The 111,981-nt window shown below is 66.7% G+C and carries 112 protein-coding genes, 1 tRNA gene and 1 other RNA gene (2 of these 114 running past the window's edge); 50 read left to right on the top strand and 64 right to left on the bottom strand.

All coding sequences use genetic code 11. The features are described 5' to 3' along the window. Positions 1-514, bottom strand: partial view of a polysaccharide biosynthesis protein gene (locus AC4D14_RS01565; RefSeq protein WP_490899831.1) — the 5' portion only. 1,352 nt of this gene lie to the left of the window's left edge; the window shows 514 of its 1,866 coding nt (coding positions 1-514); the start codon lies at positions 512-514; its stop codon lies off the left edge, out of view. A 177-nt stretch (positions 515-691) separates the two neighbouring features. Here AC4D14_RS01565 and AC4D14_RS01560 point away from each other — a divergent pair, with 177 nt between their 5' ends. Then, the gene (locus AC4D14_RS01560) at positions 692-1,672 is read left to right on the top strand and encodes a glycosyltransferase (protein WP_490899830.1); all 981 of its coding nucleotides are present in this window, start codon (positions 692-694) and stop codon (positions 1,670-1,672) included. Positions 1,673-1,809: 137 nt separating this feature from the next. On the opposite strand, the gene AC4D14_RS01555 is transcribed toward AC4D14_RS01560, so the two are convergent. The 10 genes from AC4D14_RS01555 to argS form a co-directional block, all read right to left on the bottom strand. Continuing rightward, complete coding sequence (locus AC4D14_RS01555) at positions 1,810-2,556, bottom strand: L-threonylcarbamoyladenylate synthase (RefSeq protein WP_490899829.1); 747 nt, start codon at positions 2,554-2,556, stop codon at positions 1,810-1,812. 130 nt (positions 2,557-2,686) lie between these two features. Further along, positions 2,687-3,595 carry a glycosyltransferase gene (locus AC4D14_RS01550; protein WP_490899828.1) on the bottom strand — a complete coding sequence of 303 codons (909 nt, stop codon included), beginning with the start codon at positions 3,593-3,595 and terminating at the stop codon, positions 2,687-2,689. 1 nt (position 3,596) lies between these two features. Continuing rightward, the gene (gene prmC / locus AC4D14_RS01545) at positions 3,597-4,496 is read right to left on the bottom strand and encodes a peptide chain release factor N(5)-glutamine methyltransferase (RefSeq protein WP_490899827.1); all 900 of its coding nucleotides are present in this window, start codon (positions 4,494-4,496) and stop codon (positions 3,597-3,599) included. 3 nt (positions 4,497-4,499) lie between these two features. Then, on the bottom strand, positions 4,500-5,579 hold the full coding sequence (gene prfA, locus AC4D14_RS01540; RefSeq protein ID WP_490899826.1) for a peptide chain release factor 1: 1,080 nt from the start codon (positions 5,577-5,579) through the stop codon (positions 4,500-4,502). A gap of 189 nt (positions 5,580-5,768) precedes the next feature. Further along, positions 5,769-7,847 carry a transcription termination factor Rho gene (gene rho, locus AC4D14_RS01535; RefSeq protein WP_490899825.1) on the bottom strand — a complete coding sequence of 693 codons (2,079 nt, stop codon included), beginning with the start codon at positions 7,845-7,847 and terminating at the stop codon, positions 5,769-5,771. A gap of 294 nt (positions 7,848-8,141) precedes the next feature. Next, entirely contained in the window at positions 8,142-9,131 is a 990-nt protein-coding gene (gene thrB / locus AC4D14_RS01530; RefSeq protein ID WP_490899824.1) for a homoserine kinase, read from the bottom strand. Beyond that, entirely contained in the window at positions 9,109-10,236 is a 1,128-nt protein-coding gene (gene thrC / locus AC4D14_RS01525) for a threonine synthase (protein ID WP_490899823.1), read from the bottom strand. Before thrC ends, thrB begins: the two co-directional genes overlap by 23 nt. Continuing rightward, on the bottom strand, positions 10,237-11,568 hold the full coding sequence (locus AC4D14_RS01520) for a homoserine dehydrogenase (protein WP_490899822.1): 1,332 nt from the start codon (positions 11,566-11,568) through the stop codon (positions 10,237-10,239). It abuts the gene before it with no gap. Further along, complete coding sequence (lysA, locus tag AC4D14_RS01515) at positions 11,565-13,070, bottom strand: diaminopimelate decarboxylase (RefSeq protein ID WP_490899821.1); 1,506 nt, start codon at positions 13,068-13,070, stop codon at positions 11,565-11,567. Before lysA ends, AC4D14_RS01520 begins: the two co-directional genes overlap by 4 nt. A 2-nt stretch (positions 13,071-13,072) precedes the next feature. Further along, positions 13,073-14,722, bottom strand: coding sequence for an arginine--tRNA ligase (argS, locus tag AC4D14_RS01510; RefSeq protein ID WP_490899820.1), 1,650 nt, complete (start codon positions 14,720-14,722; stop codon positions 13,073-13,075). Between the two features lie 229 nt (positions 14,723-14,951). Here argS and AC4D14_RS01505 point away from each other — a divergent pair, with 229 nt between their 5' ends. The 4 genes from AC4D14_RS01505 (at position 14,952) to AC4D14_RS01490 (ending at position 18,130) form a co-directional block, all read left to right on the top strand. Beyond that, the gene (locus tag AC4D14_RS01505) at positions 14,952-15,512 is read left to right on the top strand and encodes a hypothetical protein (protein ID WP_490899819.1); all 561 of its coding nucleotides are present in this window, start codon (positions 14,952-14,954) and stop codon (positions 15,510-15,512) included. Between the two features lie 9 nt (positions 15,513-15,521). Beyond that, positions 15,522-16,394 carry an FAD:protein FMN transferase gene (locus AC4D14_RS01500; protein WP_490899818.1) on the top strand — a complete coding sequence of 291 codons (873 nt, stop codon included), beginning with the start codon at positions 15,522-15,524 and terminating at the stop codon, positions 16,392-16,394. Next, positions 16,388-17,899, top strand: a complete 1,512-nt coding sequence (locus AC4D14_RS01495) for an FAD-dependent oxidoreductase (RefSeq protein WP_490899817.1) — start codon at positions 16,388-16,390, stop codon at positions 17,897-17,899. The genes AC4D14_RS01500 and AC4D14_RS01495 overlap by 7 nt, the downstream gene beginning before the upstream one ends. A 158-nt stretch (positions 17,900-18,057) precedes the next feature. Continuing rightward, a tRNA-Arg gene (locus AC4D14_RS01490) sits at positions 18,058-18,130 on the top strand. Between the two features lie 81 nt (positions 18,131-18,211). On the opposite strand, the gene AC4D14_RS01485 is transcribed toward AC4D14_RS01490, so the two are convergent. Together AC4D14_RS01485 and AC4D14_RS01480 are read right to left on the bottom strand one after the other, a co-directional pair. Then, entirely contained in the window at positions 18,212-18,778 is a 567-nt protein-coding gene (locus AC4D14_RS01485; RefSeq protein ID WP_490899816.1) for a DinB family protein, read from the bottom strand. Beyond that, positions 18,775-19,407 carry a DJ-1/PfpI family protein gene (locus AC4D14_RS01480; protein ID WP_490899815.1) on the bottom strand — a complete coding sequence of 211 codons (633 nt, stop codon included), beginning with the start codon at positions 19,405-19,407 and terminating at the stop codon, positions 18,775-18,777. Before AC4D14_RS01480 ends, AC4D14_RS01485 begins: the two co-directional genes overlap by 4 nt. A gap of 93 nt (positions 19,408-19,500) precedes the next feature. Between AC4D14_RS01480 and AC4D14_RS01475 the strand changes: the two genes are divergently transcribed. Together AC4D14_RS01475 and hrpA are read left to right on the top strand one after the other, a co-directional pair. Then, the gene (locus AC4D14_RS01475) at positions 19,501-20,478 is read left to right on the top strand and encodes a helix-turn-helix transcriptional regulator (protein WP_490899814.1); all 978 of its coding nucleotides are present in this window, start codon (positions 19,501-19,503) and stop codon (positions 20,476-20,478) included. 142 nt (positions 20,479-20,620) lie between these two features. Further along, the gene (gene hrpA / locus AC4D14_RS01470) at positions 20,621-24,589 is read left to right on the top strand and encodes an ATP-dependent RNA helicase HrpA (protein ID WP_490899813.1); all 3,969 of its coding nucleotides are present in this window, start codon (positions 20,621-20,623) and stop codon (positions 24,587-24,589) included. On the opposite strand, the gene AC4D14_RS01465 is transcribed toward hrpA, so the two are convergent. Both AC4D14_RS01465 and AC4D14_RS01460 read right to left on the bottom strand, forming a co-directional pair. Further along, complete coding sequence (locus tag AC4D14_RS01465) at positions 24,586-25,011, bottom strand: HIT family protein (RefSeq protein WP_490899812.1); 426 nt, start codon at positions 25,009-25,011, stop codon at positions 24,586-24,588. The two genes, hrpA and AC4D14_RS01465, sit on opposite strands and share 4 nt — an antisense overlap. A gap of 151 nt (positions 25,012-25,162) precedes the next feature. Then, on the bottom strand, positions 25,163-25,996 hold the full coding sequence (locus AC4D14_RS01460; protein ID WP_490899811.1) for a sulfurtransferase: 834 nt from the start codon (positions 25,994-25,996) through the stop codon (positions 25,163-25,165). 103 nt (positions 25,997-26,099) lie between these two features. Between AC4D14_RS01460 and AC4D14_RS01455 the strand changes: the two genes are divergently transcribed. Then, a complete protein-coding gene (locus AC4D14_RS01455; protein ID WP_490899810.1) occupies positions 26,100-27,182 on the top strand; it encodes a PLP-dependent cysteine synthase family protein in 1,083 nt (360 codons plus the stop codon). Between the two features lie 22 nt (positions 27,183-27,204). Here the strand turns inward: AC4D14_RS01455 and AC4D14_RS01450 are convergent, their stop codons facing one another. After that, positions 27,205-27,468, bottom strand: coding sequence for a DUF6221 family protein (locus AC4D14_RS01450; protein ID WP_490899809.1), 264 nt, complete (start codon positions 27,466-27,468; stop codon positions 27,205-27,207). A gap of 152 nt (positions 27,469-27,620) precedes the next feature. Between AC4D14_RS01450 and AC4D14_RS01445 the strand changes: the two genes are divergently transcribed. Beyond that, complete coding sequence (locus tag AC4D14_RS01445; RefSeq protein WP_490899808.1) at positions 27,621-28,085, top strand: DUF4383 domain-containing protein; 465 nt, start codon at positions 27,621-27,623, stop codon at positions 28,083-28,085. Positions 28,086-28,199: 114 nt separating this feature from the next. On the opposite strand, the gene AC4D14_RS01440 is transcribed toward AC4D14_RS01445, so the two are convergent. Continuing rightward, positions 28,200-29,090, bottom strand: coding sequence for a universal stress protein (locus tag AC4D14_RS01440; RefSeq protein WP_490899807.1), 891 nt, complete (start codon positions 29,088-29,090; stop codon positions 28,200-28,202). A 381-nt stretch (positions 29,091-29,471) separates the two neighbouring features. Here AC4D14_RS01440 and AC4D14_RS01435 point away from each other — a divergent pair, with 381 nt between their 5' ends. Further along, positions 29,472-30,155 (top strand): response regulator, encoded by a 684-nt coding sequence (locus AC4D14_RS01435; protein ID WP_490899806.1) that lies wholly within the window; start codon positions 29,472-29,474, stop codon positions 30,153-30,155. A gap of 5 nt (positions 30,156-30,160) precedes the next feature. Here AC4D14_RS01435 and AC4D14_RS01430 read toward each other — a convergent pair whose 3' ends face one another. Then, on the bottom strand, positions 30,161-31,858 hold the full coding sequence (locus AC4D14_RS01430; protein ID WP_490899805.1) for a GAF domain-containing sensor histidine kinase: 1,698 nt from the start codon (positions 31,856-31,858) through the stop codon (positions 30,161-30,163). Positions 31,859-32,016: 158 nt separating this feature from the next. On the opposite strand from AC4D14_RS01430, the gene AC4D14_RS01425 reads away from it, so the two are divergent. Further along, positions 32,017-32,457, top strand: coding sequence for a pyridoxamine 5'-phosphate oxidase family protein (locus AC4D14_RS01425; protein ID WP_490899804.1), 441 nt, complete (start codon positions 32,017-32,019; stop codon positions 32,455-32,457). 4 nt (positions 32,458-32,461) lie between these two features. Here AC4D14_RS01425 and AC4D14_RS01420 read toward each other — a convergent pair whose 3' ends face one another. The 6 genes from AC4D14_RS01420 to AC4D14_RS01395 all read right to left on the bottom strand — a co-directional run bounded on the left by AC4D14_RS01420 (position 32,462) and on the right by AC4D14_RS01395 (position 37,861). Further along, the gene (locus AC4D14_RS01420; protein ID WP_490899803.1) at positions 32,462-32,905 is read right to left on the bottom strand and encodes a universal stress protein; all 444 of its coding nucleotides are present in this window, start codon (positions 32,903-32,905) and stop codon (positions 32,462-32,464) included. Positions 32,906-33,002: 97 nt separating this feature from the next. Next, on the bottom strand, positions 33,003-33,320 hold the full coding sequence (locus tag AC4D14_RS01415) for a hypothetical protein (RefSeq protein ID WP_490899802.1): 318 nt from the start codon (positions 33,318-33,320) through the stop codon (positions 33,003-33,005). A 247-nt stretch (positions 33,321-33,567) separates the two neighbouring features. After that, on the bottom strand, positions 33,568-33,747 hold the full coding sequence (locus AC4D14_RS01410; RefSeq protein WP_490899800.1) for a YegP family protein: 180 nt from the start codon (positions 33,745-33,747) through the stop codon (positions 33,568-33,570). A 136-nt stretch (positions 33,748-33,883) separates the two neighbouring features. Then, the gene (locus tag AC4D14_RS01405) at positions 33,884-36,052 is read right to left on the bottom strand and encodes a copper-translocating P-type ATPase (RefSeq protein WP_490899798.1); all 2,169 of its coding nucleotides are present in this window, start codon (positions 36,050-36,052) and stop codon (positions 33,884-33,886) included. Between the two features lie 440 nt (positions 36,053-36,492). Next, a complete protein-coding gene (locus tag AC4D14_RS01400; protein ID WP_490899796.1) occupies positions 36,493-37,092 on the bottom strand; it encodes a sigma factor in 600 nt (199 codons plus the stop codon). A gap of 112 nt (positions 37,093-37,204) precedes the next feature. After that, on the bottom strand, positions 37,205-37,861 hold the full coding sequence (locus tag AC4D14_RS01395) for an MBL fold metallo-hydrolase (RefSeq protein WP_490899795.1): 657 nt from the start codon (positions 37,859-37,861) through the stop codon (positions 37,205-37,207). A 136-nt stretch (positions 37,862-37,997) separates the two neighbouring features. On the opposite strand from AC4D14_RS01395, the gene AC4D14_RS01390 reads away from it, so the two are divergent. After that, positions 37,998-38,438 (top strand): Fur family transcriptional regulator, encoded by a 441-nt coding sequence (locus AC4D14_RS01390; RefSeq protein ID WP_490899793.1) that lies wholly within the window; start codon positions 37,998-38,000, stop codon positions 38,436-38,438. 90 nt (positions 38,439-38,528) lie between these two features. On the opposite strand, the gene AC4D14_RS01385 is transcribed toward AC4D14_RS01390, so the two are convergent. From AC4D14_RS01385 to guaB1, 6 genes are all read right to left on the bottom strand, one after another. Further along, entirely contained in the window at positions 38,529-39,404 is an 876-nt protein-coding gene (locus tag AC4D14_RS01385; protein WP_490899791.1) for a metal ABC transporter permease, read from the bottom strand. Positions 39,405-39,406: 2 nt separating this feature from the next. Next, positions 39,407-40,189 (bottom strand): metal ABC transporter ATP-binding protein, encoded by a 783-nt coding sequence (locus tag AC4D14_RS01380; protein ID WP_490900467.1) that lies wholly within the window; start codon positions 40,187-40,189, stop codon positions 39,407-39,409. Positions 40,190-40,245: 56 nt separating this feature from the next. Continuing rightward, on the bottom strand, positions 40,246-41,238 hold the full coding sequence (locus AC4D14_RS01375) for a metal ABC transporter solute-binding protein, Zn/Mn family (RefSeq protein WP_490899789.1): 993 nt from the start codon (positions 41,236-41,238) through the stop codon (positions 40,246-40,248). Between the two features lie 77 nt (positions 41,239-41,315). Next, a complete protein-coding gene (locus tag AC4D14_RS01370) occupies positions 41,316-42,407 on the bottom strand; it encodes a hemolysin family protein (protein WP_490899788.1) in 1,092 nt (363 codons plus the stop codon). After that, positions 42,404-43,765 carry a hemolysin family protein gene (locus AC4D14_RS01365; RefSeq protein ID WP_490899786.1) on the bottom strand — a complete coding sequence of 454 codons (1,362 nt, stop codon included), beginning with the start codon at positions 43,763-43,765 and terminating at the stop codon, positions 42,404-42,406. The genes AC4D14_RS01370 and AC4D14_RS01365 overlap by 4 nt, the downstream gene beginning before the upstream one ends. Before the next feature lie 319 nt (positions 43,766-44,084). Then, the gene (gene guaB1 / locus AC4D14_RS01360; protein ID WP_490899784.1) at positions 44,085-45,536 is read right to left on the bottom strand and encodes a GMP reductase; all 1,452 of its coding nucleotides are present in this window, start codon (positions 45,534-45,536) and stop codon (positions 44,085-44,087) included. Positions 45,537-45,724: 188 nt separating this feature from the next. On the opposite strand from guaB1, the gene AC4D14_RS01355 reads away from it, so the two are divergent. From AC4D14_RS01355 to AC4D14_RS01300, 12 genes are all read left to right on the top strand, one after another. Beyond that, entirely contained in the window at positions 45,725-49,552 is a 3,828-nt protein-coding gene (locus AC4D14_RS01355; RefSeq protein WP_490899783.1) for a multifunctional oxoglutarate decarboxylase/oxoglutarate dehydrogenase thiamine pyrophosphate-binding subunit/dihydrolipoyllysine-residue succinyltransferase subunit, read from the top strand. A 123-nt stretch (positions 49,553-49,675) separates the two neighbouring features. After that, positions 49,676-50,272 (top strand): GDSL-type esterase/lipase family protein, encoded by a 597-nt coding sequence (locus AC4D14_RS01350; protein ID WP_490899781.1) that lies wholly within the window; start codon positions 49,676-49,678, stop codon positions 50,270-50,272. A gap of 285 nt (positions 50,273-50,557) precedes the next feature. After that, positions 50,558-52,333 (top strand): ABC transporter family substrate-binding protein, encoded by a 1,776-nt coding sequence (locus AC4D14_RS01345; RefSeq protein ID WP_490899780.1) that lies wholly within the window; start codon positions 50,558-50,560, stop codon positions 52,331-52,333. A 104-nt stretch (positions 52,334-52,437) separates the two neighbouring features. After that, positions 52,438-53,970 (top strand): ABC transporter permease, encoded by a 1,533-nt coding sequence (locus AC4D14_RS01340; protein ID WP_490899779.1) that lies wholly within the window; start codon positions 52,438-52,440, stop codon positions 53,968-53,970. 10 nt (positions 53,971-53,980) lie between these two features. After that, complete coding sequence (locus AC4D14_RS01335; protein ID WP_490899778.1) at positions 53,981-55,015, top strand: ABC transporter permease; 1,035 nt, start codon at positions 53,981-53,983, stop codon at positions 55,013-55,015. After that, on the top strand, positions 55,012-56,796 hold the full coding sequence (locus AC4D14_RS01330) for a dipeptide ABC transporter ATP-binding protein (RefSeq protein ID WP_490899777.1): 1,785 nt from the start codon (positions 55,012-55,014) through the stop codon (positions 56,794-56,796). Before AC4D14_RS01335 ends, AC4D14_RS01330 begins: the two co-directional genes overlap by 4 nt. 155 nt (positions 56,797-56,951) lie before the next feature. Then, positions 56,952-58,046, top strand: a complete 1,095-nt coding sequence (locus tag AC4D14_RS01325) for a LacI family DNA-binding transcriptional regulator (protein WP_490899776.1) — start codon at positions 56,952-56,954, stop codon at positions 58,044-58,046. A gap of 280 nt (positions 58,047-58,326) precedes the next feature. Next, positions 58,327-59,604: a sugar ABC transporter substrate-binding protein gene (locus tag AC4D14_RS01320; protein WP_490899775.1), complete on the top strand. Its 1,278-nt coding sequence runs from the start codon at positions 58,327-58,329 to the stop codon at positions 59,602-59,604. A gap of 2 nt (positions 59,605-59,606) precedes the next feature. Further along, entirely contained in the window at positions 59,607-60,536 is a 930-nt protein-coding gene (locus AC4D14_RS01315; protein WP_490899774.1) for a carbohydrate ABC transporter permease, read from the top strand. A gap of 10 nt (positions 60,537-60,546) precedes the next feature. Next, a complete protein-coding gene (locus AC4D14_RS01310; RefSeq protein WP_490899773.1) occupies positions 60,547-61,437 on the top strand; it encodes a carbohydrate ABC transporter permease in 891 nt (296 codons plus the stop codon). Positions 61,438-61,507: 70 nt separating this feature from the next. After that, the gene (locus tag AC4D14_RS01305) at positions 61,508-62,248 is read left to right on the top strand and encodes a sugar phosphate isomerase/epimerase family protein (RefSeq protein ID WP_490899772.1); all 741 of its coding nucleotides are present in this window, start codon (positions 61,508-61,510) and stop codon (positions 62,246-62,248) included. Further along, positions 62,245-63,354 carry a Gfo/Idh/MocA family protein gene (locus tag AC4D14_RS01300; protein ID WP_490899771.1) on the top strand — a complete coding sequence of 370 codons (1,110 nt, stop codon included), beginning with the start codon at positions 62,245-62,247 and terminating at the stop codon, positions 63,352-63,354. Before AC4D14_RS01305 ends, AC4D14_RS01300 begins: the two co-directional genes overlap by 4 nt. Positions 63,355-63,500: 146 nt before the next feature. On the opposite strand, the gene AC4D14_RS01295 is transcribed toward AC4D14_RS01300, so the two are convergent. Then, the gene (locus tag AC4D14_RS01295) at positions 63,501-64,466 is read right to left on the bottom strand and encodes a zinc-binding dehydrogenase (RefSeq protein ID WP_490899770.1); all 966 of its coding nucleotides are present in this window, start codon (positions 64,464-64,466) and stop codon (positions 63,501-63,503) included. 130 nt (positions 64,467-64,596) lie between these two features. On the opposite strand from AC4D14_RS01295, the gene AC4D14_RS01290 reads away from it, so the two are divergent. Then, the gene (locus AC4D14_RS01290; RefSeq protein ID WP_369299106.1) at positions 64,597-64,671 is read left to right on the top strand and encodes a 50S ribosomal protein bL37; all 75 of its coding nucleotides are present in this window, start codon (positions 64,597-64,599) and stop codon (positions 64,669-64,671) included. A 119-nt stretch (positions 64,672-64,790) separates the two neighbouring features. On the opposite strand, the gene rsrA is transcribed toward AC4D14_RS01290, so the two are convergent. Then, positions 64,791-65,051, bottom strand: a complete 261-nt coding sequence (gene rsrA, locus AC4D14_RS01285) for a mycothiol system anti-sigma-R factor (protein ID WP_490899769.1) — start codon at positions 65,049-65,051, stop codon at positions 64,791-64,793. Further along, on the bottom strand, positions 65,048-65,842 hold the full coding sequence (locus tag AC4D14_RS01280) for a sigma-70 family RNA polymerase sigma factor (protein WP_490899768.1): 795 nt from the start codon (positions 65,840-65,842) through the stop codon (positions 65,048-65,050). The genes rsrA and AC4D14_RS01280 overlap by 4 nt, the downstream gene beginning before the upstream one ends. A 199-nt stretch (positions 65,843-66,041) precedes the next feature. On the opposite strand from AC4D14_RS01280, the gene AC4D14_RS01275 reads away from it, so the two are divergent. From AC4D14_RS01275 to AC4D14_RS01225, 11 genes are all read left to right on the top strand, one after another. Beyond that, positions 66,042-66,590 carry a DoxX family protein gene (locus AC4D14_RS01275; RefSeq protein ID WP_490899767.1) on the top strand — a complete coding sequence of 183 codons (549 nt, stop codon included), beginning with the start codon at positions 66,042-66,044 and terminating at the stop codon, positions 66,588-66,590. A 5-nt stretch (positions 66,591-66,595) separates the two neighbouring features. Then, on the top strand, positions 66,596-67,945 hold the full coding sequence (gene aroA, locus AC4D14_RS01270; RefSeq protein WP_490899766.1) for a 3-phosphoshikimate 1-carboxyvinyltransferase: 1,350 nt from the start codon (positions 66,596-66,598) through the stop codon (positions 67,943-67,945). Beyond that, positions 67,938-69,062 (top strand): ribosome small subunit-dependent GTPase A, encoded by a 1,125-nt coding sequence (rsgA, locus tag AC4D14_RS01265; RefSeq protein ID WP_490899765.1) that lies wholly within the window; start codon positions 67,938-67,940, stop codon positions 69,060-69,062. Before aroA ends, rsgA begins: the two co-directional genes overlap by 8 nt. A 154-nt stretch (positions 69,063-69,216) precedes the next feature. Further along, positions 69,217-69,420, top strand: a complete 204-nt coding sequence (locus AC4D14_RS01260; protein WP_026532371.1) for a cold-shock protein — start codon at positions 69,217-69,219, stop codon at positions 69,418-69,420. A 144-nt stretch (positions 69,421-69,564) separates the two neighbouring features. After that, positions 69,565-70,374 (top strand): histidinol-phosphatase, encoded by an 810-nt coding sequence (gene hisN, locus AC4D14_RS01255; protein ID WP_490899764.1) that lies wholly within the window; start codon positions 69,565-69,567, stop codon positions 70,372-70,374. A gap of 32 nt (positions 70,375-70,406) precedes the next feature. Beyond that, positions 70,407-71,165, top strand: coding sequence for a class I SAM-dependent methyltransferase (locus AC4D14_RS01250; protein WP_490899763.1), 759 nt, complete (start codon positions 70,407-70,409; stop codon positions 71,163-71,165). A gap of 70 nt (positions 71,166-71,235) precedes the next feature. Then, complete coding sequence (locus AC4D14_RS01245) at positions 71,236-72,144, top strand: metal ABC transporter substrate-binding protein (RefSeq protein ID WP_490899762.1); 909 nt, start codon at positions 71,236-71,238, stop codon at positions 72,142-72,144. Then, entirely contained in the window at positions 72,141-72,899 is a 759-nt protein-coding gene (locus tag AC4D14_RS01240; RefSeq protein WP_490899761.1) for a metal ABC transporter ATP-binding protein, read from the top strand. Before AC4D14_RS01245 ends, AC4D14_RS01240 begins: the two co-directional genes overlap by 4 nt. A 1-nt stretch (position 72,900) precedes the next feature. Continuing rightward, on the top strand, positions 72,901-73,800 hold the full coding sequence (locus AC4D14_RS01235; protein WP_490899760.1) for a metal ABC transporter permease: 900 nt from the start codon (positions 72,901-72,903) through the stop codon (positions 73,798-73,800). Between the two features lie 2 nt (positions 73,801-73,802). Beyond that, positions 73,803-74,540 (top strand): metal-dependent transcriptional regulator, encoded by a 738-nt coding sequence (locus AC4D14_RS01230; RefSeq protein ID WP_490899759.1) that lies wholly within the window; start codon positions 73,803-73,805, stop codon positions 74,538-74,540. Positions 74,541-74,643: 103 nt separating this feature from the next. Continuing rightward, complete coding sequence (locus AC4D14_RS01225) at positions 74,644-75,744, top strand: carboxylate-amine ligase (RefSeq protein ID WP_490899758.1); 1,101 nt, start codon at positions 74,644-74,646, stop codon at positions 75,742-75,744. A gap of 9 nt (positions 75,745-75,753) precedes the next feature. On the opposite strand, the gene AC4D14_RS01220 is transcribed toward AC4D14_RS01225, so the two are convergent. From AC4D14_RS01220 to prfB, 9 genes are all read right to left on the bottom strand, one after another. Next, complete coding sequence (locus AC4D14_RS01220; protein ID WP_490899757.1) at positions 75,754-77,457, bottom strand: alpha-glucosidase; 1,704 nt, start codon at positions 77,455-77,457, stop codon at positions 75,754-75,756. A 76-nt stretch (positions 77,458-77,533) separates the two neighbouring features. Beyond that, entirely contained in the window at positions 77,534-77,758 is a 225-nt protein-coding gene (locus tag AC4D14_RS01215) for a hypothetical protein (protein WP_490899756.1), read from the bottom strand. Between the two features lie 154 nt (positions 77,759-77,912). After that, positions 77,913-78,280: a transfer-messenger RNA gene (gene ssrA / locus AC4D14_RS01210) on the bottom strand. A gap of 96 nt (positions 78,281-78,376) precedes the next feature. Beyond that, positions 78,377-78,748 (bottom strand): hypothetical protein, encoded by a 372-nt coding sequence (locus tag AC4D14_RS01205; RefSeq protein WP_490899755.1) that lies wholly within the window; start codon positions 78,746-78,748, stop codon positions 78,377-78,379. A gap of 3 nt (positions 78,749-78,751) precedes the next feature. Further along, a complete protein-coding gene (smpB, locus tag AC4D14_RS01200) occupies positions 78,752-79,225 on the bottom strand; it encodes an SsrA-binding protein SmpB (RefSeq protein ID WP_490899754.1) in 474 nt (157 codons plus the stop codon). Positions 79,226-79,294: 69 nt separating this feature from the next. Continuing rightward, on the bottom strand, positions 79,295-80,797 hold the full coding sequence (locus AC4D14_RS01195; RefSeq protein ID WP_490899753.1) for a peptidoglycan DD-metalloendopeptidase family protein: 1,503 nt from the start codon (positions 80,795-80,797) through the stop codon (positions 79,295-79,297). A 32-nt stretch (positions 80,798-80,829) separates the two neighbouring features. Then, complete coding sequence (ftsX, locus tag AC4D14_RS01190) at positions 80,830-81,744, bottom strand: permease-like cell division protein FtsX (RefSeq protein WP_490899752.1); 915 nt, start codon at positions 81,742-81,744, stop codon at positions 80,830-80,832. Next, positions 81,741-82,445 carry a cell division ATP-binding protein FtsE gene (gene ftsE, locus AC4D14_RS01185; RefSeq protein ID WP_490899751.1) on the bottom strand — a complete coding sequence of 235 codons (705 nt, stop codon included), beginning with the start codon at positions 82,443-82,445 and terminating at the stop codon, positions 81,741-81,743. The genes ftsX and ftsE overlap by 4 nt, the downstream gene beginning before the upstream one ends. Positions 82,446-82,709: 264 nt before the next feature. Further along, on the bottom strand, positions 82,710-83,825 hold the full coding sequence (prfB, locus tag AC4D14_RS01180) for a peptide chain release factor 2 (RefSeq protein ID WP_490899750.1): 1,116 nt from the start codon (positions 83,823-83,825) through the stop codon (positions 82,710-82,712). Positions 83,826-84,078: 253 nt separating this feature from the next. Here prfB and AC4D14_RS01175 point away from each other — a divergent pair, with 253 nt between their 5' ends. After that, positions 84,079-84,702, top strand: coding sequence for a hypothetical protein (locus AC4D14_RS01175; RefSeq protein ID WP_490899749.1), 624 nt, complete (start codon positions 84,079-84,081; stop codon positions 84,700-84,702). A gap of 396 nt (positions 84,703-85,098) precedes the next feature. Then, positions 85,099-85,722, top strand: coding sequence for a hypothetical protein (locus AC4D14_RS01170; RefSeq protein ID WP_490899748.1), 624 nt, complete (start codon positions 85,099-85,101; stop codon positions 85,720-85,722). A gap of 151 nt (positions 85,723-85,873) precedes the next feature. On the opposite strand, the gene AC4D14_RS01165 is transcribed toward AC4D14_RS01170, so the two are convergent. The 3 genes from AC4D14_RS01165 to AC4D14_RS01155 are packed head-to-tail and all read right to left on the bottom strand — an operon-like array spanning position 85,874 to position 86,594. Then, positions 85,874-86,173 (bottom strand): hypothetical protein, encoded by a 300-nt coding sequence (locus AC4D14_RS01165; RefSeq protein ID WP_490899747.1) that lies wholly within the window; start codon positions 86,171-86,173, stop codon positions 85,874-85,876. Continuing rightward, positions 86,167-86,373, bottom strand: coding sequence for a hypothetical protein (locus AC4D14_RS01160; protein ID WP_490899746.1), 207 nt, complete (start codon positions 86,371-86,373; stop codon positions 86,167-86,169). Before AC4D14_RS01160 ends, AC4D14_RS01165 begins: the two co-directional genes overlap by 7 nt. A gap of 41 nt (positions 86,374-86,414) precedes the next feature. Then, positions 86,415-86,594 carry a hypothetical protein gene (locus AC4D14_RS01155; RefSeq protein WP_490899745.1) on the bottom strand — a complete coding sequence of 60 codons (180 nt, stop codon included), beginning with the start codon at positions 86,592-86,594 and terminating at the stop codon, positions 86,415-86,417. An 81-nt stretch (positions 86,595-86,675) separates the two neighbouring features. On the opposite strand from AC4D14_RS01155, the gene AC4D14_RS01150 reads away from it, so the two are divergent. The 3 genes from AC4D14_RS01150 to AC4D14_RS01140 all read left to right on the top strand — a co-directional run bounded on the left by AC4D14_RS01150 (position 86,676) and on the right by AC4D14_RS01140 (position 90,004). Next, the gene (locus AC4D14_RS01150) at positions 86,676-87,683 is read left to right on the top strand and encodes a GlxA family transcriptional regulator (protein WP_490899744.1); all 1,008 of its coding nucleotides are present in this window, start codon (positions 86,676-86,678) and stop codon (positions 87,681-87,683) included. Beyond that, a complete protein-coding gene (locus tag AC4D14_RS01145; RefSeq protein WP_490899743.1) occupies positions 87,680-89,065 on the top strand; it encodes a CoA transferase in 1,386 nt (461 codons plus the stop codon). Before AC4D14_RS01150 ends, AC4D14_RS01145 begins: the two co-directional genes overlap by 4 nt. 78 nt (positions 89,066-89,143) lie before the next feature. Further along, positions 89,144-90,004, top strand: a complete 861-nt coding sequence (locus tag AC4D14_RS01140) for an HNH endonuclease (protein ID WP_490899742.1) — start codon at positions 89,144-89,146, stop codon at positions 90,002-90,004. Between the two features lie 15 nt (positions 90,005-90,019). Here AC4D14_RS01140 and ftsW read toward each other — a convergent pair whose 3' ends face one another. Next, entirely contained in the window at positions 90,020-91,243 is a 1,224-nt protein-coding gene (ftsW, locus tag AC4D14_RS01135; RefSeq protein ID WP_490899741.1) for a putative lipid II flippase FtsW, read from the bottom strand. 335 nt (positions 91,244-91,578) lie between these two features. Further along, entirely contained in the window at positions 91,579-92,031 is a 453-nt protein-coding gene (locus AC4D14_RS01130) for a hypothetical protein (protein ID WP_490899740.1), read from the bottom strand. Between the two features lie 231 nt (positions 92,032-92,262). Between AC4D14_RS01130 and AC4D14_RS01125 the strand changes: the two genes are divergently transcribed. From AC4D14_RS01125 to AC4D14_RS01115, 3 genes are all read left to right on the top strand, one after another. Then, entirely contained in the window at positions 92,263-92,523 is a 261-nt protein-coding gene (locus tag AC4D14_RS01125; protein ID WP_490899739.1) for a hypothetical protein, read from the top strand. A 218-nt stretch (positions 92,524-92,741) separates the two neighbouring features. Continuing rightward, positions 92,742-93,398, top strand: coding sequence for an HNH endonuclease family protein (locus AC4D14_RS01120; protein WP_490899738.1), 657 nt, complete (start codon positions 92,742-92,744; stop codon positions 93,396-93,398). A 777-nt stretch (positions 93,399-94,175) separates the two neighbouring features. Further along, positions 94,176-94,883 (top strand): SOS response-associated peptidase, encoded by a 708-nt coding sequence (locus tag AC4D14_RS01115; RefSeq protein ID WP_490899736.1) that lies wholly within the window; start codon positions 94,176-94,178, stop codon positions 94,881-94,883. 50 nt (positions 94,884-94,933) lie between these two features. Here AC4D14_RS01115 and AC4D14_RS01110 read toward each other — a convergent pair whose 3' ends face one another. Together AC4D14_RS01110 and gap are read right to left on the bottom strand one after the other, a co-directional pair. Then, positions 94,934-95,566 carry a pyridoxamine 5'-phosphate oxidase family protein gene (locus AC4D14_RS01110; protein WP_490899735.1) on the bottom strand — a complete coding sequence of 211 codons (633 nt, stop codon included), beginning with the start codon at positions 95,564-95,566 and terminating at the stop codon, positions 94,934-94,936. A 223-nt stretch (positions 95,567-95,789) separates the two neighbouring features. Further along, complete coding sequence (gap, locus tag AC4D14_RS01105) at positions 95,790-96,797, bottom strand: type I glyceraldehyde-3-phosphate dehydrogenase (protein WP_490899734.1); 1,008 nt, start codon at positions 96,795-96,797, stop codon at positions 95,790-95,792. Between the two features lie 494 nt (positions 96,798-97,291). Between gap and AC4D14_RS01100 the strand changes: the two genes are divergently transcribed. After that, a complete protein-coding gene (locus AC4D14_RS01100; RefSeq protein ID WP_490899733.1) occupies positions 97,292-98,236 on the top strand; it encodes an alpha/beta fold hydrolase in 945 nt (314 codons plus the stop codon). Positions 98,237-98,396: 160 nt separating this feature from the next. Here AC4D14_RS01100 and AC4D14_RS01095 read toward each other — a convergent pair whose 3' ends face one another. From AC4D14_RS01095 to AC4D14_RS01065, 7 genes are all read right to left on the bottom strand, one after another. After that, positions 98,397-98,825 carry a hypothetical protein gene (locus AC4D14_RS01095; RefSeq protein ID WP_490899732.1) on the bottom strand — a complete coding sequence of 143 codons (429 nt, stop codon included), beginning with the start codon at positions 98,823-98,825 and terminating at the stop codon, positions 98,397-98,399. A gap of 95 nt (positions 98,826-98,920) precedes the next feature. Further along, the gene (locus AC4D14_RS01090) at positions 98,921-99,313 is read right to left on the bottom strand and encodes a VOC family protein (RefSeq protein ID WP_490899731.1); all 393 of its coding nucleotides are present in this window, start codon (positions 99,311-99,313) and stop codon (positions 98,921-98,923) included. Further along, complete coding sequence (locus tag AC4D14_RS01085; protein ID WP_490899730.1) at positions 99,310-99,588, bottom strand: ArsR/SmtB family transcription factor; 279 nt, start codon at positions 99,586-99,588, stop codon at positions 99,310-99,312. The genes AC4D14_RS01090 and AC4D14_RS01085 overlap by 4 nt, the downstream gene beginning before the upstream one ends. A gap of 516 nt (positions 99,589-100,104) precedes the next feature. Beyond that, the gene (locus AC4D14_RS01080; RefSeq protein ID WP_490899729.1) at positions 100,105-100,719 is read right to left on the bottom strand and encodes a hypothetical protein; all 615 of its coding nucleotides are present in this window, start codon (positions 100,717-100,719) and stop codon (positions 100,105-100,107) included. After that, positions 100,709-101,332 carry a hypothetical protein gene (locus AC4D14_RS01075; RefSeq protein WP_490899728.1) on the bottom strand — a complete coding sequence of 208 codons (624 nt, stop codon included), beginning with the start codon at positions 101,330-101,332 and terminating at the stop codon, positions 100,709-100,711. Before AC4D14_RS01075 ends, AC4D14_RS01080 begins: the two co-directional genes overlap by 11 nt. A gap of 33 nt (positions 101,333-101,365) precedes the next feature. After that, positions 101,366-101,725 carry a hypothetical protein gene (locus tag AC4D14_RS01070; RefSeq protein ID WP_490899727.1) on the bottom strand — a complete coding sequence of 120 codons (360 nt, stop codon included), beginning with the start codon at positions 101,723-101,725 and terminating at the stop codon, positions 101,366-101,368. Between the two features lie 116 nt (positions 101,726-101,841). After that, positions 101,842-102,537, bottom strand: coding sequence for a hypothetical protein (locus AC4D14_RS01065; RefSeq protein WP_490899726.1), 696 nt, complete (start codon positions 102,535-102,537; stop codon positions 101,842-101,844). Between the two features lie 1,245 nt (positions 102,538-103,782). Here AC4D14_RS01065 and AC4D14_RS01060 point away from each other — a divergent pair. After that, positions 103,783-104,337 (top strand): hypothetical protein, encoded by a 555-nt coding sequence (locus tag AC4D14_RS01060; protein WP_490899725.1) that lies wholly within the window; start codon positions 103,783-103,785, stop codon positions 104,335-104,337. 39 nt (positions 104,338-104,376) lie between these two features. Here AC4D14_RS01060 and AC4D14_RS01055 read toward each other — a convergent pair whose 3' ends face one another. Then, the gene (locus AC4D14_RS01055; protein ID WP_490899724.1) at positions 104,377-104,841 is read right to left on the bottom strand and encodes a GatB/YqeY domain-containing protein; all 465 of its coding nucleotides are present in this window, start codon (positions 104,839-104,841) and stop codon (positions 104,377-104,379) included. Between the two features lie 233 nt (positions 104,842-105,074). On the opposite strand from AC4D14_RS01055, the gene AC4D14_RS01050 reads away from it, so the two are divergent. From AC4D14_RS01050 to AC4D14_RS01040, 3 genes are all read left to right on the top strand, one after another. Then, positions 105,075-105,302, top strand: a complete 228-nt coding sequence (locus AC4D14_RS01050; RefSeq protein WP_490899722.1) for a DUF2188 domain-containing protein — start codon at positions 105,075-105,077, stop codon at positions 105,300-105,302. Further along, the gene (locus tag AC4D14_RS01045) at positions 105,289-106,308 is read left to right on the top strand and encodes an ATP-dependent DNA ligase (protein WP_490899721.1); all 1,020 of its coding nucleotides are present in this window, start codon (positions 105,289-105,291) and stop codon (positions 106,306-106,308) included. Before AC4D14_RS01050 ends, AC4D14_RS01045 begins: the two co-directional genes overlap by 14 nt. Before the next feature lie 99 nt (positions 106,309-106,407). Continuing rightward, positions 106,408-106,611 (top strand): hypothetical protein, encoded by a 204-nt coding sequence (locus tag AC4D14_RS01040; protein ID WP_490899720.1) that lies wholly within the window; start codon positions 106,408-106,410, stop codon positions 106,609-106,611. Between the two features lie 137 nt (positions 106,612-106,748). On the opposite strand, the gene AC4D14_RS01035 is transcribed toward AC4D14_RS01040, so the two are convergent. From AC4D14_RS01035 to AC4D14_RS01005, 7 genes are all read right to left on the bottom strand, one after another. Beyond that, on the bottom strand, positions 106,749-107,156 hold the full coding sequence (locus tag AC4D14_RS01035) for a pilus assembly protein TadG-related protein (protein WP_490899719.1): 408 nt from the start codon (positions 107,154-107,156) through the stop codon (positions 106,749-106,751). 71 nt (positions 107,157-107,227) lie between these two features. After that, positions 107,228-107,704 (bottom strand): hypothetical protein, encoded by a 477-nt coding sequence (locus AC4D14_RS01030; protein ID WP_490899718.1) that lies wholly within the window; start codon positions 107,702-107,704, stop codon positions 107,228-107,230. Further along, positions 107,685-108,095, bottom strand: a complete 411-nt coding sequence (locus AC4D14_RS01025; protein WP_490899717.1) for a TadE/TadG family type IV pilus assembly protein — start codon at positions 108,093-108,095, stop codon at positions 107,685-107,687. The genes AC4D14_RS01030 and AC4D14_RS01025 overlap by 20 nt, the downstream gene beginning before the upstream one ends. Then, on the bottom strand, positions 108,096-108,311 hold the full coding sequence (locus AC4D14_RS01020) for a hypothetical protein (RefSeq protein WP_490899716.1): 216 nt from the start codon (positions 108,309-108,311) through the stop codon (positions 108,096-108,098). Positions 108,312-108,334: 23 nt separating this feature from the next. Next, complete coding sequence (locus AC4D14_RS01015; protein ID WP_490899715.1) at positions 108,335-109,279, bottom strand: type II secretion system F family protein; 945 nt, start codon at positions 109,277-109,279, stop codon at positions 108,335-108,337. Next, the gene (locus tag AC4D14_RS01010) at positions 109,276-110,136 is read right to left on the bottom strand and encodes a type II secretion system F family protein (protein ID WP_490899714.1); all 861 of its coding nucleotides are present in this window, start codon (positions 110,134-110,136) and stop codon (positions 109,276-109,278) included. Before AC4D14_RS01010 ends, AC4D14_RS01015 begins: the two co-directional genes overlap by 4 nt. Then, positions 110,133-111,359, bottom strand: coding sequence for a TadA family conjugal transfer-associated ATPase (locus AC4D14_RS01005; protein ID WP_490900466.1), 1,227 nt, complete (start codon positions 111,357-111,359; stop codon positions 110,133-110,135). Before AC4D14_RS01005 ends, AC4D14_RS01010 begins: the two co-directional genes overlap by 4 nt. 390 nt (positions 111,360-111,749) lie before the next feature. Between AC4D14_RS01005 and AC4D14_RS01000 the strand changes: the two genes are divergently transcribed. Then, positions 111,750-111,981, top strand: partial view of a hypothetical protein gene (locus AC4D14_RS01000; protein ID WP_490899713.1) — the beginning only. It continues 3,032 nt past the right edge of the window; 232 of the gene's 3,264 nt are visible here — the first part of the coding sequence; its start codon is at positions 111,750-111,752; its stop codon lies off the right edge, out of view.

Raw genomic sequence — 111,981 nt, 5'->3', positions numbered from 1 at the left:
GGAACCCGGCACCGTAGATCAGGGTCCGCTGGGCGTCTTCGCCCGGACGCGCCTTGCTCTCGACGTACATGCGCTTGAGGTAGCGGGTGGAGGCGAGGAAGATGCACGCGAAGGGGAACGCGATGATGCCGATGCTGCGGGGAATTTCGATCACGGTGAAGAAGGCGACGCTGACCAGGACCAGGATCACCGAGACGATGACCGTCACGATGACCAGCAGCTTGGCTTCGTGGAAGCTCCCGAAGCTGTAGCGCCCGCGGTAGAGGGCGAAACTCAAGCCCACGAGCAGCTGGGCGGCGACGGCGACCGCGCAGAAGACGACCACGCCCTCGGCGTTGATCTCGTTGACGAGCAGCTCGTAGCGCAGCACCAGCGCGAGGAGGATCGCCACCACCCAGGCCACGGCGTCCAGCATGTACTGGGACCACAGCCAGAAAGCGGGTTTTTCCCCGCGCGGGGTCATGGTTTCGGTGGATCCCCTCGGGGGTTCACTGTGACCGTCGGTTCGACTCATGGTTCCTAACAAACGTTGAGGCAGGAGTTCGCCTGCCGGCGTCCTCGGACCCCGCGGGTTCTGCTCGGCCGTTGGACTGCGGCGGTGTAATAGACTCGTTCTACCCGAGAATACTAGCCGCACATCCCTGCGCCTCCCGCGACAATCGCGTGTTGCCGCGGATTCGAAAGGATCAGTTTGGAGCAGCAGAACCGGAAGATCCCGGGCGTGTCGGACCAGCGCGTGATGCTCGTCATCACCACCTTCAACCGCTCGGAGTACCTCCGCCGGCTGCTCGATTCGGTCGAGGTGCTCGACCCGGTCCCCGCCGCCGTCGTCGTTGTCGACAACGCGAGCACCGACGGCACGGCGGAGATCATCGCAGAAGCCGCTGCCCGCTTCCCCTATCCGCTGCTTCACCACCGGCTCGCCGAAAACACCGGCGGCGCGGGAGGGTTTTCGGCCGGAGTGGAGCGGGCGCTCGAAGAAGGCGCCGACTGGCTCTGGCTGATGGACGACGACGTCGAGGCCCTCCCGGGTGCGCTGGCGTCCTTCGCCCCGTGGATGGAGCGCTACTCGTGCATCCACGGCCGCCGGTGGGATGCCGAGGGCAGGCCGTTCTTCTGGCAGCACCGGTTCATCGACTTCCTGGGCATCTACCTTCCGGTGCGCGGCAACGTGTTCGAGCACTCCCCGGTGTTCCGCACCAACGTCGGCTGCTTCGAGGGAATGCTCGTTTCCTCAGGCGCGGTGCGCGAGGTGGGGCTTCCCGATCCGCGGTTCTTCATCAACGGAGACGACTCGACCTACGGCTGGCTCATCTCCCAGCACCACCCCGTTGTCTACGTCGACGAATACGTGCTGCGGAAGACCCGCGTGCAGCGCCGGATCAGCCTGGGGATCCGCCACCTCAACGATTCGAGCAACCTCAGCAGGTTCTATGCCATGCGCAACCGCGGGCACATCGGACAGTACCTGCGCAGCCGGGGCCGGCTCTCCCGGCCAGGCTTCGCCCTGGGCACCGCGCTCACGTTCGGCAAGGAACTGCTGCGGCTTGTCGCCGTCGAGCGCTCGCTGTCCGGCACCGCGGAACTCTGGCGCGGCTGGCGTGCGGCTCGGAGCATCCTGGCCGACCCCGCGTGGCGCCCGATGCCGCCGCTCGTCAAGACCCCTGCCTGAGAAGGAGGCCGCGCTGTACGGAATCGGCGCTTGGTGGAAATCGGCGCCTGATGGAAATCGGAGCTGGACCGGCGGCCCAGGGTGCCGGCTGCATGGGGTCCCGGCTGCATGGGTTCCGGCCGGCTAGTCCCGACTGGCTAGGGCTGGTCCAGCCGCCGTGCTTCGGTCGGACCCGCGCCCGGCGCGGCCTCGCCTTGGGTGCCAGGTGCTGCCGGCGCGGTTCCGCCGCCGGAACCGTCGGCGCCGACGATCGACGGAACAACCCCGCGCAGCCGTTCCAGGGACAGTGTTCCCTGCCGCACCACCCGGAGCAGCTCCCCCGTTGCGTCGACAATGGTCGAGCCGAGGCCCCCGCCGGAGCGCGGGCCGCCGTCGAGATACACCACAGCCGATCCTTCAAGCTGCGCCAGCGCTTCGGCCGCCGTCGAGGCAGCCTGGCTGCCTGTCCGGTTCGCCGAGGAAACGGCAAGCGGGCCGGTCAGGGTCAGCAGGTCCAGGGCCACCCGGTCGTCGGGCATGCGCAGCGCAACGGTTCCGAGGGTTTCACCAAGATCCCAGGTGAGCGAGGGCTGGGCATGGCAGATGAGGGTCAATCCCCCGGGCCAGAACGCCTCGGCAAGGGCGCGGGCTTCGGGGCGGATGTCGGCGGCCAGGCCATCCATCGTCGACAGGCGCGGAATCAGCACCGGCGGCGGCATGTTCCGGCCCCGGCCCTTAGCGGCGAGCAGCGAGGCAACCGCCTGCGGCGAGAAGGCATCGGCGGCGATCCCGTAGACCGTGTCCGTCGGAATCACGACGCACTGCTTGGAGGCGATGGCACGCTGTGCCGCAGCGAGCCCCTCGCTCCGCTGGGCCGGATCGGAACAGTCGTACATGGTGCTCACGCCGTCATCCTTTATCTCTTTTCCATTCAGGCAGGGCCGGGGCCGCAGGCCGGCGGCGGCCAGCACATCTCTGCCATTGTGCACATTTCTGGCATTCTGCGCAGGCGGGACAGCCTGCGCGGCCGGATTGTCAGCGCATCTCCGACATCAGGCGCTCGGGCGCGCCGAACCCCTTGCCCCGGAACCCTGCCGAGTAGGCCCGAAGCCACCGGGTGAAACCGCGTGCGTCGCCCGAGCGCAGGAAGTAGTACGGGAACCCTGCGAGGTCGGCGGCGAACCAGCGCAGGTTCCGGTATTTGCGGGTGAGGTACCCCCGGTTGCGGAAGTAGCAGTAACGCTTGAAGTCGCCCTCCGGCACGACGGGCGTGATGAAGCCGCCGAAGACCGGCTTCATTTCCGTCCAGGTGGCCGGGTGGCGGACCGCGACCGTCGCAACGGTCCCGTATTTCAGGCCGGCCTTCTTGACCCGTGAAAGGAAATCGACCTCGTCGCCGCGGATGAAGAACTTCAGGTCGGGCAGTCCAATGGTGTGGAAGACCTCGCTGCGGATCAGTGCCCCGTTGAAGAAGTGGACCATGTTGGGCAGGTACTTCATTTCCGCCAGGCGTGCCCGGTCGTTGGTCAGCAGGCCGTTGATGCGGAAATTGAACGAAAGCCGGTTCGGATCGGAGGTTGCCGCGACGAGCGGGCTGACGATGTCGAGGCCGTGTTCGTTCGCCGCCCGGAGCAGCTCGGCGAGGCAGGTCTCGTCCTCGGGGTGCCCGTCGTCGTCCATGAGCCAGATCCACTCGGCGCCGGTAGCCAGGGCCGCAAGGATGGAGTACGCGAAGCCGCCGGCTCCGCCGAGGTTCGCCTCCGAGCGCAGGTAGGTGACGTTCTGCCCCGCCGCGGCAACGACCTCCTGCGCAGCGCGCGTGCCCGAATCGACGAGCGCGATGGCGGAAATCGGCGCGGTTTGCTGCGCCAGGGCACGGAGCAGCTGCCCCAGTTCCTCGTGGCGGTCAAAGGTGACTGCCGCTACTGCTACTTTTGCGTGCATCTTAGGCTTCCCCATCGATTCGTTGTGGTGGTGGTGAGACCGCTCCGACGGCGCGTCCCGTGAACACCGCGCTGGTGGCGCGTTCGCGCCCGTTGAGGTCGCGGTGCGTGGTGATGTCCGTCCAGAGACCGGCGCGCTTGAGCATCGAGGCGATCCAGGCGGACTGGACCTCTGCGTGTTCCATCACGAAGAACCCTGCCGGCTTCAGCAGCCGGGCCGCCGTGCGGGCGGCAGCGGTCGGCAGCACCATCCCGTCCTCGCCCCCGCCGTACAGGGCCTCGGGAGGATCGTGAAGCGCCACCTCGGGTTCGTTGGGGATTGCCGCTGCGGGAATGTAGGGAGGATTCGAGACAACGATGTCGAAGGTTCCGTCGTGCTCGGGGAGTGCGTCGGTGAGGTCCGCCCGGACAAGTTCGACACCCCGGGGTGCGAGGTTGACCTCCGCCCAGGCCGCCGCAAGCTCGCTCAGTTCAACGGCGAACACCTTGGCGCCGGGAACCTCGTCCGCCACCGCCGCCGCGATTGCGCCTGAACCGGTGCCGAGGTCGACGATCTTCGGGGACGACAGCGCCGAGCCCCGGTCGATGACAAGCTGCGCCACCGATTCCGTTTCGGGACGCGGAAGGAACACTCCCGGCCCGACGGCGAGCTCAAGATGGCGGAAATAGGCGCGTCCAGTGAGGTGCTGGAGCGGGATGCGCCGGGCCCGCTCACGCACCAGGGCCTCGAATCCTTCCGGCGCGGCGGATCCGAGGATGGCCAGCGCGCGGATCCTGCCGGTGCTTACGCCCAGGAGATGCGCGGCGAGCAGTTCGGCGTCGACCCGCGGGCTGGGCACTCCCGCCTCGGCGAGGGTGCGCGCGGCTGCGGCCAGTGCTGCGTCGAGCGGTTGTTCGGGCAACGCTTAGTCGTCCGCGCCGATGGCGTCGAGGCGGGCCTGCTCGTCCATCTCGATGGCGGCCAGGACCACCGGCTCGAGGTCGCCGTTCATCACGGCGTCGAGGTTGTAGGCCTTGTACCCGGTGCGGTGGTCCGCGATCCGGTTCTCGGGGTAGTTGTAGGTGCGGATGCGCTCGGAGCGGTCCATGGTGCGGATCTGCGACTTGCGGATGTCGGAGTTCGCGGCGTCGATCTTCTCCTGCTCGTGGGCAAGGATGCGCGAGCGAAGCACGCGCATGGCCGCCTCGCGGTTCTGGAGCTGGGACTTCTCGTTCTGCATGGCCACGACGATCCCGGTGGGAAGGTGGGTGATGCGCACGGCGGAGTCGGTGGTGTTGACCGACTGCCCACCGGGACCGGAGGAGCGGTAGACGTCGATCTTCAGGTCGTTCTGGCTGATCTCGACCTCCTCTGGCTCGTCGACCTCGGGCAGGACGAGCACCCCTGCGGCGGAGGTGTGGATGCGCCCCTGCGACTCGGTGACCGGAACGCGCTGGACCCGGTGCACCCCGCCTTCGAACTTCAGGCGCGCGTAGACGCCCTCCGCGGGGTCGTTTGAGGTGCCCTTGATGGCCATCTGGACATCCTTGTAGCCGCCGAGGTCCGACTCCGTTGCCGAGATGAGCTCGGTCTTCCATCCGCGCGATTCGGCGTAGCGGGTGTACATGCGCAGCAGGTCGCCGGCGAACAGGGCCGCCTCGTCGCCGCCTTCGCCGCCCTTGACCTCGATAATGACGTCGCGGCTGTCGTTGGGGTCCCGGGGAATCAGGAGGCGCCGGAGGTTCTCCTGGGCCGTAGCGAGCTGCTCCTCAAGGACGGGAACCTCGGCGGCGAGCTCCGGGTCCTCCCCTGCCATCTCCTGCGCGGCCTCGAGGTCGTCCTTGAGGGTGCTCCACCGGTTGTGCGCATCGACGATGCGTCCGAGCTCCGCGTACCTGCGCCCGAGCCGGCGCGCCAGCGACTGATCGGCGTGGACGGCGGGGTCGGACAGCTGAAGCTGAAGTTCCGCATGCTCGTCGAGCAGGCCCTGGATGGACTCAAACATTGGTGTAAACCTCTTTCGGCTGTTGCAAGCCAGTCTAATGAATCATCGAGGACGCAGAAATCGCAGGGAATCGCCCGGCGGAGCCGTAAGTACTGCGTCCTCGATCGCGGGGGCGCTTAACGAGGCAGCCGCCCAGGATGTGCGGACCGCCCGAGGCGGCCCGCACGCCCGTGGGCGGCTGCTGAAACGCTAATCCGAGTCTTTTGAACCCAGCGTGGTCTTTTGGACCTGCATGAGGAACTCGACGTTTGACTGCGTCTCCCGGATCTTGTTGGTGAGCAGCTCAAGCGCCTGCTGCTGCTCGAGTCCGGAGAGGACGCGGCGCAGCTTCCACATGATCTTGACCTCGTCCGGCGACAGGAGGTTCTCCTCGCGGCGGGTACCCGACGCGTTGACGTCGACTGCGGGGAAGATGCGCTTGTCGGCGAGGTTGCGCGAGAGGCGCAGCTCCATGTTGCCGGTGCCCTTGAACTCCTCGAAGATCACCTCGTCCATCTTTGAACCGGTCTCAACGAGCGCGGTTGCGAGGATGGTCAGCGAGCCGCCGTTCTCGATGTTGCGGGCGGCACCGAAGAAGCGCTTCGGCGGGTACAGCGCCGCCGAGTCCACGCCGCCGGAGAGGATACGTCCCGACGCCGGGGCGGCCAGGTTGTAGGCACGGCCCAGGCGGGTCATCGAATCGAGGAGGACGACGACGTCCTTGCCCATCTCCACGAGCCGCTTGGCGCGCTCGATGGAAAGTTCGGCAACCGTCGTGTGGTCATCGGCCGGCCGGTCGAAGGTCGAGGCAATGACTTCGCCCTTGACCGTCCGCTGCATGTCGGTGACTTCTTCGGGACGTTCGTCGACGAGGACCATCATGAGGTGGACCTCGGGGTTGTTGATGGTGATCGCGTTGGCGATCGCCTGCAGGATCAGCGTCTTACCCGCCTTGGGCGGTGAAACGATGAGCCCGCGCTGGCCCTTGCCGATGGGAGCAACAAGGTCGATCACGCGCGGACCGATCTTCTTGGGCTCGGTCTCCAGGCGCAACCGCTCGGACGGGTACAGCGGCACGAGCTTGGCGAACTCCACCCGGTCCTTGAGGTCATCCGCCGGGAGGGCGTTCACCGAAGTGACGCGGACAAGGGCGTTGAACTTCTGGCGGGTGCTGCTCTGGTTTTCGCCATCGCGCGGGGCACGGATCGCGCCGACGACGGCGTCGCCCTTGCGAAGGTTGTACTTCTTGACCTGGGCGAGCGAAACGTAGACGTCGTTGGGCCCGGGCAGGTAGCCGGAGGTGCGCACGAACGCGTAGTTCTCAAGGACGTCCAGGATGCCGGCAACGGGCAGCAGGACGTCGTCCTCGGTGACCTCGACGTCGTCAACGTCGGGATTCTGGTTGCGTCCGCGGCGGCGGTCATTGCGGTCGGCGCGGTCGCGGAAGCGGCTGCTGCGCTCGTCCTCGCGGGTGCCGCGGTTGGTGCGGTTGCGGCGGTTGCGTCCGCGGCCCTCGTCGTCACCGTTGCGCGAGTCGCCGTTGCGCGAGTCTCCGTTCCGGGTGTCGCCGTTGCGGGTGTCGCCGTTCCGGGAATCCGCGTTGCGGGTGTCGCCGTTGCGGTCGTCATCGCGGTCTGCGCGGGAGCGGTTGCGGTCGCGGCGCTCGTTGCGGTCGCCGCGGCCCTCGCCCGATGCTGCGGCGGGTGCTTCGGCCTGGGCCGGAGCGTCGTCGGCGGCAACCTCGCCGGCGTCTGCGCGGTCGTCGTTCCGGCGTCCGCGCCGGTTGCGCTGGCCCCTGCCGGAAGCCTCGCGTTCGTTGTTTCCGCGGCCCGCGGAATCGGGCTGGTCCGCTGCGGTCTCGCCGGCGGGTGCCTCGGTGGCGGCGGGAGCGGCGTCGGTGGGTGCCTCGGTCGAGGAAAGGGTGCTCACAACGCCGTCGCTGCCCGCCCTGCGGTTGCGGTTGCGGGTGCGGGGGGCGCGCCCTGACTGCTCGGCGGCCTGCGGCTCTGCCGCGGAGTCTGCAATTGACGCGGGAACGTCGTCCTCGGTGCGGACGGCCGGCGCCTTCTGGCGGTCGGCAACGGCCGATCCGCGCTGGTGATCCGAGATGGCGGCAACGAGGTCGCTCTTGCGCATCCTCGAACCACCGGTGATGCCAAGCTGGCCGGCAAGAGCCTGGAGCTGGGCGAGCTTCAAGCCAGCGAGGCCGCTGCTCTTTGAAGCTGGTGCGCTTTCTGTCTCAGCGCTTGTTGTATCCACACCTGGCAACAGGTCAGTGGTATCAGTCACGAAGGATCCTTCCCCCTCGTCGGGCGGCCACCGTTCGAGTGTGCCGCGTTGGTTAGCCCTGCTGCCGCTGTAGATGGACAGGAGGGGTTCGGCTGAACCGCAAGCACTGCGGAACGGCCGGGTGTTCTGGAAGCCTGAGGAAATCCGCGCGTCGGGAAAAATCCTGTCGCAACGATAAGTTCGGAGGCTACACCGGAGAATGTGCTACTGCTGATAAACCTGCAGTTTCACGGCGGTCTAAAGAGAGGACGGCCGGCTCAACAGAAGCACGCTTCAAAACCGTAAGTACGGTTCCTACCTTTGGTGCACTCTTACTTTAGCACCTTCGCGTGCCACATCGAGCCGAAGAATGCGCCACGAGCCGGGCGTGTCGCCTTCCGCAGTCAACGCCTTGAGTTCAGCTGTTATTTCCGCCGCCTGCTCCTCGCCGGCCGCCAGCGTCATCACCGTGGGTCCTGCACCGGAGATGACCGACGCGAAGCCCTTCGAGCGCATTGCCTTGAGGAGCGCGGCACTCGGGGCCATGGCGCTGGCACGCTGGTCCTGGTGGAGGGCGTCCTGCGTTGCGGGAAAGAGGAGGTCGGGGCGGTTCATGAGCGCGTGGACGAGCAGGGCCGCCCGCCCGGCGTTCGCCGCGGCCAGCCCGTGCGCCACCGACACGGGCAGCAGTGCGCGCGCGCTTTCCGTTGAGAGGGCGGTGTCCGGAACAGCCGCTATCGGAATGACGTCGGGGTGCACCTCGAGCCGGGCGCTCGAGTAGGTGCCGTCGGTCTCCCAGGACACGGCGAGCGAACCCATCAGCGCGGGCGCGGCGTTGTCCGGATGTCCCTCGAGGGCCGAGCACCACTGCAGCAGGGCGGCGTCGTCGAGCCGGCCCTCCTCGGGCAGCAGCGCGTTCGCCGCAAGCGCGCCCGAGACGATTGCAGCGGCGGAGGAACCCAGTCCGCGCCCGTGCGGAATGGCGTTGACGGTTTCGACCTCGAGACCCGGCGACGACCAGCCGGCGTGCCGGAGCGTATCGAGCAGGGTGCGTGCCACGAGGTGGTCTGCATCGGTCGGCAGGGCCGCCGAGCCCTCCCCCGTCGGCGCAACGGTGGTGGTGCCGCTGGGCACTGTCCGCACGCGCACCTTGTCGAAGAGCGCAACGGCGAGACCAAGGCTGTCGAACCCGGGACCGAGGTTCGCGCTCGTTGCCGGCACGCTCACCTCGATATCCTGGCCGACGTCGATCCGCCGCGCCGAGGCGGTGACGACGCCGTTGTCAGGAAGCGGCGTGATCCGCATGCGTCTCACCTTCCAGCCCGAGCGCGGCCGCGACGCTGACGACGTCGAAGTCCACCTTCGTTGGCTCAACGTCCGACCCGTCCGCCGTGCGCAGCGCCCACTGCGGGTCCTTCAGGCCGTGGCCGGTGACGGTGATGACGATCGTCTTTCCTTCGGGCACCGCGCCTTCGGCGTGCTTCTTGAGCAGGCCGGCGACCCCGGCGGCCGAGGCAGGCTCCACGAAGACGCCCTCCCGGGAGGAGAGCCAGCGGTGGGCGGCAAGGATTTCATCGTCGGTGACCGCTTCGATGAGCCCGCCGGAGTCGTCGCGGGCTGCGATGGCGAGATCCCAGGAGGCCGGGTTGCCGATCCGGATGGCGGTGGCCAGCGTGTCGGGTTCGCTGATCGGGTGGCCCTTGACCAGCGGTGAGGCGCCCTCGGCCTGGAAGCCCCACATCACCGGGGTCTTCGTCGCCACGGGCGCCAGTTCGCCGTCGGCGGTGGCGTAGGGCGCCGCGTATTCCCGGTAGCCCTTCCAGTAGGCGCTGATGTTCCCGGCATTCCCGACGGGAAGCAGGTGGTAGTCGGGGGCGTCGCCCAGGGAGTCGACGACCTCGAACGCAGCGGTCTTTTGGCCTTCGAGGCGGGCGGGGTTGACCGAGTTCACGAGGAACACCGGGTAGGCTTCGGCGAGCTTGCGGGCCACATCGAGGCAGTTGTCGAAGTTCCCGTTGACCTGGAGGAGCTGCGCGCCGTGGGCGATGGCCTGGCTGAGCTTCCCGAGGGAGATCTTGCCATCCGGCACCAGCACCGCGCAGGTGATTCCGGCCTGGGTGGCATACGCCGCGGCGGAGGCCGAAGTGTTGCCCGTCGAGGCGCACACAACGGCCTTGGCCCCTGCCGCGACGGCGGCGGTCATCGCCATGGTCATCCCGCGGTCCTTGAAGGAGCCGGTCGGGTTCATCCCCTCGACCTTCAGGTACACCTCGGAGCCGGTCAGCTCCGAGAGCGCCCGTGCGCGCACCAGCGGGGTTCCCCCCTCGCCGAGGGTGATGACCTCCGTGGAGTCGGTGACGGGCAGTCGGTCGGCGTACTCGCGGATGACTCCGCGCCACTGGTGGGCCACTTAGATTCCCTCTACTCGAAGAACTGATGTAACGGCGTTGATGATGGGCAGGGCGGCAACCTGCTTGACGGTTGCCGCAAGCGAAGCCTCGGTGCCCCGGTGGGTGACGATGCGCAGTTCCGCGGTTCCCTCAATGCCCGGGCCGGCCGAGTGGATCCGCTGGCGCATCGTCTCGATCGAGACGCCATTGTCGGCGAAGATCGTCGCGATCTTCGCGAGCACTCCGGGCTGGTCCAGCACGTCGAGTCCGATGCAGTAGCTGGTGGTCACCGAATCGATCGCCAGCGCAGGAACGTGTCCGGTTGTCGTCTCGGTGCGGCCGGGGCCGCCGAGCACCATGCGGCGTGCGGCGCTGATGACGTCGCCGAGCACGGCCGACGCCGTCGGCGTTCCTCCGGCACCCTGGCCGTAAAACATGAGTTCGCCCGCGTTCTCGGCCTCGATGAAGACGGCGTTGAAGGCTCCGTGGACGGCGGCAAGGGGGTGGTCGGCCGGCAGGAGCGTCGGGTGGACCCTCACGTTGACGCCGTCCTCGCCGGCCGCATCGCGCAGCAGTTCGGCGATGGCGAGCAGCTTGATGACGTAGCCGTCCTCCTTGGCCGCAGCGATGTCCTCTGCGCTTACGCCCGTGATGCCCTCGCAGCTGACGTTCTCGAGCCCGAACCGCGTGTGGAAGGACAGCGAGGCGAGGATCGCGGCCTTCGCGGCGGCGTCGTGGCCTTCGACGTCGGCGGTCGGGTCGGCTTCGGCGTAGCCGAGGTCCTGCGCCTGGCGCAGGGCGTCGGCGAACTGCGCCCCGGTCGAGTGCATCTGGTCGAGGATGTAGTTCGTCGTGCCGTTGACGATCCCGAGCACCCGGGTAATGCGGTCGCCCGACAGGCTGTCGCGGATGGGCCGCAGGATGGGGATCGCGCCGGCCACCGCCGCCTCATAGGAGAGCTCCACTCCGGCGGCGTCGGCCTTTTCGTAGAGCGCCGGCCCGTCCTGGGCGAAGAGGGCCTTGTTGCCGCTGACCACTGTTGCTCCGTGCTCGATCGCGCGGAGGATCAGCGTCCGGGCCGGTTCGATGCCGCCCATGAGTTCGATGACGATATCGGCGTCCTCGACGAGCGCTGCGGCGTCGGTGGTGAACAGTTCGCGCGGCAGGTTTCCGGCGCGCTCTGTTTCGAGGGAGCGGACGGCGATGCCGGTGAGTTCAAGCGGGGCCCCGGCGCGGGCGCCGAGAGCTTCGGCGTCGTCGAGGAGGATGCGCGCCACCTGGGATCCGACGTTCCCGGAGCCGAGGAGGGCAACGCGCAGGGTCTTGCCCGAAGGCGATCCATTGTTTTTCATGCGGTTCGCTCGGCTCCTGTTGTTTCGAGGGGGCTGTGCGGGGCGGCCCGGGGAATGTCGCGGGCCAGCAGGTCGTCCTCGGTCTCGCCGCGGATGATCAGGCGCGCCTTTCCGTCGGCGACCGCCACGACCGGCGGCCGCGCAAGGTAGTTGTAGTTGCTCGACAGGGACCAGCAGTAGGCGCCGGTTCCCGGAACCGCGAGGAGGTCTCCCGCACCGGCATCGGCCGGAAGGTAGACGTCGCGGACAACGATGTCGCCGCTCTCGCAGTGCTTGCCCACAACGCGGGAGAGGACGGGGTCCGCCTCCGACGCCCGGGAGGCAAGGACGGCCGAGTAGTCGGCGTCGTAGAGCACCGGGCGGGCGTTGTCGCTCATTCCGCCGTCAACGGAGATGTAGCGGCGCGGTGAGGTTGCCGGCGGGTTGTCCGGCTGCCCGGCGGCCGCGTCGACGTGAACGGTCTTGGTGACCCCGGCGGTGTAGAGCGTGAACGTGCTGGGGCCGCTGATGGCCCTCCCGGGTTCGATGGAGATGCGCGGCACGGCGAGTGACAGTTCGGCGCAGGTGGAGCCGACCACCCCGGCCATGGCCCGGGCGATCTCGGCGGCCGGCCGCGGCTCGTCGGCCTCCGTGTAGGCGATGCCGTATCCGCCGCCGAGGTCCAGTTCGGGGAGCTCGATGCCGTGGCGGTCCCTCACTCCGGCGAGGAAGCCGAGGAGGCGGCGCGCCGCGAGCTCGAAGCCCTCGGATTCGAAGATCTGCGACCCGATATGGCAGTGGACGCCGAGGAGGTTGATTCCCGGATCGGCGAGCGCCGCTGCGACGGCCTGTGCCGCCGGAGAGGCACCGGAGACGTCGGCTGTTGCGGCGTCGGCCGCGAGGGAGAGCCCGAACTTCTGGTCCTCGTGCGCCGTTGCGATGAATTCGTGGGTTGAGGCGTGGACGCCGGGGGTCAGCCGCAGCAGGACGTTCGCCTGCCGTCCGCGCGCTGCGGCGAGTGAGCCCACAACCTCGATCTCCTCGAGGCTGTCAACGACGATCCTCCCGAGGTCGAGGTCGAGCGCGCGGTTGATTTCAGCCGCCGACTTGTTGTTGCCGTGAAGGCCGAGGCGGTGTCCCGGGATCCCGGCACGCATCGCGACGGCAAGCTCGCCGCCGGAGCAGGTGTCGAGACCCAGCCCCTCCTCTGCCACCCAGTGCGCCACCTCCGTGCAGAGGAACGACTTGCCGGCGTAGAAGACGTCGACTCCGCCGCACAGGTCCTTAAAGGCGTCGTTGAAGGCGTCGCGGAAAGCCCGGGCGCGGGAGCGGAAGTCTGCCTCCGAGACGACGAACAGGGGCGTTCCGAACTCGCGGGCAAGCTGGTCCACGGGAACGCCGTCGATTTCAAGGACGCCTCCTTCGGCCCGCTGCACATCCGTTGCCCAGAGCTTGCGCTCCAGGGTGTGCGAATCCCGGGGGACGGTCAGCCAGCCGGGGGCGAGCGGGGATGCCTGCGCCATCGCTACATCCTCTCCGGTGCCGAGACGCCGAGCAGCCCGAGCCCGTTGGCGAGCACCTGCTGCGTCGCGTTATTGAGCCAGAGCCGGCTCCGGTGCACCTCACCGACGGGTTCCTCGCCCACCGGTGAGATGCGGCAGGCGTCGTACCAGCGGTGGTAGGTTCCGGCGATGACTTCGAGGTGCCTGGCGATCCGGTGCGGTTCACGGAACGCCGCGGCCTGCGCCGTCACGCCGGGAAACTGCCCCAGCGCGGCGAGGAGCTCGCCTTCGGTGGGGTGGGCGAGCGACGCGGCGTCGAAGCTGCTGGTGTCGACGCCGGCCGAGACCGCATTGCGTTCGACGGCGTGGGTGCGGGCGTGGGCGTACTGCACATAGAACACGGGGTTCTCGTTGCTCCGCTTGGTCAGGAGGTCGAGGTCAATATCGATGTTCGAGTCCGCCGAGAAACGCGCAAGCGTGTAGCGGGCGGCGTCGACACCGACGGCCTCCACGAGGTCCTCGAGCGTGACGACGGTGCCGTACCGCTTGGACATGCGCACCGGCTTGCCCTCCTTCACGAGGTTCACGAGCTGGCCGATCATGACTTCGATGGTGTCGGGGTCGTCCCCCAGCGCCGCGGCGGCCGCCTTGAGCCGGGCCACGTAGCCGTGGTGGTCGGCGCCGAGCATGATGATGTTCAGGTCGAAGCCCCGCTGGCGCTTGTTGACCATATAGCCGATGTCACCGGCAATATAGGCAGGGGTGCCGTCCGAGCGGATCACGACGCGGTCGCGGTCGTCGCCGAAGTCGGTCGACTTCAGCCACCAGGCGCCGTCCTCGAAGAACAGGTTGCCCGAGTTTTTCAGCTGGTCGAGCAGTCCCTCGACGAAGTTGTTCTCGAAGAGGGAGCGCTCGTGGAAGTACACGTCGAAGTCGACGCCGAAGTCGTGGAGTGACTTCTTGATGTCGGTGAACATGAGGTCGACGCCGATGGCGCGGAACTGCTCGAGCGCCTCGTCCTCCGGCAGGGAGGGGATCGAGGGGTCCTTGGCGAGCACCCGCTGGGCGATGTCGATGATGTACTGTCCGCCGTATCCGTTCTCCGGCGCGGGCTGGCCCATTGCGCTCGCGTAGAGGGAGCGGGCGAAGCGGTCGATCTGTGCGCCGTGGTCGTTGAAGTAGTACTCGCGGGTGACGTCGGCGCCCTGCGACTGCAGGATGCGGGCCAGGGCGTCTCCCACTGCGGCCCACCGGGTGCCTCCGATGTGGATCGGCCCGGTCGGGTTGGCGGAGACGAATTCCAGGTTGATCTTCCGCCCGGCGAGGGTCGAATTGGTCCCGTAGGCCTTGCCCGCTTCGACGATGGTGCGGGCGAGCCCGCCCGCGGCCCCGGCGTCGAGGCGGATGTTGAGGAAGCCAGGTCCGGCGATCTCCACGGAGCGGACACCCTCGATGCCCTCGAGGCGGGAACTGAGGATCTGGGCGAACTGCCGCGGGTTCATTCCCGCCTGCTTCGACAGTTGAAGGGCGATGTTTGTTGCCCAGTCGCCGTGCTCGCGGTTCTTCGGCCGCTCAACGCGCACCTCGGTGGGCAGCTCGATGTCGAATTCGCCGTCGGCAATGGCGTTCTTCAGGCAAGCGGATATGGCGGCGGAAAGCTCTTCAGGAGTCACGTGTCCAGCATAACGGCGAGCCGGGGCGCGAGCCGTTTTGTGTGACGGCCGCGGCAGGAGTGAATGTGCCGGCGGTGCTTCACCATCCGTCGGCCACCTTGCAACGAATACCAGTCAGCTACGTAGTATTCAAGGTATTCATATCAGCCGCACCATCGGGTAGCTCGACGTGGAGCGCGTTTTCCGGTACCCAACGGGGACACCGGCGCCAACCTGAGGAGAAGCAATCGTGAAAATCGAAAATGCCGGACGCACCACGACCGACTCTTCAGCAGCGCCGGCCCCGGCCCGCCCTTCCGCGCGGAGATCGCGGCCGGTTCTGGCCGCGCTCGCGGCGGTGACACTGCTCGGCGCCGCAGGATGCGCCGGCAGCGAGCCCCAGGAGGCGGCCGGCGCGGATGCTGCGCCTTCGAGCACTGCACCTGCGGACACCGCTCCCTCCACCGCGCCGTCGTCCGGCGGGGAATCGACGGACGCCGCTGCCGCGGAACAGATGTATAAGGACGGCGAATACACCTCGGTCGGTTCCTATGTCTCCCCCGGAGGAACCGAGGAGATCGGTGTGACCCTGACCCTTGAGAAGGATGTGGTCACCGCCGTCGCAACCGAGCCCATGCCGAGCAATCCGACGGCGAAGCTCTACCAGGCGCGGTTCAGCGGCGGCATCGAGGACCAGATCGTCGGCAAGAAGCTCGACGACCTGGCGGTCGACAAGGTTGCCGGGTCGTCCCTGACCAGCGGCGGATTCGCGCAGGCCGCCGACAAGATCAAGGGTGAGGCGCGCCTCTAGCGCACCGCCATGGTGTCGGAAACGAGCAGTTTCAGCTTCGAGGCGATTGGAACGTCCTGGCAGGTGGACACCGCGCATCCCGTTGAGCCCCGGCTCAGGGAGGCAATCGGCCGCCTGGTCGAAGACTACGACGCGCTGTATTCGCGCTTCCGCACCGACTCGGGCGTCGCCGCCCTCGCGGCGTCCGGGGGCCGCCTCGAACTGCCGGACCACGGCGAGCCGCTGGGCCGCCTCTTCCGGACGCTGTACCGCCTCACCGGAGGATCGCTCTCCCCGCTGGCCGGGGAGGTCCTCGCCCATCTCGGGTACGACGCCGGCTACAGCTTCGTTCCAAAGGGCCCCGCGGCGCCGGCACGGGCGTGGCCAAGTGCCCTCGGCTGGGAGGGAACGTTGATCACGGCGCACGAGCCCGTTCTCCTCGACGTCGGCGCGGCGGGCAAGGGGCAGCTCGTTGACCTGGTTGCCGGCCTACTTGCGGCCCAGGGACACGACGAGTTCGTTGTGGACGCAAGCGGCGACATGCTCCACCGCGGCGGGAAGCCCCTGCGGGTGGGCCTCGAGCACCCCTACGATCCCACCCGGGCTGTCGGGGTGCTCGAGCTGAAGGACCGGGCGCTGTGCGCCTCGGCATCGAACCGAAGGACCTGGGCGGACGGGCTCCACCATGTCGTTGACGCCGCCACCGGCCGGTGCGTGGATACAGTGGTTGCGACGTGGGCCCTCGCCTGCGACGCGATGACCGCCGATGCCCTCGCCACCGCACTGTTCCTCGCCGAACCCGAGGTCCTTGCCGCCGAGTTCACCTTCGACTACGTCCAGGTCTTCTCCGACGGACGCGCCCGCTGTTCTCCTTCCCTGATCGGAGCGTTGTTCTCATGCTGAGCAGAATCGACCGGATTCTTGGCCGCTTCACCATGTACCGGCTGACCCTTCTGCTGCTGATCGTTCTCGCAGCCGTCTCGCTTGCCCTTTCCGCGGCCGGGCTCCTTGCCTTCACCCCGGCCGAGCTTGGCGGAACCCTCGGTGTTGCAGTGCTTTCCTCGTGGGGCGGCACACGCGTCATGGCCCTGATGCTGCGCAGCCGTCCGCACAACGAATCGTCGATCATCACCGGGCTGATCCTTTACTTCGTGATGTTCCCCGCGGCGACCGCCGAGGGCCTTGGCGGGGTGGCCGTGGCGGGGCTGGCGGCAGCGGCGTCGAAATACCTCATCGCCGTGCGGGGCCGCCACATCCTCAACCCGGCCGCGGCCGGAGCGGTCACCGCCACGCTGTTCGGCGTCTCGGCGGCCGGCTGGTGGGTTGCCAACCCGTACCTGCTCCCCCTCGTCGCCGCGGGGGCCGCGGTGCTGCTGTACCGGACGCGGAAGCTGCTGCTGGGTGCCGTCTTCATCGGCCTGGCCACCGCGCTCCTCGTCGCCGGGCTGGTGTCCGGCGGGGTTTCCCCGCTTGAGGGAGCCTCCCTGGTCCTCACCTCCTACCCGGTGCTGTTCCTCGCCGGGTTCATGCTCTCCGAGCCGTTGACCCTGCCGCCGCTGCGCTGGCAGCAGCTGCTCATCGCCGTGATCGTCGCAGTGCTCTTCGCCGCCCAGATCAGCATCGGCCCGGTCCTGCTTGGACCAGAGTTCGCGCTCGTCATCGGCAACGCAGTGGCCTTCCTGCTCGGGCAGCGCCGGGGCATCCGCCTCTCCTTCACCTCAAGCCGCCCCCTGACCCCCACCAGCACCGAACTCTCCTTCCGTCCTGCCCACCCCGTGCGGTTCAGGGCGGGGCAGTACGTCGAGCTCGACCTGCCGCACGAACGCACCGACCTCCGCGGGTCGCGGCGGGTCTTCAGCATCACCTCGGCGCCACAGGACACCGGAGAGCTGAGTCTCGGGCTGCGCGTCTCAACACCTGGCAGCAGCTTCAAAAAGACGCTGCTCGGGCTGAGGCAGGGGGCCACGGTCCGGGGCACTGTGGTTGGGGGCGACTTCCGGCTGCCGCGGAATCCGGGTGTTCCGCTGCTGCTCGCGGCCGGGGGAATCGGCATCACACCGTTCATGAGCCAGCTGCGGGACCTTGCGGCGCGCTCCGAGGAGCGGGACATCGTGCTCGTCTATACGGTGACCAGTGCCGAGGAGATCGCCTACCTGGCCGAACTTGAGGCGCTTGGCGTCCCGGTTGTGCTCTTCGCCGACCGGCAGCCCGCGGGCGGCCTTCCGCCGCGCTGGCGGTACGCGGGAACGAGACGCCCGACGCCTGAAGCGCTGGGCGCCGAGGTGCCTGACCTGCGGGCGCGGAAGATCTACGCCTCCGGCTCTCCGCGGTTCCTCTCCTCCTTCAAGTCAGCGGTCCGCGGGGCGGGCGGCGGCAAGGTCTCAACCGACGCGTTCCTGGGTTACTGATGTGGGTTACTGATGGAGGGGTACTGACACTGCGAACCGGCCCTCGGGCGGGGTGCTGCGGTGCGGAAAGGCACCGGTCAGCGCAGCGTTTCCACTCAACTGATTCCACCTGCTAAGCTCATTAAGTCCCTAACGGCGACGGAGAAAATCCGTCCCATGCCTTCGTAGCTCAGGGGATAGAGCGTCTGCCTCCGGAGCAGAAGGTCGTAGGTTCGAATCCTATCGAGGGCACAACAAGCCAGGTCGAAAGATCATCGGCGCGCACCGCCGCCGGCCCCTTGGGCCGGCGGCGGTTTCCGCTTTAAGGGGCGGTCAGCTGCGCTCCGGGGCGAAGCCGTCGCGGTAGAGATCGCGCAGCAGGGCCACTTCGGCGAGGTGGTGGATCATCTCCCGGTTGATGTGGAGCACAAGGGCCAGCATGGGTGAGGCTGCGAACGGCCCCTCGGCCGGGCCAACGGGGCGGGCCAGCGCTTCATCGTCAAGCGCCGAGACGGCTCCGATCCATTGCCCGTAAAGTCCGTCGAGGCGTTCCAGGGCGGCGTCGGCCGTTCCCGGGTAGTCGAAGCTGCGGTAGGTGATCGGCTCGCCGCCGAAATGGGAGCCGACCCGCTCCCCCAGCACGCCGACGATCACGTGGCACAGCCGCCAGGCGATGGTGGTGACCGGCGGCGGCACCGGCTCGGGAACCGCATACTCGATGACAAACCGGCCGGAACCTGCGTTGATCGGCGCCACCGCCTCCCCGCGCGGCCGCACGCTCCAGCAGCCGGCAACGGGCTCCCAGAAGTACTCCCCGTCACTGAGCCCCTCGAGCCGCGGCCGCGCCTGGTTTTTCCAGTGCCACGAGAGCTGTTCCGCGAGTTCGTTGGCGAGGATCATTGCGCCGATCCCTCCATCAGCTTGTAGATCCCCCGCACGTCGCGCTTGCCCCAAAAAAGCATCCAGTTCGCAACGGTCTCGGAATCCATGACGTCGAGCGTCCTGAAGATCTCGGCCGCGAACTCCACGGGAGCCCACGATCCGGCCGTCACCACCCTGCCGTCGCTCACTGCGAGCTCCTCCCGATAGAGCGCCGAGCCTGCGTAGCCGGGAAGTTCGGCAAGTCCTTCGGCGGTGTTCGCTGTGTGGGCGACGTCGTTGAGAAGTCCCGCTCCGGCGAGCGCGTCGACGGCGCCGCAGATCGCCGCGACGGGAGCGCCGTCGTCCTTGAGCTGAGCGGCGAGGTCGAGCACAGCCGTGTTCGCACCACGGTCAGCCCAGCCGGTTCCGCCGGGGAGGAGCAGGGCATCGACCTGGTCCGCTGAGATGTCGGCGAGCGCCTGGTCCGGCGTCACCGTCATGCCGCCCATCGTGCGGACCGGTCGGCCGTCGGTCGAGGCTGTGCTCAGCCGTACCGTTGGCTCCGGACGCAGGAACTGGCCACCGGCCAGTTCGGCGGCAGCGTAGCCGACCTCCCAGTCGGCCATTCCCTGGGGAAGGTACAACAGGACATTAAGGGTGGCGCTCATCGTTTCCTCCTGGGATGCCGGACCGGCGGGTCACTCCAAGGGTAGGAAGCGATGCGGACAGCTTTTGTCCGGGGTGGGAGGTAGGTTGAAGCCATGTTGGAGACCTCGGCCCGCCTTCTGCACCTGTTGTCCCTGCTCCAGCTGCGCAGGGAATGGACCGGCCCCGCCCTTGCCCAGCGCCTTGAAGTGACCGAACGGACGGTGCGCCGCGACATTGGCAAACTGCGCACCCTCGGTTACCCCATTTCCGCCTCGCCGGGCATTGCCGGGGGCTACCAGCTCGGGGCCGGCGCCCAGCTCCCCCCGCTGCTGCTCGACGACGACGAAGCGCTGGCGGTTGCGATCGGCCTGACCGCGGTGACGGCAAGCCCTGTGTCCGGGGTGGGCGAAGCATCGGTGCGTGCCCTGACGAAACTCGAACAGGTGCTGCCCGCCCGGCTCCGGCCGAAGTTCGCCGGCCTGCGCTCGGCCGTGACGCGGATGGCCGCGGCGAGCACCCCCGTCGATCCGGCAGTGCTCACGGCCCTTTCTGCGGCGATCACCGAGCGCCGCAGTGTGTCCTTCCGATATGACCGGCACGACGGCGTTTCGTCGCGGCGCATCGTCGAGCCGTACCGCCTCGTCGACACGGGCCGGCGCTGGTACCTTGTGGCCTGGGACAGCGACCGCGAAGACTGGCGGACCTTCCGCGTCGACCGGTGCCGCAGCATCCCCTCCCCGCGGGGCCGGTTCGCCCCGCGGCCGCTCCCGGCCGCGGACCTCGCGAAATACGTCCAGCAGTCGATCACCCGGTCCCCCTACACCTACGAGGCGGTGATCCGCCTCTCCGCCGGCGTTGCGGAGGTGGAACAGCGGCTGCCGGCCGACACCGCCGAGCTCGAGCCCGACGGCCCCGACTCGACGATCCTCCGCGCCGGATTCGACTCCCTCGATTACCCGCTGGTGCACCTCGCGGCCATGAACATCGAATTCGAGGTGCTCGCGCCCGAGTCGATGCGGCTCCGGGCACAGGAGCTGGCGGCCCGCCTGGACCGGGCTTCAAGTCCGGCAGAGGCTGATCCTGCCCCTTGATGGGGGACGGCCCGCGGTCCTGCCCACTGACGGGCCGCGGCCGGTGGGCATGTCCGGATATGCCCACCGATCAGGCCGGGTGAGTGGGCGGGCCCGTTTTTGAATGGCCCCGGCCTGCGGACCACTAGACTTAACCGCAACTATGACACTGACAATCTCCTACCCCGCCGACCTCCCCGTCTCAGGGCGCCGGGCGGACATCATGGCGGCCATCGCCGCGAACCAGGTCACGATCATCGCCGGGGAGACCGGCTCGGGAAAGACCACCCAGATTCCCAAGATGTGCCTTGAGCTCGGACTCGCCGAGCACGGGCTGATCGGGCACACCCAGCCCCGCAGGCTTGCCGCCCGTACGGTTGCCGAACGCATCGCCGAGGAACTCGACGTGAACCTCGGCGAGGAGGTGGGCTACCAGGTCCGCTTCACCGGCCAGGTGGGCCGCAGCACCAAGATCAAGATCATGACCGACGGCATCCTGCTGGCGGAGATCCAGCACGACCGGCTGCTGCGCCGCTACAGCACGATCATCATCGACGAGGCCCACGAGCGCAGCCTCAACATCGACTTCATCCTCGGCTACCTGAAGCGCATCCTCCCGCAGCGCCCGGACCTGAAGGTGATCATCACCTCGGCCACCATCGACCCGGAGCGCTTCGCCGCGCATTTCGTCGCCGACGCCGCCGTCGAGAGCAGCGCCCCGGCGCCCATCATCGAGGTCTCGGGCCGCACCTTCCCCGTTGAGATCCGCTACCGTCCCCTCGACCAGCCCGTCGGCGACAACGACTCCGACGACGAGCTCGAGGAGGCGCGCGACCCGGTCGACGCCGTTTGCGACGCCGTCGAGGAACTCTCCCGGGAGGCACCGGGCGACATCCTCGTCTTCTTCTCCGGCGAGCGCGAAATCCGCGACGCGGCCGACGCCCTCCGGGCACGGATCCAGAACACCCAGCGCCTGCGGGGCACTGAGGTGCTGCCCCTTTTCGCCCGGCTGTCCCTTCAGGAACAGCACGGCGTGTTCAGCGCCGGCGGCTCCAACCGGCGCATCGTCCTCGCCACGAACGTCGCCGAAACCTCGCTGACGGTCCCGGGCATCAAGTACGTGATCGACACGGGAACCGCCCGCATCTCCCGGTACTCCCACCGCACCAAGGTGCAGCGGCTGCCCATCGAACGCGTTTCCCAGGCCTCGGCCAACCAGCGCTCCGGGCGCTCGGGACGCGTCTCGGACGGCATCGCCATCCGCCTTTACTCCGAAGAGGACTTTGAGTCCCGGCGCCCGTTCACCGAGCCGGAGATCCTGCGGACCAGCCTTGCCGCGGTGATCCTGCAGATGACCGCCATGGGCGTCACGAAGAGCCCGCGCGACATCGCCGAGTTCCCCTTCGTCGAGCCGCCCGATGCAAAGGCCATCACCGACGGCGTGGCGCTGCTGCGTGAACTTGGCGCGTTGAACAACGACGGCGGCCTGTCCCCCGTCGGCCGCAAGCTGGCGCAGCTGCCCGTCGACCCCCGCCTCGGGCGCATGATCGTCGAGGCGGGAGGCCGGGGGTGCGCGAAGGAGGTGATGGTCCTCGCTGCGGCACTGACCATCCAGGACCCCCGGGAACGGCCCTCCGCCGACCAGCCCGCCAAGCTGCAGAGCGCCACCGAGAAGCACAAGCGCTTCCTCGACGAGAACTCGGATTTCACCGGGTACCTGAACCTGTGGCGGTACCTCGAGGAGCAGCAGAAGGAGCTGTCCTCAACCCAGTTCCGCAAGCTGTGCCGCAACGAGTTCATCAACTACCTGCGCGTGCGCGAGTGGCAGGACCTGTTCGCCCAGCTGCGCCAACTGGCCAAACCGCTCGGCATCACCCTGCAGGCGGGCCCCGTGGACCCCGTGGGCAACAGCGACGCGATCCACATCAGCCTGCTCTCCGGGCTGCTCAGCCACATCGGCCTCTACGACCAGCGCAAGCGGGAGTACGCCGGCGCCCGCGGCACACGCTTCGCGGTCTTCCCCGGCTCGGCACTGTTCAAGAAGTCCCCCGACTGGGTGATGGCCGCGGAACTCGTCGAAACCTCGCGGCTGTGGGCGCGGGTCGCCGCCCGGTTCGACCCGCTCTGGGCCGAGGAGGTGGCCCCGCACCTCGTCAAACGCAGCTACAGCGAACCGCACTGGTCAAGCCGCCAGGGCTCGGTCATGGCGTACGAGAAGGTGACCCTCTACGGGGTGCCGATCGTGCCGCAGCGGCGGATCAACTACGGCCGGATCGACAAGGAACTCGCCCGCGAGCTGTTCATCCGCCATGCGCTCGTGGAGGGCGACTGGAAGACCCACCACAAGTTCTTCGCACGAAACCGCGAGCGGCTCGCTGAGATTGAAGAGCTCGAGAACCGGCTGCGCCGCAGGGACCTCCGCGTCGACGACGAAACGCTCTTCGAGTTCTACGATGCGCGGATCGGGGCTGACGTCGTCTCCGAACGCCACTTCGACTCCTGGTGGAAACAGGCGCGCCGGGCCACGCCGGAGCTCCTTGACTTCGACCCGCGCGAGCTCCTCAACGAGGACGCCGACGGGCTCGACGAGTCGGCGTTCCCGACCATCTGGCGCCAGAACGGCTTCGAACTTCCGCTGAGCTATGAGTTCTCCCCCGGCGCCCCCGGCGCAGCCGACGGCGTCACCGTCCAGATCCCCCTGCTGTTCCTCAACCAGCTGGAGGCCGGACCGTTCCGGTGGCAGATTCCCGGGCTGCGTGAGGAACTTGTCACGGCGCTGATCAAGTCGCTGCCCAAACCGGTGCGCAAGAACTTCGTGCCGGCCCCCGACGTCGCCCGCTCCGCCGTTGCGGCCCTTGAGGCGGACTTCGACCCGGCACGCGACGAGCTCGAACCCTCCCTCGAACTGGTCCTCCGCCGCCTCAAGGGGCACATCATTCCGCCGGGCTCCTGGAACTGGTCGGTGCTCCCGCCGCACCTGCTAATGAACTTCCAGGTGGTCGACTCCGGGGGCATCCTCGGTGAAGGACCGGACCTCGACGCCCTCAAGGATTCCCTCGCCCCCGCCGTCAGCCGGGCCATCGCCGCCTCCCTTGGCGCAACGCCGTCAAGCACCCGGCCCAGCGGGCGTCCGGGCGCTGCGTCCAAACAGCGCACGGCGGGCCGCGGCAGCGCAGCCGCCTCCACGCCCACATCCCCAGCACCGGTGCCCGGAGTGCCAACAGGCGCAACGGATGCCGGCGGACCGGGCGTCGCCGAGGTGACCGGCGCCGTCTCCTGGACCTTCGGGGCAATCCCGCGGGAAGTCTCCCGGAGCGTCTCGGGGCACCGGGTCACGGGATACCCGGCCCTCGTCGACGAGACCCGTGCGGTTGGCCTTCGCGTGTTCGCCAACCCCGCCGAGCAGGCCGAGGCGATGCGCGCCGGGGTGATCCGCCTGCTTGCCCTGCGGGTGCCGAGCCCCGCCAAGTATGTCCTCGAGCACCTGAGCAACACCGAAAAGCTGACGTTCAGCCAGAACCCCCATGGCAGCGTGGCGGGGCTGATCGAGGACTGCACCCTCGCGGCCATCGACAAGCTCGTCCCGGAGCAGCTCCCCTGGACCGAAGGTGACTTCAACACGCTCTACGAACATGTCCGCGCCGAACTGATCGACACGGTGTTCACGGTCACCGCCACCGTCGAAACGGTCCTCTCAAGCCACCGCAGGATCACAAAGCAGCTCAAGGGCACAACAAGCCTTGCCCTGATCACCGCACTGAACGACATCCGGAGCCAACTCGAGCAGCTGATCTATCCGGGATTCGTCGCGGCGACCGGATACTCCCAGCTGAGCCAGCTGCCCCGGTACCTGCGCGGCATCGAACTGCGCCTCGAGAAGCTGGCGGTCAACATTGCCCGGGACAACGCCGGCACCGCCGCCGTCCAGCGCCTCGAGGACGAATACGACGAGGCAGTCGCCGCGCTGGCGCCCGGAGGCCGGAGGGTTCCGCCGGGCCTCCGGAAGGTCCGGTGGATGCTCGAAGAGCTGCGCATCAGCGTGTTCGCCCAGGAGCTTGGGACGGCCTACTCGGTGTCGGAGAAGCGGATCCGGGCAGCACTGAACGAGGCCCTGGCCGCCCGGGCCGCCTAGGCGGGGACGTTAGCTGCGTGCCCCGCCGCGCGCAGGGCTGCACGCAGGTCTTCGGCGGCGGCGTCCATGAGCTGGGGATCGGGGTTGTTGTCGACGCGGTGCACGTCGAAGTCGGCGGCGCTCTGCGTGGGCCAGACGTGCACGTGAAGGTGCGGAACCTCGTACCCTTCGATCAACACCCCGACCCGCTTGGCGCCGAACGCCTCCTGCTGGGCCCTGCCGATCGTCTGGGCCACCTCCATCACCCGTGCGAGCGCCGAGGGGTCGGCGTCGAGCCACTGCGCAATCTCACGGCGGGGAACCACAAGGGTGTGTCCCTGCGTGATCGGCGCAATCGTCAGGAAGGCGACGACGTCGTCGTCCTTCCAGACGAAGCGGCCGGGGATTTCGCCTTCGATGATGCGGGTAAACAGGGTGCTCACACGGTCTCCTTGGGGTGGGGGATGCGCTGGTCCTTGAGGCTGCAGAGCCGTCCGCAGCGGCGGGGGCGAGGGACGTCCTGGGGTCATGGGCTCGACGCTACCTGTTGCCCCGGGCGGAGGCCACCCGGGGCAGCAGCAGGGCGGTGCAGGCTCAGCCTCCGGTGGCCACCGGAAGATCGGAACGCGCGGACCACTGGGACCACGACCCGGGATAGAGTGCCGCCGAGAATCCGGCGATCTCCAGCGCGGCAATCTCGTGGGCGGCCGTGATGCCCGAGCCGCAGTACACAGCCACGCGCCCGGCCTCCGTCACACCGAGCCGGCGAAACCTCTCCCGGAGCTCCCCTGCGGTGCGGAAGGTCTTGTTGCCCCGGAGATTTTCGGTGGTCGGCGCGCTGCGCGCGCCGGGGATGTGTCCGGCCTTCGGATCAACCGGCTCATGCTCCCCCCGGTAGCGCTCCACGGCGCGGGCGTCGAGGAGCACCCCGTGCGCCGGCAGCTCGGCGACGGCGTCGATGCCGATCACGGGCATGGCGCCGGTGCCCAGCTCGACCGAGCCGAGGCAGTGCTGTTCCTCTCCGCCCTCCACCTCGAACCCCGCGGCCTGCCATGCGGCAAGCCCGCCGTCGAGGAGGTGGACCGCTTCCAGCCCCGCGTCCCGGAGCAGCCACCACAGCCGGGCGGCGGCCATGTTGCCTGAGTCATCGTAGGCAACGACGACGTCGTCGGTGCTGTTGATGCCCCACTGCTGTGCCGACTCCTGGAGCGCCAGCGCATCGGGCAGCGGGTGCCTGCCCAGCTCCGGCGCGCCTGGGGCGCACAGCCGTTCCTCAAGATCCGCGTACAAGGCGCCGGGGATATGCGCCGAGCGGTAATGTTCGCGGCCGTGGGGATCGCCCAGGGACCAGCGGACATCAAGCAGAACGGTCTGCAGGCCGGAGGTCATCCGGTCCCGCAGCGTCTGCACGTCCATCAGGGTCTTCATCAAGATCTCCTTGTAGAGGTGGAACCGACGCCGCGCCGGTCCCGATGCACGCCAGTCCACCACAGGCTCCGAAGGTATTCCAGTCCACTTGTACGCTTGGGGAATGATCACCTACCCGGCCTCATCCGGCCGCGCCTGGACCGAGGAGGCAATCCGCCGCATTGAGGCGGAGAACAACAGGTCCGCCGATACGCATCTCATCTCCGTTCCCCTGCCCAGCCGGTGGGGGGTGCAGGTCTACCTCAAGGACGAGTCGACGCACGCGACGGGCAGCCTGAAGCACAGGCTTGCGCGCTCGCTCTTCCTGTTCGGACTCGTCAACGGCTGGATCACCGAGGGAACGACGATAGTCGAGGCCTCAAGCGGCTCCACCGCCGTATCGGAGGCATACTTCGCGCGCCTGCTCGGCCTGCCGTTCATCTCCGTGATGACGGGCACCACCAGCCCTGAGAAGATCGCGTTGATCAAGCAGTACGGCGGCACCTGCCGTTTCGTCGACCACGCCTCAGAGGTGTACGCAGCGGCCGAGCGGATCGCCGGCGAGACCGGCGGCCACTACCTTGACCAGTTCACCTACGCCGAACGTGCAACCGACTGGCGGGGCAACAACAACATCGCCGAGTCGATCTTCGGCCAGCTCGCACTCGAACCGCACCCGGTGCCCGAATGGGTCGTTGTTGGCGCGGGAACCGGAGGAACCAGCGCAACGATCGGCCGGTACATCAGATACAACCGCCATCCCACGCGGCTTGCGGTTGTCGACCCGGAAAATTCGGCGTTCTATCCCGCGTGGAAGGATCCGACGGCACCGGCCACGGGGCTGCCCTCGCGCATCGAGGGAATCGGGCGCCCGCGCCGCGAGCCAAGCTTCATTCCCGGCGTGATCGATGCGATGATCCAGGTCCCCGATGCTGCGTCCATTGCCGCCGCACGGCACCTGCGCAAGCTCACCGGTGTCCATGCGGGACCATCGACCGGGACGAATCTCTGGGGGGTATGGCAGCTCGCCGCGTCCCTTGCCGCGGAGGGACGCGCGGGAAGCATCGTCTCCATCATGTGCGATTCCGGGGACCGCTACGCGCGCTCCTACGAGGACGGGGAGTGGCTCGCCGGACACGGACTCGATCCGGCTCCCTACCAGGAGGTCCTCGACGGGTTCTTCGCGACCGGGCGCTGGTCGGAGTGAAGCCGCCGGCGGCGCTCGGGGCCTACGGGCGCCACTCCCTCCGGTATTCAGGATGGCCGGCATACGGCAGGGCCATGAGCCGGAGGAACACCCCCATGTAGTCCTGCTGGTCTGCCGGCACCTTCGCCCAGTCAACGCGCTGGTAGTGCGCCACCATCAGGCGCTTGGCCTCGCATTCGGCGAGGGCACGGTCGAGCACCGGCACCGATTGGACGTGCCACCACGAGTGCACATTCTCTTCATCGTCGGCGATGCGTGCAAGGAGGAAATCGATGAGATCACTCAATGTCGAACCCTCCCGAACCGACTTGTCGCAGTTTCATAGGCGGTTTCCTATTTCTCCCCATCCGCGGCGGGAGGTGCGGCGAATATGCCATGTGCCCGGATTAACGCAATCCGGACGGCATAACTTTCATCACGCACCATCAGGAGAAAACAATGGCAACATCACAGCATTCGCAGGCGCCTACCCGGTCGGGGGAAAAGACCGCCGTGCAGAAGGCCGCACTCGCGGTCGGAATCGTCTTCCTTCTTGTCGGCATCCTCGGCTTCGTTCCGGGGATTACTTCCCAGTATGACCAGTTGGCCGTTGCCGGACACCACTCGGGTGCCATGTTGCTCGGACTTTTCCAGGTTTCCGTGCTCCACAACGTCGTCCACCTGCTCTTCGGGGCAGCCGGTGTGGCTATGTCGCGCAGCATTTCGGGGGCCCGCTCCTTCCTGCTCGTCGGTGGAATCATCTACCTCGTGCTGTGGATCTACGGACTGGTCATCGACCAGGAGTCGGCCGGTAACTTCGTTCCGCTGAACGCGGCCGACAACTGGCTGCACCTTCTCCTCGGGATCGGCATGATCGCCCTGGCGCTCGTGCTTGGCAAGAAGCGCGCTGCGAACCGCGTCTAATCCCTTCCACTGGGGCGGATGAAAAGGGGAGGCCGTACCGGGCCTCCCCTTTTCTGTGGGCGGTCCCCACGACAAGACGCTGCCCTGCCCCCACCGGCGGCATCCGCGGCAGGCTCACGCCCCGGGCTCGGTCCGCTTGCCGGCGGCGGGCACCGCCTCGTAGGGCCGCCAGATGATCACGTTCGCCTTCGAATGGTGGAGCACGGCATGCACGGTGGACCCCAGGCGCACGGCGAGGCCGTCAGCGCCCCGGGCGCCGAGGACGAGGCACGCCGCATCCGCAGCGAGGGCAACGAGCTTGCCGGCGACGGAGCGTCCGGCAAGCTGCGTTTCCTTCACATTCAGGTCCGGGGCCCGTTCGCGGGCCAGCGCCGCCGCATCCTGAAGCACCGTTTCGCCGCCGGGCGTGGCCTGGTGGCGGTGGAACCGCAGTGCAGGGAGATCCTGGCTGACATGGACCAGCTGCAGGTCGATTCCTTCCTCGGTGGCGAGCTGACAGGCGAGGAGGAGTGCCTCCCGGCTCGAGGCCGAACCGTCGACGGCGGCGAGCACTGAGTCGCCGCCGGACTCGGCACCGCGGATCACCGCCACGGGGCAGCCGGCCGAGGACGCGAGGTGAAGGCTCACCGATCCCACGAGGAGCCCGAGAAAACCGCCCAGCCCGCGGCTTCCTGTGACAACCATCGAGGCGTCGGCCGACAGGCGCGTCAGAATCGCCGCAGGGTAACCCGTCTCAAGGCGGGCCTCAACCTCAACGCCCGGTGCCGCGGCCAGAGCCACCTTCCGGCCCTCCTCAAGCGCCGCCAAGGCAGCGTTCTTCAGCCCGCTGCCCTCGACGCCGTCCACCGGCCCGAGGTCATGCGTGAACAGCGGCCAGATCCAGCAGTGGACGACAAGGAGTTTGCTCCCGCTGTGCAGCGCGCGGCGAGCGGCCCAGGCCACCGCCTTCGTGGCCTCCTCGGAACCGTCATATCCAACAACGACCGGCTTCTTCCCGGAGCTCACCGGGGACCTGCTTCCGGCACGCGTACCCCCGGATCGGAACCTGCGACCATGCCTGCCTCCTCATACGCCGTGGCACCCGGCATGCGGGTCCTCGCGTGCCGCTGCTCCTGGTCTTCCCAGCCTCGTTTGCACCGCGCCCCGCGGTAAGGGTCTTTAGTCCTCCCTTGTCCATACCCGCCGATCAATCGATTGTCCAGCACCGCGTCCATGCGCGGAAGACCGGACGGGGAATCCACGAAGCCGGACGTCACGGACTTTCGGCCCTGACAAATGTGCCCTCGACGCTGGATCATGGGGGGAAGACGTTCATGGGGACGCCTTTGGGGAAGACGTTTGGCAGGACGCCGAGGAAAGACGGTCACGCACCCAAGGGAGGCGGAAGTGAGCGGTCCTGAGGTGGCACGCGCGCCCGAAGCCGGGCGTCAAGCGGCAACAGTTTTCATCGTTGATGACCACGAACTCGTGCGGCGTGGATTGAGGGACCTCCTCGAGGGCGAGGGATTCATCGTCGTCGGCGAGTCGGCGTCGGCGGAAGACGCTTCCCGCCGGATTCCCGCGCTCGCACCCGATGTCTCGATACTCGATGCGCGGCTGCCGGACGGCACCGGGATCGAGGTGTGCAGGAACGTCCGGTCGGCCGACAGCTCGCTCCAGTGCCTGATCCTGACCAGCTATGACGATGATCAGGCGGTGCGCGGGGCGGTGCTCGCGGGTGCGGCCGGGTATGTCCTGAAGGAAGTGCTGAGCACCGACCTGATCGTGAAGATCCGCCACGCGGCTTCAGGCAAATCGCTCTTCGATCCCGCCGTCCGGGCGGACATCATCGCCGGGCTCGGGCGGGCTGGACAGGAGGATGCACGGCTCGATTCGCTCACCGCCCAGGAGAAGAAGGTGCTCCAGTACATCGGCGAGGGCCTGACCAATAAGGAGATCGGACAGACGATGTTCCTCGCCGAGAAAACGGTGAAGAATTACGTCTCCTCGATGCTCGCAAAGCTCGGCTTCCAGCGAAGGACCCAGGCCGCGGTTTTCATTGCGACCGGCAGGAACTCCCCCCAACCCTGACCGGGCTACCCCAGATCGCGCTGGGCGGGGACTATCCAGTCGAGGCGGGTGCCGCGCCCGGCCACGCTGTGCACCCGGAAGTGGCCGTCGCACAGCTCCGCCCGCCGCTGCATGTTGTTCATTCCGCTGCGTTTGGCCCCCGGGGCGATCCCGCGGCCGTCGTCGGTGATGCTCAGGTGGACCTCCGAGGGAAGGACGTCGACGGAGATGCCGATCGACGAGGCGCCGGCATGCCGGACGGCGTTGCTCAGTCCTTCGGAGATCACCGCCATGAGGTGGTCGGCGATGTCCTCCGCGACGGCGGTGTCGACGGGGCCGGACAGCTGCACCACCGGGTTGAAGGGCAGGATTGTTGCACACTCCTCGACAAGCTTGAGGATGCGGGCACTCAGGCTCGTGCCCGCCTGGGGAACACTCCTGAGGGAGTAGATGGTGTCACGGAGCTCCCGGATCGTCTCATCGAGCTCTCCGGTCACCTCGTCGATGCGTTGGAGGGGTCCGGGATCGGTGACGAACCGCCGCAGGCCCTGGATTCTCAGTCCGGCGGCGAAGAGGCGCTGGATGACGAGGTCGTGGAGGTCCCGCGCGATCCGGTCGCGGTCCCCGAAGACGGCCTGCTGTTCCCGAAGCCGGTGTGCCTTGACGAGCTCGAGGGCAAGGGCGACGTGCGAGGAGTAGATGGTGCTCATCGTGGCGTCACCGGCAGTGAAAGGTGCCGAGCCGCGGGAGCGCAGGAGGATCAGGATGCGCGGCTCCCCTTCGCTGTCCGAGAGGCGCACCGCAAGCGTTGAATCGAAGTACTCGAGGAGAAGCCCGGAGGTGGGCGCGAAAACCCGCGCCACCCCGGCCAGCAGGGCCGGTCCCGTGCCGTCGAGCAGGCTCAGCACCTCGTCCGTCACCGCCAGCTCCTGCCCGGCGACGTGGGCGGCGGAGGGGCCGGCCGCGGCGGCGCAGAACAGGGCGTTGCCGGAGATTCCCTGCACGGCGACCAGCGCGAGGTCCGCCCCGGCGACGTCGGCCGCCCTGCCCGCGACCAGATCAAGGCCGTCAAGGCCCGGATCCTCCGTTGTGCCGACCAACTCGCGCACGGTGTCCATTCCGGCTTCGAGCCACCTGCTGCGCCGACGGGACTCATCGAAGAGGCTTGCGTTCTCGATGGCGGCACCGGCCGCTGCGGCAAGGGCCTTCACAAGCTCCTCATCGGCCGGCGTGAAGTCACCGCCCCCGCGTTTCTCGGTGAGGTACAGATTGCCGAACGTTGAGTTCTTGACCCGGATGGGCACGCCGAGGAACGAGCCCATCTGAGGGTGGTGGTCGGGGAAGCCGTAGGCGGCGGGATGCTGCCGGAGATCGGTCAGCCGGAGCGGGCGGGGATCGGTAATGAGCTGTCCCAGCACGCCGTGCCCGACCGGCAGCGAACCGATGCGACGGACCTCGTCGTCCTCGAGCCCCACGGTGATGAAATGACTGAGGAAGTTGTCGGCCCCGATGACACCGAGGGCTCCGTAACGGGCCTGGACGAGTTTACAGGCTGAGGAGATGACGCGCTCCAGGACGCCCTCAAGGCCGAGGTCCTCGGTGATCGCCGCGAAGCCTGCCAGAAGGCTCCGGAGGTCCTCCTGGCGCAGTGGGATCGCCTCTCCAATACGGGGCGGCAGCGGCGCACCGGACGAACCGTTCGGCCGATCCTGAAAACTGCCCATACGGCTACATCCAATACGTCGACTTCCGGCACTTTTCGGGTCCGAGGATCAAAAAGGGCCGGGGCGGGTACGGATCCCATCATATCGGGGTGAATGGCCCCGTCGGGGGTTTAGTCTGGAATTCAGACTTCCCCTACCACCGCCGCGGAGGAAAAATAATGAGTTCAACGGACAACGAATTCTGGGAGATGCCCGGGACCCTTCACGCTTCGACGGAGCTGCCCGCCGATGAGTGCTGGGCGCTGCTGATGACGCAGACCACAGGACGGATTGGATTCTCCCGGGAAGGCTCAATCTATATTTTCCCTGTCAATTATCTTGTCCATGAGCAGGGGATCTATTTCCGGACTTCCGAGGATGGCGATATCGGCAGGGGCCCACTGGAGAAGGCGGCATTCCAGGTCGACGAGCTCCGGGCCGCCGAGATGGCCGGGTGGACGGTGCTTGCCCAGGGTTCCGCCGTTCCCGTCAGCGACGAGGCGCTGCTGACAGTGCTGTGGGGCAGGGCCAGCGAGGAACCATGGGCCGGCGGTCTCCGGCAGCGGTTCGTCGGAATCCGCCCCATCAGCGTGACGGGGCGGCGCGTGGGGACCGCCTGACGGGCTATTTTCCCTCGGTGCCTTCGTGTACAACGAGCACCGGGCATGCGGCATGCGAAACGCAGGCCGCGCTGACCGATCCAAGCAGCAACCCCCGGAATCCCCCGTGGCCGCGCCGGCCCACAATCAGCATTGCCGCGTCCGCGCCCGCCTTGACGAGCACCTTCGAAGGGCGCCCGAAGAGAACCGATGTGCTCAGGTTCGGCGGAAGGTCCTCTCCGAAGGCTTCCCTCAGGGTCTTTTCTAGCCGCTTCTGGGTGACTTCGTCGAAGTTGTCGCTTCCCAGCGGCACGTACCCCGCATATTCGGCCGGATAGTCCCACACTGCAACGGCTTCGATAGCCGATCCGAGCCCCGGGGCGATGCGCGCCGCGAGGCGCAGCGCTTCGATCGAGGCTGTTGACCCATCAACTCCGACAACGACGCGGTTTACTTCGTTGACTGCCATTGGCTCCACCGGCTCCCGTTCGCCATGTACCCGGCCACCTAGGCAGGATTATTCTCCGCCCTCGGCGCGGCGGCAAGGTACGGTCACACCGCCCTGGCTATTGCGGGGCGGGTTCGAGAAGGTTCAGGAAACAATCCTGCTCAAAGGGATCGATCGAGGCGGGTAGACGCCCCTCGCTCACGCTGGTGCGGAGCCGGTCCAACGCCTCGTCCTCGGCCCGCGCTGCGGTGAGGTCAATAGTGATCGCGGTTCCCCCGAGCAGGGCGTTGGTCCTCCGCGCGACGACATAGAGCGCCTGCAGGTTTTCGGGTGTCACGGTCCCCTGAACATGGATCCGTGCCGACTGCAGCTCAGAATCAAGACGGACCAACACCCGCAGCCTTCTGGCCGCCCAGTTCGAGGGGTGTTCGTCCATCGCCTTCCTTCGCGCACGTTGGATCTCAAGGCGACTTCCCCGCGTGCTTTCCCCAACTGACAACCGGCCCTCTCGGCCCGTGCTCTCGCCACCGTTTAATTTTGTCTTCACTGCTTGTCCCCTTAGGTGACGCCTGCACAACTTCCGCTCTTCCAGAGTCGCCGGTGATCGGCAAGGCGGGTAAGGGGCGAAAGTCCCTTACCCGCGCCGCGTTCCCGGCAACTCTGGTGCCGACGGCACCCATGGGTCACGTGAGGTCGGTGATCAATGCCATCGATGCGCAGTCGCGGATTCCGTGGATCCCGGCGACAGTCGTCTCTTTATCCTCGTAGGCCTCGCTGGTAACGAGCGTGGTCCCGTCGTCGCCGGTGAGCCGGAACCGAAACTGCTCCTGATCGTCCCGGAATATCTCGAACGTGCCAGCCATTACAGCCCCCAATCTCGCTCATGCATCCTTACAGGGCGACTTTAACCACGGCGCCGCACTCCGTGGAACCCTTGCGGGACCGCAAGGGGGCGGGTGGACGGAGTGAACAGTCCTGTGCTCCCGCCCTCCCTGCCGGTCAGCGCCCGAAGCGTTCGGGTGCGAGGTTGATCCGGCGCAGCAGCTGCGCGTTCAATGCCACGACGATCGTCGAGACGCTCATGAGGACAGCACCGGCCGCCGGGGAGAGAAGGATCCCGGCGAAGGCGAGCACTCCAGCCGCGAGGGGGACGGCGAGGATGTTGTAGCCGGTGGCCCAGACGAGGTTCTGGATCATCTTGCGGTAGCTCGCCCGCGACAGGTCGACCGCCGACAGCACACTGCGGGGATCGTTCCCGGCGAGGACAACGCCCGCCGACTCGATTGCGACATCGGTGCCCGCACCGATGGCGATGCCAACCTCGGCACGGGCCAGGGCAGGGGCGTCATTCACGCCGTCACCGACCATAGCGACCTTCAGTCCGCGCGCCTGCAGCTCCGCGACCTTGGTGTCCTTGTCCTGCGGGAGGACCTCGGCGAAGACCTCATCGATGCCCAGCTCACCGGCGACGCCGTCCGCGACCTGCCGGGCATCGCCGGTGATCATTGCGACCTTCACCCCCCGTTCCTTCAGCGCCTTCACCGCGATGCGTGATTCATCGCGGATGCGGTCCTCAAGCCGGAGCGCACCGATGACGGTGCGGCCGCGTACCACGTGCAGCACCGCTGCGCCCCTGCTGGTCCAAGCCCGCACCGTTTCCGCGATGTCCGGCGGTGTTTGCAGGGAAAGCTCCCGCAGCAGGTTCGGTCCCCCGACGGAGATCTCCGATCCGTCGACGACAGCCCTCACGCCGCGCCCGGTCATCGATGAGAAGCCCGTTCCCCGGTAGGCGAACTGGGCGGCGGCGGGATCCTCGGCGGCCGCGGCGACGATTGCGCGGGCCACCGGGTGTTCGCTGTCGGCCTCCGCGGCCGCCGCCAGGGCGAGCAGCTGCGCCGTGTCCGTTCCCGCCGCGGCGGCAACGGCGGTGACTGCGTGGCGTCCCTCGGTAAGGGTTCCGGTCTTGTCGAAGAGGACGACGTCGATGGTGCGCATCCGCTCCAGGGCCAGCCTGTCCTTGATCAGCACCCCGGCCCGCGCGGCGCGTTCGGTGGAGATGGCGATCACCAGGGGGATGGCAAGGCCCAGTGCGTGCGGGCAGGCGATGACCAGGACGGTCACCGTCCGGGTGACGGCGTCGTCCGGACTGCCCAGGGCCAGCCAGGCGACAAACGTCAGGATCCCGGCGCCCAGGGCGAAGTAGAACAGCAGGGCAGCGGCGCGGTCGGCCAGCGCCTGGGCCTTCGAGGAGGAGGCCTGCGCCTCGGCGACGAGCCGTTGGATCCCCGCCAGCGTGGTGTCCGGGCCGACGGCGGTGACCCTCACCCGCACGGCGTTGTCGGTGGCCACCGTTCCTGCCACAACGGTGTCCCCGGCACGGCGGAGGACTGCGCGGGATTCACCGGTGATCATCGACTCATCGAATTCCGCGGCACCGTCGATGACCTCGCCGTCAGCCGGAACCCGCGCGCCCGAACGCACAAGCACGACGTCGCCCGCGGAAAGGGACGCCACCGGGACGGTTTGGATCCCGGTTCCGGCAACTTTCTCGGCTTCGTCGGGGAGCAGCGCGGCCAGGGCATCGAGGGCGCCGGCGGCCGAACCGAGGGCGCGCATTTCCATCCAGTGGCCGAGGAGCATGATGACGATCAGCAGGGCGAGTTCCCACCAGAAGTCGAGATCGAAGCCCCCGATTCCCAGGGTGGTGACCCACGACGCGCCGAACGCGACGGTGATGGCCATGGCGATCAGCAGCATCATCCCGGGTTGCCGGGACTTCAGTTCCGCCAGGCCGCCCTTCAGGAAGGGAGTTCCTCCGTAGATGAATATTGCGGTTCCGAGGACCGGCGAGATCCATGCCGACCCCGGGAATACGGGCGGCATGTAGCCAAGGAGCATGGCGAACATGGGGCTGAATCCCACCACCGGCACGGCGAGGGCCAGGCTGAGCCAGAACCGGTCGCGGAACATGGCGGTCGAATGCCCGGCGTGCTGACCGGAGGAGTGGACCTGATGGTCATCATCGGCCATCTGACGGTTCCCCGGGTGCTCCTGCCCGGGACGGGTGGAATGGGCGTGCGCGTGGGGCACGGGCTGCCCGTGGTCATGGGCGGCGCTCCCCCGGGCTGCGGGCTCGAGGTCTGCGGCCTGCCGTTCGCGGTTTTTCATTGTCTTCTCCTCCAGGCACCTCGACGGTGCCGCGCCTTGCCAGGATCTGGACACCTGGCGGCCTGCCTTCGCCGCTGCGGCGTATCCGGCGGATGTAGTGCCACCGGCGGGTGTGCCGCCGGGAACGAGAGGAGCCCGATCCGTGGCGGTACCTTCGGTACGCGGATGAACTGCCTCCTGCAACACCAGTAAGTTATACCCCCCAGGGGTATACGTCAAGGGGTGGCTCGGGAGGAGAAAAGATCACGGCCGTCCTGCTGGGCAGCCCGGACCTCGGCATTGAAGCCAACTGGACCAAGGGGAAGAGACCCTTCCGGGTTCACCGGCCGCCCGGCGGGCTCTTGAGGTGGTGTTCAGAAGAAGAGCGCCGCGGACTTCCTGCAGGGAAGGAAGGGATGCCCTGCGAAGGGGCCGCGCGGAAAGATGGGGCTGGCGCCGCGCTATCCCATGGTTCCGGCGGCCGGAACGGTGATCGTGCCAGGTACGGCGATTGCGCCCGGCGCTGCAGCTGATGCGGAATCGGAACTGGTGAGGCGGCCGACTGCGGTCTGGATCCTTGAGACCGCCGTCGGCACTGCAACACTGAGCTTTTCGGCGACTTCGCCGCAGGTCAGCCCACCGTAGTAGGCGAGCAGGAGGGCTTCATCCTGCCCCTGAGGCAGCGCATAAGATGTGCCCGCCTCTCCGCGCTCCGGTCCGGCCGACGGGACCTCGGCGTGGGCCGGTACGGCCCCGGCCGGTGCGCCTTGCGCCGCAGCGGTGCGGCTGCTCTGGACGGCACACAGATGGGTGAGGGAGAGGAGCCAGGTCATTGGTGTTCCGACCCGCGGGCCGTAGCTTCCGGCCGAAGCCCACGCCTTGAGATAAACCTGCTCGACAATCTCCGCCGCGGCATCCTGCCGCTCCGTCATCCGCAGTGCGAGCGCGTACACCCTTGGGGCAGTCCGCCCATAGAGCTCGCTGAACGCGGCCCGGCTGCCGCCTGCCACGGCACGGACGAGAGGTTCAAGGCTTCCTGGGGCGTTTCCACTGTCGCGCACGAGAGTCCAATCCGCATAAGGCAAAGGGCCGGTCCCTCGGCCCTTCCCCGACAATAGCAGCCTTGCTTACTTCTCGATAGGCTAGCTAAATCCGGAAATCACCATCACGCGCTCAAAGCTCCACCGTTTCACCCGGCGTCAGGTGCTTGTACTCCGTTCCGTACTGGGCGCCGAGCCGGCCGACATGGTTTTCTACAAGGCCGAGCCCTGCCTCGTTGAGCAGCGCATCGTGAATCGGATAAGCCCGGGCTGCCCGCACAGAGGTGACGAAGTCGATCACCTCGGCGGTTTTCGACCAGGGGGCGTGGATCGGCACCAGGAGGGTCCGCACCGCGACGCCGTGGGGAACGATGAATGAGTCCCCGGGGTGATAGAGCTCTCCGTCAACGACGTACCCGATATTGGCGATGACCGGGATGTGCGGGTGGATCAGTGCGTGTTGGCCGCCGAAGGTGCGCACCTCGAACCCGGCCGCGGTGAAACCGGTGCCGGATTCGGCGTCGTGAATCCTGGCGGCGGCGTTCCCGAGCGAAGAGCGCAGTTGTTCGGCGAGCTGAGCCGGTGCCCACAGTTCGAGGGCTCCGTTGGCGGCCAGGGCCGCTGACACCCGGTCGCGGTCGAGGTGGTCGGCGTGTTCATGGGTGACAAGCACCGCGCCTGCGCCGTTCAGGGCCTCCTCCACTTCGGAGAACGAGCCGGGGTCGATCACCAGGACATGTCCGTCTTTCTCAAGTCGGACACAGGCGTGGGTGTACTTGGTCAGCTTCATAGCGCACAGAATACCCCTCAGCCGACTGATAATCTTGATCAGGGTTTAGGCTTAAATTGCCGCCCGATGCGCGGATTGCCCGCGTGCCGGCCGCCAGGCCGCCGCCTTTCCACCACCTGCTCCGAAAGGTTTCCCCATGACGTCCGAAGCGGAGCAGTCAATGCGCCGGGGCTCCGAGCAACGCATGACGCGCCAGCGCCGCGCTGTCAGCGCAGCCCTCGACGAACTCGATGACTTCGTCAGCACCCAGGACCTGCACCGGGTCCTCCAGGACCGGGGTGAATCGGTTTCCCTTGCCACCGTCTACCGCGTCCTCCAGTCCATGGCCGACGACGGCATGGTGGACGTCCTGCGCAGCGGCGACGGCGAGGCCGTGTACCGCAGGTGCGCCGTCGAACACCACCACCACCACCTGCTGTGCCGCAACTGCGGCAGGGCGGTGGAGATCGAGGCACCGGCGGTGGAGCAGTGGGCCGGACGGACCGCCGCGGCGCACGGCTTCAGCGAGGTTGCCCACACCGTTGAGATCTACGGCCTGTGCCCGGATTGCACCGCGGCGAAGGCGGCCCGGAGCTAGATCGGAACGCGGCACCTATCACGGGTGCAGAGCCTGCCGGCACCCTGGATCCTTGGACCGCGGCGCGGGTGATCTCCCCCGCTCGGGCCCTCAGGCGGCAGGACCCTGCGCATGGACGGGCCGCGGACTGCTCCGGCGCCCACCGACCGCCCTGCACACCAGGTAGATGGCGAAGGAAATCGTCGTCACGTACGGACTGATGGGGATCCTTCCGCCCAGGGCGAGGAGGATGCCGCCGACCACCGAGGCGGTGGCGAAGGCGATGCTGAGCACCACCACGAGGCCCGGTGTCGATGTCACTTTCAGGGCCGCGGCCGCCGGGGTGATCAGCAGTGCGAGCACCAGCAGCGCCCCCACCACCTGGATCGACAGCGCCACCGAGACTCCGAGAAGCACCATGAAGACGATCGACAGCCCGCGCACCGGAACACCCCGGGCTTCGGCGAGGTCCGGATCGGCGCTGGCGAAGGTCAGCGGCCGCCAGATGGCGGCAAGAACGATCAGGACGGCCACGGCGCAGAGCACCAGCAGGTTCAGCTGCACGCTGTCCACCGAGACGATCTGCCCGGTGAGCAGCCCGAATTTGTTGGCGGCCCTTCCCTCGTAGAGGGCAAGGAACAGGATGCCGAGCCCAAGCCCGAAGGGCATGACGACTCCGATGATCGAGTTCCGGTCGCGCGCCCGGATACCCATCAGCCCGAGAACCAGGGCAGCGGCGACCGATCCGATGAGGGAGCCGAAGACCACGTTCGCGCCGATCAACAGGGCGAACGCCGCTCCGGCGAAGGACAACTCGGCTATGCCGTGAACCGCGAAGGCCAGGTCGCGCATCATGACGAAGGTCCCGATCAACCCGCCAAGCAGGCCGAGCACCGCACCGGCCCAGATGGAGTTGCGCACCAGCGGGAGCAGTTCCCGGTAATTGTCGAACGTGAACACCGCGTCGATGACATCCTGGAAATCCATGCTCAGAGCCCTCCGGCCCGGTGGTGGGCGGTGGCGTCCGGAAGGCCAACGACGACGATCCGGCCGTTATGGTGAAGGACCTCAACGGGGCTGCCGTAAAGGTCGGAAAGCACCTCGCTCGTCATGACTTCCTGGGGCGATCCGATGCGGAACCTGCCCCCGGCCAGGTACAGCACACGGTCGACGTACTCGATGACGGGGTTGATCTCGTGGGTGACGAACACAACGGCGCTGTTCTTTTCATGGGACTGCCTGTTGATCAGGCTGCTGACCGCCTGCTGGTGGTGCAGGTCAAGGGAGAGCAGCGGCTCATCGCAGAGCAGGACGCGGGGATCGCTCGCCAGGGCCTGGGCGATCCGCAGGCGCTGCTGCTCTCCCCCGGAGAGCCGTCCCACCGGCGCATCGGCGTAGGAGGTCGAGCCCACCTCGCCGAGCAGCTCGTCGACCCGGTCGCGGTAGCTCCTTCCCTTCAGGCGCACGCCCCAGCGGTGGCCGTCGATGCCGAGGCCCACCAGGTCGCGTCCGCGAAGCGGCGTCTCGGGCGCGAAGGATTTTTGCTGGGGCACGTACCCGATGGCGCGGCTGCCGCGCTGGATGCGTGCTCCGTTGATCAGTGCCGTGCCCGAGTCGAGCGGCTGGAGTCCGAGGAGCACTTTGAGGAAGCTTGTCTTCCCTGAACCGTTGGGTCCGAGGACGGCGAAGAACTCTCCCGGATGGATGTCGAGGTCGAGGCCGCTCCAGAGCGTGCGGTGGCCGAAAGAAAGGCTCGCACCGCGCAGGCTCACCACCGCACCGGCAGCGGGGGGCGGCGCGTGGCCGGACCGCCCGGGGGCGGCGCTGCTCACCTGGCGTTGAGCGCTTTCACGATGCTGTCGGCGTTCGCGCTCATCCATGAGACATAATCCTCCCCGACGGGGAGGGTTTCAGTGAAATTGACGACCGGGACCCCGGCCTTCTCCGCGGCATCGCGCACCGCCTGGGTCTGGCTGCCCTCGGTCTGTTCGTTGTAGGCCAGGAACTTCACGGTGTCCGATGCCACAAGCTTTTTCATGTCGTTGAGCACCCCGATCGAGACGTCGCTTCCCTCTTCGACCGCCTCGGCGTAATGGGCGGGGGTGACGTCGGTGAGACCGGCCGCCTCGAGAAGGTAACCGGGAACGGGCTCGGTGACGGCGACGTCGCCGCCCCCGCCTGCGGCGACGGCATCGCCGAGCTTCTCCTCGATGGCGTCCAGTTCCTTGGAGAGCGTCAGGGCGCGTTCCTCGAAGTCCGCCGCGTGTGCCTCGTCGAGGGCGCCGAGTTCGCTGCTGACAGCCGCGGCCAGGGTGCGCATTGCTCCGAGGTGGTACCAGACGTGTTCGTTGCCGGCGCCGCCCTCCCCCGCGTGCCCTTCGGCATGGTCATCGCCGTGCTCCTCGGCATGGTCCTCGTGGGAGAGGCCCTCGATGCCCGCCACTTCGACGGCACTGAGGATCCGCCCGGCGTCGAGGCCGGTCTCCTCGGCCAGCCGGGACAGGAACGGGTCGTAGCCGCCCCCGTTCTCGATGACCAGGTCCGCCTTCGACACGGCGAGCTTGTCCTGCACTGTCGGCTCGTAGGAGTGGGGGTCCTGGCTGAGGCTGTCAACGACCGCGGTGACCTCAACGGCGTCGCCACCAATGAGTTCGACGATGTTGCCGTACACGTTGGTGCTTGTCACAACCTGGAGCCCGCCGGAGTCAGCCGTGCCTGCCGGCGAACCGGCACCGGCGTCGCCGCCGCATCCCGCGGTGAGCAGGGCGGCGGCGGCCAGCGATGCCAGGCCAAGTGGACGGCGGAAAGGTGCCCGGAACATGCTTGCCTCGATCTAATGAGAAACGTTTACGTTAGCGGAATCAGTCTAACCTAACGCGAATCATTCGCAGAACGGGCTCACTGCATGAAGTTCCCGCTGCGCTCGGTCATCCCCTCGCCCGAGCGGCGGGCGCCCTGGCTCTGGGTGGCGTCCCGGATTTCTCCGACGAGCTGCTCGATCACGTCCTCGAGGAAGAGGACGCCCTGTGTTTCCCCGTTGGGCCCGAGCACACGGGCAAGGTGGGAGCCGGTTTTCTGCATCACCGTCAGGGCGTCTTCGATCTCGTCCGAGAGGTTGAGGTTGGCAAGGGTCCTCACCTTGTTCTCGGTGATGGGCTTGCGGTACATCGCCTGCGGAATAGACATGATGTCCTTGAGGTGCATGTACCCGGTGAGGTTGTCGTTCTCGTCGACGAGGACGAATCGGGAGAAGCCGGTGCGTCCAACCGCCCTCTCGAACTCCTCGGGCGTCGCGTCGGTGCGGACGGTGACCAACTCGTGGAGGGGCACCATCGTGGTTTCCGCGGTCTGGCCGGAGAACTCAAGCGCGCCGGTGATCAGCCCCGAACCGTCGTCGACGAGTCCGCTCTTTGTCGACTCCTCGACGATCGACTGCACCTCCTCGAGCGTGTAGGTCGAGGAGACCTCGTCCTTCGGCTCGACGCGGAGGGCGCGGAGGATGTGGTTCGCCGCCCAGTTGAGCGATGCGATGATCGGGTTCACCGCCCGGGCGATCATCACCAGGGGAAGCGCAAGGAGCAGGGCCGCCTTGTCTGCGGCCGAGACCGAGATGTTTTTGGGCACCATCTCCCCGAAGGTCACGTGGAGGAAGGTGACGAGGAGCAGGGCCACGCCGAAGGCCATTCCGTCGGCGAGGCCCGGCGCGATGCCGACCGCCTCGAACGGCACCACCAGCAGGTGGTGGATCGCAGGTTCGGCAACCTGGAGGATCAGCAGGGAACACACGGTGATGCCCAGCTGGGCGCATGCCAGCATGAGGGACACGTGCTCCATCGCCCACAGGGTTGTCTGCGCCCGTTTCGATCCGGCGTCCGCCAGGGGTTCGATCTGGCTGCGCCGCGCAGAGATGACTGCGAATTCGGAGGCGACGAAGAACGCGTTGCCGATCAGCAGCAGCACCAGCCAGAGGATTCCCGCCCAGTCGCTCATTGTGCCGCTCCGTCCGTTGCCGCATGCGATCCGGTCCGGACGTCGGTGTCGGCGCCGTCCGTTGTGGGCGCCGGGATGAAGCGCACGCGGTCGATCCTGCGCCCGTCCATGCGCTCCACCTCGAGTACTCCGTTCGTAACCTCGACGCGGTCGCCGGGCACCGCAATGCGGCCCAGTTCGGACATCATGAAACCGCCAACTGTCTCGTAGCCGGGCTCGTCGGGTACGACAAGTCCGGGAATGTGGTCGGTGACCTCATCGGGGCGCATCATGCCCGGGAAGTACCAGTCCCCCGAGGCGCTCTGGAGCACCCCAGGCTTGAGCTTGTCGTGCTCGTCCGCCACTTCGCCGACGATCTCTTCGACGAGGTCCTCGAGGGTCGCGACTCCTGCCGTTCCGCCGTACTCGTCGAGCACGACGGCCAGCTGGAGGTTCGCCTCGCGCAGTTCGCGGAGCAGCGAGTCAAGGTGCACCGTCTCGGGCACCCGGAGCACCTCGGTCATGATGGTTCCGGCGGGCAGGCCTGCGCGGCGTTCGCGCGGCACGGCGACGGCCTTCTTGACGTGCACGACGCCGCGGATGTCGTCGGCGGATTCACCGATGAGCGGAAAGCGGGAGTACCCGGTGCGGCGCGCCGCTTCGACGACGTCGGCGACGGTCTGGTCGGAGTCGATGGTTTCCATGCGGATGCGCGGGGTCATGACGTCGGCAGCCGTGCGTTCGGAAAAGCTGAACGTCCGGGCCAGGAAGTTCGCGGTGCCCTGATCCAGTGTTCCCATTTCGGCCGACCGGCGCACCAGTGACGAGAGCTCGGCTGGGGTGCGGGCACCGGAGATCTCCTCCTTCGCCTCGAGGCCGAAGATGTTGAGGACGCGGTTGGAGAACCCGTTGAGCACGATGATCGCCGGCTTGAAGACGGCAGTGAACATCAGCTGTGGCCGCGCCAGCGCCTTGCCCACGCGGAAGGGAAGGGCGATCGAGAGGTTCTTCGGCACAAGCTCGCCAAAGAGCATCGAGAGCAGGGTCGCCAGGATCATCGCCACGATGAGCGAGACCGAGGCGGTCGCCGGACCGGGAAGCCCGAGCATTGCCAACGGCGCCTCGAGGAGCCGGCCGACCGAGGGCTCCATGACGTACCCGGTCAGCAGCGTGGTCAAGGTGATGCCCAGCTGGCAGCTGGAGAGCTGGGTGGAAAGCGAGCGCAGGCAGCGCAGCAGGGGCTCTGCCTTCCGGTCGCCCTGCTCCACGGCGCGCTGGACGTAGGTCTGGTCGAGCGCCACAAGGGCGAACTCAACGGCCACGAAGAATCCGGTTCCAAGGATCAGCAGGATCCCGGCGCCTAGATAGAGCCACTCCATGAGCGCTTCACCGCCCGCTGGGTGAGGGGCGGTTCGGCATTACCGGGCAAGCCCGGTCTGGAGGGCTCCGATAGCGCTGCGCCGGAGCGGTCGTCGGCGGCGTCGTCATGTGCCTCATGTGGCACGGTGACGGCCAGGGCAGCTCGAACGGAATGATGGGCAAAAGAACGGGATACGCCGGCGCTGAGCGAACGCCGCCCGGTTGACGAGAAGTGCTTCGTCAACCGGGGGTTCGCTGGCCGGCCCCTAGAGGAGCTGTCCATAAGGCCATCAGTTTACCCTTGAGGCCGCCTTCCGGGAAACAAGGCTGTCCGGCCGGCTACCAGCTTTGCTGGACGGGGCGGCCTTCTTCGTATCCGGCGGCGGACTGGATGCCCACGACGGCGCGGTCGTGGAACTCGGTCAGGGAGCGGGCTCCGGCGTAGGTCATGGAGCTGCGCAGCCCGGCGGTGATCATATCGAGCAGGTCCTCAACGCCGGGGCGCTGGGGGTCGAGGTACATCTTGGAGGTGGAGATGCCCTCCTCGAACAATCCCTTGCGGGCCCGGGCGAAGACGTCCTCGGCCTGGGTGCGGTTCTGCACCGCCCGCGCCGAGGCCATGCCGAAGCTTTCCTTGTACCGGCGCCCGTCGCCGTCGGAGTGCAGGTCCCCGGGGCTCTCGTAGGTCCCGGCGAACCAGGACCCGATCATGACCTGGCTGGCCCCTGCGGCAAGGGCCAGGGCGACATCGCGCGGGTAGCGCACCCCGCCGTCGGCCCAGACGTGGGCGCCGAGCTCCCGGGCGGCCGCGGCGGCCTCGTGGACGGCGGAGAACTGGGGCCGGCCCACGGCGGTCATCATCCGCGTGGTGCACATGGCCCCCGGACCCACGCCGACCTTCACGATGTCCGCCCCGGCCTCGACCAGGTCCCGCACCCCGGCGGCGCTGACCACGTTTCCGGCCACGACGGGGATCTGCGGGTTGAGGCTGCGCACGATCTTGAGGGCATCGAGCATCTTGCGCTGGTGCCCGTGGGCGGTGTCGACGACCAGGACATCGACCCCGGCCCCGAGCAGGGCCGCGGCCTTGGCCTCGACGTCGCCGTTGATGCCCACCGCCGCGGCCACCCGCAGCCTGCCCTGGGCGTCAACGGCCGGGGCGTAGATGGTCGAGCGCAGCGCACCGGCCCGGGTCATCACCCCCTCCAGGATCCCGCCGCGGGTCACCGGCGCCAGCGGGATCCCGGCGGCCTCGAGGTCCTCAAAGGCCCCCTGCAGGCCGTTCGCGGGGTCCCCGTCGAAGCGGGCCGCGTCGATCTCCGGCGGGTTCAGCCGCATCACCGACTCCAGGGACGCGAAGCGGTCAACGCCGGCGCAGTCCGAGGCCCGCACCAGGCCCACGCAGCGCCCGGCGCCGTCGACCACGACCACCGCCCCGTGGGCGCGCTTGTCGATCAGGTGCAGGGCATCAAGGACCGTGTTCCCGGGCCCGAGCTTGAGCGGGGTCTCAAACACCGTGTGCCGGCCCTTGACCCAGGAGGTGACATCGGCGATGACCTCCACCGGAACATCCTGGGGCAGCACCGTGAGCCCGCCGCGGCGGGCAACGGTCTCGGCCATCCGCCGCCCGGCCACCGCCGTCATGTTCGCCACCACCAGCGGAATCGTTGACCCCGTCCCATCCCCGCTGGCAAGGTCCACATCAAAACGGGAAATCACCTCCGAGGCCGAGGGCACAAGGAACACATCCGAATACGTCAGATCCGTACTGGGCTGGTTGATGAAACGCATTTTTACTCCCGGAGTCGGTTACCTACAGATTCTAGGTCCTCCCCGCGGCGCGGCCGAATCGCGGGCGCGGTGATTGGCCTGTTCCTTGCTCGTGTTACTAGACTGGTGAAGGGTCCGACTGCAGGTTCAGCACGGCCGAACTCGACATCACCGCGCTCAGGGCAATTTACGGAAGAGGCGTATACCAAGTGTCAGAACAAACCAGCCACCGTCTACCTGAAGAATTCGGCGGAAATGAGTGGCTCGTTGACGAACTTTACGAGCAGTTCCAAAAGGATCGGAACTCGGTCGATAAGAAGTGGTGGGAACTCTTTGATTCCTTCGATGCCGAGAACCAGCCCAAGGAAGACCAGCCCAAGGAGAACGGCCGTCGGTCCGCCGCACGCACCGAACCAGCCGCGCCTCCGGCCCCCGCAGCCACCCCAGCCACGCGCGAGCTCCCGGTCGTAAAGACCGAGGAGAACGCTCCGAAGGCCTCAGGGGAATCCCCTGCAGCGACGCAGGAATCGGGCAAGGCACCCGTTGCGAAGGAACCGGCCCCCGCGGCCGAGAAGAAGCCGGAGGCCAAATCCGACAAGCCGGCGGCCACCCCGATCCCCGCGCAGCTGCCGGAGTCGGCACGCAACACGGAGATGGACGAGGACACGGTGAGGGTCCTTCGCGGTCCCGCCAAGGCCATCGCCACGAACATGGACGCGAGCCTCACCGTCCCCACTGCGACAAGCGTGCGCGCCATCCCCGCGAAGCTGCTCATCGACAACCGCGTCGTCATCAACAACCACCTCGCCCGGGCCCGCGGCGGCAAGGTCTCCTTCACCCACATCATCGGCTATGCAATCGTGAGGGCGCTGGCGCAGTTCCCCTCGCAGAACGTGTACTACGACATCATCGACGGCAAGCCCTCCGCGGTGCAGCCCGCGCATGTCAACTTCGGGCTCGCCATCGACATGCCCAAGCCCGACGGCTCGCGGCTGCTCGTCGTGCCGAACATCAAGAAGGCCGAAAACATGAACTTCTCGGAGTTCTGGCGCGCCTATGAGGAACTCGTCAAGAAGGCCCGCGGCGGCAAGCTCGGAGCCGACGACTACGCCGGCACGACCGTCTCGCTGACCAATCCCGGCGGCATCGGCACCGTGCATTCGGTGCCCCGCCTCTCGAAGGGCCAGGCGTGCATCATCGGCGCCGGCGCACTCGAGTACCCAGCGGCGTTCCAGGGTGCCAGTGAGAAGACCCTGGCCCAGCACGCCATCTCGAAGACCATCACCCTGACCTCCACCTACGACCACCGCGTCATCCAGGGCGCCGGCAGCGGAGAGTTCCTGCGGATCATCCACCAGCTCCTGTTGGGCGAGCAGGGCTTCTACGACGAGATCTTCGAGTCGCTGCGCATTCCGTACGAGCCCGTGCGCTGGAGCGCGGACATCCAGGTCGATCCGATGGACGAAATCAACAAGGTCGCCCGGATCCAGCAGCTCATCCACGCCTACCGCGTGCGCGGGCACCTCATGGCCGACACCAACCCGCTCGAGTACGTGCAGCGCAAGCACGCCGACCTCGACGTGCGCACCCACGGCCTCACCCTGTGGGACCTCGACAGGGAGTGGCCGACCGGCGGGTTCGGCGGCAAGCCGATGCTCAGGTTCCGAGACATGCTCGGGGTGCTGCGCGATGCCTACTGCCGCACCACCGGCATCGAGTACATGCACATCCAGGACCCGGTGGAGCGCCAGTGGTTCCAGGATGAGCTCGAGCACCCCTACTCCAAGCCGAGCCGCGAAGAGCAACTGCGCATCCTGCACAAGCTGAACTCCGCCGAGGCGTTCGAGACCTTCCTGCAGACCAAGTTCGTCGGCCAGAAGCGGTTCTCCCTCGAGGGCGGCGAGTCGCTCATCCCGCTGCTCGATGCGATCATCTCCGGGGCAGCCGATGACGGGCTCGACGAGGTCGCCGTGGGCATGGCCCACCGCGGGCGCCTCAACGTGCTCACCAACATCGCCGGCAAGACCTACGCCCAGGTCTTCCGCGAGTTCGAGGGCACCCAGGATCCCCGCTCGGTCCAGGGCTCCGGCGACGTGAAGTACCACCTCGGCACCGAGGGCACGTTCACCTCCGACGCCGGAAACCAGACGCGCGTCTACCTCGCGGCCAACCCGTCCCACCTTGAGGCCGTCGACCCGATCCTCGAGGGCATCGTGCGGGCCAAGCAGGACCGCCTCGACCAGGGGGACTCCTTCCCCGTCCTGCCGATCCTGATCCACGGCGACGCGGCGTTCGCGGGCCAGGGAGTAGTTGCCGAAACGCTCAACCTGTCCCAGCTGCGCGGCTACCGCACCGGTGGCACCATCCACGTCATCGTGAACAACCAGGTCGGCTTCACCACCTCCCCGACGTCGTCGCGCTCCTCCGTCTACTCGACGGACGTCGCGAAGATGGTCCAGGCGCCGATCTTCCACGTCAACGGCGACGACCCCGAGGCGGTTGTGCGGGTGGCGCAGCTCGCCTACCAGTTCCGCCAGCGGTTCAACAAGGACGTCGTCATCGACATGGTGTGCTACCGCCGCCGCGGGCACAACGAGGGAGACGATCCCTCGATGACCCAGCCGATCATGTACAACCTCATCGAGGCCAAGCGCTCGGTCCGCAAGCTGTACACCGAGGCCCTGATCGGCCGCGGCGACATCACGCAGGAAGAAGCCGAGCAGGCCCTGCGCGACTACCAGGAGCGCCTTGAGCGCGTCTTCGCGGAAACCCATGCGGCGCAGACCTCGCCCATCCCCGTCGTCACGCAGGACCCGGCGGCCGTTTCGAACATCGAGCGCCCGTCGGCCCAGCAGTCCGACACCGGCGCCGACGCACCGGTTTCGACGGCGATCACCGCCGAAACCCTCGCCCACATCGGCAAGGCCCACCTGAGCGCCCCCGAGGGATTCACCGTCCACCCCAAGCTCAAGACGCTCCTGGAGCGCCGCGAGCAGATGTCGCGCGAAGGCGGGATCGACTGGGGCTTCGGCGAGATCGCGGCCCTCGGATCCCTGCTGATGGAGGGCATCCCGGTGCGGCTGGCCGGCCAGGACACCCGGCGCGGCACCTTCGTCCAGCGCCACGCTGTCTTCCACGACCGGGCCACCGGCGCCGAATGGCTCCCGCTCGACGGCCTCAGTGAGAACCAGGCCAAGTTCTGGATCTACGACTCGCTGCTGTCCGAATACGCGGCAATGGGCTTCGAATACGGCTACTCCGTCGAACGCCCCGACGCCCTCGTGATCTGGGAGGCCCAGTTCGGCGACTTCGTCAACGGCGCCCAGACAGTCATCGACGAGTTCATCAGCTCGGCGGAGCAGAAGTGGGGCCAGCGGTCCTCGCTCGTGCTGATGCTGCCGCACGGCTACGAAGGCCAGGGTCCGGACCACTCCTCGGCACGTATCGAGCGCTTCCTGCAGATGTGCGCCGAGGAGAACATGGTCGTTGCGAACCCCAGCAGCGCCGCCTCGCACTTCCACCTGCTGCGCCAGCACGCCTACCGCAGGCCGCGCAAGCCGCTGATCATCTTCACGCCCAAGCAGCTGCTGCGCCTCAAGGCCGCCGCGAGCTCGGTGGAGGACTTCACGCAGGGCAGCTTCCAGCCGGTCATCCCCGACACGCTCGCAACGCCGGGGAACGACGTGGAGCGCGTCATCCTGGTTTCGGGACGCCTCTACTACGACCTGGTTGCCGCACGGCAGAAGGCCGAGGACACGAAGACGGCAATCGTGCGGGTCGAGCAGCTCTACCCGCTGCCCCTCGACGCGATCCGCGATACCCTCGGCGCCTACCCGAACGCCGAGGTTGTCTGGGCCCAGGACGAGCCGGCCAACCAGGGCCCCTGGCCCTTCATCGGCCTCTACCTGCCGCAGCACCTCGACCGCCGGATTGAGCTCGCATCACGCCCGGCCTCCGCCTCGACGGCCACCGGCTCGGCGAAGCACCACGCGGTGGAGCAGGAAATCCTGATCCGGAAGGCTTTCGGAAGAAAGTAATCGGGCTGTCCGTATGATGTTGGGTGGGGCCGAGCGGTCCCACCCAACGCATTTAAGTAGAAAGCGCCTCCGAGCAGCCGCCCGGAAGCCGCGCACCGATCGATCAGCAATCCGAGGGAACCAGTGGAACAACGCAGAATCCGGCTAGCCGCAGTGGGCGACGAACTTCTCGCAGGACTGGGAGATCCGCGCGCCCTCGGCTGGCTTGGACGCGTCATGGCCCGCACCGCCCCCGATAATGTTTCGGTCGAGGCCTACAGCCTCGCGGCGCCGCGCGAAGGCACCGAGTCCCTCGCCAACCGGTGGCTCCAGGAGACGGGACGCCGTTTTGACGACGGGTTCGAGAACCGCCTCGTCATCGGACTTTCCGACAGGGACCTCGACCTCGAACTGTCGACGGCGCGCAGCCGGCTGAATCTGGCGAACATCCTTGACGGCGCTGCCCAGATGAGCGTCAAGGTACTCGTCGTCGGCCCTCCCCCGGGTCTTGACCCCGAGCGCAACCGCCGCCTGGCCGACCTTTCGGCTGCCTTCGCCGACGTCACCACCCGGCGCAAGCACGTCTACGTCGACACCTTCACCCCGCTGCTCTCCCACGACCAGTGGCGCAACGACCTCGCGGCCAACGGCGGCACTCCGGGCCAGGCGGGCTACGGACTCATGGCGTGGCTGGTGCTTCACCGCGGCTGGTTCCAGTGGCTGGAGATCCCTGCGGCCTAGCACCCGACGGGCACCGCCCGCTCCCCCTCACCCGTCGAGTTCGCAGAAAATCCCCTTTTGAGCTGTGACAGGGGTGATTTTCTGCGAACTCAATTGTTACTTTCTGTATCAACCGGACCCCCGCAATATTTCCGGAGTGTAACGAATCAGTTATTACTTACTTACTGGGTGTCCGAGGCAACAAACCTTAGCTATGCTGGCCGAAGTGTGATCGCTGTCACTGGAGCAATCCACTGAAACGGGGCTACTCCACCCCGTGCTCCCCTAGCACAGTAAGGAAAACGAATGCGTAATAAGCGCACAGCCACGCTTGCGGCTCTTTCCATTGGAGCGCTCATGCTCAGCGCCTGTGGATCGGCCGGCGGCACCGCCACCCCTTCCGAGGGCGGGGAGGAGGAAAACCTCGCGACCACCATCAACGTGGCGATCAGCCAGACACCCGATGCCTATAACAGCGATACCGCCAACGCCAACAGTGTCTACAACACCTACGTGGACAACCTCGTTCACAGCGGGTTCGCGGCTTTCAACGCTGATGGCGAGCTTGAACGCAACGAGGAGTTCGGCACCTACGAAAAGACCAGCGATGACCCGCTGACCGTCAAGTACACCATCAACGAGGATGCAGTGTTCTCGGACGGAACGCCCATCGACTTCGACGACGTCATGCTCACCTGGGCTGCCTTCTCGGGCAAGCACCCGAGCGGAGAAAAGGACCCGGACACCGGGGCCGAGACCGACCTTTTCCAGGCTGCCTCGACTAACGGTTGGGCCCAGATCGAAATGCCCGAGGGGGAAGCCGGAGACAAGGAGTTCGAGCTCGTCTACACGGAGCCGTATGCCGACTGGGAGTCCCTCGTCGACAACTTCCTGCCCGCCCACGTCGCCGCCGAGCAGGGCGGCATGTCCCCCGAAGGCGACGGCGCTGAGCTCATCGAGGCCATCCGTGCCACCGACATCGAGGCGCTGAAGCCTGTCGCGGAGTTCTGGAACACCGGCTGGAACTATGAAGCCGACCTTCCCAAGCTGCCCGACGCCGAATTGATCCCGGCCTCCGGCCCCTACAAACTCGACAACGCGGTCAACGGCACGCTGACCCTCGTGAAGAACGACAAGTACTGGGGCGAGAAGCGCGCAGGCAAGACGGAAACGATTGTCTACAAGACGGTCGTCGATGAAGAAGCCGTCCAGGCCCTCCAGAACGGCGACGTCGACGTCATCGACCCCTCGAGCCCCACGGTCGACACGAAGACCGCTCTCGAGCAGATCGGCGAGACGGTCACCGTCGAAACCGGCGAAACCTTGACCTTCTCGCACATCGACCTCGATCAGCGCCCCGGCGCCGTCTTCGAGGACCTTGAGGTGCGCCAGGCTCTTGCGAAGTGCGTCCCGCGCGAGGACATGGTGGAGAAGTTCGTGAAGCCCATCGAGCCCGAGGGCCAGGTGATGGACCTGCGCGAATACCAGCCGGCCCAGCCCGACTACGACACCGTGCTCAAGGGAGCCCCTGCGGCAACCGAAAACGCCGAGCTCGACATCGAGGGCGCCAAGGCGCTGCTGGCCAAGGCAGGCAAGACCGAACCCATCAAGGTCAGCCTCATGTACTCCTCAACCAGCCAGCTGCGCGCCGATATGGTCTCCCTGATCAAGGCCTCCTGCGATAAGGCCGGCTTCGAAATCATTCCCCAGCCCGAGGAAGAATGGTCCGCAAAGCTTTCCGAGCCCGGCTCCTGGGATGCTGTGCTGTTCGGCTGGGCCGGATCGGGCCTCGTCGCCTCCGCCGAATCAATCTACGTCTCCGGCGGCGAGCAGAACTTCGGCGGCTACACCGACAAGAAGGTCGACAGCATCTGGAAGGAAATCGTCACCAACACGGACCCCGAAAAGGTCGTCGAGATGAAGACCGAGCTCGAGCAGCGGCTCGCTGAGACCCAGTACAACGTAGTGCTCTACGCCAACCCGGGAATCGGTGCCTGGAACTCGAAGGTCGAGGGCGTTAAGATCAACCCGACGCAGACAGGTCTGACCTGGAACGCGTACGAGTGGACGAAGAAGAACTAACCCGCTGACGCGGGGAGGTGCAGATGGGGCGGGCAGATCTTTCGGATCTGCCCGCCCTTCTGACCGAACCCGGCTCGTTTGTATACCGTTCCTAGGAGCCCCCAGTGTTCTTTTTCATAGCAAAACGTTTGGTCATCTCGTTCTTCATCATGGCTGCGGCGACAACGCTGATGTTTTTCCTCACGATCTCCTCAGGGGATCCGCTCGGGGATCTGGGTGAAGCCTCGGGCTCCGCCAAGAAGGCCACCATCGCAGCCCGCACCGAGGCCATGAACCTCGACCAGCCCCCACTGATGCGCTACTACCTCTGGCTCCAGGACCTCGGGCACTGCCTGGTGCCGGGCGGGGTTGAATGCACCCTCGGCACCGACCGCGCCGGGAACGCGGTGCTCCCCCAACTCGAGAGCGCCATTGGTTCAACTTTCCGCCTCGTCCTCGTGGCCACGGTCCTTGCCCTCGTGCTCGGGGTCATCGTTGGAATCGTCACAGCGATCCGCCAGTACAGTACGTTCGACTACTCGATCACCTTCATTTCCTTCGTCCTGTTCTCCCTGCCGCTGTTTTGGCTGTCCACACTGCTCAAGCAGTACCTGGCAATCGACCTCAACACCTGGCTTGCGAATCCGCAGTTCTCCTACCTGACGATCCTCCTGATCGGTGTGGTGGCGGGCGTCATCTGGGCGGTCGTCGTCGGCGGCGACAGGAAACGCCGGTTCGCGGTCTTCGGCATCGCCGCCGGAGCCACCGCCGTTGCCCTGTGGCTGCTGCTCGTCACCGGCTGGTTCCTCACCCCGGGCCTGGGACCCATCGGGATGCTGATCTCCGCCGGGGCCATCGCTCTTCTGTGGACCGCCCTGCTTGCCGGGTTCCGGCACCGGCGCATCCTCAACGCGGCACTAACGGCCGCTGCAATCGGCTACGCCGGCTACCTCATCTCCATACCCCTGCTGGAAGAGCCCGGCTGGCTGCTGGTGATCGCGCTCCTTGGGCTTATCGCGGTCGTCGCCTACGTCGCAGGCGGACTCGTGGGCGGTCCTTACAAGGCACGTGCGGCACGGATCTCCGCCGTCATTGCCCTCAGTATCGGGCTGCTGATCTTCCTTGACCGTCTCCTCCAGGCCTACCCCACCCTCTCCTCGAAGGCCGGCGGCCGGCCCATTCCTACGACCGGTTCACAGTCCCCGAACCTCAACGGCACATTCTGGGAGACCAACCTCGATTACGCGCTGCACCTGATCCTGCCCACCATCGCGATCACGTTGATCTCCTTCGCCACCTACACCCGTTACACTCGGGCGAGCCAGCTCGATGTCATGAACCAGGACTACATCCGCACGGCACGGGCCAAGGGGCTGAGCGAGAGGACGGTGCTGGTCAAGCACGCCTTCCGCAATGCAATGATCCCCATCACCACCCTCATGGCGTTCGACTTCGCCGGGGTGCTGGGAGGGGCGGTCATCACCGAACAGGTCTTCGGCTGGAACGGAATGGGCAAGATGTTCGTCGACGGCGTCCACGCCGTCGATCCGGGTCCAGTGATGGCCTTCTTCCTCGTCGTGGGAACCGCTGCGGTGCTGTTCAACATGCTCGCCGACATCGCCTACGCCTTCCTCGACCCGCGCATCACCCTCAGCTAGGAACCGAATCATGAGCAGACATGACATCGAGCCGGGGGATTCCCGGTCGCAGGTTGAACTTTCCGAAATGACGCTCCAAAGCCAGGACACCGACATCGCCCGCGGAAGGCCAACGCGGGAGCAGACCGATCGGATCCGTACAACCGAAGCGAAGAGCCAGGGGCGCCTGGTTCGCGAGCGATTCTTCCGCCACAAGGGCGCCCTGGCCGGCATTGCACTGCTGACCCTGATCGTCCTGCTGTCCTTCAGCTCCATCGGTGTGGCCGGCATCCCCGGCTGGTGGAACAAGGACTACGACTTCCTTGGCGCCCGCTTCAACGAGGGAAAGCCGACGCTCACGTTATGGCCGTTCAGCCTCGGTGAGCACCCCTTCGGGCAGGACGTGCTGGGCCGGGACTACTTCGCGCTGACGATGCGCGGTATCCAGACCTCCCTCATCATTGCCCTGACCGTGGGCCTGGTTGCCACGATTGTCGGCACGGTCGTCGGAGCCATCGCAGGTTACTTCCGCGGCTGGACCGAGGCGGTCCTGATGCGTATCACCGACGTCGTCATCACCATCCCCATCGTCGTTATCGCCGCGGTCATGGCAGGCATCGTCGCCCGGTTCGGCATCATACCGTTCGGCGTTTTCCTCGGCCTCGTCTCGTGGACGGGGTTGGCACGGATCGTGCGCGGTGAATTCCTCTCGCTGCGCGAAAAGGAGTTCGTCGAATCGGCGAAATCCGTCGGTGCGAGCTCCGCGCGCATCATCTTCCGGCACATCCTGCCGAACACCGTCGGGGTGATCATCGTCTTCGCGACACTCGCAATCTCCGGGGCAATCCTGCTCGAGACCGCCCTGAGCTACCTGGGACTGGGCGTCGTTGCCCCCGACACTTCCCTCGGCAAGGCCATCAATGACAACCGCTCGGCGCTGACGGTGCGGCCCTGGCTGTTCCTGTGGCCCGGTGCCTTCATCGTCGGCATCGCCCTCGCTGTGAACTTCATCGGAGACGGCCTGCGTGACGCCTTCGATCCCAAGCAGACAAGGATCAAGCAATGACAGCCCAGCACACAGGAATTCTCTCGGATGATTCGGGCTTCCCTACAACCGGGCCCATCCTTTCGGTCCGCGGACTCGGTGTCGACTTCAACGTCGACAATGAATGGGTCATGGCCGCCGAGGAGGTCTCCTACGACATCCATCCCGGTGAGATCCTCGCCATCGTCGGCGAGTCCGGCTCGGGCAAGAGCATGTCCTCCATGGCGCTGCTGGGGCTGCTTCCCCGCAACGGCCGGTCGAAGGGCAGCGCCAAGCTGCTCGGCAAGGAACTCATCGGCGCTCCGCAGTCGGCGTTGCGCAGGATCCGGGGCAATGACGTCGCCATGATCTTCCAGGAGCCGATGACGGCCCTGAACCCCGTGCTGACGGTCGGAGAGCAGATCCGTGAGGCGGTCGAGCAGCACACCGAAGCCTCACCGGCCGTGGCGAAGGAACGGGCAATCGAGCTGCTGCGCATGGTGGAGATTCCCGAGCCTGAACGGCGATACGACTCGTATCCGCACCAGTTCTCGGGCGGGCAGCGCCAGCGCGCGATGATCGCCATCGCCCTGGCCAATGATCCGATCCTCCTGATCGCTGACGAACCGACGACGGCGCTTGACGTCACGGTGCAGGCGGAGGTCCTTGAACTCCTGCGCCGGCTCAATAAACGGCTGAACAGTGCCATCCTGCTCATCACCCACGACATGGGGGTGGTGGCGGACCTCGCCGACCACATCGTCGTGATGGAGCGTGGCCGAATCGTCGAGGCCGCTCCGTCCCAGCAGCTGTTCATCGCGCCGAAGGAGGCCTACACGCGGCAATTGCTCGACGCCGTCCCCTACCTCGGCTCACAGGTCGGAGGGGTCCTCTCCGACGTCGAGGTTGTTGACGGCAGCATCCGGATCCATGAGGGCTACGCCGAACGCGCCCTGGCACACCGGCAACAGCACGTTCAGGCCGGAACCGTGCCGGCACTCGAACTCAACGGTGTCGACATTGAATACCCGGGACGTTTCCGGCAGGCCCCCTTCAAAGCCGTCCACGACGTGACCTTCACCATTCTCCCGGGCGAGGTCATGGGACTGGTGGGTGAATCGGGCTCGGGAAAGTCGACAATCGCCCGTGCGGTCACCGGACTGATCAAGACCAGCGGGGGCAGCGTGAAGATTGCCGGAACTGACATCACCACGCTGACAGCCCGCCAGATCCTGCCCCTGCGCAAGAAGTTCGCCATCGTGTTCCAGGATCCGGCGGCCTCGCTCAACCCGCGCCTCTCCATCGGGGACAGCATCGGCGAACCGCTCTTCCTCCACGAGAAGCTCTCCCGCGCGGACCTCGACCGGCGGGTGACAGCGTTGCTTGAAGATGTGCAGCTGCCCGTCGCGTTCAGGAACCGCTACCCACATGAGCTTTCGGGCGGCCAGCGCCAGCGCGTCGGTATTGCGCGGGCACTCTCGCTCCGGCCCTCCCTGCTGGTGGCCGACGAGCCGACCTCGGCGCTTGACGTTTCGGTGCAGGCCAAGGTCCTTGAGCTGCTCCAGAACCTGCAGCGGGAGCATGGCTTCGCCTGCCTTTTCGTCAGCCATGACCTCGCCGTCGTGGAACTGCTGGCGAGCCACATCGCGGTGCTCAACAAGGGGCGGCTGGTGGAGCAAGGCACAACCGAGCAGGTGCTGAAGTATCCACGCGATCCCTATACCCGCCGCCTCCTTGCTGCCGCTCCGGTGCCCGACCCGACCGAGCAGGCATCGCGCAGGGAGCAGCGGAACGCGATCCTCGCAGCGGGCGCCGCCGGGTAGCCCGGCCCCCGGCGGCCGGCCACGAGCTCGCGCCGCCGGGAAACCGCTACCGGGGACTGATGTGACGCCAGGAGACTGCCTCCCGGGGCCGGGAGGCGCCCCCGCGCGCCGCCACGTATGCTGAGCGCACAGCACAATTCGCGAGCGGAGCACACGTGGTTAAGGGGCCTACCGTCTATGACGTAGCGGAGCGAGCCGGCGTGTCGATCGCCACCGTGTCCTTCACGTTCCGCCAGCCGCACCGGGTGCGGCAGTCGACGCGGGAGGCAGTGCTGGCAGCGGCGCAGGCCCTGAACTACCTGCCCAGCGGCAGCGCACGCGGGCTGGCCCGGGGCCGGACCGGGGCCCTGGGCATCTATTCGTTCGACTTCTACTTCCTGGACGATCCGTCGAGGGCCGGCGGCGGAGAAACACGCTCCGGCGGGGACCTCGGCGCCGACCCGAACGCCGATTACCGCCTCTTCCCCCTCTACGTCGACGAGGTGCAGCGCGGAGTCGCCCTGGAATGCTGGCGGCGCGGCTACACGCTGATGGTCAGCGGCGGCAACCGGACAACGGGTGAGACCGCGATCGCCGACATCGCGGGGCAGGTGGACGGCCTTGCCGTCTTTCCACGGACCGTCCCCGAGGAGGTGCTGTCGCTGATCTCCCAGCGCATCCCGGTGGTCGAGCTCTCCGAGCCTTCCCACAACGACAGCCTCCACCATGTGACCGTCGACAACGCCGCAGGGATGCACGCCCTCACCACCCACCTGATCTCCGCGCACGGCCTCCGCAACCTGCAGTTCGCCGGCCCCAAGGACCCGTGGTCCGATTTCCAGCCCCGGTTCCGGGGCTTCCAGGCCGCCCTGGCGGAGGCGGGCCTGCCCGTTCCGGCCCGGCCGGTGACCGAGGGCGACGGCGCGCCGGCATCGGCGGACGACCTCGCCGCGGCCCTCGTGGCGGACGGGCCGCTGCCCGACGGAATAGTCTGCGCGCACGACGAATACGCACTGCCGCTCATCGATGCCCTGATCCGGGCAGGCATTGACGTGCCCGGCCAGGTGGCGGTCACCGGGTTCGACGGCATTGTTGCAGGCCGCCTTCAACGCCCGCAGCTGACCACGGTGCGCCAGCCGATGGAACAGATGGGACGCACGGCCGCCGCCATCCTCATCGACGGTTTCGAGGATCCCACCCTTCCCCCGCAGAGCAGTCAGCTGCCCGTCCAGGTGGTCCTGCGTGAAAGCTGCGGCTGCCCGCCGGAATGAGCCAGGCCCACCCTTCCCGGACGCCGGAGAGGGCATCCGCCCGCAGCTGATCCGCCCTGCTCCCCCGGTGCCCCGGAAAAGACGGCATCCCTCCCGGCCGGCACCACCCTGCCTCCTGCCCAACCTCTTGCCAAGCCAGTGCCTATGCGCTTAACTGAGGCTGCGGGCATTTCTAAGCGCATAGACGGCCCGGGCACTTCGCGAGTTCAAGCTATGGGGGCATGTTCTTTTCCTGCCGCCGGCGGACGTTGGGCGGACGAAAAAATTCATGAAAGGAACAATGATGATCCGAGTGAATGTTCGAAAAGCGGCGGCCCTCGGGCTTGCCGCTGCGATGCTGATGACCGGCTGCGGCCGCGACGAGGGCAAGTCCGAGGCAGGTGAGGCCGCTGCCATCACCGACGGCCCCGCCACGGGAACCCTCACCATGTGGGCACAGGCGGCCGAGGCAGAAGCGCTTCCGGAACTGCTCAAGGAGTTCGAAGCCGCCAACCCGGACGTCAAGGTCGACGTCACGGCCCTGCCCTGGGATGCGGCCCACAACAAATACCAGACGGCCATTGCGGGCGGCAGCGCACCAGACATCGCCCACATGGGCACAACCTGGATGGGCGATTTCGCCTATGCCTTCGACGCCGCTCCGAAGGAGATCGACACCGAAGCCTTCTTCCCGGGCTCCGTCCAGTCAACGGAGATCGACGGCGAGAAGTTCGGTGTGCCCTGGTACGTGGACACCCGGATGGTCTACTACCGCACCGACCTCGCCGAAAAGGCCGGCTACAAGGAGTTCCCCGACAACTGGGACGACTTCAAGGCCCTGGCCAAGGCAATGCAGGACAAGGCCGGCGCAGATTACGGAGTGGGCCTGCCCGCCGGCGGAGCCGACGCATTCCAGTCGATGCTGCTGTTCCCCTGGTCCAACGGCGCTGAACTGCTCAACGAGGAAAACACCAAATGGACCTTCGACACCCCGGAGATGGTCGAGGCGCTTGAGTACTACCAGAGCTTCTTCACCGAAGGCATCGCCGATGAGAACGCCGCCACCGAGGCCGGCGCCGCAGAAGCCGCCTTCGTGAACGGCAGCACCCCGATGCTCTTCGCGGGCCCGTCGATGATCGGCCAGCTTGCGGCAGTGGGCGGCGAGGGGTTCGCCGAGAAGTACGCGGTGGCCACGGTGCCGGCGAAGGAAAGCTCAACATCGTTCACCGGCGGCGGGAACCTCGTGGTGTTGAAGGACACCGAGAACCGCGACGCGGCGTGGAAGCTCGTCCAGTGGCTCAGCCTGCCGGAGACCCAGGTGAAGTGGAACCGGGCGACGGGCGACCTGCCCGCCGTGGCGGAGGCCTGGGACGCCCCCGAGCTCGCCGACGACCCGAAGCTCGCCGAATTCGGTGAGCAGCTCAAGGACACGAACTCCCCGCCCGCCGTGGCGACGTGGACCAAGGTATCGGCAGCCGCCGACACCGAGCTCGAGCAGATCGTCAAGGCCGGAAAGGACCCGGCGGAGGCCATGAAGACCCTCCAGTCCACCGCCGACTCGCTCGGAACAGGCGACTGACAGTGGCCGTCGCTCCACTCCCGCTGGCCGGCGCCCCCCGGGGTTCCGGCCGGCGGGCCCGCGAGCGCAGGAACGGTGTTGTCGCCTGGATCTTCGCCCTGCCTTTCGTGCTGATCTTCACCGCGTTCATGCTGATGCCGCTTGTTTCCTCGTTCGTGATGTCCTTCACCGACTTCACCAGCCGCGATGTCCAGGACCCGCTGACCGTGGAGTTCGTGGGCCTTGAGCAGTACACGAGCCTGTTCGAGGACCCCCGGTTCCGGCGCTCCATGATCAACACCGGCTACTTCGTGGTCGTGGGAATCCCGCTGACCATGGCGGTGGCCCTTGCCCTGGCCGTGGCGCTCAACAGCGGAATCGGGCGGCTGCGGACGCTGTTCCGCACGGCGTTTTTCACCCCGGTCGTGACAAGCATTGTGGCAGTTGCCGTCCTCTGGCGGTTCATCCTCCAGCCGGACGGGCTGCTCAACACGATGCTCGAAACCTTCGGGGGCACCGCTCCCGACTGGCTGAACAGCACCACCTGGGCGATGCCCTCGATGATCCTCATGGCGGTGTGGCGCAACATGGGCACGCTGATGATCATCTTCCTCGCGGGCCTGCAGACCATCCCGCGGGAGATGCTCGAGGCGGCGGAGGTCGACGGCGCCAACGCCGTCCAGCGGTTCTTCTCGATCACGGTTCCGATGCTTCGGCCCACCCTGCTGCTTGGCGCCGTACTGCTTTCCGTCGGCTACCTCCAGTTCTTCGAAGAGCCCTTCGTCATGACCAGCGGAGGCCCCCTCGATTCGACCTACTCCGTCAGCTACTACACCTACAACCAATTCGGGTTCGGGCAGTACGGGCTTGCCTCGGCGGCGAGTTACGTGCTCTTCGTGGCGATAGTGCTCCTGAGCATGGTCCAATTCCGCGCCCTGCGATCCAAGGACTGACAGGTTCCCCATGACAGAGCTGAAGTACGCACCCCCCGAGGCGGCGGCGCCACGGGAGAAGACGCCCTCCCGCCGCCCGGCCCGCGGTCGCGGCGTCAGGGCCCTGACCTACGCCGCCCTCGTCGCGGCCGCCGCCGCAACCCTCCTCCCGTTCATCTGGATGCTGCTTGGGTCCTTCAAGACCCAGGGGGAGCTGCTCCGCCGTCCCCTCACCTGGTGGCCAAAGGAGCCGATCCTCACCAACTACACCACCTGGTTCACCGACCACGGCATCGGGCAGTTCTTCGTGAACAGCCTCATCGTTGCCGTGGTGACCGTCCTGGGCAACCTGCTCTTCTGCTCGATGGTCGGCTACGCGCTGGCGAAGATGGAATTTCCGGGCAAGCGCCTGCTGTTCCTCGTGGTGATGGTGACCCTGATGGTGCCCGGCGTCGTGACCTTCGTCCCCCTGTTCGTGATGGTCAGCAAGCTCGACCTGGTCAACACCTATCCCGGGCTGATCCTGCCGTTCCTTGTCTCACCGCTGGGGGTGTTCCTCATGCGCCAGTTCATGCTCGGGATTCCCCAGTCGCTGCTCGAGGCGGCCCGCATCGACGGCGCCGGGGAGTTCCGCACCTTCACCCGGATCGTGATGCCGCTGTGCGGGCCGCCCCTTGCAACCCTGGGGATCCTGACCTTCCTCAGCTCATGGAACAACTTCCTCTGGCCGCTCGTCGCTGCCCAGAGCGAGGAGAAATACACCCTGCCGGTGGCCCTGGCGCTGTTCTCGACGGGCCAGCACGCCACCGACTACGGGCTGCTCCTTGCCGGGGCGGTGCTGATCATCACGCCCATCATCCTGCTGTTCGTCGCCCTGCAGCGCTACTTCATCCAGGGCGTGGCGGGCACCGGCATCAAGTAACCGCACGGGCCACCCGCCCGCGCACCGGCCGGACGGCACTTATCCAATCCCTTCGTGAAAAGGACAAGCAATGCTTCATTCAGTACAGCTCTACACCGTCCGGGCCGCCCTAGAGGCGGACCTGCCGGGCACCATCGCCAAAGTGGCGCGGGCCGGCTTCGGCCACGTCGAACCGTACAACTTCGCCGCGCGGGCCGAGGAGCTAGGGCGGGCGCTGCAGGAGCACTCCCTCACCGCGCCCTCCGGGCATGCACCCCTGCTGAGCGCCGACCAGGACGAGATCCTCGCCGCCGCCGCGGGCCTCGGCATCGGCACGGTCATCGAGCCCCTCGTCCCGCCGGAGCGCTGGCAGGACGCCGCGGCGATCGAGGACACCGCCGCGCAGCTCAACGCCGCAGCGGCCAGGGGGGCGGACCTCGGGATCCGGGTGGGGTACCACAACCACGCCTGGGAGCTGGAATCGATGATCGAAGGAACCACGGCCCTCGAATACCTCGCGGCGCGCCTTGACCCCGGGGTCGTCCTCGAAGTCGACGCCTACTGGGCCGCGGTCGGCGGGCAGGACCCCGCACAGCTGCTGCGCCGCCTCGGCGACAGGGTCCGCTTCCTCCACATCAAGGACGGACCCGCCACCACCGACACCATGGCGCAGGTCCCCGCCGGCCAGGGCAGCATTCCGGTGCGCGAGGTCCTCGCCGCGGCCGGGTCCCTCGAGGTGGGCGTCGTGGAGTTCGACGACTACGCCGGCGACATCTTCGACGGCATTACCCAGAGCCTTGCCTTCCTCCGCCAGGACACGGTGCGCGCATGAACCGCACCGGCCCGGTCGGCGTCGGAATCATCGGCGCCGGCAACATCAGCACCCAGTACCTGGACAACCTGACGGCGTTCCCGGACCTCGCGGTCCACGTCATTGCCGACCTCTCGGAAGCGGCGGCATCGGCGCGGGCGGCCGAATACCGCATCGACGCGTGGGGAGGAGTGGATGCGGCCCTTAATCACCCGGACGTCGAGATCATCGTCAACCTCACGACGCCGGCCGCCCACGTCGAGGTGGCCACGGCGGCGGTCCGAGCCGGCAAGCACGTGTGGAGCGAGAAGCCGTTCTCCCTCGACAGGGAGAGCGGGCTGGCCCTGCTGCGCACCGCCGAAGCGGCGGGAGTGCGGCTTGGCTGTGCCCCCGACACCTTCCTCGGCGCCGGGCTGCAGTCGGCCCGGCGGGCGATCGAAAACGGAGACATTGGGGTTCCGCTGACGGGCCAGACCGTGATGCAGTACGCCGGGCCCGACGTCTGGCACCCGAACCCGGACTTCCTCTTCGGAGAGGGCGCCGGACCCCTGTTCGATATGGGACCGTACTACCTCACCGCCCTGATCCAGACCTTCGGACCGGTGGCCAAGGTCGCCGCGGTGGGATCCCGGGCCCGCGAGGTCCGCACCGTTGGGTCGGGGACCAGGGCAGGAGAGCAGTTCCCCGTCACGGTTCCCACCCATGTCAGCGCCCTCGCCCAGTTCCGCAACGGCACCTCGTCGCACAGTGTCTTCAGCTTCGATTCTCCCCTGACCCGGATGGGCTTCTTCGAGATCACCGGCTCCGAGGCGACGCTGGCGCTCCCCGACCCGAACTTCTTCGAAGGCGAACTGCGCATCCTGGCCCGGGGCTCCGACGACTGGAAGACGCTTCCGGTTACCGGATCCACGGCCGGCCGGGGCGTCGGGGTGCTTGAGATGGCACGGGCGCTGCGTTCCGGCGTCCCGCACCGGGCGCAGGGCGAACTGGCCTACCATGTGCTGGACACGATGGCCTCCATCAGCGAGTCGATCGATACCGGAGCCTTCGTCGGCGTCGAAAGCTCCGCGGCTCAGGTCCCGGCCCTTCCCGAGGACTGGAACCCCGCCGAGGCGACCCTGGGCTGACCGAAGGGTCCCCCTGTTCCCGCCGGCGCCGCCCCCTGCGGCGCCGGCGGCGTCGGTTCCGGTGCTGCCGGGTCAAGATGATGTCGGTCCGGGGCGGAACAGCGCCCGATCCGTTCCGGCGGCGGCTTCCGGAACCCGCAGCCGGGCTAGTGGCGGAAGACGATCTTGCCGAACACGTCACCGCCTGCCATCCGGGCGAATCCCTCCCGTGCGTCGTCGAAGTCGTACACCGCGTCGATCAGCGGGCGCACCCCCGTTGCCACGAGGAACCGGGTGAGGCGCACCAGTTCATCGCGGGTTCCCATCGTTGATCCGAGGACCCGCAGCTGCAGGAAGAACACCCGGTTCAGGTCAGCGGACGGCGCCGGCCCGCTCGTCGCACCGCAGGTCACCAGCGTGCCGCCGGGCCGCAGAGCCTTGAGCGAGTGGGCCCAGGTCGCCTCCCCCACCGAATCGAAAACGACGTCGACCCGCTCGGGAAGGCGCTCCCCGGCGTCAAAGGCTTCGGCGGCGCCGAGCCCGCGGGCGCGTTCGCGCTTGTCCGCGCTCCTGCTCGTCACCCAGACCCGGAATCCCGCGGCTGCGGCAAGGAGGATCAGTGCCGTCGAAACACCACCCCCGGCGCCCTGAATGAGGATCGTCGACCCCGGCGCGGCCGGAGAGACGGTGAACAGCATGCGGTACGCGGTGAGCCACGCCGTGGGAAGGCACGCAGCCTCCTCGAAGGTCAGCTCGTCGGGCTTGGGCACCAGGTTGCGCTCCGGGACCCACACGTAATCGGCCATTGTTCCCGGATAGCGCTCCGAGAGCAGGGACCGCCGTGGGTCAAGCGTCTCGTCGCCGCGCCAGTCCGGGGAGGAAAGGACCCCGTGCACGATCACGCCGCGTCCTTCGTCGTCGATCCCCGCGGCGTCGCAGCCCAGCACCATGGGAAGCCGGTCGGCGGGTAGCCCGACCCCCTGCAGCGACCACAGGTCGTGGCGGTTCAGCGAGGAAGCCCGCACCGTGACGCGGCGGAAACCCTCGGGAGGGGCGGAAGGTTCGAGGTTTCCGACGACCAGCCCGTCAAGCGGGTTCTCCGGGGATATCTCGCGGGCATAGGCGGCACGCATTCTGGCTCCTTTGGCTACGGCTGTGCGACCATCCTAGGACCCCGCCCGCTGCCGCCCGCCCGTTTAGGCCGCGCCCGCCGGATGTGGGAGACTGGACTGCAGTTCTGAAGGCATAACGAAGGAGGCACTCATGAGCAAGCGAGCACGCAAGCGCCGCGACCGCAAGCGCGGAGGCGCAAACCACGGCAAGCGTCCCAACACCTGAGGTGCGCCGCAGAGCATGAAAATACCCCCGGGCATTCGCCCGGGGGTATTTTTCTTGCTCATTAGTCTGCCATTCGACGGGCACTGCCCACGAGCGTCACCCGGCGGCGCCGCGACGCGTCAGTGATCCACCGTCTTCAGCTGGCTGATGCGGTTGAGGATGCTGTCCTTGAGGGACGTTGGCGCAACCTCCTTGCATGAGCGCTTCACGACGGATCGGATGACGCACTCAAGGTCGTGTTCCTTCGCGCATTCCGGGCACCCGTCGAGGTGCTCCTTGATCTCCACGAGGTCCTGGTGCGACAACGCGCCGTCGAGGTATTCGTAGAGGCGTTCAATCCGGGAGTCGGGGCAATCGCCCAGGCTTTCGCAGTCGCTCATTTTCCACTCTCCTGCTTAGTGCCCGCGCCTGCGCCGGAGACGGCCGCGGGGGTGCCTAGGCCCCGTTCGAGCGCGTACTCCGAGAGGAGATCGCGCAGCATCTTGCGTCCGCGGTGCAGCCGGGACATGACTGTCCCGATGGGCGTGTTCATAATTTCTGAAATTTCCTTGTAGGCAAAGCCTTCGACATCGGAGAAGTACACCGCGAGGCGGAATTCCTCGGGAATGGACTGCAGCGCGTTCTTGACATCGGAATCGGGCAGGTGGTCCAGCGCCTCAGCCTCGGCCGAGCGAAGTCCCGACGACGTGTGCTCCGCGGCCTTCGCCAGCTGCCAGTCCTCGATCGTGTCGGAATGGGACTGCAGCGGCTCGCGCTGACGCTTCCGGTAAAGATTGATGTACGTGTTGGTGAGGATGCGGTAGAGCCACGCCTTGAGGTTTGTTCCCGGCTTGTACTGGTGGAACGCCGAGAACGCCTTCGTGTAGGCCTCCTGGACGAGGTCCTCAGCATCGCTGGGATTGCGGGCCATGCGCATCGCTGCTGAATAGAGCTGATCGACGTACTGCAGCGCGTCGCGCTCGAAGCGCGCCTTGCGGTCGGCTTCTGATTCCTCGGAGACGTCAAACTGGTCATCGTCGGTCTGGCTGCTGCCCGTCGGGGCTGTTGTATTCATCGAAGAGAAGTCTACGCGTCCGCCACCGCGCGTGTCTTTGCGCGCACGGACGGCCGGCGTGACCTCCAACTGGAAGTCGTCGGCAAGCGGCGCAACGACGGGTGCTGATGTGCTCAATGTCAACCTCTCCTGTATTCCTACAACAACTCCAACCTGACGCGCCGGTATCTTATTCCGGAGCCTGCCAATTCGGCGCCCTGATTCTTATGCGGATCGCACAGCAGGACCAAAAGTGCAAAACTAGACCCAGCGTGCTTCGTAAGTTCCGAATATCCACGAACACCGGCGTTCCAGCGCCGGCAACCAGGAGGCAATTGTGACCCTTGTCCGTGTTTTCGCCCGCCCACTGATCGCCAGCAGCTTCGCATTCTCGGGTGTGGACCGGGTTCGAAGCGCGGGTGCAGCCGCTGTGCAGCTCGAGCCCCTCCTCCGCAAGGTAAGCAAGGCAGTGCCTTCGGCCGCGCCGCTGACCAGCAACCCGAAGCTCGTGGCCCAGGTTCTCGGGGCAACGCAGATCGGCGCGGGCCTGATGCTGAGCATTGGACGGTTCTCGCGCACCGCGGCCACCCTTCTCGCGCTATCGGCAACAGTGAACACGGTTGTCGACTTCCGTTCCGCGGATTCCACAACGCCGACGGCGCGCAAGGAGCGCAGGAGCCAGCTGCTCCGGAACCTGACCCTTATCGGCGCCGCACTGCTCGCTTCGGTCGACACGAACGGCCGCCCCGGCCTCGCCTGGCGCGCCGAACACTTCGCGGCCGACGCACGGCGGAACGCCGCAGGCCTGAGCAAGGACGCCCGGAAGCAGCTGAAGAAGGCCGACAAGGTGGTACGCAAGACCGCGGCGGAAGTTGTGGGTTCCTAGCCTCAATGACCGGAATCCGCCTCGGGGAATCCGCCCCGGCCGCTGCAAACTCCTCCTGGCCGGCTCCCCGGCCCGCCGCACCCGTGAACGCCGTCGTTGATGTTCCGGGATCGAAGTCGCTGACAAACCGGTACCTGGTCCTCGCGGCGCTCGCCGACGGTCCCTCCACGCTGAGGGCTCCGCTTCACTCCCGGGACTCGGCCCTGATGATCGAGGCCCTCCGGGCGCTCGGCGCCCGGATCACCGAGGTGCCGGGGGACGGCGGCTTCGGGCCCGACCTGCATGTGGAGCCGCTGGTGCGGGCCTCCGCGGACCGCAGCATCGACTGCGGCCTGGCCGGCACCGTGATGCGTTTTGTTCCTCCCCTTGCGGCTTTGCAGTCAGGGACCGCGGCCTTCGACGGCGACCCGCACGCGCGCCGCCGCCCCATGGCGGTGATGATCGACGCGCTGCGCCAGCTCGGTGTCGCCGTCGACGACGGCGGCACCGGTTCGCTGCCCTTCACCGTGCGCGGGACGGGCGAGGTGCAGGGCGGACATCTCAGGGTCGACGCAGGGGCCTCGTCACAGTTCGTATCGGCCCTGCTGCTTGCCGGTTCAAGCTTCACCTCCGGGCTTCACCTCGAACACGTCGGTGGTCCGGTGCCAAGCCTCGACCACATCTCGATGACCGTGCGCGTGCTGCGCAGCGTCGGCGTTGAGGTCGACGACTCCGTGGCCAACCACTGGCGGGTGCGGCCCGGTCGGGTCGGCGCCTTCGATATCACTATCGAACCCGACCTCTCGAACGCCGGCCCGTTCCTCGCGGCAGCCCTGGTGACCGGCGGGACCGTTCGCATCCCCCACTGGCCGGCCGACACAACGCAGGTCGGGGATGCGTGGCGTTCAATCCTGCAACGCATGGGCGCGTCGGTCAGCCTCGCCGGCGGCGTCCTGACGGTGACCGGCGGGGCTGGTATCACCGGGGGGCACTTCGCCGACACGAGCGAACTTGCGCCAACCGTCGCCGCCCTCTGCGCGCTTGCCGATTCGCCGTCGACCCTCGCCGGCATCGCCCACCTTCGCGGGCACGAAACCGACCGCCTCGCGGCGCTGGTGCGCGAAATCAACGCCCTGGGCGGAGACGCAGTCGAAACCTCCGACGGGCTGCGGATCACCCCGGCGCCCCTCCACGGCGGGGTTTTCTCGACCTACGACGACCACCGCATGGCGACGGCGGGGGCAATCCTCGGGCTCGCCGTCGACGGCGTCCTGGTCGAGAACATCGGCACGACCGCGAAGACCCTGCCTGAGTTCCCCGAGCTCTGGGCGCGGATGGTGGCTACCGCCGGCAGCGGGGAACCCTCGGGTGTCTGAGGCCGTCAACCGGCGCGGAGGCCGCGCCTGGGATGAGTCCGACGTCCGGATCCGCCCCAACAAGAAGGGCTCGCGCCCGCGCACGAAAAACCGTCCGGCCTATGAAGACGCCGTGACCGGACGCATCGTCACGGTCGACCGGGGGCGCTACACGGCGGTCGTGGACGAAGACACCAGGGATGAGCGCCTAGTCGTCGCGGCACGCGCCCGGGAGCTGCGCAACAGTGCAGTCGTGGCCGGTGACCTCGTGGGCCTCGTTGGGGACGTCAGCGGCGGCCCCGACTCGCTCGCCCGCCTCATCCGCGTTGAGGAGCGGCGCACCGTGCTGCGGCGCAGCGCCGACGACACCGACCCGGTGGAGCGCGTCGTCGTTGCCAACGCCGACCAGCTCGTCATTGTTGTGGCAGCGGCAAACCCGGAGCCGCGCACCGGCTTCATCGACAGGGCGCTGGTTGCCGCGTACGACGCAGGCATCCGCCCCCTGCTCTGCGTCACCAAGGCTGACCTCCGCGATCCGGCTGCGCTCCTGGCCAACTACGACCACCTCGACCTGCGCGTCATCATCAGCCGGACGGCCGACGACGTCGAGGGAATCGACGCCACCTCCGACGACGGCGCCTCGGCCCGGCTCTCCCAGTCCGCCGTAAACAAACTCCGCGACGAACTCGACGGGCAGGTCAGCGTGCTCCTTGGCCACTCCGGCGTCGGGAAATCGACAATGGTCAACGCCCTCACCGGCTCGACGCGCGCCACCGGCGGGGTGAACGCCGTCACCGGGCGCGGCCGGCACACCTCCTCCTCCGCCATAGCCCTGAAGGCCGCCGATTCCGCCCCCGGCACCTGGATCATCGACACCCCCGGCATCCGTTCCTTCGGGCTCGCGCACGTCAACGCCGACCGGATCCTCCAGGCGTTTCCCGACCTTGAGCCGGGCACCGCCGACTGCGACCGCGGCTGCCGGCACGACGCCAATGCGGTGGACTGCGGGCTCGACGCCTGGGTGGCCAGCGGCGCCGCGGGCGAATCCGGCCCGGCACGCCTTGCCTCCCTCCGGCGCCTCCTGGGCGCCGGTGCCGCCGAGGCCCGTCAGGACGCGAAGGAACTTGGCAGCCAATAGACCTGTTAGACTGAATCCAGTTGTTGTGTTGCGCATTAATTTCAAGCCTTGAATCCTCCTTTTGGAGTTCGAAAGCTTTTTTGACGAGCGAAAACGAACACCGCGACGAGCGCTTCGGATTACGGAGCGACTCTCCCAAGGTAAGGATTACAAAATGGCTACAGGTACTGTGAAATGGTTCAACGCTGAAAAGGGCTTTGGATTCATCGCTCCCGAAGACGGCGGCGCCGACGTGTTCGCTCACTTCTCGGCAATCAACTCGAACGGCTTCCGTTCACTCGAAGAGAACCAGAAGGTCAACTTCGAGACCACTCAGGGCCCCAAGGGTCCTCAGGCCGAGAACATCACCGTTCTCTAAGGTTTCCCACTTCTGGTGTGAACCTCCAGCTGCGTTCCGCGGCTGAACCGAAGGTCACCGCTGCGGCTTCCGCCGCCGGTGGCCTTCGGCGGTTAACGTTCCGCTTTCCTTTGGTTCCCTCCCAGAGGCGATAGGTTGAAGAGTATGAATCTCGTCCAGAGCTACAACGATGATCTGCGCCTTGCCCACGTCATGGCCGATTCCGTCGACGACCAGACGATGTCGCGTTTCAAGGCCCTTGATTTGCGCGTCGAGACCAAGCCCGACCTCACTCCCGTCACCGACGCCGACAAGGCCGCCGAGGAGTCGATCCGGAGCCAGCTGTCCAGGGTCCGCCCCCGCGACGCGGTGCTGGGCGAGGAATTCGGCAACACGGGAGCCAGCTCGCGGCGCTGGATCATCGATCCCATCGACGGGACCAAGAACTTCGTTCGGGGCGTGCCCGTCTGGGCCACGCTGATCGCGCTCGTCGACGAGGGCCGGCCCGTCGTTGGAGTGGTGAGTGCACCTGCCCTGGGCAAGAGATGGTGGGCGGCAACAGGAACCGGTGCGTTCATGGGCAAGTCCCTCGCCGCGGCGACCCGCCTGCGCGTCTCAAACGTTTCAAAGCTCCAGGATGCCTCGCTGTCCTACTCGAGCCTCTCCGGGTGGAAGAAGCGTTCGGCCCTGCCCGAGTTCGTCAACCTCACCGAACGCGTATGGCGCACGCGGGCCTACGGGGACTTCTGGTCGTACTGCCTCGTGGCCGAAGGCGCCGTCGACATCGCCTGCGAGCCGGAACTCAACCTCTACGACATGGCCGCCCTCGTGCCCATCGTCACCGAGGCCGGCGGCAGGTTCACCTCGCTCGACGGCGTCGACGGACCGTTCGGCGGCAACGCGCTGGCCACCAACGGCACCCTGCACAGCGAGGTGCTGCGCATGCTCAATCCCGAAGTCGACGACCTGCTCTAGCCGAGCATCCGAACACGAAGGAGAACCCGCACGTGGTGCGTGGAGGGCCGCGGATGGACGCCGCCCGGCGCCGCGAGCTGGCGCAGGGCTACCTGACTGGCAGTGAACGGTATGACAGGGTGCGCCCTTCGTATCCCGACGAAACCGCGAACTGGCTGGTCCCCGCCGGCAGCGCCGCCGCAGCGGACCTCGGGGCCGGAACCGGCATTTTCACGCGCCTGCTCGTCGAGCGCGGGCTGGCGGTGACGGCGGTGGACCCGTCCGTTGAAATGCTCGCCGTCCTGGGGTCCCGGCTGCCGGGGGCCCGGGCCGCGCAGGGCACCGCCGAGCACACCGGCCTTCCCGCGGCCTCGGTCGACCTTGTGACAATCGCGCAGGCGTGGCACTGGCTCGACCACGGGGCCGCCGCCGCCGAGGCCGCCCGCATCCTCGTCCCTGGCGGAACCCTTGGCATCGTGTGGAACCAGCTCGACGTCGGAGTGCCGTGGGTCCACCGCCTCTCTCGGATCATGCACGCCGGAGATGTCTACTCCCCCGGCTACCGGCCCGACACCGGCCCCCGGTTCACCCGGCCCGAGGAACAGGTCCTCACGTGGACCCAGACGCTGCCGACCGAGGACGTCATCGAGTTGGCGAAGTCGCGCAGCTACTACCAGCGGGCCTCCGAAACCATCCGGGCACGGGTTGAGACGAACCTGCGCTGGTATCTTCACGAGCACCTCGGGTACGCGCCGGGTTCCGCCGTCATCCTGCCGTACTCCACCCATGCCTGGCGGGCGATACGCCGCTGACCTCTCGGTGACCCGCGGCAACCCAGGCCACAACACTGGAGTAAGGAACCCCTAAGCCTTATATTTAGGTATGCCGAAATTTCTGCCCGTGCTGGGAGTGTGCCTCGCCCTGACACTGGGCTCCTGCGCCTCGCCGGCCGCAGTGCCGGACCTCGAGCGCACCGCCGACGACCGGCCCGTGGTGCTCACGACCTTCACAGTGCTCGCGGACCTTGCCGAAACGGTTGGCGGCGGCCACGTCAGGGTGGAGTCCATCACGAAGGTCGGGGCGGAGATCCACGGGTACGAGCCAACGCCCTCCGACCTCGTCGAGGCGCAGGAGGCGGATCTGATCCTCGACAACGGGCTTGGGCTCGAACGCTGGTTCGAGCGGTTCCTCCTCTCCGTCGACGCCCCCCATGTGGTGCTCTCCGACGGAGTCGAGCCCGTCGACATCCGCTCGGGCGACTACCGGGGGCTCGCGAACCCCCACGCGTGGATGTCCCCCCTCGCCGCCCAGACCTATGTCGACAACACCGTGGAGGCCCTCAGCGACCTCAGCCCCGAACATGCCGCCGAATTCGAGCGCAACGGCGCCGGCCTCAAGGCCGAACTTCAGGAGATGCTCGAGGGACTCCGGACGCAGTTCAGCGGCAGCGCGGAGGCGGCCCTTGTCACCTGCGAAGGAGCCTTTTCCTACCTGGCGCGCGACGCCGGCCTGAAGGAAGCCTTCATCTGGCCGGTGAACGCCGACGCCGAGGGAACACCGCGCCAGATCCGGGAGGTCATCCGCTTCGTCGAGGAAACCAACGTTCCCGCCGTCTTCTGCGAATCGACAGTCAACCCCTCGGCCCAGGAGCAGGTTGCCGCCGCAACCGGCGTCCGGCTTGAGGGCCCGCTCTACGTCGATTCCCTGTCCGGGCCCGAGGGACCGGTGCCCACCTTCCTCGACCTGCTCCGCCACGACATCCGCCTGATCACCGAAGGACTCTCCTCTTGAGCACGCACGCTGCCGCCGCCGGTGCACCCGCCCTGAAAGTGCGCGGCCTGACCGTGAGCTACAACGAGGTCCACGCGCTCGACTCGGTTGACCTGACCGTGGAGGGCGGGAGCATCTGCGGGCTGGTGGGCGTGAACGGTTCGGGGAAATCGACCCTGTTCAAGGCGCTCATGGGCCTGCTCAACCCCCAGTCCGGCAGCATTGAGCTGTACGGCCGCTCACACCGCGACGCCCGCCGCAGCGGCACCGTTGCCTACGTTCCCCAGGCCGAGGATGTGGACTGGGACTTCCCGGTCTCGGTCGGTGACGTGGTGGAAATGGGCAGGTATGCGCGGATGGGGCCGGCCCGCCGTCCCTCCCCCGCCGACAACGCCGCCGTCACCGCCGCCCTGGAACGCGTCGGCCTCGCAGACCTCCGCCGACGGCAGATCGGCGAACTCTCCGGCGGCCAGCGCAAACGCGCCTTCGTTGCCCGGAGCATCGCCCAGGACGCCCGGCTCCTGCTGCTTGACGAACCCTTCGCCGGGGTCGACAAGGGCAGCGAGGCCACAATGACGGCGCTGCTCAAGGACCTGCGCGACGAAGGACGGTCGGTGCTGGTCTCCACCCACGACCTTGCGGGGATTCCGCAGCTGTGCGACAGCGTGCTCCTGCTCCACAACCGGGTCCTCGCCTTCGGCAAGCCCGCGGAGGTCCTGACGCAGAGCAACCTCGCCCTGGCCTTCGGCCGCACCTCACTCGACCTGGAGCACTGATATGGATCTTCTCGCGTGGCTTGCCGAGCCACTCCAGTACGGGTTCCTCACCCGGGCCCTGATCGTCACCGTCGCCGCAGCGGTTGTCTCGGCGGTGCTTTCCTGCTGGCTGATCCTCATGGGCTGGTCGCTGATGGGCGACGCCGTTTCCCACGCCGTGCTGCCCGGGGTGGCCCTGGCGTACCTCGTCGGCCTCCCGTTTTCGATCGGCGCCTTCATCTTCGGGGCCGGCGCCGTTGCCCTGATCGGGGTGGTCCGTTCGACGACGAAGCTCAAGCCCGACACGGTGATCGGCGTGGTGTTCACGTCGCTGTTCGCGGCGGGCCTCGCCATCATCTCGAGCACGCCGTCGCAGGTCGACCTCATGCACATCCTGTTCGGGAACGTGCTCGGGGTCACCGACAGCGAACTGGTGCAGGTGGTGGGACTGGGCCTGCTGACCCTCGCCGTCGTGCTCTTCAAACGCCGGGACCTGACACTGCTGGCCTTCGACCGGACGCACGCCCACGTGATCGGGCTCAACACGCGGTTCCTTTCGGCGCTGCTGCTGGGGCTGCTAGCGCTCAGCGTTGTTGTGGGCCTCCAGGCCGTGGGCATCATCCTCGTGATCGCCATGCTGATCACCCCCGGGGCAACGGCATTCCTGCTCACCCGCAGCTTCGAACGCATGCTCGTCCTGGCGGTGTGCATCACCGTCGCCGCCTCGCTGGCGGGCATCTACGCCAGCTACTACCTCGACATTTCAACGGGGGCGGCGGTTGTCCTGGCGCAGTCCCTCGTCTTCACCGCTGTCTACCTGTTCTCCCGGCCCAACGGCGTGCTGTGGCAGCAGCTCCGCGCGCGCGACAGCCGCAGGCGCTCCCGGTCCACCACCGACGCGCTTGCCGGTGGAACAATCTGACGATGGGACCGAAGAAGGGCACAGTACTCAGCACCGACTCCGCCAGCGTCCAGGACTACGTCAAGACGATCTACGGGTTCACCGAGTGGCAGGACAAACCGATCACGGCATCGCAGCTTGCCGGGCGCCTCTCCGTCGCCAATTCCTCGGTGACCGAAATGGTGACCAAACTGGTTGACCTTGGCCTGGCCGAACGCCGCAAGTACAGCCCGATCACGCTCACCGGCGAGGGCCGGCGGCTGGCCCTGGCGATGGTGCGCCGCCACCGCCTCCTTGAAACCTTCCTGGTGGACGAGCTCGGCTACCGCTGGGATGAGGTGCACGACGAAGCGGAGCTGCTTGAGCACACGGTCTCCGATGCCTTCATCGAGCGCCTCGATGAGAAGCTCGGCAGGCCGCGGCGCGATCCCCACGGGGATCCGATCCCCACGGCCGAGGGCGAGGTGGAACTGCCTGCCGCAGTGCCGCTGGGAACCCTCGACGACGGCCACCGCGCCCGCGTGGCGCGCATCAGCGACGAGGACCCGGCGGTCCTTCGCTACCTCAGCTCCAACGCCGTGGGTCTCGACACCCCGCTGGAGGTGCGTGGACGCCGGCCCTTCGGCGGTGCGCTGACGGTTGTGGCAGGACACGGAACGGGCAGCGTCGAGCTCGAGGTCGGCGACCTGCTCGCCGGGTCGATCTGGGTTGAAACCGCCGACCCCCACCCCGGGTGCAGCCTGGACTCCTCCCCGGCCTGAGCGGCGCCGGTCAAGCCGTGAGGGTTTCCGGCTTCCGTTCGGCGGCGAACGTCAGCATCCTTACACTTGGCTAAGAACGTCCCTTCGACATTGGAGCTGCCGCGTGACAACACTTGGCCTGGAAGAGGAGTACCTGCTGCTTGAGCCCGATTCGGGCCTTCCCTCAGCCAGGGCCACGGAGGTGCAGAAACTGCTTGAGCAGGTACCGGAAATCCGGGCCGACGACATCCAGCGCGAACTGCTCAGCTGCCAGATCGAAACGGCAACGCCCGTGTGCGACACCCTCACCGAGGCCGAGGAGTCGCTGCTCAACTTCCGGCGCCAGCTCGACACGGCCGCGCGGAGCATGGGAATCCTCGCCGCCGCCACGGCCACGGCCCCGCGCTTCGAGCCGGCCTACCCCGACATCACCGACAAGCAGCGCTACCGGGAGCTCAAGGCAAGCGCGCCGGGAATTGTCGGGGACCAGTTCGTCAACGGCCTGCACGTGCATGTTGGCGTCCCGGACAAGGACACGGGGGTCCAGGCGCTCAACCGCATCCGCCCGTGGCTTCCCATCATCACGGCGCTCAGCACGAACTCCCCGTTCTGGCTGGACCGGGACAGCGGCTTCTCAAGCTGGCGGCTGGTGCACTACCGGCGGTGGCCGGTGCAGGGCATCGCCCCGGTGTTCGCCGACGCCGAGGACTACGAAAGGCGCATCTCCCGGCTCGTCGGCACGGGGGCCATCATCGACCGCGGGGTGCTGACGTGGATGGCACGGCTGTCCGACCGCTACCCCACCCTTGAGGTCCGGGCCGGCGACGTCCAGCTCGAAGCACAGGATTCTGTGCTGATCGGCGCCCTTGTCCGTGCCTTGGTGAACACAGCCCTCCAGGATGCGGTGGCGGGGACGGTGTTCCTCAACCCCGACCCCGAACTGCTCGACGCGGCCCTGTGGCAGGCGGCGCGGGACGGGCTTGCGGCAAGTGCCGTCGACCTGCGCTCCGGGGAGCTGGTGCCGGCGCGCGCCCAGATGGAAGCCCTGCTCGACTACGTGGGGCCCGCCCTTGACGCCGAGGGAGACTCGGAGTGGGTGAGCGCCGGGCTTGAGTCGGTCTGGCAGCAGGGCACCGGTGCCGAACGCCAGCGCCGTGCCATGCGCGAGGGCGGCATGCCGGCACTCATCGACCTCTACGCCGCGGCCCTCACCCACGAGCGCTGACGGGCCCGCTCACGGCGCCTCGAGGATCCGGACCTCCCAGGGCCGCAGGGTCCTTGGTGCTCCGGCGTCGTTGTAATTGCCCAGCAGCAGACGGCCCTGTCCGTCGCGCCCGTCCAGGGCAAGCTCGGTTCCCGAGACATTGCCGAGGATCCGCAGCGTCGTGCCGTCGAGGCTCCGGGTGAAGGCGTAGAGCACCTGGTCGTCGGGGTGCTCGAGCTCGAAGCGGCCCAGCCGCACCACCTCACTGTCGTGGCGCAACGCGATCAGCCGCTTGTAGAAACGGAAGACGGAGCGGTCGGAGGACCTGTCCTGCTCGGCGTTGATGGCCGTGTAATTCGGGTTGACCGCCATCCACGGCGTCCCCACGGTGAACCCGGCATGCGCGGCAGCCGACCACTGGACGGGGGTGCGGGCGTTGTCCCTGCTCATCCGCCGCAGGCCCTCGAGCACGTCCGCGGGCTCCAGGCCCAGTTCGGATGTCGCTTCGGCGTACCAGTTGCACGATTCGACGTCGTGGAAGTCCTCGATCGAGGTGAACGGAACGTTCGTCATGCCGAGTTCCTCCCCCTGGTAGATGTACGGCGTGCCGCGGTGCAGGTGCAGCAGCGCCGCCCACAGGGTTGCGGATTCGTAGCGGTACGCGGTGTCGTCGCCGAACCGCGAGACCGAGCGCGGCTGGTCGTGGTTGTTGAGGTACAGGCTGTTCCACCCGGTGTCCGCGAGACCCTTCTGCCAGCGGTTCCACGAGGTCTTCAGGTCCCGGAGGTCGAGGCCGCGGTAGTCCCACTTGCCGCCCGGGCCCTGGTCGAGGCTCACGTGTTCGAACTGGAAGACCATGTCCACTTCCCGGCGCCCGGGGTCGGTGAAGCGTCGAGCCTCGTCGATCGTGACTCCGGGCATCTCCCCCACAGTGATCAGGTCGCCGTCCCTGCCGTCGAACACCTCACGCCCCATTTCGGCGAGGAATTCGTGGATCCGCGGCCCCGACACGTAGTACGGGGCGCCGTCGGCCCAGAGCTGGCCGGGAGGCACAACGCCGTCGGGCAGCGCCGGGTCCTTAGAGAGGAAGTTGACAACGTCCATGCGGAACCCATCGACGCCCCGGTCCAGCCACCAGCGCATCATCGAATAGACCGCCTGGCGCACCTCGGCGTTCTCCCAGTTCAGGTCAGGCTGCTCGGGCGCGAAGAGGTGGAGGTAGTACTGCCCGGTTTTCTCATCCAGCGTCCAGACCGGTCCGCTGAAGAATGAGCGCCAGTTGGTCGGTTCTGCTCCGCGCTCCCCCGCCGTGAACCCCTCGCGGGGGTCCCGCCACCAGTACCAGTCGCGTTTCGGGTTATCGGGCGAGGACGCCGACTCAACGAACCAGGGATGCTCGTTGGAGGTGTGGTTCACCACCAGGTCCATGACCAGTTTCATGCCGCGGGCATGGAGGCCTTCAACGAGCCGGTCGAAGTCATCGAGCGTTCCGAACACCGGATCGATGTCCTGGTAGCCGCTGATGTCGTAGCCGTTGTCCTTCTGCGGTGAGGCATAGATCGGCGAGAGCCATACCACGTCAACGCCGAGGTCCGCGAGGTAGTCGAGGCGGGTGATGATCCCGGGCAGGTCTCCGATGCCGTCCCCGTTCGTGTCGGCAAAGCTGCGCGGATAGATCTGGTAGACGACGGCGCCGGTCCACCAGGGCGGCGATGCTGGAGACGTGGGGCTCACGGAAAAGGGCCTTCCTTTGGGCGGACGCGACCCCTCGACTATGCCACGGGGCACCCGCTTCGCCGCGGAAGACGCGTCAGCGCCCTTCGTTGCGCCGAAGCATCCCAACGATCATGCACACCAGCCCCACAAGCAGCGGCACAAGCGTCAGCAGGGTGTGCGTGCCGCCGACGTAGCTCATGACGAAGATGTAAATGAACGTCCCACCGACGAGCAGCCACCCCAAGACGAGCAGCACCTTGCCCCGGTTGGGTGGGGGAAGCGGCGGCAGCCACGGCGGCGGCCGGTCAGTCCAGCTCATGGCGCAAGTCTAGTGTTGCCGGGCACCGCACCGGGCCGCAGGGCAGGCGCGGACCGGTCCTTGCCAGACCGCCGAACGCTGGTACGTCCGGCGGGGTGGCGGGTCGCGCGCAAAAAACGGCAGGGAAGCGTCCGAAAACGCTTCCCTGCCGGGAGTGTGGAGATGGCGGGAATTGAACCCGCGTCCGATGCAGTGTAGTCAGGGCTTCTCCGGGCGCAGTTTGCGTCGGTTTTTCTCAGCTCCAGCCATCGTGCAAACAAGTGGCTGCCGAGCTCAGTTGTATAAGAGTCCCCCTGGTTCCTACAACAAAAACCAGGAGCAGTGGCCCTCTAAATGACGCCAGGATCCGGGGCGAGAGCAAACCCGGTCTGACGGACTAGCTACGCTGCTTAGGCAGCGAGAGCGAAGTCAGTGCGCTTAGATTCGGCACTTATTGTTTTACAGAGAGCGTTTACGAGATAACCCTGTATCCTCGGCCCGCTTCCCCTGTCGCGACTAACATCGTCGAAACCTGTCATCCCCGTATGTAGTTATCAAGCTCCGGATCCACCGTGCGGTTTCCCCAGACGTTCAGTGTAACGCATGCGCCGCGGCAGTGATTCCCTGCCCGGGCAGGGATCAGAACCGGATTCCGAGGATGACGATCTGGGCCTGCCAGAGCAGGACCACAACGAAGGAAACGGTGACGAAGGCGATGCCCAGTGCCGCCAGCGCCGTGGTCGCCGCCTGCTTGCGGCGGAAGCTCCACCAGAAAATCGCGGCGTTCAGCAGCAGCAGCACCGGCGAGATCCACACCAGGGCCTGCGCGAGGTAAACGTACACAAGGAAGAAGAACGGGATGAGGGAAAGGATTCCCACGGGGATGATCGCGAACAGCAGCAGCAGGTCAACGACGGCGCCGGCGGTGACCCACCAGGGCCGCCGGAAGCGCAGTTCGGATTCCTCGACGTCGTCACTCGTGTCCTGGGCTTCCCAGAAGACATCGCTCATGGCTCAGGCGCCCAGATTCTTTTCGCGCATGGCGCGGAGCGCCTCGCGGTTGTCCTGCTTTTCGCGGAGGGTCTGCCGCTTGTCGTAGTCTCGCTTGCCCCGGGCGACGGCAATTTCGACCTTTGCGCGTCCGTTGAGGAAGTAAAGCTGCAGCGGGACGAGGGTGAAGCCGGATTCCCGGATCTTCTGCGAGATCTTCGTCAGTTCGTCGCGGTGCAGGAGCAGTTTCCGGCGGCGGCGCGCGGCGTGGTTCGTCCAGCTTCCCTGCGTGTATTCGGGGATATGGATGCCTTCGAGCCACAGCTCGTCGTTGTAGAAGATGGCGTAGCCGTCCACCAGCGAGGCCCTGCCGGCCCGCAGGGACTTGACCTCGGTGCCCATCAGGGCGATGCCCGCCTCGTAGGTATCGAGGACCTCGTAGTCGTGCCGGGCCTTTCGATTGGTGGCCACTACCTTCCGGCCACTTTCCTTAGGCACGGCAAACTCCTTGATCGGCGCGGGGCGGACCGGGCGGTCCGCCGGAGGACAACGCGTCCTATTCTACGACTAGAGCAGCCCCATCGGATTCACGAGGCTTCCATTGAGGACCGTCTCGAAGTGGAGGTGGCACCCCGTCGAGTTACCGGTGGTTCCCGTGTAGCCGATCAGCTGGCCGGCGCTCACACGCTGGCCAGGGTAAACATTGAAGCTGCTCAGGTGGTAGAAGTTCGTGGCGAGCGCGTTGCCGCCCACCACGCCGTGGTTCAGAACGATGCGGTTGCCGGCACCCTGGAGGGCGTTCGAGTCGGCGTACCAGACCTCGCCCGAGGCCGGGGCGTAGAGCGCGGTTCCGCAGCCCACACCGTAGTCGATTCCGGTGTGCGTGTAGCCGCCGGAGCCGTTGAAGTCGATGCTTCCCACCGGCGTCGGGCGCCAGCCGAAACCGGAGCTGATCGGGCCGCTGACCGGCGGGCGGAGCCCGAACGCGCTGGGGTTCGACGCCGGCGGGGCCTCGGGGGTCACCGGGCGGACTGGCGCAACCGGCGCGGGGGCGACGGGGGCCGGCGCCGGACGGTTCGCTGCTGCTGCCTCGGCTGCGCGCCGCTCGTTTTCGGCCTGGGCCGCTGCGGCGGCCTCGGCTGCGCGCCGTTCGGTTTCGACCCGCGCCCGCTCCTCGGCTTCGGCCCGCAGACGGGCTTCCTCGGCCTTGCGTGCTTCTTCGATGAGGCGCCGCTGGCGCTCGGCGATGTCGTTGGTGACCTTCTGGTGGGCCTTTTCCACGCTCGCCAGTTTTGCCTCGATCACCGGTTTCTGCTTCTGCAGCTTCGCCGAGAGGCTCGACGTGTCTGCGATGAGCGTGTCGACCTTGGCTTTCTGGGCGGCCGCGGCGTCGCGCGCCGACTGTTCCGCGGCGAGGGCTGCCTCGGCCTTGGCCTTGAGGTCCGAGATTTCGGCTTCGACGGCCGCCAGCCGGGCCTGGCTGTTGGCATTGGTGGCGTTCTGCTGGGAAAGGCGGTCCATCGCGGCATTCTGGCTGCGCAGCGCCTGGTCGACCATGTCCATGGAGTTGGTGAGGCTCTCCGCGCCCTCGGCGCCGAGCATCAGCGAGACGTCGGAGGGAACCCCGCCGTTCTTGTAGGCCTGGGTGGCGATCTGGCCGATGACCTTGCGGGTCTCCTCCATCTCCGCCTTGTCCTTGGTCAGCTGCTCAGTGATCTTGGACTTTGTCTCTTGGGCGAGCTGGACGCGCATGCCCAGTGCGTTGACCTCGTTCGTCGCGGACTCAACGCGGCCCTGGGCGTCGGCCAGTGCCTGCTGGGCGCCGGGGAGCTGGCCCTGGTACACCTTCAGCTGGGCGATGGTCTCGGTGATGTCTTCGTCGAGGTATTCGATCGACTGCTGGACCTCGGAGATTTCGGACTCGAGCGCCGACTTCTTGTCCTCGAGGTCGTCAGCGAAAACCGGGCTGCTGAAGCCAAGGGCCAGTGCCGCGGCAAGGGCAATCGATGTCCCTGCGGCCGTCCGAAGGATGAACGGGCGCCTGCCCGGATGTGCCGACCGAAGATTCATGAAACGTCCCCCATTTTCACTGAGCATAGCTGTTAAACCTTCACGTAACGTCGCAGGGTAAGCAGGGATGAGATGCCTGCCAGTAGTGCACCCAGCAGAATAAGCGCCGGGACCAGCAGGAGAACCTGCTGGGTTGAGATAAAAGCCGTCTCCGGGTATTCGCGGGCGAGCCATCCGCCGATCAGGAAACGGGAAACTCCCCAGAGCGCCGCCGAGGCGAGCAGCGCGCCTACGACGGCGGCGATCACTCCCTCGAGGATGAAGGGAAGCTGGATGACGGCCTTCGACGCCCCGACAAGCCGCATGATGCCGGTCTCGCGTCGGCGGCTGAACGCCGAAAGCCGGATTGTCGTCGCGATCAGGAGGATGGCACACACGGTCATCACGCCGGCCACCACCAGGGCGGCCAGCGAGGCCCGGTTCATCACCGAGAAGACCTTCTCGAGCAGTTCGCGCTGGTCGCTGACGACGTCGACGCCGGGCGTGGAGGAGAAGGCCTCGTTGATGACCTCGTACTTTTCCGGATCGACGAGGTTCACGCGGAACGATTCGGGCAGCTGGTCGGCGGTGACCGAGTCGACGATCGGAGAGTTTGCGAACTGGTCCTTGAAGTGGCCGAGCGCATCCTTCTGCGACTCGTACTCCACCGACGCCACGTAGGGGCTGAACGCTTCCGACTCGAGCATGCCGCGGATTGACTCCCGCTGCTCTTCGGTGACCGGGCCGGCGGCGCAGCTTGGCGAGGTCGAGTTCTCGACGCACAGGAACACGGCGACCTGCACGCGGTCGTACCAGTACCCCTTCATCTGGTTGATCTGCAGCTGGAGGAGCCCGGCCGCGCCGACGAACGTCAGCGAGATGAAGGTGACGAGGATGACGGAGATGACCATCGAGAGGTTCCGGCGCAGGCCTGAACCGATCTCGGAGAGGATGAATGCAAGCCTCATTCGGCGGCCACCCCGGTTTCACCGATGTAGATGCCCTGGGCGTCGTCGCGGACAACCGCTCCGTTGCGCAGCTCGACCACGCGCTTGCGCATGGTGTTCACAATGTCGTCGTCGTGCGTTGCCATGACTACGGTTGTGCCGTTCTGGTTGATGCGGTCGAGCACGCGCATGATGCCCATTGACGTGGTCGGGTCGAGGTTGCCGGTGGGCTCGTCCGCCAGCAGGATCCCGGGGCGGTTCACGATGGCGCGGGCGATTGCCACGCGCTGCTGCTCGCCGCCGGAGAGCTCGTGGGGCAGGCGGTTGTCCTTGCCCTCGAGGCCGACCGTCTTGAGGACCTCGGGGACGGTCTCTCGGATCACGGCCCGGCTGCGCCCGATGACCTGCATGGCGAACGCGACATTGGCGAAGACCGTCTTGTTGGGGAGCAGCCGGAAGTCCTGGAACACGACGCCGATGCCGCGGCGCAGCCGCGGTACCCGCCAGCTGGGAATGTTGGCGACGTTCTGTCCCGCCACGTAGACGGCGCCGCGCGAGGCGGCGTCCTCCTTGAGCACGAGACGGATGAACGTCGACTTCCCGGAGCCGGAGGCGCCCACCAGAAAGACGAACTCGCCGCGGTCCACCTCAAGGGAGACGGAGTCCAGCGCCGGGCGCGACTTCTGGTCGTACACCTTGGTGACGTTTTCAAATGTGATCATGACTAGTCCGCGCCGAGTCCAGCCGGCAGGTTCCCGGGCAATGCCCGCTGAATGTGGTTCCTGCCTGCTGACGCTCGACGCGCCGGTTCGCCTCTCGATGATGCACCGACAATGTGTCGGGTGTGAAAGATGTGAAGGATGTTACTCGGAGAATACCGCGCAGGACGCGATTTCACCAGAGAGGTAGGCTCCATGCACCTTAATATAGGGCCGCCGGGGCCGTCCGTCGCCCGGGAATTGGCGCAAAAATAAAGTGGTGCGCCGCTACTGGTCGGCGTTTCGGTTGTTGGTGCGCCAGCGGATGCCCGCGTCGATGAAATCGTCGATCTCGCCGTCGAAGACGGCCGAGGTGTTGCCCACCTCGTGCTCCGTCCGAAGGTCCTTGACCATCTGGTACGGGTTGAGCACGTAGGAGCGCATCTGGTCTCCCCACGAGGCCTTCACATCACCGGCGAACGCCTTCTTCTCAGCGTCCTCCTGCTCCTTCTTCAGCAGCAGCAGCCGCGACTGAAGCACCCGCATGGCGGCGGCCCGGTTCTGGATCTGGGATTTTTCGTTCTGCATCGAGACCACAAGCCCGGTCGGGAGGTGGGTCAGGCGGACCGCGGAGTCGGTGGTGTTGACCGACTGGCCGCCCGGGCCCGAGGAGCGGAAGACGTCGACGCGGATGTCGTTGTCGGGAACCTCGATGACGTCTGTCTGTTCGATCAGCGGGATGACCTCGACCGCCGCGAAGGAGGTCTGCCGGCGGCCCTGGTTGTCGAACGGGCTGATGCGCACCAGGCGGTGGGTTCCGGCCTCCACGGAGAGCGTGCCGAACGCGTAGGGCGCCTTGACTTCAAAGGTGGCCGACTTGAGTCCGGCTTCTTCGGCGTAGGAGGTGTCGAGCACCTGTGTCGGGTACCCGTGGCGCTCTGCCCAGCGCAGGTACATGCGCAGCAGCATCTCGGCGAAGTCAGCGGCGTCGACTCCCCCGGCGCCCGAGCGGATGCTCACCACTGCCTCACGCTCGTCGTACTCACCGGCAAGCAGTGTGACGATCTCGAGCTGGTCGAGTGCCTTGCTCAGCGAGGTCAGTTCCTTCTCGGCCTCCGCGAGGGTGTCCTCGTCGTCCTCGGCCTGGCCGAGTTCGACCATGATCTCAAGGTCGTCAATGCGTGACTGGAGGGTTTCGAGCCGCTCCAGGGCCGACTGCCTGTGCGAAAGCTTCGAGGTGATCTTCTGCGCTGCCGCCGGGTCGTCCCAAAGGTCGGGAGCGCCGGCTTCTTCGCTGAGTTCGGCGATGTCCTTACGGATTCCGTCGACGTCGGACACCTGCTCGATTGACGTGTACTTGGCGCGCAGTGCGCGGATCTCTGCGGGAAAATCAGTGGCTGCCATGGTGGTTCTAGCCTACGTCATCAGCGCCGCGGCGGCTCCGGAGCGGGCCGCCCAGGTGGTTCCGGCCGGGCGTGCCGGACCGGAAAATCCCGTTGACAGCACCCTACGGTGGCTTTAGGTTGTAGCCGTTACGCGCCGTTTCCATGGACGCGACGCAGCATCGCCCCACCGGTCTTGTCGCCTTGCAGGCATCGTATGCATTCTTTGGGCAGGACTCGCGAGCAGCACTCCTGCCACGGCCAGGAGCCTGATCATGAAAACCTCAAACAAGCTGTGCCTTCCGCTTCTCATTGCGCTGTCTCTCACCGCCGGGACGGCGTCCGCCGCTGCGGCCCCGGAGGAGGAAGCCCCCGCCCCATGGCCTCCGGAGGACACCGGGGGCCGGTACCTGCCCGTCCCCGACGATTACTACGACCCTATCGAGGTCCAGGCGTGCGGTAGCACCGTCACCATCGCATCCGGAGACGTCCGGGAGGTCCGGTACAAGGCCCGGGTGAAGCAGGACGGATCAACTGTGGTGAAATTCCGGGGTGACTCAACCGTTGACCTGACCCGGGCCTCGGACGGTGCGTTCATCGACGAACTCGACGTCTCAGGGCGGGGCTCCCAGCGCATCTCGGCTGATCAGCGAACCGTTGTCGAATCGTTCAAGGGTCCCTCAATCGTCTATCCCATAAGTCCCGCTGATGCCGCGGCGCTGGCCGAAGAAGGCTTCCCGGAGTTCTTCTACTTCGAGCACGGAAAGCTGTCCCTTGAGCTCGAATTTCACGGAGATCCGACCGCCGTTGGACCAACCTCGGTGGAGGTGCTCATGAACACCGCCATGAACGTCCGCGATGTGTGCGAAATGCTCGATGAGGCGGCGGAACGGGCCTAGTCAGGCAGCCCGCCGCACGCCGGCCGGCCTAGCTCAGGGAGCGTATCGGTCGGCCGGCGGGTTGCGGTTCTTGCCCGCGGGAACGGGCGGCGGTCGTGGCCGGTTGCCGGGGTGACGGTCCTGCTCGCGGGGCTTATCGGCGGTCCTGCCGCCTTCGCCCTTCACCGGTCTCGCCCGAGCCCGCTCCGGCTGTGACAGCCGGGGAATCCCTTCCGCCGGTCGATGAGGCCGCGTTGACAGCACCCAGCGGCGGCCTTAGGTTGTAGCCGTTACGCGCCGTTTCCGCGGCCGCTTCGCAGCATCGCCCCACCGGTCTTGTCGCCTTCCAGGCATCGAATGCATTCTTTGGGCAGGACTCGCGAGAGCAGCACTCCTGCCACGGCCAGGAGCCTGATCATGAAAACCTCGAACAAGCTGTGCCTTCCGCTTCTCATTGCGCTGTCTCTCACCGCCGGGACGGCGTCCGCCGCTGCGACCCCGGAGGAGGAAGCCCCCGCCCCGTGGCCTCCGGAGGATACCGTGGGCCGGTACCTGCCCGTCCCCGACGAGTATTACGAACCTATCGAGATCCAGGCGTGCGGCACCACCGTCATCATGACGACCGGAGACGTGCGGGAGGTCCGGTACAAGGCCCGGGTGAAGCGGGACGGATCATCTGTGGTGAAGTACCGGGGTGATTTCACCGTTGACCTGACCCGGGCCTCGGACGGTGCGTTCATCGACGAACTGGATATCTCCGGAGCGGCATCCGAGCGCGTCTCGGCCGATCAGCGGACCGTTGTCGTATCGCTCAAGGGTCCCTCAATCGTCTATCCGCTAAATCCCGCTCAAGCCGCCGCAATGGCCGAAGATGGTTTCCCGGAGTTCTTCTACTTCGAGCACGGAAAGCTGTCCCTTGAGCTCGAGTTTCGTGGAGATCCGACTGCCGTCCCACCAACCTCGGTGGAGGTTCTCATGGACACCGCCATGAACGTCCGCGACGTGTGCGAAATGCTCGATGAGGCGGCGGAACGGGCCTAGTCAGGCAGCCCGCCGCACGCCGGCCGACTGCCTGACAAGGGCGATGTTCCCCTAGACACGCCTAACAACAGGGGTTCAGCAGGGGAGAATTGTGGCCGTCGGCCCTTCTAGGGTTCGGTCGATGCACCTCGCGTATGCAAACCGTCGATAGTCAGGGGCAGCTCTCACAGGGCATCGGCTGTGCCGACCCTGCGAGCGCGGGGGCCCTCAACCGCCTTGCCCACGCCGGCCGCCTGAACCGTCCCGGAATCGCCATGAAGCCCGGGCGGCTGAAGGAGTCCAGACGGATCCGAAAGTCCGGGCGTGGGAAGAGGTAGTGGCGGACCTGGAGCGGGTCGGGGTTGCCCGCCCGACGGCGTTCGACGTTCCGGCGGCGCTCGGCGGTCTCAAGGTAGGAAGCCAGCTCGGCATTGTGCAGACTGAGGAAGTATTCGGGTGGTTGGTTCAGCATGGGTCTTGCTCCTGCGTCTTTGGTGGATAGAAGGACATGAGCGGGGCTTTCGAGCAGAGCTCGAGTCCCCTGTGGGCATTGGCGAGGAGGTCGGCAACCCTCCACTGGGTGAACGGCAGCCTCTCCCGGGCGGGCTGTGCTTCCCACCCCACCCGGGCGAAGACGGCGAGGGTCACCGTGAGGACGATCAGCAAAGACATTCGTTCTCCTATTCGGGATGGGTGGCTGAGAGCACCGGAATTCAGATCGAGGGAGTGTTGCCGAACGGAATGCTCGGCAGCGTCCCGGCGCTCCACGAAAGATGCGAAGCGGGCGGAAGTCCCACTTCTTTTCCGTCGGAGCGGACCAGCCGCAGGACTCCCCTTCCGGAGAGCGCGACCACAAGTACGCCAAGTACTGCGAGAACAATGAGGAAGTCCATGCATCGATTCTGAAACTTGGGGAGGCGAACAAATAGTGGCAGAAACGACACATTGCATCTGATTTCTGCCATAATGTGGTTGTGCTCACATCCGTTGCTGTCATCGTCCTTCCGGGAGTCGCTCCCTTCGAGTTCGGTGTGGTCTGCGAGGTCTTTGGCATTGACCGCTCCGGCCTTGGCGTCGGCCTGCCGAAGTTCGATCTCCGGTTATGCACACCCATCCCTGGCATGGTGAAGACCGACACCGGGTTCTCCATAGAGGTTCAGGGCGATCTGGCGGCCACGAGGGACGCCGATCTGGTGATCACGCTCCCTACCCACTCCTCAGACCCGTTGCCCACCTCCGTCATTAATGCCCTGCAGAGCGCGGACCGCCGCGGGGCGCGCATCTTCTCCGTGTGCTCCGGAGCGTTCGCCCTTGCCGAGGCGGGGCTGCTCGATGGGCGGAGGGCGACCACGCACTGGGCACACTCCCAGGAGCTCGCCAGCCAGTACCCAAACGTCCGCGTCAATGAAAACGTGCTCTATGTTGAGGACGGCAACATCCTGACGAGCGCCGGCACCGCGTCTGGAATCGATGCAAGCCTCTACCTGATCCGCAGGGAATTCGGGGCAAAGGCCGCGGCCGCCATCGCGCGGGGCATGGTTGTTCCGCCGCACCGCGACGGCGGACAGGCGCAGTACATCGAGCGCCCCATCCCCGTTCAAAGCGAGGACCCGATCGAACAGCTCCTCGCGTGGCTTGACGGACACCTCAACCAGGAATTCTCGGTGCCGGATCTCGCCAGCAAGGTTCACATGTCGGAGCGCACCTTCGCACGGCGCTTCCGGGCGGTCACCGGCGCAACCCCGGCTGCGTGGCTCACCTCCCGCCGGGTGCAGCGCGCGCAGCTACTCCTCGAGGACACGCACCTCAGCATCGACTCGATCGCCCGAGAGAGCGGCTTCGGCCAGTCGGTGCTTCTGCGCCAGCACTTCCACAGGGCGGTGGGAGTCAGCCCGGCCGCGTACCGGCGAACCTTCCACGGGCCAGCCGAGACCTGCTGCACCCGGTCCGACATGTCCGAGCTTGCCGGCGAACCGGCATGAGCCCCGGCCCCTTCCCGTCATCCCTGCTCGGGCTAACCTGGTCGGCCCTCGACGAAACGCCTGAGGCCCTCCAGCGGGTGGTCCCCGGCGGAGAACCCGCTCTCGCCTCGAACCTCCCGGTTGCGCTTCTTGCCCGGGAGTCGGTGGCGGCAGCCTCACTTGCCGCGGCTCTGTGGGCCGACCGGCTCACCCCGAGCAGTGACGGGCGCCCCCGACTGGTGCGCATCGATGGAACCCGGATCGCAACGGCCTTCACCAGCGAACGGCACCTCCGGATCGATGGCCAAAGCCCCGACCTTTGGGCCCCGCTGTCCGGGTTCTGGGAGGCCGAAGACGGCTGGATCAGGACCCACGCCAACTACCCCCACCACCGGGACCGGCTGCTGGCCGCCCTGGCACTGCCTTCCGAGACCGGTCCCGACCAGTTCGCTGCCGGGGTCCGCTCGGCCCCGGCGCGTGAGCTCGAGGAGAGCGTCTACGCAGCGGGCGGAATCGCGGTCGCCGTCCGCACGCCCAGTGAGGGCCTCAGCGACTGGGGCGGCGACCCGGAGGGACCGCCCCTGGTCAAGACCCTGCTCGGCCCCGGAACCGTACGTTTCACCGGTTCGGGGGCCGCTTCACCCGCGGCACCACTGCGCGGGCTGCGGGTGCTCGACCTGACCCGCGTGATCGCCGGACCGGTGGCCGCCCGCACCCTCGCCCTGCTGGGCGCCGACGTCCTGCGCATCGACAGCCCGGCGCTCCCCGAAATGCCGGTTCAACACCTCGACACCGGCATCGGCAAGCGCAGTGCCCTCCTTGACCTTTCGCACGGCGCCGACAACCGGACGTTCCGCGGCCTGCTCCAGGAGGCGCACGTCGTCATCACCGGCTACCGGCCCGGCTCGCTGGACCGTCTCGGCCTGGCACCGGATGACCTTGCGGCGGACCACCCCGGCCTGATCGTCGGGCGGCTGAGCGCCTGGGGAACCACCGGGCCGTGGGCCCACCGCCGCGGGTTCGACAGCATCGTGCAGGCGGCGACCGGCATCGCCGTGCGGGAGTCCCCCGACGGCGTCCGCCCCGGCGCCCTGCCGGCCCAGGCGCTTGATCATGCCGCCGGGTACCTGCTGGCCGCCGCCGTCCTGTCCACGCTGCGGCGCCAGCAGGACGACGGCGGGTCGTGGCTGCTTGAGGCGTCCCTTGCCGGCCTCGCCACGGGGCTGCTGCGCGATGAGCGTCCAACCCCCGCTCCCCTGCCGTCCCACCCGCCGACCCTCACGGCCAGCAGGAACGGCCGCCTCACGGTTGCGCTTCCCGCGCTCGGGTACGACGACGGACCACGAGGGTGGCCCTCCGACCCCAGGCCCTGGGGCGGAGACCAGCCGCAATGGCTCAGCTGATGGTGCCACCCGGCACGTAAATCAGCCAGCCCGCTCATTCCCCCACGCCTGTCGGCGCTGAAGTGGGAGACTGAGTGAATGACCGCAGTGCTGCTTGGCTGGAACCCCTCGTTGTGGGACTGGCACCCCAACTACCCCTCCGCGATCGACGTCGTAAGAGCCACCGGGGTCTTCCGGTCCCGGTGGAATCTCGGCCGCGGCGTTGACGTGCCGGTCGGCGCCGACGCCTGGCTGCTGGTCCAAGGGCACAGTCCGAGGGAACGCGGGCTGATCGGCCACGGCGTCGTCGCATCCGCGCCTTTCGAGGAGGGCCGGGCCGCCGGCCCGGATGATCCGGGCCTGTCGGTCAACGTCGACTTCGACGCCCTGCTCCCCCGCGGTGACCAGATTCCGACGTCGACCCTGCTTGAGCGCGCGCCCGGAGCCGGATGGAGCACGGTGGGTTCGGCACGGCGGATTCCAGAATCGGTCGAGAGGAGCATCAGGACCCTGTGGGCCGAGCACATTCCGGGCGACCTCGACCCGATCCTGCCGCCCCCGGGAACCTATCCAGCCGACGCCCTGACGCGGGTGATGGCCAACCGGTATGAGCGCGACCCCGACGCCCGGCGGGTGTGCCTAGCCCATTTCGGCACCTCGTGCGCAGTATGCGCAATGGACTTCGAGGCGGTGTACGGGCCGGCCGGGCACGGGTACCTGCACGTGCACCACCTCGTTCCGGCGTCAGAGCTGGGTCCGGGGTATGAGCTGGACCCGGTCCAGGACCTCGTGCCCCTGTGCCCCAACTGCCATTCGATGGCCCACCTGGGCTCGCCGGTTCCGTATACGCCGGCCGAACTGCGCCGCATGATGTCGGACTCCGGGTTCCTTCCCGGCACCGCGCTGAGCAAACAGCAGCTCAGATCCCAGGCCGACGCCGCACGGCTTCTGGGCCCCTGACCGCCGGCGCGCCGCCTAACCGCCTGATGTTTCAAGCGCGGCGGCTTTTTCCGCCTGCCGGGAGCACGAGATCAGGACTCCGATCATGGCCAGCAGCGCGATCATTGAGGAGCCGCCGTAGGAGAGGAAGGGCAGCGGGATCCCCACGACCGGGACCAGACCTGTCACGACCGCAATATTGAGCAGTGTCTGGCCCATGATCCAGGCGATTGCCGCACCGCAGACGCAGATGGCGAAGGGATCCTTGGAGAGGCTTGATATCCGGTAGATCGAGAAGGCCAGCGTGCCGAACAGGAAGAGCACCAGCACGGCACCGGCGAACCCGAGTTCCTCCCCAAGCACCGCGAAGATGAAGTCGCTGTGGGCCTCGGGGATCCAGTGGACCTTCTGGCGGCCCTGGCCGAGGCCCATCCCGAACATGCCGCCGCCCGCCAGGGCATAGACGGCCTGGGCTCCCTGGTAGCCGAGCCCCTCGGCGGATCCGTCTCCGGCGGGGTCAAGCCAGACGGAGATGCGGTCCATGCGGTTGGTGCTGGAAGTGACGGCAACATAGGCGGCCGGTACGACGGCGGCGAGGCCGATGATGAACACCTTCAGGCTTGCCCCGGCAAAGAAGTACAGGGCCGCGATGACCAGCGCCAGGATAATGCCGGTGCCGAGATCCTTTCCTGCGATCACCAGGCCCAAGGCGGCAAGTGCGACGGGGAGGACCGGGGTGATCAGGTGCTTCCAGCCGCGCAGGGGTCGGGCGGGATTCGTCAGGGCCGCGGCAGCCCAGAGGATCAGGCTGAGTTTGAGGAACTCCGATGGCTGCACCGTGAAGGAGCCGATGGCAATCCAGTTCCGGTTGCCGTTAACTTCCACGCCCAGCGGGGTGAAGACCAGCAGTGCGAGTGCGAACGATCCAATCAGCATCAGCCGCGAGAGCTTCTTGAAGCGCTCGAAAGGCGTCCTTGCGAAGATCAGCAAGGCAACAAGACCGATCCCGATCCAGATGCTCTGCCTGCGCAGGGTGTCGTAGGGCGAGCTGCCGCGGGATGCCAGCTCGAAGACCGATGCGGAAAGCACCATCATCAAGCCGATGGCCGCAAGCGACATCGTTGTCGCAATCAGCAGGTTCCGGGCGTTGTGGTGGGAGCCGGGCCCTGTCGAGCTGAGGAATTGGACGAGCCGTGAGAGATGCGGAGCCACGATGCTGCGGCGCGGCACGCCCGCAACTGCTGGTCTGACTGCTGTCATAGCGTCCTGCCACCTCGGGTTGACTACTCCGGTCGCGTCGGCGCAGACGCCCTGCGGAAAGAGCCCGCGTTTCCGGGTGGCATGAACCAACACGGCGACGGTACGTCAGGCCGCGGGCGCTTCAGTGGTGGGCACGCACCTGCTCGGTACCTGACTTACGCGCAGAATTACTTGGGTTTTCGCCCCCACCCACGTGGACGCTACGGGGCTTAGGCGGCGCCGACGTGCGGATCACTCCCCACATCGGTGGGCCGGGCACGTCCGCGCTGGCTTGGCAAAGTCGCGCGAGGATACGCCGGACGCAGGATTAGGACGGTTGGTCTGGGACTGTTGGCTTAGGACGGCTGGACGCCGGGAGCGGCGCGCACCAGCAGGTTCGGGTGGGCGACCTTCCATCCCTCGGCAACGCTCGCCGCGAGGTCGGCGTCATCCTCGACCAGGCGGGCCTGTACACCGAAGCCGTCGACGCCGAGCACATACGCGGGACCGTCGCCGCCGCAACCGGCCACCGACTGCCCGTCCTCGTTGTACATGATGAGGCACACCGAACGCTCCGGGTTTTCCTGCAGGTGCGCGAGGTAGTACCTGTTGCCGTTTCGGTCGACCAGCAGGCGGGTGCTGAGCGGGTCGATGGGTGCCCCCGGGGGAAGATCCTGCTCCGGGAGCCGGTCGGTCTCGGTCTGCTCCTCTTGGAAACGGGCGAAACCCACCGGCGCTGCCTCAGTGGTGCATGCGCCGGCGAGCATCGCGGTGCCAAGAGCAAGAGCCAACGCGGGCCTGAGTTTCATGCTGTCCCCCAACAGTCCTTTGTCGGGCCAGCCTACCTGTCTGCCGCAGGGGCACGCGCCGTCCGCGGTGCGCGCCGTCCGCGGTGCGCGCGGGCCCCCTTAACCGCATCCATGCCGATCCTTCCGCGGGCCGGTTTCCCAGCCACGGGAACCACCTCGACCGGAATTGACCCGCTCTTCCCTCGCGGCGCACCATAGCCATATCGGCTTCGACGCTGTGAGGAGCGAGCTGTGAAACATAACGCCGATGAACCGCAGCAGAGCGATTTTCATCCGTGGCCACGTCCTCTCGGCCCAGGGCAGCTTGCGCTCATCCGGAAGTCCTTCGTCGTCGTTCTGCTTGGCGTGGTGGTGGTCGGTGCCTTCAGTACAGACCTGACCTTCGTGCGCGTGATCGTTAACTGCGTGATCGTGTACGTCGTCGTCAAGTGGGCACGGCAATGGTTGTCGGAGAATAAGGAAGGGCCGGGAAGGCCGGGGCCCCAGCCCTAGCCCTAGCCGGGGATCCGCCGGTTCCGAGCGCCACTCACCCGCGCCCTCGGCCACGGTGTCTACGCGAGCGGCTTTTGAAGCACGCCGCGCATTAGGCAAAAACTGCGCAAACCCTGCGGATTATTGACCAAGGATTTCTATTCCTTCGTGGGACTGTTGATGCACGGGCGCGTCTCACGCCCTATCTTTCGCATTTGTAGTTCCACTCTGGGGAAAAAATGATCAAGAAAACCGGCATTATTGCCGCGCTCACTGCAGGCCTCCTTCTCACCGGAATCGGCGTTCCCGCCGAGGCCGGGACCACCTACACCGGGTACCTTCGAAGTGCCGCCCGCGCCCTGCCGGTCGCTTCGGAAAACAACACCGGCTACGACCGCGACCGGTACTTCGGGCAGTGGAAAGACACGAACGGCGACTGCCAGAACACGCGCGCCGAGGTACTGATTCAGGAGAGCAAGGTCGCAACCACCTACACGAGCACGAGGCGCTGCACTGTCGCCAAGGGCCGGTGGGTGACCACCTTTGACAACCGGACCCACACCTCCGCCACGACGGTTCAGATCGATCACATGGTTCCCGTGCACGAGGCGTGGGGATCCGGCGCCCGTTACTGGACTCAGGCGCGGCGGGTCGCGTTTTACAACGACATGGGCGATGGCAGGTCGCTTAACGCCCAGACCAGCGCGCTCAACTCGTCAAAGCAGGCGTCCGGGCCGGAACAGTGGCTGCCGCCGAGCAACCGCTGCTCCTACGTGGCCCAGTGGGTCGCGGTGAAGATCCGGTGGGGCCTCAAGGTTGATCCCAACGAGAAGGCGGCACTGGTTCGTTGGGCCGACGCCTGCGCCAATGTCACCCTGAAAGTCACGCGCGCGTAGAAATGCCACTTAGAGCGGCCCCGGCTCCTTGAGCCGGGGCCGCTCTCTTTTGGATCCATGGTCCGAAAGGCTCCGATTTCGGGAATACACGGTCCCGCGCCAGGAATGGCGAGCCCTGCGAGGTCTCCGGGAGCCAAATCTGACCACTCAGGCGTCATTTCCGCGAACATGAGCTGTTCCCGGTCTTCGACGTGGTCAAGTCCCACAACATGGCCCAGGGCTTTGTGGAGGATCACAGTACGAACCAGCTTGTCGTCACCGGCCGCGACCATGGAGGTCGAGCCACCAGACGGTGTCGGAGCGGGCGTCCCGGCGCTCCACCGCCTTTCGTCCGCCATAATCAGGCGCATGTAAATCTCTGCTAGAAATCTGCGGGAGCTCATCCAGATACAAGACGACCCGGACGGACATTTTGAGGTCGTTGGTGAAGGTGACGGGGAGCGCTTCCAATACCACCTCGCCCCACCGAACAAGGGAGTCTTCGAATTTCAGCTACCCCTCCGCGAGCTTGCCGAACAGGTCAATGCCACATACCCAAGAGGTGCCGCCGGCTCCGGCGTCTCACCGCTTGGCCTCTTCGCCATCCACGTTTGGGAAGCGGCACTGACGGCGAAGGAAGGCGAGAGGTTCATGGAACTCGTCTCGTACGGAGTGCGTACCTATAAACCCGGTTCCCGCGGGCATTCCCGCGTCGGCCGGTGATGCTCACAGGTCACTGCGGCGGCCTGAGCAGAGCCGATGCGTGAGGATGTCACCGGGCTGGGGCAGAATGGGCGCATGTGCGGACGGTTTGTGATCGCTGGGAACAAGGCGGCAATGCTCGACGCGTTCAGCGTCGACGAGTCTTTTCAGGATGAGGTGAACCCATCTTGGAATGTGGCGCCCATGACGGGCATCCCGTTTGTCTCAGAGCGCCTGCGGGACGGAACGCTCACCCGCCGGCTGGACATTGCGAAATGGGGTCTGGTGCCGGTATGGGCGAAGGATCCGAAGATCGGTTCGAAGATGATCAACGCCCGCGCCGAGACCGTCGTCGAGAAGCCGTCGTTCCGGCAGGCGGCCGCCAAGCGGCGGGCACTGGTGCCGGCGAACGGGTACTACGAGTGGGCCAAGAATCCGGACGGGACCAAGACGCCCACGTACCTTCACCCGGAGAACGAGGACGACTTGATCGCCTTCGCCGCCCTGTTCGAGTACTGGCCGGACCCGGCGAAGCCTGAGGACGATCCGGAGAAGTGGCTGACCACGGCCACCATTATGACCACGGACGCCACAGACGCCCTCGGGCACATCCACGACCGGTCCCCGCTGATCGTGCCTCCAGACCTTTACGCGGACTGGCTGAATCCGGCGACGACGTCGAAACAGGACGTGCAGTCGCTCATTGACTCGATCCCGCCGCCGGTCCTTGTTCCCCGGGTTGTCGGCAAGGAGGTGGGATCGGTGCGCAACGACGGACCCCACCTCATCCGGCCGGCTGAATAGGGAACCCGGGTCAGCCGCCAGGTGCTTCACGGCAGGGACCCCGGCGAACTTCACACCTTGGCGAGTCTGGCGCGCAGTGCGGCGTTCTCTGCTTCAAGTGCGTCGATGCGGCGGCGCACGGGGTCAATGACCTCTTCAAGTTCAGCCAGCGTGTATTTGGGCGTGATGTGCTGGGGGCAGTTCCAGTCAAACGCTTCGACGTCCACGATGACGGCGCGTTCCACGACGCCGCCGTAGCCCTCAACGGCCAGGGCCTTGAGCATTTCCGGGTCCTCGTCCCGCGTGATGATCCGCGCGTTTCCGAAAAGCTTCAGTCGGTTCAGATTCGCGTAGTCAACGGCGATGATCGAGACCTTGCCCGTCGAAGCCATGTTTCCGGTGCTCACGTACTGAAGGTTGCCCCGGAAATCGGCCCAGCCGATCGTGTGGTTATCGAGGACCTTGATGAAGCCGGGCGGGCCACCGCGGAACTGCACGTAGGGCCACCCCGTCTCCCCAACACTGGCAAGGTACATCCCGTCCCGTTCTTCGAGGTAGGTCTGCTCCCGCGGCCCCAGCGGGTCGGACCCGGGCGCCGCCAACGCCTTGTCTGCCTTGGCGCCATAAAAGTCGCCGCTCCCGTGGCGCTCCTGGGCCTGCCGGACCGCCGGGGTGAATGCTATGCCCGCGTAATGCTTGCTCATGGTTGGGTCCTTCGACTCATGGTTGGGTTCTTGTGCTCATGGTTGCGCCCCGGGCTGATAGCCGGCGAGCCGCGACCGTGAGTGGGGAAGGACTCGGATGCGCCGTGGCACTGCCGAAAAGCGCTTCCACCGGTGCTGGCGCGGTAATCGATGCCGACAGCCCCGCCTCTCCCACGCCCGCTGAGGGTGGGAGAAACGGGGCCGCAGCCAGTCGTGCCGGCGGTTACAGGGACTCGGCGATGATGGTCGTCAGGTCGACGAGCCTGTTGGAGAAGCCCCATTCGTTGTCGTACCACGCGACAACCTTGACCTGGTTTCCCACGGCCTTTGTCAGGCCGGAGTCGAAGATGGCCGATGATGGGTCTCCGACGATGTCCGAGGAAACGATCGGGTCTTCGGTGTAGCTCAGGTAGGGGCTCAGCGGTCCGGTTTCAGCGGCAGCCTTGAATGCAGCGTTGACCTCCTCGGCGGTCACTTCGCGGCTCAGGGTCACGGTGAGATCGGTGGCGGAGCCCGTCGGGACGGGGACCCGGATGGCGTAGCCGTCGAGTTTGCCCTTGAGCTCGGGGAGGACGAGACCGATTGCCTTGGCCGCCCCGGTGGAGGTGGGCACGAGGTTGACTCCTGCTGCGCGGGCCCTGCGCAGGTCCTTGTGCGGTCCGTCCTGCAGGTTCTGGTCCGCAGTGTAACCGTGGACCGTGGTCATCAGCCCGCGCTCGATTCCGAACGCGTCATTGAGCACCTTGGCTACCGGCCCCAGGGAGTTGGTGGTGCAGGAGGCGTTCGAGATGATGCTGTGCCGCGCCGAGTCATAGTCCTTGTCGTTGACGCCCAGCACGACGGTCAGGTCCTCACCGCTGGCGGGCGCGGAGACAAGGACCTTCTTTGCTCCGGCGTCCAAGTGCTTGCGGGCGTCGGCTGCGTTGGTGAAGAATCCGGTCGATTCGATGACGATGTCCACGCCGAGGTCCTTCCACGGCAGCTTCGCTGGATCGCGTTCAGCCAGAACCTTGATCGTCCGGTTTCCCACGACCAGGTTGCCGGCCTCGACCGTGACGCTGGCGTTAAGCCGGCCTCCTACGGAGTCGTACTTGAGCAGATGCGCGAGGGTAGCCGGGTCGGTGAGGTCATTGACCGCCACAATCTCGAAGTCAGCGTCCCGCTCGAGCGCGGCTCGGAAGTAGCTTCGCCCGATTCGGCCGAATCCGTTGATGCCAATGCGTACTGTCATGATGACTCCTTCTGTCCCCGGGCAGGGACTTCTTCCTTGGGGTTGATGGACATTTGGGGAGGTCTGGAAGGCAGGAACCCGGGTCCTGCGGGCAGGCAGGCCGGGCCCTTTGCGTTGTGGTTTCTGAAGTTATGAGGTCAGCGCCAGGTGCGGGTCGGGGCTGATCGCCTGGGTAGAAAGCGCGGCTCTCGGGAGCTACCGCACCAATTACAGCACCGTTAGTACACTAATTATTCCGCGTGATGTTCCGCTCCGCGCGAAGTGGCACTGGTGGCTCATCGTGAGCACCGGATGGAGCGCCGGCAGGTAGGCATCGATGAGCTGGCTGATGCCCGGACCAATCGGCGATCCAATGACCAGGGCTGTAGGCACTTCCGCAGCCCTGGGAACCCGGGAAAAAGCCAGTGGGTTCCCTAGGCGCGAGGCGTGGATGAGGTAGCGAGACTTTTGGGCATCAACCGACCACACCGGTCGGTGCTAGGAAGGAGATCTTCATGAACGCCGAATTTCCGGAGCCGGACACCGGACAAAGCCCCGGCAGGGAGTCGACCCCACCCCGCGCCCGGCGCTGGTACGCACGGCGCGCGCTGAGCATCATTGCGCTGCTTGGCGCCTGCATCGCCCTGCTTGGCGCCTGGATGACGCCCGCCTTCTCCGTCCCCGGCTCCGCCGAGCAGCAATCGGGCACCGGAACGGGCAACCCGACCGAGCCGGCAATGCCGACGATCGTGTTCGTGCACGGCGCGTGGGCCGACAACAGCGGCTTTGCCGCGTCCATCACCGATCTTCAGGACCAGGGCTACCGCGTCATTGGAGCGTCGAATCCGCTGCGCCATCTCACGACCGATTCGGCGTATGTCGCGGCGCTGCTGGCCACCATCGAAGGCCCGATCGTCCTTGTGGGGCACTCGTACGGCGGCGCCGTGATCTCCAACGCGGCGTACGGCAACGAGCAGGTCAAAGCCCTGGTGTACATCAACGGCTGGGTGCCCGATGAGGGCGAGAGCGTGCTCCAACTCGCCCAGCTGAATGAGGGCAGCCTGGTCCCCGAGGCTCTGGTGCCGGTTCCCTCAACGAACCCCGACGGAACCGAGGTCGTTGACCTGTACCTGGACCCGGAGAAGTTCCGCGAAGCCTTCGCCGCCGATGTCGACGAGGAGACCGCCGCCGTTTTGGCGGCTACGCAGCGGCCGTTCGCCGAAGCGGCTTTCGGTGCGCCGTCCGGACCGGTCGCCTGGAAGACCATCCCGTCCTGGTACCTGCTGGGCACCGAGGACAAGGCCATTCCCCCGGCCACCCAGCGTTACATGGCCGAACGGGCAGGCTCCACGATCACCGAGGTGGAGGCATCCCATGTGTCGATGATTTCCCAACCGGAGGCCACGACCGAGATCATCCTCGATGCCGTGCATGCGACGACCGGCGAACACCACCACTAGGCAACAGCTCAGGCATCGACCGGAACACTGAATCGGGTGGCGGCTCGCTGTCACCCGGTTCCCCCGTCAAGCGGTTCCACCCGCTGAACCCGGCAGTTACTACCCGGAATTCATCAAGGGAGCCGGCACCCCTCGGATACTGCGCGCCCATCCGCCGCCTCTACGCCCGGGAGGGTGTGACCTTGCGCAGCGGGCTGGTGATCCAGACAGCCAGGACGGCGGCGACTACGGTGAAGACGAGGATGAGCCAGGCGTCAGGCAGGGTCGGCGGGATTCCGAGGGAAGCGGCGCTGATCAGCACGATCGCCGATGCGCCGACGGCGGCAGCGGGGGCGCGGAGCGCCGGGGCCCGGCGTTCAGCGAGGCCGTGCAACGCCAGTCCCGTGATTGTGCACACGAAGCCGACGACGAGACCCGCACCCAATCCGAACAGTGCAGCGAAGAGGACCAGTCCCGGCGCGGCGGGCAGCGGCATGAAGAGGGTTCCACTGATCGTCCCCAGTGCCCCGCCGGCGCCCACTCCCCTGAGGAGGACTCCAAGACCGGGTCCTGCAGGTCCATCCTCGCCGGCTGTTTCACGGATCAACATGGGCTGAGAATACCTCCCGGTCGGCTGAGGGTTGGTCGTGCCGATCCGTCGTCCGTGCGGAGGGAATCATGCCCCCGGCTCTGATCCTGCGCTCGTCATTCCTGCTTCATGGCGGCGATCTGAATGAGGTTTCCCACCGTGTCGTCAAGGACTGCCGTGGTGACCGGGCCACTTTCCGTCGGCGGCTGCGTGAACACCACGTCCAGGGCCCGGAGCCTCTCGTATTCGGCGTTGACGTCGTCGACGGCGAAGGAGGTGAAGGGGATCCCGTCCTCAGCAAGCGCCTGTTTGAACGGCAGGACGGCGGGGTGGTCCGATGGCTCAAGCGAAAGCTGAGTTCCCGTTGGATCCTCCGGCGAAACGAGCGTGATCCACCGGTATTCGCCGACGGGGATGTCTGATGCCACCTCGAACCCCAGTTTGCTGGTGTAAAAATCCAGGGCGGCAGCTTGATCATCGACGAAGACGGTTGTGAGGTTGATTTTCACGGGAACTCCTTCACGGGCCAGCGCTCGGCGATCTGCGCGAGCGGCGTTGTGTCGAGCGTATGGAACTTGTACCTGCCGCGGCGCTCGCTATGGACAAGCCCTGCTTCCTCGAGCACGCCTAGGTGTTGCGAGATCGCCTGTCGTGAAGCGCCGAGTCCGTGCTTCATGGCGAGCCGGGTACAGATTTCGAAAAGGGTTTGGTCGCCCCGTTCGAGAAGTTCATCAAGAATGGCGCGGCGGGTTTCGTCGGCAAGTGCCTTGAAAACATCGCTCATGGGGCGAGCATAGGCAAGCAGTTGCTTGCATGTCAATGGATCACAGAGGTGCTGCTATTGAGAATCGAGCTCGGCAGGCCACCGCCAGATGAGCCAGCCACAGGCCGGGGGGCTTTTGACCTTGCTGACTCCGTGGCAGATAGCCCGTCTGACTGCGTCAGGGAAGGCTTCCACTCCACCGCCGCATGCAGGGTCACTGCAGGAGTGTTCCTGAGACGCCTGCCCACGCGATAACCCGGGGGGGGGGAACAGTCATCTTCATGTCGGTGCGCCGCGGTCTGGTTGGTGCACCAATGAGGAACCCGCCGTCGCGTCCAATCGACAACTTCCACCCCGAAACAGGGCAGCGGAGCCACCGTCCCTGCGGCTTTTGAAAAGCCGCAGCCGACCAGCGGGGAATGTTCGTCACAATCGAGGCTTCCCAAGGTCTTCGGATGCACTCTGGGCATGCAGTCTTGATTAGGAACCAGGCACACGCACGGATCCGCTTAACGGACATTCGCCGAATTGTGGAATCTAGTCCGTGAGCCTTTCGGTTTCCCGGAGGAAGCGTCCGTGCCGTCGGAAGTCCCGGACCAGGCTGTACACGAACGCGACCACGAGAAGCACCATGGGGATGGTCCACCACGGCCCGGGGCCGTACCCGAAAACAGTCACGGCGCATGCCACGTACAGGAGCCCGGTGGCGTTACTCCAGCGTTGCTGCACGGCGGCGGCCCGGGCAACGTTCAGGTGGTCTCGGTCGACGGGATCCCGGCCGGTGATCTGGCGCATCATGGCCTTCGTGTCGGACGCGTTGAGCGCGATCAGGACATCGCCCCAGCCCAGTTCCACCCGGGGTGCCATCCGCTTCTTCTTGTAGATCCACCCGCCGATCCAGCAACCGATGACCATCACGAGCACGCCGACGTCAAGGTGCCGGGTCCAATGATCCCACCCGCCGCCGAACAGCAAGTGAGAGAGGAAGGCCCCCAGCACCATGAGGAGCGGCACCCCGACGGGCAGGTGCCGGGTGTAGTAGGCCCGCAGGGCCTCACCGATGCCGTTATCCCGCACATCGGCAGCCCGCCGTTCGGCCGCCACCCAGTGGCTGGGCCGCTCCCCCTTTTTGCCCCCTGGTTCAGTGCGCATTGTCGCAGCCCAGACCGGAGGTCTCGGTCTCCCGGAGGAACCGGCCCTGCCGGCGGAATTCGCGCATGAGGAAGGAAATGGTCACCAGCAGGATTAGGGTCACGGCGGCAGCCGTCCACCACAGGTCCTGCGAAACGATAAGGAACAGGTAGAACGGCGCAACCAGCAGGAAGGTCGCTGTCTGCTTTCGCATCTGCACAGCCGCGGCCCGCACCACCGTCAGGTGTTCCTGGTCCGGGGGCTCCTTGCCTGCGATCTGCCGCCTCACCGAAGCCCGGTCGGCCTTGTTGAGCGCGACCATTACGTCTGCCCTGCCCAGGTCCACTGAGGGCTTGACCCGCTTGGTGTTGTAAACGAATCCGCCGATCATGCAGCCGGTGGCCATCAGGAACACGCCGATCCGAAGGTGCTCCAACCAAGAGGCCTGCCCCCGCCACAGCAGATAGGAAACCCCGGCTCCCAGGACGAGAAGCAGCAAGGCCAGAGCGGGGAAATACCGGGTGTAGTAGATCCGGACCGCCTCACCCATGCCATTGTCCCGGGTGCCCGCCGCCCACCGCTCAGCCGTCACCCAGCGGCTGGGTGGTTCCTCGCTCTTGCCTGTCTCCGCCACTTATCCCCCATGGTTCAGTGCCTTTGCAGGGGCTCAGTCTTGCACGGGATGGTTCCTCGGTCGCTGAACACGGTGAACTTGAACCGGCTGCGGAACGATTCGACTCCTGTGCGCGGCGCCGGCGGGAAACAATTTTCCAAAGGCATCAACGCATACAATTCCGCCCTGGCCGCCGGAGGCAAACGCCGCCACGGGCATGCGCGGACCCATCGGCATCCCAGCCGGTTCGGAGAGCCCTGCGATGGCCTTGATCTCGGCGGTGATCTTGGCGACGGCACGGTCGACGCAGCCCATATGGGTCTCCGCGTTGAAGGCCTTCTCGAACAAGGCGGCATCAAAGCCGTCATCTGCCGGAGCGGGCACAGGGGTCTCAGAACTCTGGTAGTCGCTCATGCCGGTTTTGTGTGGGGCAAGGGGGGGTCCTCCGTCCCCAATGGCGCCGTGGGGCGCACTCCCCTAAATGGGTGGTTTCGCCCAAGTCCATCCAGGGGTAGCGGCACCAGGTGAGGTTATGAAGCCGCAACGACCTCGACGATCGCGTGTCGCTTGGTCTCCTCGGCGAAGGGCTTGGACCGGACCAGGATTCCGTAGGTGCCCGGCGGGAAGTCCACTTCGAGGCGGATCATCACGGAGTAGCGGCCGTTGGCGTCGGCGAAGACGGTCGGGATGTCGAAGGCTTCGCTGTCGGTCTGCCACCTGCCAAACGAGATTTCAATCTCGGTTCCGGGCGCGTAGCCGTCCCCGACGACAAACCAGGATGTTCCCGTCTTGCGCTCAACACGGACGGGCTCCGGCCCCGGGACCGGTGCCAGATCCGGGTAGTTCCACACGTGGGGTGAATGGGGTGCCGGAACGAACGGCGGGAACGTTCCGGCAGGCTTCGATGCGACCGGGACGACAGGGGCCGGCTGGGGTGCCTCGGGGATGACGGGCGCCGGGAGGGGCGCTTCAGGCACCAAGGCGGGATCCGCCACGACCGGTGCAGGCCCAGGCAGCGCCGGTGCCGGCGATGGGGCGGCCGTCGGCTTCGAGGTGGCGGGTGCTGCCTTGGTGGGTGCCGGTTTCGGGGTCGCGAAAGGCGAGCTGGATACGCTGGCCGAAGGTCGCGGTGTGGGTGCTTCGGCAGGTCCTGACGCTGCCGGGGCGGTGCATCCTGCGAGCAGCATGGCTGCGACGGAGAGTGCGAGGATGGATGGCTTGTTCATGGTCGTTCTTTCATCTGGAAGGGTGGCGCTTTGAATCAGTCCTGGGCGCCGGGAAAGGCGGCAGGCTGGGCTCATCGAAACCGGGATCGGGGCGCTTTCTGGCCTCCGCACGATGTGCGTCACCCGCATCCGGATGCCCCCACAAACCGGATGATGAGACGGACTGTACAGCCACGAAGCTCCGTCGAAGACGGGTTCTGATTACGGTCCCGCAACGCTTTTCCGAGCAGCGCCCAGAACGGTCCCCGGGCGCTCGGATAAAGGCTCGTCGACCGGCAGCCCGAAGATCTGACGCGTCTGCCTCGGGCCGCTGAACCCCCTGACCGCCGTCACGGCAGCGTCCTTCCGACTGGACCAAGGCTCCACCTGCGGGGACCCGAAGTTGTACGTCCCCGCCTCCACCTTCGCGATATCCCTGCGGGCCAGAGTGATCGTCGCCTGCTCCCACTGGAAATCCCCGGTGAGAGCAGGTCGATGAGGCTGTCCTTCACCGGCCGGTGATGCTGTGGTCGTACCCGGTCTCGGTACGGGCACCCCGGGGCATTCCGTGCGTCTCGCAGTAGGCGCGGGTTACCGGACGGTTCGGCTCCCTGTCGGGGTGCTTGGCGACCGCTTGCAGGCGCCGTAGTGCCGCCGGCCGCTTCGGTCCACGTTGGGGTCCCCGCCGGGCTTGCTTTGGAGGAACTGAAGTGCCGGCTTCGCGAGGGCCCGCTCGATCACCTGGATGGCGGCTTCACTTTTGGTGATCCGCAGCTACAGGCCCCTCCCGGCGTGGAGGTGCTCGAGTCTTATGCCTCGCGAAGCCGCACTTCCGGCAGGAGCCGCGCAGGCGTAGCATCAGCCCCATCATCCTCAGAGCGGGCGGAGAAGTCCGTGGAATCCAGGACCCTTCGATTGATTGCATCCGCGGTGACCGTCTTGGCCGCGGTCACTTTGTCGGGCTGTGACGGAGATGAGCCTGACCCTCCCCGCGAGCCGGATCCCACAGCATGGTCAACACCGACCTTCGCCCCGCCTTCGGCGACACCGACAATCGATCCAGCGGCCATTGAAAGGCTCCTTGCGCAGCTGAGGTCAGAGCCGCCGGAGACATGCCCGGAGTGGGCTCCAGGGTACGAGAATGCCGGGTACAGCGGGCTCGGGCCTGATGAGGCCGAGGTGTATTCGGAGGTACTGGTCTGCGCGGGTCCGGCGGACACGTTCCTCACGAACAAGAGTGACGGGGTGTGGGTCTTTGATAGCTCAGTGACCGAGATGAGAATTCTTGAGTACGGCACCCATTCCGAGTTTTTCCGGACCTCTGGGGTTGCGGTATCGGGCCTCCTGTACATGGTTCCCGGGGACTCGGTGGACATCCCCGACGGGGCGGTTCTCAGTTGGACCCCCGACCCTCAGTTGACCGCAGCCTGGGCAGTGCAGGAGTTTGGGATTGATTATGCGGCCAGCTACGGCGCGAAGTACCTCGACCGGACCATCAAACAGCAGACCGGGCATTCCCGCGCCATCGCCCGGTGCATGCTCTCCGCAGCGCAGGCATCACATGCGGCAAGCGAACTCGATGAAACGAGCGAACTGGTCGACCAGCTCCAGGTGGGCCTGAAGGCGACCGGGGCTGGCACCTGCTGGCCGGCGATGCAGGAAGCGGACAACGCCGCTCAGGCGGCCGACGACGTCCCACCGGTCAAGACCAGCTGGAATACGCACGTCAACGGCTTTTCAGGACAGGTCGACAACGGGCTTCAGATTGGGAAATACCTCAACTTTGCCTTCGCCTGCAAGATCATCCCGCGGTGCGGGTAACGGCTGACCTCAACGATGCGAGGGCGCGTTCTGGACAACCTAGCCGAGACGTCCGCGGACGATCTCGCTGACCGCCTTGCCGTCGAAGCGGCCCGCCACCTCGGCGGTGACGGGCTTCATGACAGCCCCCATCTGGCGCATCGTTGGTTCCTGGCCGTCCGCCTTCAGCGCGGCGATGACCTTGTCGACAATGGCTTCGACGTCGGCCGCGGTCAGGGCCTCAGGCAGGTACGCCTCGATGACCTCAGCTTCGGCGATCTCCGCGGCGGCGCGCTCGGCCTCCCCCGCCTCGGTGTAGATGCGGGCGGTGTCGCGGCGCTTCGCCGCTTCCTTTTGAAGCAGGGAGGTCACCTGGGCGTCGTCGAGCTCGACGGGCGTCTTGCCGGACTTCTCGCGGGTGGAGATTTCACCGAGCACATTGCGCACGGTGGTCAGCTTCAGCCGGTCCCCGGCCTTCATGTGGGTGATCACGTCGGCCTTGAGGCGTTCTTTCAGGGTGGTCATTGTGCTCCTCGCTTTATGGTCGGTGCGCCGGCACCGGGTTCGATGGGTGGGGCGGGAGGTTTCCGCCTGCCCCGGAGCCCTCCCGCAGTGCCGCGTTCCACCCGGTGACCGCCTGGCTCATGGTTCCATTCTGCACCGTTAGCTGGCACCGACGTCCGGCCGCCGAGGAATAGTTGGCCGCCGCAACCAACTCCTCGATAGGGTGTCGCAATAATCCGGCGAGAGGGGACACCATGTCTAAGGGAGATGTCGAGACCTTCCACGAGCACGGCCTGTGGATGAATCGGCGCGAGGTCATTGATGACAAGCCGTGGGGCCTGCGGGACACCAAGGAAGAGGCAGCAGCGATCGGCAGGGGTGTGGCCAAGGCGGAAAAGGTCGAACACATCGTCCGGAACCTCGACGGGACTATCGACGAACGGACCTCCTACGGACACGACGCACGCCGTGTCCGGGGCTGACGGAATCCCGAGCCGGCTGCAGCCGCCCATAAAGCTGGCGCTGGCAAAGCCCGTCGCTTCAATCCCGGAACCGGGCGCGCTTCCGGGCGGGTGCCTTTACGAACCCAAATGGGACGGCTACCGCATAGCGATCATCCGCGAGGAGGACGGCACCGAGCTGTGGTCAAGGAACGGCAACAACCTCACCTCTTACTTCCCTGACCTGGCGCTCATCGCCGACGACCTCCTTCCGCCGGGCTGCATCATCGACGGCGAAGCGGTCATTTGGAACAACGACCGGCTCGACTTCGGCGCCCTCCAGGCACGGGTCGGTGCCTCAAAGCGGAACCTCGCCCGGGTGGTTCAGGACCTGCCTGCCCACTTCACCGCGTTCGACCTGCTCTGCGTCGCCGGCCGGGACGCTCGAAAACTCCCCCTGAGCAGCCGGCGTGAACTACTCGAGGAACTCGCCGCGGATTGGGCGCCGCCGATGACCCTCTCCCCCGCCACCCGGGACCCGGACCTGGCGCGGACCTGGTTCGAGACGATGCCCGCCACCGGTATTGAGGGCCTGGTCATCAAGGGCGCCGGCACCGCGTACGACGGCGGCGAGCGCCAGTGGCTCAAGGTCAAGCACCGCGACACCCTCGATCTGGTGTGCGGGGCGGTCACCGGGCCGATCAGCCGTCCCGCGACGATCATCGCAGGGCTCATGCTCGACGGCGACCTGACCATTGTTGGAAGAACCGTCCCGCTCTCCGCAGACGCTTCCAAAATCTTGGGCCGGATGCTCGCCCCGGCCGAGGCCGGTCACCCGTGGCCGGAGGAGTTCATGTCGGCGTCGATGTCCCGCTTCAATGCCGCCAACGGACCCACCCGGCTGACGCTCGTGCGGCCGGTGGTGATGGAGGTCACCGCTGACGCCGCGTTCTCGGGGACTTCCTTCCGGCACCCGCTGCGCTTCGTGCGCCTGCGCCCCGAGCTCAGTCCCGACGAGGTGGACATCCCGGCCCGCTTCGGGCGGTGAGATTCGATTGATCCCGTCAGTGGGCTCCGGTGTGCCCTTGTAGGGGCGGTCCAACGCGCCTACCGTTGAGGGAAAGACCGATTCTTTTGGAGTGCATTCATGGCAGAACTACGCATCGAGCAGTGGTGGCTCCTTCTGGACGTCACCCACAAGGAATGGTTCCGCGAGAATCTCGGGGCATCGGAGATCGATCCTGACGCCGCCAGTGCCGTCAGTGCGGTCGGTGGCCCCAATCTCGAAGGGACTACCCTTTCTTCCGGTGACTGGGACTTCATCGAAACCCAGTCGGAGTTTGTGGACTGAGCGCTGTTACACCGCTTCTCCACACCTGACTGCATTGTCGGGCTAGCCCGCGCATGCAGGACCAGATGCCGGCCGGCGCACCTCACGTGCGCTCTTCAATGCTCGTTCGAAGAACGTTCATACCGTGTCTGGAGCGGTCAGCGGGTGAGTTCGGATCGGGCGTTGGCGGTGACCGCAATGGGGACGCCGTCGGGGACCAGGATGCTCACCATGGGCGGGTGCACGACGGCGGTCAGTACCACCTGCGCGGTCCTGCCGTCGGACGTGCCCGTCCCCGGCCCGACCTGCAGGCCGTGAAAGCGCGCCGACGCCGACGTCTGCTCCAAGTATCCGCGCACCGCCGTCTCCACGGTGCCCTGTTCCAAGACCGGCGCGGTCCCGCCACCGTGACCGGTGCCGATCGTGAAGGAATCGGCGGCGGCGAGGGCGGCGCCGTCGGCGACGGACAGCAGCCTCTTGTGCCCCAGGTACACCGATGTGGCGGAGAGGACCACCGACAGAACGAGCAGGGACACCAGAAGGTATCCGATGATCAGCACTCCCACCTGGCCATCTTCACCGCGCAGGCGGGACGGAAACCGCGGCCGACCTGGTGTTCCCCCTTCCCAAGACGGCTTCATCCGAACCGCTGCACAATCTGAGTCGCCGAGGAGTCGACGGTGGCCGCCGAGGCGTTGGTTCCGGGCATTGTGGGAATCAGGGGAAGGGGCACCTCCAGGTGCACCGTCGCTGTGGCGCTCGACCCGGGTGAAAGGCATTCACCCGCACAGGTGATGTGGATGCGGGACTGGTCCGGGGTGAAGCCGAAATCGGCCAGCGCCGTCAGTGCCGCCTGCCGCGCGTTTCCCTCACCCTCCTCGGTGCTGTCGGCCTCAACGAATACCTTCGCCGCGTGGTCCGCGGCACCGATGACGGCGAACGACCCGGCCTGTAACTGAGCGGCGGTGAGGATTACATAGACGACGGGTACGAGCAGGAGCAGCCCCAGGAAGGTGAACTCGAGAACTGCGCTTCCCTCCTGCTTCCCTGCCGCGTCGAGCAGGCGCCGGTATGTCCCGCGCGCTGTTCCGCGTTCAGGACGGGAGCACCGCATGGCCCGATACTTCCAGCGTCCCCGTCGGACCGATGAGTCCAATCACGGGCAGCGGGGCGCGCACGACGACCTCGACCGTGGCTGCACCACCGACGGTGCGGCGGCGCACTGATACGTCCCCGGCGAAGTCGTCGGTCAGCGCCGTGGAGATCAGTGACACCGTACGCTCTTTCGCATCTCCGGGCGTCCGGTCCGCCAGGGCTCCGTACCGAGCTCCGGACGACGCAGCATCGATCAGTGTGTTCCGGACGTGCAGAACCAGCGTCAGCTGAACGATGGCGACGAAAATCACGGTCAACAGTCCGCCGATCAAGGCGAAATCAATCACGGCCGCCCCGCACTCGCCGCTTCCCCGTCGGGTCCGCCGGCTCCGACCGTGGATTCGATCCATTTAGGGAGCGACCTGGCTGATCGCCGATTCGAAGAGTCCCTGGAGTGCCGGCCCCGCAACCGCAAGCAGCCCCGCCACGAGGACCGCCGACATGAGGGTGATCATCACCCACCCCGGGACATCGCCGCGTTCCGGATTATCCTCCCCGGTGCGGGCGAACAGCGCTGCGAGCCGGGCAATGAAGACCGCCCCGTGTCGTCCGAATGGTTCTAGCATGTCCGTTCCTTTCCCTGGGGATGTCAGAATCCGAGCTGGATCAGTGCAAGTCCGGGGAACACCGCGAATAAGACGGTCAGCGGAAGCACCCCGAAAACAACAGGGATCATCATCGCGATCTCCTTTTTTCCCGCTGACTCCATCAATTCGCGCTTTGACAGGTCGCGCACGTCCTGCGCCTGGGCCCGCAGAACATCGGCCAGAGGTGTTCCGCGCTGCACCGCAACCGTGAGTCCGTCGACGAACCGCACCAAGGGCGCCAGTCGGTTCCTGTCCGAGAACGCCTGTAGCGCGTCAATCAGGGGCATACCGGCACGCGTGTCTGCCAGCAGTTCGCTGAACTCCTTCGCGAGCTCTCCGTGGGAGGTTCGGCATATCCGCTCGAGTGCGCCGGTTGCGCTTTCGCCGGCGCCCACCGCCAGTGCCATCAGCTCGGCGATGCTCGGAAATTCGGCAAGCATTCTCGCTTCACGTCGGCGTATCCGCGACCTGAGACGCATTTCAAGCACAGCTCCGGATCCGAAGGCACTGCCCAGCACAATGGCCAAGGCAGCTACAACGCTTCCGCCGCGTGAGACGCCCCACAGGACCATCAGGACCGTTGAGACGCAGAAGCCCACTGCGCCGGCGACGATCTGCCGCGCCCGGAATTCCATAACCGACTGACCCGCGCCCGCCTGGTCCAGACGAAGCGCCAGGGCCCTCGAAGCGGGGCTGAACCGAATGAACCACCCGGCCAGGTCGTACAGTGTCGACCGGAGGATGTGTCCGAGCGGACCGGCAAGAGTGGAGACCCCGGACCGGCCCCGGCCCAATAACCGTGATGGAGCCTCGACGGCTCTCAACTGGGGGCCGATCCGATCAACGAAATGCACCCTCCGCGCTGCCGGGTGCCCGATTCCCGCGAGCCACGGACCAAAACCGAGCACGCTTCCGCACAAGGCCGACAACGCAAGGTAGGGCATCATCGCAGCACCCTCTCGTCCCGGGGCAAGGCACCGACGCGCAGCATCACCCGGTAACAGAAAAGGGAGACCGCCAGCCCACCCAGGAGCACGACGGCCCCTGCCGCTGTGCTGTAGGCACGCACTGCCTCGGGGCGGGTCGCCAGGAGCAGCAAGACAAACCAGGGAGCGGCAACAGCCAGACGGGCCGCATCAATCGTCCAGGATTGACGGGCCTCCAGTTCGTTGCGGGTGCGCGCACTGTCCCGAAGAAACTCGGAAAGGGTGCCCAAGAGTCGGCCGAGGTCCGATCCGCCGACCTCGCGGGTGAGGCGCAGCGCCTCGACGATTCGATCCGCCACGGGATCAGCGAGCCTTTCCTTAAGACTGTTCAGTGACTCATCGAAGCGGCCTCCGGCCCGGTAGTCGGAGCCGAAGGCCGTGAACGCGGCACGCAGTTCCGCCGGCCCCTTCTCACCAAGCTGGATAAGCGCCTCGGGCAGCGAAAGCCCCGCGCGGATTGCAGACCGCAGATGGTCGACGACGTCGGGCCACAGCTCCTGCAGGGACGCCGTCCTCCTTTTCGCCCGCCATCGCACGATGCTCAGCGGAAGGGTGCCACCGAACAGCGCGAAGCATGCTGCAATCGGGAACGACCCCGAGAAGGCAAGGCCGCACAGCAACACAATCAGGCCCACGGCCATGCAGGTTCCAACAAGCCCCCGGGGAGAGACCTGGCTCAGGCCAGCGCGAACCAACAGGCGGCTCAATCTCGACTGCCTCTTGACCTGCGCCGCCCGCGGCGGCACAGGCGAAGACCAAGACGACCACCACATCAGGAAGAGGCCGGCTCCCATTGCCATCCCCAACACCGCGCTCATCGGTGGTCCTCGAGCAGAGCGGCGACGTCCACACCTGCCGCGGCGAACTTCTCCTGGGCCGGCATCGACGAAGCATTCAGCCGGAGTGATCCGTCGATACGGGTGAAAACCGATGCTGATTCGATGACGCCGTTTTCCACCCGCCGGCCAAGCGCCAGGACCTCCTGGATCTGGCGCTGCCCGCCGCGCACCCGGGCACAATGAACCACGAGGTCGATGCATGACGCAACAGTCGGCACCACAAACTCACTGGAGATGTTCTTGCCCGCCAAAAGCGGGAGCGTGCAGATTTTCGCCACGGCATCGTGGGCCGAGTTGGCATGAACACTGCACATCCCCGGAAGCCCGCTATTGAGCGCGATCAACATGTCGAGGCTCTCCGCCTCGCGGACCTCACCGACGATCAGGCGGTCCGGGCGCATCCGCAATGCTTCCTTCACCAGCCGCCGCAGCGGAATCTCTCCCTGGCCTTCAAGGTTCGGTTGCCGGCACTGCAGGCCCACGACGTCACGCAACGGGAGTTGAAGCTCGAAGATCTCCTCGACCGTGACAACGCGCTCTCGCGGGCCAATTGCGGCGCCAAGGCAGTTCAGCAAAGTGGTTTTCCCCGCCTGGGTCGCGCCGGAGACGAGGATGTTCAGTCCACTCGCCACCGCCGCGTCAAGAAACCGGGCGGCCTGATGGGTCAGGGTGCCCAGAGCGACGAGCTGTTCGAGCCGGCCCGCGCGCACGATGAACCGCCGGATGTTCACGGCCCAGTGGCGGCGCGTGACATCCGGGATGACCACGTGAAGCCGCGAGCCGTCCGGCAGCGACGCATCGACGAACGGCGAGGAAAGGTCAAGGCGCCGGCCCGAGGACTTGAGCATCCGCTCCACGAGGTCGCGCACCTGCCGCTCGCTCAGCGTCAGCGACGTCAGCTCCGATTCCCCCGCCCGGGCCACGTAGACCTCCGACGGCGCGTTGATCCAGATCTCCTCGGTCGTCGGATCATCAAGGAACGGCTGAAGCGGCCCGAATCCGGCGACGGCGTCGAACACGTGCTTCCGGGCGCTCTCAAGGTGCCCCAGCGGGGGCAGCGAACCGAGGACCGCCCGCTCGCCATAGTCCTCGACAGCGGCATGCACCAGACTCATCACCTCGGCGGCCTGATCCACCGGGTCCAGCCCACGGCGGCGGATCAGTTCGCGCACCTCGTCTTCGACAATGCCCACAGCATCCATGACGGTCCCCCGGCGGTCGAGCGGCACTAGCGGCACGCACCTCCGAGCTGGGCGCAGTCACAGCCTACTGAGCGGTTCCGGAACGGACCAGAGTACAACTGGTTATTGTGGACAACTTTCCCCGACTAGCCCACCGCCCGCCACTGTGCATCCAGGGGACATAGGCCGGAGCAGGCGGAATTACTGATCCAATTCCGCTGCACCGTCTATTCGATCCGGTGGCCTTCAGCTACGCTCAAAGCACCCGGCGTGTTTGTGGCGCTCAGAGCTGCGGGACCGATCGCTCCATCGGCACCGTCCTGAACGCCAGTCGATAAGCGCGAGGTGGTGCTGTCTCGCGCCGCCGCCCAGGGTGCAGAACCGGTCTCGGAGCACTTGTTTGGGGAAATGATGAAGTCAGCACCTTGGGCTCCCGTGCCCGGATCGCGGGAGTCCAGCACCGACCCCCGCCCGCAGAGCCGAATCGCAGCGCATCGGTTCGAGTTCCACGCGAGGGCCGCGGCTGCGGTGCTCACCGCACTGGCGATTGCCTGCTCATCGCTGTCACCGGCGTCTGCGCAGGAAGTACCGGTCGATCCGGAGCCCGGCACCGAGGAGCCAGCGCCGACGCCGCCGGCCACAA

The sequence above is a fragment of the Arthrobacter sp. TJ-254 genome (assembly GCF_058269175.1).
This window is presented reverse-complemented; position numbering and strand designations above follow the sequence as displayed.

Excerpts from the sequence above, each read along its gene's own strand:
- AC4D14_RS01550 (WP_490899828.1), bottom strand. The coding sequence starts at position 3,595 with ATGCACGCAAAAGTAGCAGTAGCGGCAGTCACCTTTGACCGCCACGAG.
- prfA (WP_490899826.1), bottom strand. The coding sequence starts at position 5,579 with ATGTTTGAGTCCATCCAGGGCCTGCTCGACGAGCATGCGGAACTTCAG.
- thrB (WP_490899824.1), bottom strand. The coding sequence starts at position 9,131 with ATGCGGATCACGCCGCTTCCTGACAACGGCGTCGTCACCGCCTCGGCG.
- AC4D14_RS01520 (WP_490899822.1), bottom strand. The coding sequence starts at position 11,568 with ATGAAAAACAATGGATCGCCTTCGGGCAAGACCCTGCGCGTTGCCCTC.
- lysA (WP_490899821.1), bottom strand. The coding sequence starts at position 13,070 with ATGGCGCAGGCATCCCCGCTCGCCCCCGGCTGGCTGACCGTCCCCCGG.
- AC4D14_RS01500 (WP_490899818.1), top strand. The coding sequence starts at position 15,522 with ATGGTGTCGGAAACGAGCAGTTTCAGCTTCGAGGCGATTGGAACGTCC.
- AC4D14_RS01495 (WP_490899817.1), top strand. The coding sequence starts at position 16,388 with ATGCTGAGCAGAATCGACCGGATTCTTGGCCGCTTCACCATGTACCGG.
- AC4D14_RS01485 (WP_490899816.1), bottom strand. The coding sequence starts at position 18,778 with ATGATCCTCGCCAACGAACTCGCGGAACAGCTCTCGTGGCACTGGAAA.
- AC4D14_RS01480 (WP_490899815.1), bottom strand. The coding sequence starts at position 19,407 with ATGAGCGCCACCCTTAATGTCCTGTTGTACCTTCCCCAGGGAATGGCC.
- AC4D14_RS01475 (WP_490899814.1), top strand. The coding sequence starts at position 19,501 with ATGTTGGAGACCTCGGCCCGCCTTCTGCACCTGTTGTCCCTGCTCCAG.
- hrpA (WP_490899813.1), top strand. The coding sequence starts at position 20,621 with ATGACACTGACAATCTCCTACCCCGCCGACCTCCCCGTCTCAGGGCGC.
- AC4D14_RS01460 (WP_490899811.1), bottom strand. The coding sequence starts at position 25,996 with ATGAAGACCCTGATGGACGTGCAGACGCTGCGGGACCGGATGACCTCC.
- AC4D14_RS01455 (WP_490899810.1), top strand. The coding sequence starts at position 26,100 with ATGATCACCTACCCGGCCTCATCCGGCCGCGCCTGGACCGAGGAGGCA.
- AC4D14_RS01445 (WP_490899808.1), top strand. The coding sequence starts at position 27,621 with ATGGCAACATCACAGCATTCGCAGGCGCCTACCCGGTCGGGGGAAAAG.
- AC4D14_RS01430 (WP_490899805.1), bottom strand. The coding sequence starts at position 31,858 with ATGGGCAGTTTTCAGGATCGGCCGAACGGTTCGTCCGGTGCGCCGCTG.
- AC4D14_RS01425 (WP_490899804.1), top strand. The coding sequence starts at position 32,017 with ATGAGTTCAACGGACAACGAATTCTGGGAGATGCCCGGGACCCTTCAC.
- AC4D14_RS01420 (WP_490899803.1), bottom strand. The coding sequence starts at position 32,905 with ATGGCAGTCAACGAAGTAAACCGCGTCGTTGTCGGAGTTGATGGGTCA.
- AC4D14_RS01415 (WP_490899802.1), bottom strand. The coding sequence starts at position 33,320 with ATGGACGAACACCCCTCGAACTGGGCGGCCAGAAGGCTGCGGGTGTTG.
- AC4D14_RS01410 (WP_490899800.1), bottom strand. The coding sequence starts at position 33,747 with ATGGCTGGCACGTTCGAGATATTCCGGGACGATCAGGAGCAGTTTCGG.
- AC4D14_RS01405 (WP_490899798.1), bottom strand. The coding sequence starts at position 36,052 with ATGAAAAACCGCGAACGGCAGGCCGCAGACCTCGAGCCCGCAGCCCGG.
- AC4D14_RS01395 (WP_490899795.1), bottom strand. The coding sequence starts at position 37,861 with ATGAAGCTGACCAAGTACACCCACGCCTGTGTCCGACTTGAGAAAGAC.
- AC4D14_RS01390 (WP_490899793.1), top strand. The coding sequence starts at position 37,998 with ATGACGTCCGAAGCGGAGCAGTCAATGCGCCGGGGCTCCGAGCAACGC.
- AC4D14_RS01385 (WP_490899791.1), bottom strand. The coding sequence starts at position 39,404 with ATGGATTTCCAGGATGTCATCGACGCGGTGTTCACGTTCGACAATTAC.
- AC4D14_RS01375 (WP_490899789.1), bottom strand. The coding sequence starts at position 41,238 with ATGTTCCGGGCACCTTTCCGCCGTCCACTTGGCCTGGCATCGCTGGCC.
- AC4D14_RS01370 (WP_490899788.1), bottom strand. The coding sequence starts at position 42,407 with ATGAGCGACTGGGCGGGAATCCTCTGGCTGGTGCTGCTGCTGATCGGC.
- AC4D14_RS01365 (WP_490899786.1), bottom strand. The coding sequence starts at position 43,765 with ATGGAGTGGCTCTATCTAGGCGCCGGGATCCTGCTGATCCTTGGAACC.
- guaB1 (WP_490899784.1), bottom strand. The coding sequence starts at position 45,536 with ATGCGTTTCATCAACCAGCCCAGTACGGATCTGACGTATTCGGATGTG.
- AC4D14_RS01345 (WP_490899780.1), top strand. The coding sequence starts at position 50,558 with ATGCGTAATAAGCGCACAGCCACGCTTGCGGCTCTTTCCATTGGAGCG.
- AC4D14_RS01335 (WP_490899778.1), top strand. The coding sequence starts at position 53,981 with ATGAGCAGACATGACATCGAGCCGGGGGATTCCCGGTCGCAGGTTGAA.
- AC4D14_RS01330 (WP_490899777.1), top strand. The coding sequence starts at position 55,012 with ATGACAGCCCAGCACACAGGAATTCTCTCGGATGATTCGGGCTTCCCT.
- AC4D14_RS01320 (WP_490899775.1), top strand. The coding sequence starts at position 58,327 with ATGATGATCCGAGTGAATGTTCGAAAAGCGGCGGCCCTCGGGCTTGCC.
- AC4D14_RS01310 (WP_490899773.1), top strand. The coding sequence starts at position 60,547 with ATGACAGAGCTGAAGTACGCACCCCCCGAGGCGGCGGCGCCACGGGAG.
- AC4D14_RS01305 (WP_490899772.1), top strand. The coding sequence starts at position 61,508 with ATGCTTCATTCAGTACAGCTCTACACCGTCCGGGCCGCCCTAGAGGCG.
- AC4D14_RS01300 (WP_490899771.1), top strand. The coding sequence starts at position 62,245 with ATGAACCGCACCGGCCCGGTCGGCGTCGGAATCATCGGCGCCGGCAAC.
- AC4D14_RS01295 (WP_490899770.1), bottom strand. The coding sequence starts at position 64,466 with ATGCGTGCCGCCTATGCCCGCGAGATATCCCCGGAGAACCCGCTTGAC.
- rsrA (WP_490899769.1), bottom strand. The coding sequence starts at position 65,051 with ATGAGCGACTGCGAAAGCCTGGGCGATTGCCCCGACTCCCGGATTGAA.
- aroA (WP_490899766.1), top strand. The coding sequence starts at position 66,596 with ATGACCGGAATCCGCCTCGGGGAATCCGCCCCGGCCGCTGCAAACTCC.
- AC4D14_RS01260 (WP_026532371.1), top strand. The coding sequence starts at position 69,217 with ATGGCTACAGGTACTGTGAAATGGTTCAACGCTGAAAAGGGCTTTGGA.
- hisN (WP_490899764.1), top strand. The coding sequence starts at position 69,565 with ATGAATCTCGTCCAGAGCTACAACGATGATCTGCGCCTTGCCCACGTC.
- AC4D14_RS01245 (WP_490899762.1), top strand. The coding sequence starts at position 71,236 with ATGCCGAAATTTCTGCCCGTGCTGGGAGTGTGCCTCGCCCTGACACTG.
- AC4D14_RS01235 (WP_490899760.1), top strand. The coding sequence starts at position 72,901 with ATGGATCTTCTCGCGTGGCTTGCCGAGCCACTCCAGTACGGGTTCCTC.
- AC4D14_RS01230 (WP_490899759.1), top strand. The coding sequence starts at position 73,803 with ATGGGACCGAAGAAGGGCACAGTACTCAGCACCGACTCCGCCAGCGTC.
- AC4D14_RS01215 (WP_490899756.1), bottom strand. The coding sequence starts at position 77,758 with ATGAGCTGGACTGACCGGCCGCCGCCGTGGCTGCCGCCGCTTCCCCCA.
- AC4D14_RS01205 (WP_490899755.1), bottom strand. The coding sequence starts at position 78,748 with ATGAGCGATGTCTTCTGGGAAGCCCAGGACACGAGTGACGACGTCGAG.
- AC4D14_RS01195 (WP_490899753.1), bottom strand. The coding sequence starts at position 80,797 with ATGAATCTTCGGTCGGCACATCCGGGCAGGCGCCCGTTCATCCTTCGG.
- ftsX (WP_490899752.1), bottom strand. The coding sequence starts at position 81,744 with ATGAGGCTTGCATTCATCCTCTCCGAGATCGGTTCAGGCCTGCGCCGG.
- ftsE (WP_490899751.1), bottom strand. The coding sequence starts at position 82,445 with ATGATCACATTTGAAAACGTCACCAAGGTGTACGACCAGAAGTCGCGC.
- prfB (WP_490899750.1), bottom strand. The coding sequence starts at position 83,825 with ATGGCAGCCACTGATTTTCCCGCAGAGATCCGCGCACTGCGCGCCAAG.
- AC4D14_RS01175 (WP_490899749.1), top strand. The coding sequence starts at position 84,079 with ATGAAAACCTCAAACAAGCTGTGCCTTCCGCTTCTCATTGCGCTGTCT.
- AC4D14_RS01170 (WP_490899748.1), top strand. The coding sequence starts at position 85,099 with ATGAAAACCTCGAACAAGCTGTGCCTTCCGCTTCTCATTGCGCTGTCT.
- AC4D14_RS01165 (WP_490899747.1), bottom strand. The coding sequence starts at position 86,173 with ATGCTGAACCAACCACCCGAATACTTCCTCAGTCTGCACAATGCCGAG.
- AC4D14_RS01160 (WP_490899746.1), bottom strand. The coding sequence starts at position 86,373 with ATGTCTTTGCTGATCGTCCTCACGGTGACCCTCGCCGTCTTCGCCCGG.
- AC4D14_RS01155 (WP_490899745.1), bottom strand. The coding sequence starts at position 86,594 with ATGGACTTCCTCATTGTTCTCGCAGTACTTGGCGTACTTGTGGTCGCG.
- AC4D14_RS01145 (WP_490899743.1), top strand. The coding sequence starts at position 87,680 with ATGAGCCCCGGCCCCTTCCCGTCATCCCTGCTCGGGCTAACCTGGTCG.
- AC4D14_RS01140 (WP_490899742.1), top strand. The coding sequence starts at position 89,144 with ATGACCGCAGTGCTGCTTGGCTGGAACCCCTCGTTGTGGGACTGGCAC.
- ftsW (WP_490899741.1), bottom strand. The coding sequence starts at position 91,243 with ATGACAGCAGTCAGACCAGCAGTTGCGGGCGTGCCGCGCCGCAGCATC.
- AC4D14_RS01130 (WP_490899740.1), bottom strand. The coding sequence starts at position 92,031 with ATGAAACTCAGGCCCGCGTTGGCTCTTGCTCTTGGCACCGCGATGCTC.
- AC4D14_RS01120 (WP_490899738.1), top strand. The coding sequence starts at position 92,742 with ATGATCAAGAAAACCGGCATTATTGCCGCGCTCACTGCAGGCCTCCTT.
- AC4D14_RS01115 (WP_490899736.1), top strand. The coding sequence starts at position 94,176 with ATGTGCGGACGGTTTGTGATCGCTGGGAACAAGGCGGCAATGCTCGAC.
- AC4D14_RS01110 (WP_490899735.1), bottom strand. The coding sequence starts at position 95,566 with ATGAGCAAGCATTACGCGGGCATAGCATTCACCCCGGCGGTCCGGCAG.
- gap (WP_490899734.1), bottom strand. The coding sequence starts at position 96,797 with ATGACAGTACGCATTGGCATCAACGGATTCGGCCGAATCGGGCGAAGC.
- AC4D14_RS01100 (WP_490899733.1), top strand. The coding sequence starts at position 97,292 with ATGAACGCCGAATTTCCGGAGCCGGACACCGGACAAAGCCCCGGCAGG.
- AC4D14_RS01095 (WP_490899732.1), bottom strand. The coding sequence starts at position 98,825 with ATGTTGATCCGTGAAACAGCCGGCGAGGATGGACCTGCAGGACCCGGT.
- AC4D14_RS01085 (WP_490899730.1), bottom strand. The coding sequence starts at position 99,588 with ATGAGCGATGTTTTCAAGGCACTTGCCGACGAAACCCGCCGCGCCATT.
- AC4D14_RS01080 (WP_490899729.1), bottom strand. The coding sequence starts at position 100,719 with ATGCGCACTGAACCAGGGGGCAAAAAGGGGGAGCGGCCCAGCCACTGG.
- AC4D14_RS01070 (WP_490899727.1), bottom strand. The coding sequence starts at position 101,725 with ATGAGCGACTACCAGAGTTCTGAGACCCCTGTGCCCGCTCCGGCAGAT.
- AC4D14_RS01065 (WP_490899726.1), bottom strand. The coding sequence starts at position 102,537 with ATGAACAAGCCATCCATCCTCGCACTCTCCGTCGCAGCCATGCTGCTC.
- AC4D14_RS01055 (WP_490899724.1), bottom strand. The coding sequence starts at position 104,841 with ATGACCACCCTGAAAGAACGCCTCAAGGCCGACGTGATCACCCACATG.
- AC4D14_RS01050 (WP_490899722.1), top strand. The coding sequence starts at position 105,075 with ATGTCTAAGGGAGATGTCGAGACCTTCCACGAGCACGGCCTGTGGATG.
- AC4D14_RS01040 (WP_490899720.1), top strand. The coding sequence starts at position 106,408 with ATGGCAGAACTACGCATCGAGCAGTGGTGGCTCCTTCTGGACGTCACC.
- AC4D14_RS01030 (WP_490899718.1), bottom strand. The coding sequence starts at position 107,704 with ATGCGGTGCTCCCGTCCTGAACGCGGAACAGCGCGCGGGACATACCGG.
- AC4D14_RS01025 (WP_490899717.1), bottom strand. The coding sequence starts at position 108,095 with ATGGATCGAATCCACGGTCGGAGCCGGCGGACCCGACGGGGAAGCGGC.
- AC4D14_RS01020 (WP_490899716.1), bottom strand. The coding sequence starts at position 108,311 with ATGCTAGAACCATTCGGACGACACGGGGCGGTCTTCATTGCCCGGCTC.
- AC4D14_RS01015 (WP_490899715.1), bottom strand. The coding sequence starts at position 109,279 with ATGATGCCCTACCTTGCGTTGTCGGCCTTGTGCGGAAGCGTGCTCGGT.
- AC4D14_RS01010 (WP_490899714.1), bottom strand. The coding sequence starts at position 110,136 with ATGAGCGCGGTGTTGGGGATGGCAATGGGAGCCGGCCTCTTCCTGATG.
- AC4D14_RS01005 (WP_490900466.1), bottom strand. The coding sequence starts at position 111,359 with ATGGATGCTGTGGGCATTGTCGAAGACGAGGTGCGCGAACTGATCCGC.